At 69.9% G+C, this 91,346-nt stretch carries 91 protein-coding genes and 1 pseudogene; 50 read left to right on the top strand and 42 right to left on the bottom strand.

Going from position 1 to position 91,346, the window contains the following annotated elements:
- Nucleotides 1-427: 427 nt before the first annotated feature.
- Nucleotides 428-1,036 carry a hypothetical protein gene (locus ABT123_RS29170; RefSeq protein WP_351320058.1) on the top strand — a complete coding sequence of 203 codons (609 nt, stop codon included), beginning with the start codon at nt 428-430 and terminating at the stop codon, nt 1,034-1,036.
- Nucleotides 1,037-1,051: 15 nt separating this feature from the next.
- Nucleotides 1,052-2,101 carry a hypothetical protein gene (locus ABT123_RS29165; protein WP_351320056.1) on the top strand — a complete coding sequence of 350 codons (1,050 nt, stop codon included), beginning with the start codon at nt 1,052-1,054 and terminating at the stop codon, nt 2,099-2,101.
- A gap of 1,329 nt (nt 2,102-3,430) precedes the next feature.
- Here the strand turns inward: ABT123_RS29165 and ABT123_RS29160 are convergent.
- From ABT123_RS29160 to ABT123_RS29145, 4 genes are all read right to left on the bottom strand, one after another.
- Complete coding sequence (locus ABT123_RS29160; RefSeq protein WP_351320054.1) at nt 3,431-3,760, bottom strand: hypothetical protein; 330 nt, start codon at nt 3,758-3,760, stop codon at nt 3,431-3,433.
- A gap of 136 nt (nt 3,761-3,896) precedes the next feature.
- Nucleotides 3,897-4,031, bottom strand: a complete 135-nt coding sequence (locus tag ABT123_RS29155) for a hypothetical protein (RefSeq protein WP_351320052.1) — start codon at nt 4,029-4,031, stop codon at nt 3,897-3,899.
- A 274-nt stretch (nt 4,032-4,305) separates the two neighbouring features.
- Nucleotides 4,306-4,932 carry a hypothetical protein gene (locus ABT123_RS29150; RefSeq protein ID WP_351320050.1) on the bottom strand — a complete coding sequence of 209 codons (627 nt, stop codon included), beginning with the start codon at nt 4,930-4,932 and terminating at the stop codon, nt 4,306-4,308.
- Between the two features lie 419 nt (nt 4,933-5,351).
- On the bottom strand, nt 5,352-8,027 hold the full coding sequence (locus ABT123_RS29145) for a hypothetical protein (RefSeq protein WP_351320048.1): 2,676 nt from the start codon (nt 8,025-8,027) through the stop codon (nt 5,352-5,354).
- Between the two features lie 285 nt (nt 8,028-8,312).
- Between ABT123_RS29145 and ABT123_RS29140 the strand changes: the two are divergent.
- The 3 genes and pseudogenes from ABT123_RS29140 to ABT123_RS29130 form a co-directional block, all read left to right on the top strand.
- Nucleotides 8,313-8,540: pseudogene (locus ABT123_RS29140) on the top strand (hypothetical protein); the annotation flags it as partial.
- An 8-nt stretch (nt 8,541-8,548) separates the two neighbouring features.
- On the top strand, nt 8,549-9,079 hold the full coding sequence (locus tag ABT123_RS29135) for a helicase associated domain-containing protein (protein WP_351320044.1): 531 nt from the start codon (nt 8,549-8,551) through the stop codon (nt 9,077-9,079).
- A 2-nt stretch (nt 9,080-9,081) separates the two neighbouring features.
- The gene (locus ABT123_RS29130) at nt 9,082-9,579 is read left to right on the top strand and encodes a hypothetical protein (protein WP_351320042.1); all 498 of its coding nucleotides are present in this window, start codon (nt 9,082-9,084) and stop codon (nt 9,577-9,579) included.
- A gap of 476 nt (nt 9,580-10,055) precedes the next feature.
- Here the strand turns inward: ABT123_RS29130 and ABT123_RS29125 are convergent, their stop codons facing one another.
- The 6 genes from ABT123_RS29125 to ABT123_RS29100 all read right to left on the bottom strand — a co-directional run bounded on the left by ABT123_RS29125 (nt 10,056) and on the right by ABT123_RS29100 (nt 14,406).
- Entirely contained in the window at nt 10,056-10,214 is a 159-nt protein-coding gene (locus ABT123_RS29125; RefSeq protein WP_351320040.1) for a hypothetical protein, read from the bottom strand.
- Nucleotides 10,215-10,406: 192 nt separating this feature from the next.
- A complete protein-coding gene (locus ABT123_RS29120; RefSeq protein WP_351320038.1) occupies nt 10,407-10,577 on the bottom strand; it encodes a hypothetical protein in 171 nt (56 codons plus the stop codon).
- A 519-nt stretch (nt 10,578-11,096) separates the two neighbouring features.
- A complete protein-coding gene (locus ABT123_RS29115) occupies nt 11,097-12,032 on the bottom strand; it encodes a MerR family transcriptional regulator (RefSeq protein WP_351320036.1) in 936 nt (311 codons plus the stop codon).
- A gap of 22 nt (nt 12,033-12,054) precedes the next feature.
- Nucleotides 12,055-12,381 (bottom strand): hypothetical protein, encoded by a 327-nt coding sequence (locus tag ABT123_RS29110; RefSeq protein ID WP_351320034.1) that lies wholly within the window; start codon nt 12,379-12,381, stop codon nt 12,055-12,057.
- 76 nt (nt 12,382-12,457) lie between these two features.
- Nucleotides 12,458-13,501, bottom strand: coding sequence for a methyltransferase (locus ABT123_RS29105; RefSeq protein ID WP_502971087.1), 1,044 nt, complete (start codon nt 13,499-13,501; stop codon nt 12,458-12,460).
- Between the two features lie 80 nt (nt 13,502-13,581).
- Complete coding sequence (locus tag ABT123_RS29100; RefSeq protein ID WP_351320030.1) at nt 13,582-14,406, bottom strand: helix-turn-helix domain-containing protein; 825 nt, start codon at nt 14,404-14,406, stop codon at nt 13,582-13,584.
- Nucleotides 14,407-14,857: 451 nt separating this feature from the next.
- On the opposite strand from ABT123_RS29100, the gene ABT123_RS29095 reads away from it, so the two are divergent.
- Together ABT123_RS29095 and ABT123_RS29090 are read left to right on the top strand one after the other, a co-directional pair.
- Nucleotides 14,858-16,132, top strand: coding sequence for a sulfite oxidase (locus ABT123_RS29095; RefSeq protein ID WP_351320028.1), 1,275 nt, complete (start codon nt 14,858-14,860; stop codon nt 16,130-16,132).
- A gap of 436 nt (nt 16,133-16,568) precedes the next feature.
- Nucleotides 16,569-17,918 (top strand): pentapeptide repeat-containing protein, encoded by a 1,350-nt coding sequence (locus tag ABT123_RS29090; RefSeq protein ID WP_351320026.1) that lies wholly within the window; start codon nt 16,569-16,571, stop codon nt 17,916-17,918.
- Between the two features lie 226 nt (nt 17,919-18,144).
- Here the strand turns inward: ABT123_RS29090 and ABT123_RS29085 are convergent, their stop codons facing one another.
- From ABT123_RS29085 to ABT123_RS29075, 3 genes are all read right to left on the bottom strand, one after another.
- The gene (locus ABT123_RS29085; RefSeq protein WP_351320024.1) at nt 18,145-18,600 is read right to left on the bottom strand and encodes a hypothetical protein; all 456 of its coding nucleotides are present in this window, start codon (nt 18,598-18,600) and stop codon (nt 18,145-18,147) included.
- A 285-nt stretch (nt 18,601-18,885) separates the two neighbouring features.
- Nucleotides 18,886-19,626, bottom strand: coding sequence for a DUF6193 family natural product biosynthesis protein (locus tag ABT123_RS29080; RefSeq protein WP_351320022.1), 741 nt, complete (start codon nt 19,624-19,626; stop codon nt 18,886-18,888).
- Between the two features lie 35 nt (nt 19,627-19,661).
- A complete protein-coding gene (locus ABT123_RS29075) occupies nt 19,662-19,964 on the bottom strand; it encodes a hypothetical protein (RefSeq protein ID WP_351320020.1) in 303 nt (100 codons plus the stop codon).
- A 148-nt stretch (nt 19,965-20,112) separates the two neighbouring features.
- On the opposite strand from ABT123_RS29075, the gene ABT123_RS29070 reads away from it, so the two are divergent.
- Together ABT123_RS29070 and ABT123_RS29065 are read left to right on the top strand one after the other, a co-directional pair.
- Nucleotides 20,113-20,493 carry a hypothetical protein gene (locus tag ABT123_RS29070; RefSeq protein ID WP_351320018.1) on the top strand — a complete coding sequence of 127 codons (381 nt, stop codon included), beginning with the start codon at nt 20,113-20,115 and terminating at the stop codon, nt 20,491-20,493.
- On the top strand, nt 20,490-20,945 hold the full coding sequence (locus tag ABT123_RS29065; protein ID WP_351320016.1) for a hypothetical protein: 456 nt from the start codon (nt 20,490-20,492) through the stop codon (nt 20,943-20,945). Before ABT123_RS29070 ends, ABT123_RS29065 begins: the two co-directional genes overlap by 4 nt.
- Before the next feature lie 118 nt (nt 20,946-21,063).
- Here ABT123_RS29065 and ABT123_RS29060 read toward each other — a convergent pair whose 3' ends face one another.
- A complete protein-coding gene (locus tag ABT123_RS29060; RefSeq protein WP_351320014.1) occupies nt 21,064-21,201 on the bottom strand; it encodes a hypothetical protein in 138 nt (45 codons plus the stop codon).
- Between the two features lie 236 nt (nt 21,202-21,437).
- Here ABT123_RS29060 and ABT123_RS29055 point away from each other — a divergent pair, with 236 nt between their 5' ends.
- Nucleotides 21,438-21,773, top strand: coding sequence for an effector-associated constant component EACC1 (locus ABT123_RS29055; RefSeq protein WP_351320012.1), 336 nt, complete (start codon nt 21,438-21,440; stop codon nt 21,771-21,773).
- Here the strand turns inward: ABT123_RS29055 and ABT123_RS29050 are convergent.
- Nucleotides 21,709-22,356 (bottom strand): hypothetical protein, encoded by a 648-nt coding sequence (locus ABT123_RS29050; protein WP_351320010.1) that lies wholly within the window; start codon nt 22,354-22,356, stop codon nt 21,709-21,711. The genes ABT123_RS29055 and ABT123_RS29050 overlap by 65 nt on opposite strands.
- A 361-nt stretch (nt 22,357-22,717) precedes the next feature.
- Between ABT123_RS29050 and ABT123_RS29045 the strand changes: the two genes are divergently transcribed.
- Nucleotides 22,718-23,404 (top strand): VC0807 family protein, encoded by a 687-nt coding sequence (locus ABT123_RS29045; protein WP_351320008.1) that lies wholly within the window; start codon nt 22,718-22,720, stop codon nt 23,402-23,404.
- A gap of 5 nt (nt 23,405-23,409) precedes the next feature.
- Nucleotides 23,410-24,618 carry an aromatic ring-hydroxylating oxygenase subunit alpha gene (locus ABT123_RS29040; protein WP_351320006.1) on the top strand — a complete coding sequence of 403 codons (1,209 nt, stop codon included), beginning with the start codon at nt 23,410-23,412 and terminating at the stop codon, nt 24,616-24,618.
- A gap of 204 nt (nt 24,619-24,822) precedes the next feature.
- Here ABT123_RS29040 and ABT123_RS29035 read toward each other — a convergent pair whose 3' ends face one another.
- A complete protein-coding gene (locus ABT123_RS29035; protein WP_351320004.1) occupies nt 24,823-25,704 on the bottom strand; it encodes an NmrA/HSCARG family protein in 882 nt (293 codons plus the stop codon).
- Between the two features lie 146 nt (nt 25,705-25,850).
- On the opposite strand from ABT123_RS29035, the gene ABT123_RS29030 reads away from it, so the two are divergent.
- Nucleotides 25,851-26,288: a MarR family winged helix-turn-helix transcriptional regulator gene (locus tag ABT123_RS29030; RefSeq protein WP_351320070.1), complete on the top strand. Its 438-nt coding sequence runs from the start codon at nt 25,851-25,853 to the stop codon at nt 26,286-26,288.
- Between the two features lie 706 nt (nt 26,289-26,994).
- On the opposite strand, the gene ABT123_RS29025 is transcribed toward ABT123_RS29030, so the two are convergent.
- Nucleotides 26,995-27,135 carry a hypothetical protein gene (locus tag ABT123_RS29025; RefSeq protein ID WP_351320002.1) on the bottom strand — a complete coding sequence of 47 codons (141 nt, stop codon included), beginning with the start codon at nt 27,133-27,135 and terminating at the stop codon, nt 26,995-26,997.
- 154 nt (nt 27,136-27,289) lie between these two features.
- Between ABT123_RS29025 and ABT123_RS29020 the strand changes: the two genes are divergently transcribed.
- The 3 genes from ABT123_RS29020 to ABT123_RS29010 all read left to right on the top strand — a co-directional run bounded on the left by ABT123_RS29020 (nt 27,290) and on the right by ABT123_RS29010 (nt 28,494).
- Nucleotides 27,290-27,421, top strand: a complete 132-nt coding sequence (locus tag ABT123_RS29020) for a hypothetical protein (protein WP_351320000.1) — start codon at nt 27,290-27,292, stop codon at nt 27,419-27,421.
- Between the two features lie 74 nt (nt 27,422-27,495).
- Entirely contained in the window at nt 27,496-28,131 is a 636-nt protein-coding gene (locus ABT123_RS29015; RefSeq protein WP_351319998.1) for a VOC family protein, read from the top strand.
- Nucleotides 28,132-28,248: 117 nt separating this feature from the next.
- Nucleotides 28,249-28,494: a transposase gene (locus ABT123_RS29010; protein WP_351320068.1), complete on the top strand. Its 246-nt coding sequence runs from the start codon at nt 28,249-28,251 to the stop codon at nt 28,492-28,494.
- Nucleotides 28,495-28,722: 228 nt separating this feature from the next.
- On the opposite strand, the gene ABT123_RS29005 is transcribed toward ABT123_RS29010, so the two are convergent.
- Together ABT123_RS29005 and ABT123_RS29000 are read right to left on the bottom strand one after the other, a co-directional pair.
- Nucleotides 28,723-29,520 carry an alpha/beta fold hydrolase gene (locus ABT123_RS29005; protein WP_351319996.1) on the bottom strand — a complete coding sequence of 266 codons (798 nt, stop codon included), beginning with the start codon at nt 29,518-29,520 and terminating at the stop codon, nt 28,723-28,725.
- Nucleotides 29,521-29,787: 267 nt separating this feature from the next.
- A complete protein-coding gene (locus tag ABT123_RS29000; RefSeq protein WP_351319994.1) occupies nt 29,788-30,465 on the bottom strand; it encodes a MerR family transcriptional regulator in 678 nt (225 codons plus the stop codon).
- 161 nt (nt 30,466-30,626) lie between these two features.
- Between ABT123_RS29000 and ABT123_RS28995 the strand changes: the two genes are divergently transcribed.
- Nucleotides 30,627-31,094 carry a hypothetical protein gene (locus ABT123_RS28995; protein ID WP_351319992.1) on the top strand — a complete coding sequence of 156 codons (468 nt, stop codon included), beginning with the start codon at nt 30,627-30,629 and terminating at the stop codon, nt 31,092-31,094.
- Nucleotides 31,095-31,127: 33 nt separating this feature from the next.
- Nucleotides 31,128-31,634 (top strand): DoxX family protein, encoded by a 507-nt coding sequence (locus ABT123_RS28990; protein WP_351319990.1) that lies wholly within the window; start codon nt 31,128-31,130, stop codon nt 31,632-31,634.
- Between the two features lie 380 nt (nt 31,635-32,014).
- Here ABT123_RS28990 and ABT123_RS28985 read toward each other — a convergent pair whose 3' ends face one another.
- Nucleotides 32,015-32,902 (bottom strand): NAD(P)-dependent oxidoreductase, encoded by an 888-nt coding sequence (locus ABT123_RS28985; RefSeq protein ID WP_351319988.1) that lies wholly within the window; start codon nt 32,900-32,902, stop codon nt 32,015-32,017.
- Between the two features lie 48 nt (nt 32,903-32,950).
- On the opposite strand from ABT123_RS28985, the gene ABT123_RS28980 reads away from it, so the two are divergent.
- The gene (locus ABT123_RS28980; protein ID WP_351319986.1) at nt 32,951-33,301 is read left to right on the top strand and encodes a winged helix-turn-helix transcriptional regulator; all 351 of its coding nucleotides are present in this window, start codon (nt 32,951-32,953) and stop codon (nt 33,299-33,301) included.
- Nucleotides 33,302-33,607: 306 nt separating this feature from the next.
- The gene (locus tag ABT123_RS28975; protein WP_351319985.1) at nt 33,608-33,775 is read left to right on the top strand and encodes a hypothetical protein; all 168 of its coding nucleotides are present in this window, start codon (nt 33,608-33,610) and stop codon (nt 33,773-33,775) included.
- A 566-nt stretch (nt 33,776-34,341) separates the two neighbouring features.
- Here the strand turns inward: ABT123_RS28975 and ABT123_RS28970 are convergent.
- On the bottom strand, nt 34,342-34,782 hold the full coding sequence (locus tag ABT123_RS28970) for a hypothetical protein (RefSeq protein ID WP_351319983.1): 441 nt from the start codon (nt 34,780-34,782) through the stop codon (nt 34,342-34,344).
- Between the two features lie 286 nt (nt 34,783-35,068).
- On the opposite strand from ABT123_RS28970, the gene ABT123_RS28965 reads away from it, so the two are divergent.
- Nucleotides 35,069-35,533: a DUF2199 domain-containing protein gene (locus ABT123_RS28965; RefSeq protein ID WP_351320066.1), complete on the top strand. Its 465-nt coding sequence runs from the start codon at nt 35,069-35,071 to the stop codon at nt 35,531-35,533.
- A 52-nt stretch (nt 35,534-35,585) separates the two neighbouring features.
- On the opposite strand, the gene ABT123_RS28960 is transcribed toward ABT123_RS28965, so the two are convergent.
- The 6 genes from ABT123_RS28960 to ABT123_RS28935 all read right to left on the bottom strand — a co-directional run bounded on the left by ABT123_RS28960 (nt 35,586) and on the right by ABT123_RS28935 (nt 40,038).
- Complete coding sequence (locus ABT123_RS28960) at nt 35,586-36,317, bottom strand: DsbA family protein (protein ID WP_351319981.1); 732 nt, start codon at nt 36,315-36,317, stop codon at nt 35,586-35,588.
- A 559-nt stretch (nt 36,318-36,876) separates the two neighbouring features.
- Entirely contained in the window at nt 36,877-37,335 is a 459-nt protein-coding gene (locus tag ABT123_RS28955) for a hypothetical protein (RefSeq protein ID WP_351319979.1), read from the bottom strand.
- 303 nt (nt 37,336-37,638) lie between these two features.
- Complete coding sequence (locus ABT123_RS28950; protein ID WP_351319977.1) at nt 37,639-37,860, bottom strand: helix-turn-helix domain-containing protein; 222 nt, start codon at nt 37,858-37,860, stop codon at nt 37,639-37,641.
- Nucleotides 37,860-38,357, bottom strand: a complete 498-nt coding sequence (locus tag ABT123_RS28945; protein WP_351319975.1) for a DUF2975 domain-containing protein — start codon at nt 38,355-38,357, stop codon at nt 37,860-37,862. Before ABT123_RS28945 ends, ABT123_RS28950 begins: the two co-directional genes overlap by 1 nt.
- A gap of 475 nt (nt 38,358-38,832) precedes the next feature.
- Nucleotides 38,833-39,456, bottom strand: coding sequence for an HD domain-containing protein (locus ABT123_RS28940; protein WP_351319974.1), 624 nt, complete (start codon nt 39,454-39,456; stop codon nt 38,833-38,835).
- Between the two features lie 42 nt (nt 39,457-39,498).
- Complete coding sequence (locus ABT123_RS28935; RefSeq protein ID WP_351319972.1) at nt 39,499-40,038, bottom strand: hypothetical protein; 540 nt, start codon at nt 40,036-40,038, stop codon at nt 39,499-39,501.
- A 216-nt stretch (nt 40,039-40,254) separates the two neighbouring features.
- On the opposite strand from ABT123_RS28935, the gene ABT123_RS28930 reads away from it, so the two are divergent.
- From ABT123_RS28930 to ABT123_RS28915, 4 genes are all read left to right on the top strand, one after another.
- Nucleotides 40,255-43,230: an FG-GAP-like repeat-containing protein gene (locus tag ABT123_RS28930; RefSeq protein ID WP_351319970.1), complete on the top strand. Its 2,976-nt coding sequence runs from the start codon at nt 40,255-40,257 to the stop codon at nt 43,228-43,230.
- Nucleotides 43,231-43,452: 222 nt separating this feature from the next.
- Nucleotides 43,453-46,419: an FG-GAP repeat domain-containing protein gene (locus ABT123_RS28925; RefSeq protein WP_351319968.1), complete on the top strand. Its 2,967-nt coding sequence runs from the start codon at nt 43,453-43,455 to the stop codon at nt 46,417-46,419.
- Nucleotides 46,419-49,442: an FG-GAP-like repeat-containing protein gene (locus ABT123_RS28920; protein WP_351319966.1), complete on the top strand. Its 3,024-nt coding sequence runs from the start codon at nt 46,419-46,421 to the stop codon at nt 49,440-49,442. Before ABT123_RS28925 ends, ABT123_RS28920 begins: the two co-directional genes overlap by 1 nt.
- Before the next feature lie 147 nt (nt 49,443-49,589).
- The gene (locus ABT123_RS28915; protein WP_351319964.1) at nt 49,590-50,957 is read left to right on the top strand and encodes a pyridoxal phosphate-dependent decarboxylase family protein; all 1,368 of its coding nucleotides are present in this window, start codon (nt 49,590-49,592) and stop codon (nt 50,955-50,957) included.
- Nucleotides 50,958-50,963: 6 nt separating this feature from the next.
- Here the strand turns inward: ABT123_RS28915 and ABT123_RS28910 are convergent, their stop codons facing one another.
- On the bottom strand, nt 50,964-51,881 hold the full coding sequence (locus ABT123_RS28910; protein WP_351319962.1) for a Vgb family protein: 918 nt from the start codon (nt 51,879-51,881) through the stop codon (nt 50,964-50,966).
- 52 nt (nt 51,882-51,933) lie between these two features.
- Nucleotides 51,934-53,601, bottom strand: a complete 1,668-nt coding sequence (locus ABT123_RS28905; protein WP_351319960.1) for an ABC-F family ATP-binding cassette domain-containing protein — start codon at nt 53,599-53,601, stop codon at nt 51,934-51,936.
- Between the two features lie 121 nt (nt 53,602-53,722).
- On the opposite strand from ABT123_RS28905, the gene ABT123_RS28900 reads away from it, so the two are divergent.
- A complete protein-coding gene (locus ABT123_RS28900; protein WP_351319958.1) occupies nt 53,723-54,370 on the top strand; it encodes a TetR/AcrR family transcriptional regulator in 648 nt (215 codons plus the stop codon).
- A gap of 106 nt (nt 54,371-54,476) precedes the next feature.
- Nucleotides 54,477-55,214, top strand: coding sequence for an SAM-dependent methyltransferase (locus tag ABT123_RS28895; RefSeq protein WP_351319956.1), 738 nt, complete (start codon nt 54,477-54,479; stop codon nt 55,212-55,214).
- A 46-nt stretch (nt 55,215-55,260) separates the two neighbouring features.
- Here the strand turns inward: ABT123_RS28895 and ABT123_RS28890 are convergent, their stop codons facing one another.
- Nucleotides 55,261-55,887: a hypothetical protein gene (locus ABT123_RS28890; RefSeq protein ID WP_351319954.1), complete on the bottom strand. Its 627-nt coding sequence runs from the start codon at nt 55,885-55,887 to the stop codon at nt 55,261-55,263.
- A complete protein-coding gene (locus ABT123_RS28885) occupies nt 55,881-57,398 on the bottom strand; it encodes a hypothetical protein (RefSeq protein ID WP_351319952.1) in 1,518 nt (505 codons plus the stop codon). Before ABT123_RS28885 ends, ABT123_RS28890 begins: the two co-directional genes overlap by 7 nt.
- A gap of 397 nt (nt 57,399-57,795) precedes the next feature.
- Here ABT123_RS28885 and ABT123_RS28880 point away from each other — a divergent pair, with 397 nt between their 5' ends.
- Nucleotides 57,796-58,239, top strand: coding sequence for a nitroreductase family deazaflavin-dependent oxidoreductase (locus ABT123_RS28880; protein WP_351319950.1), 444 nt, complete (start codon nt 57,796-57,798; stop codon nt 58,237-58,239).
- 326 nt (nt 58,240-58,565) lie between these two features.
- Here the strand turns inward: ABT123_RS28880 and ABT123_RS28875 are convergent, their stop codons facing one another.
- Together ABT123_RS28875 and ABT123_RS28870 are read right to left on the bottom strand one after the other, a co-directional pair.
- Nucleotides 58,566-59,174 carry a GOLPH3/VPS74 family protein gene (locus ABT123_RS28875; RefSeq protein ID WP_351319948.1) on the bottom strand — a complete coding sequence of 203 codons (609 nt, stop codon included), beginning with the start codon at nt 59,172-59,174 and terminating at the stop codon, nt 58,566-58,568.
- Nucleotides 59,175-59,353: 179 nt separating this feature from the next.
- Complete coding sequence (locus ABT123_RS28870) at nt 59,354-59,782, bottom strand: VOC family protein (RefSeq protein WP_351320064.1); 429 nt, start codon at nt 59,780-59,782, stop codon at nt 59,354-59,356.
- A gap of 129 nt (nt 59,783-59,911) precedes the next feature.
- On the opposite strand from ABT123_RS28870, the gene ABT123_RS28865 reads away from it, so the two are divergent.
- Nucleotides 59,912-60,493, top strand: a complete 582-nt coding sequence (locus ABT123_RS28865; protein WP_351319946.1) for a TetR/AcrR family transcriptional regulator — start codon at nt 59,912-59,914, stop codon at nt 60,491-60,493.
- A 28-nt stretch (nt 60,494-60,521) separates the two neighbouring features.
- Here ABT123_RS28865 and ABT123_RS28860 read toward each other — a convergent pair whose 3' ends face one another.
- A complete protein-coding gene (locus ABT123_RS28860) occupies nt 60,522-61,130 on the bottom strand; it encodes a TetR/AcrR family transcriptional regulator (protein WP_351319944.1) in 609 nt (202 codons plus the stop codon).
- A 119-nt stretch (nt 61,131-61,249) separates the two neighbouring features.
- Between ABT123_RS28860 and ABT123_RS28855 the strand changes: the two genes are divergently transcribed.
- Nucleotides 61,250-62,101: an alpha/beta fold hydrolase gene (locus ABT123_RS28855; protein WP_351319942.1), complete on the top strand. Its 852-nt coding sequence runs from the start codon at nt 61,250-61,252 to the stop codon at nt 62,099-62,101.
- Between the two features lie 50 nt (nt 62,102-62,151).
- On the top strand, nt 62,152-63,048 hold the full coding sequence (locus ABT123_RS28850) for an MBL fold metallo-hydrolase (RefSeq protein ID WP_351319940.1): 897 nt from the start codon (nt 62,152-62,154) through the stop codon (nt 63,046-63,048).
- A 113-nt stretch (nt 63,049-63,161) separates the two neighbouring features.
- On the opposite strand, the gene ABT123_RS28845 is transcribed toward ABT123_RS28850, so the two are convergent.
- Nucleotides 63,162-64,058 (bottom strand): RHS repeat-associated core domain-containing protein, encoded by an 897-nt coding sequence (locus ABT123_RS28845; protein WP_351319938.1) that lies wholly within the window; start codon nt 64,056-64,058, stop codon nt 63,162-63,164.
- Between the two features lie 45 nt (nt 64,059-64,103).
- Nucleotides 64,104-65,279 (bottom strand): MFS transporter, encoded by a 1,176-nt coding sequence (locus ABT123_RS28840; protein ID WP_351319936.1) that lies wholly within the window; start codon nt 65,277-65,279, stop codon nt 64,104-64,106.
- A gap of 55 nt (nt 65,280-65,334) precedes the next feature.
- Between ABT123_RS28840 and ABT123_RS28835 the strand changes: the two genes are divergently transcribed.
- Together ABT123_RS28835 and ABT123_RS28830 are read left to right on the top strand one after the other, a co-directional pair.
- Nucleotides 65,335-66,078 (top strand): AraC family transcriptional regulator, encoded by a 744-nt coding sequence (locus ABT123_RS28835; protein ID WP_351319934.1) that lies wholly within the window; start codon nt 65,335-65,337, stop codon nt 66,076-66,078.
- Nucleotides 66,079-66,243: 165 nt separating this feature from the next.
- Complete coding sequence (locus ABT123_RS28830; protein ID WP_351319932.1) at nt 66,244-66,801, top strand: GNAT family N-acetyltransferase; 558 nt, start codon at nt 66,244-66,246, stop codon at nt 66,799-66,801.
- A 107-nt stretch (nt 66,802-66,908) separates the two neighbouring features.
- Here ABT123_RS28830 and ABT123_RS28825 read toward each other — a convergent pair whose 3' ends face one another.
- Entirely contained in the window at nt 66,909-68,180 is a 1,272-nt protein-coding gene (locus ABT123_RS28825; protein WP_351320062.1) for a peptidoglycan-binding protein, read from the bottom strand.
- Nucleotides 68,181-69,819: 1,639 nt separating this feature from the next.
- Here ABT123_RS28825 and ABT123_RS28820 point away from each other — a divergent pair.
- The 5 genes from ABT123_RS28820 to ABT123_RS28800 all read left to right on the top strand — a co-directional run bounded on the left by ABT123_RS28820 (nt 69,820) and on the right by ABT123_RS28800 (nt 72,095).
- Entirely contained in the window at nt 69,820-70,239 is a 420-nt protein-coding gene (locus ABT123_RS28820; protein ID WP_351319930.1) for a subtilase-type protease inhibitor, read from the top strand.
- A 60-nt stretch (nt 70,240-70,299) separates the two neighbouring features.
- On the top strand, nt 70,300-70,899 hold the full coding sequence (locus tag ABT123_RS28815; protein ID WP_351320060.1) for a DUF4158 domain-containing protein: 600 nt from the start codon (nt 70,300-70,302) through the stop codon (nt 70,897-70,899).
- The gene (locus ABT123_RS28810; protein ID WP_351319928.1) at nt 70,887-71,192 is read left to right on the top strand and encodes a hypothetical protein; all 306 of its coding nucleotides are present in this window, start codon (nt 70,887-70,889) and stop codon (nt 71,190-71,192) included. The genes ABT123_RS28815 and ABT123_RS28810 overlap by 13 nt, the downstream gene beginning before the upstream one ends.
- A 14-nt stretch (nt 71,193-71,206) precedes the next feature.
- A complete protein-coding gene (locus tag ABT123_RS28805; protein WP_351319926.1) occupies nt 71,207-71,623 on the top strand; it encodes a Tn3 family transposase in 417 nt (138 codons plus the stop codon).
- A 286-nt stretch (nt 71,624-71,909) separates the two neighbouring features.
- Nucleotides 71,910-72,095 (top strand): hypothetical protein, encoded by a 186-nt coding sequence (locus ABT123_RS28800; protein WP_351319924.1) that lies wholly within the window; start codon nt 71,910-71,912, stop codon nt 72,093-72,095.
- A 79-nt stretch (nt 72,096-72,174) separates the two neighbouring features.
- Here the strand turns inward: ABT123_RS28800 and ABT123_RS28795 are convergent, their stop codons facing one another.
- Nucleotides 72,175-72,645: a MarR family winged helix-turn-helix transcriptional regulator gene (locus tag ABT123_RS28795; protein WP_351319922.1), complete on the bottom strand. Its 471-nt coding sequence runs from the start codon at nt 72,643-72,645 to the stop codon at nt 72,175-72,177.
- 140 nt (nt 72,646-72,785) lie between these two features.
- On the opposite strand from ABT123_RS28795, the gene ABT123_RS28790 reads away from it, so the two are divergent.
- Nucleotides 72,786-73,160 (top strand): DoxX family protein, encoded by a 375-nt coding sequence (locus ABT123_RS28790; protein WP_351319920.1) that lies wholly within the window; start codon nt 72,786-72,788, stop codon nt 73,158-73,160.
- A 134-nt stretch (nt 73,161-73,294) separates the two neighbouring features.
- On the top strand, nt 73,295-73,903 hold the full coding sequence (locus tag ABT123_RS28785) for an ester cyclase (protein WP_351319918.1): 609 nt from the start codon (nt 73,295-73,297) through the stop codon (nt 73,901-73,903).
- A gap of 456 nt (nt 73,904-74,359) precedes the next feature.
- On the opposite strand, the gene ABT123_RS28780 is transcribed toward ABT123_RS28785, so the two are convergent.
- Entirely contained in the window at nt 74,360-75,004 is a 645-nt protein-coding gene (locus tag ABT123_RS28780) for a hypothetical protein (RefSeq protein ID WP_351319916.1), read from the bottom strand.
- 679 nt (nt 75,005-75,683) lie between these two features.
- Here ABT123_RS28780 and ABT123_RS28775 point away from each other — a divergent pair.
- The 8 genes from ABT123_RS28775 to ABT123_RS28740 all read left to right on the top strand — a co-directional run bounded on the left by ABT123_RS28775 (nt 75,684) and on the right by ABT123_RS28740 (nt 84,471).
- Nucleotides 75,684-76,397 carry an IclR family transcriptional regulator gene (locus tag ABT123_RS28775; protein WP_351319914.1) on the top strand — a complete coding sequence of 238 codons (714 nt, stop codon included), beginning with the start codon at nt 75,684-75,686 and terminating at the stop codon, nt 76,395-76,397.
- A 1,069-nt stretch (nt 76,398-77,466) separates the two neighbouring features.
- Nucleotides 77,467-78,687 carry a homogentisate 1,2-dioxygenase gene (locus ABT123_RS28770; protein ID WP_351319913.1) on the top strand — a complete coding sequence of 407 codons (1,221 nt, stop codon included), beginning with the start codon at nt 77,467-77,469 and terminating at the stop codon, nt 78,685-78,687.
- The gene (locus ABT123_RS28765; RefSeq protein ID WP_351319912.1) at nt 78,684-79,376 is read left to right on the top strand and encodes a hypothetical protein; all 693 of its coding nucleotides are present in this window, start codon (nt 78,684-78,686) and stop codon (nt 79,374-79,376) included. The genes ABT123_RS28770 and ABT123_RS28765 overlap by 4 nt, the downstream gene beginning before the upstream one ends.
- Nucleotides 79,373-80,605 (top strand): fumarylacetoacetase, encoded by a 1,233-nt coding sequence (fahA, locus tag ABT123_RS28760; RefSeq protein ID WP_351319911.1) that lies wholly within the window; start codon nt 79,373-79,375, stop codon nt 80,603-80,605. Before ABT123_RS28765 ends, fahA begins: the two co-directional genes overlap by 4 nt.
- On the top strand, nt 80,605-81,399 hold the full coding sequence (locus tag ABT123_RS28755; RefSeq protein ID WP_351319910.1) for a CoA transferase subunit A: 795 nt from the start codon (nt 80,605-80,607) through the stop codon (nt 81,397-81,399). Before fahA ends, ABT123_RS28755 begins: the two co-directional genes overlap by 1 nt.
- Nucleotides 81,396-82,073, top strand: a complete 678-nt coding sequence (locus ABT123_RS28750; RefSeq protein ID WP_351319909.1) for a 3-oxoacid CoA-transferase subunit B — start codon at nt 81,396-81,398, stop codon at nt 82,071-82,073. Before ABT123_RS28755 ends, ABT123_RS28750 begins: the two co-directional genes overlap by 4 nt.
- A 92-nt stretch (nt 82,074-82,165) precedes the next feature.
- Nucleotides 82,166-83,566 (top strand): formylglycine-generating enzyme family protein, encoded by a 1,401-nt coding sequence (locus ABT123_RS28745; RefSeq protein ID WP_351319908.1) that lies wholly within the window; start codon nt 82,166-82,168, stop codon nt 83,564-83,566.
- Nucleotides 83,567-83,640: 74 nt separating this feature from the next.
- Nucleotides 83,641-84,471, top strand: coding sequence for an MBL fold metallo-hydrolase (locus tag ABT123_RS28740; protein ID WP_351319906.1), 831 nt, complete (start codon nt 83,641-83,643; stop codon nt 84,469-84,471).
- Between the two features lie 38 nt (nt 84,472-84,509).
- Here ABT123_RS28740 and ABT123_RS28735 read toward each other — a convergent pair whose 3' ends face one another.
- Together ABT123_RS28735 and ABT123_RS28730 are read right to left on the bottom strand one after the other, a co-directional pair.
- Nucleotides 84,510-86,939, bottom strand: coding sequence for an ATP-binding protein (locus ABT123_RS28735; RefSeq protein ID WP_351319904.1), 2,430 nt, complete (start codon nt 86,937-86,939; stop codon nt 84,510-84,512).
- A gap of 110 nt (nt 86,940-87,049) precedes the next feature.
- Nucleotides 87,050-87,454, bottom strand: coding sequence for a hypothetical protein (locus ABT123_RS28730; protein ID WP_351319902.1), 405 nt, complete (start codon nt 87,452-87,454; stop codon nt 87,050-87,052).
- A gap of 233 nt (nt 87,455-87,687) precedes the next feature.
- Between ABT123_RS28730 and ABT123_RS28725 the strand changes: the two genes are divergently transcribed.
- Nucleotides 87,688-89,688 (top strand): hypothetical protein, encoded by a 2,001-nt coding sequence (locus ABT123_RS28725; RefSeq protein WP_351319900.1) that lies wholly within the window; start codon nt 87,688-87,690, stop codon nt 89,686-89,688.
- A 4-nt stretch (nt 89,689-89,692) separates the two neighbouring features.
- A complete protein-coding gene (locus ABT123_RS28720) occupies nt 89,693-91,171 on the top strand; it encodes a type 1 periplasmic-binding domain-containing protein (RefSeq protein ID WP_351319898.1) in 1,479 nt (492 codons plus the stop codon).
- A gap of 93 nt (nt 91,172-91,264) precedes the next feature.
- Here the strand turns inward: ABT123_RS28720 and ABT123_RS28715 are convergent.
- Nucleotides 91,265-91,346 (bottom strand): aggregation-promoting factor C-terminal-like domain-containing protein (locus ABT123_RS28715; RefSeq protein WP_502970935.1); only part of this gene is annotated, 82 nt, incomplete at its 5' end.

Raw genomic sequence — 91,346 nt, 5'->3', positions numbered from 1 at the left:
GCCTTCGCCAGATTCAATACCGCAGCGACATCATCGACGGATGCCTCACCGGAACCGGACTCACACCAACGACACCACGACTACAAACTGAGTAGACGTCCGGCGGCATCCAGCAAGGCTGGCGCCCTCACCACCCGGGCAAGGAAGCCCAGGTCAGCCAGTTGTCTGCACAGTGCTGGCCTGCGGGGCGCCGGTGCATACAGAGCCGTGTCGATCCGATTCCGCTCGATTCGGCTGCACCCGGCACGCGCTGCCCGCGGAGCGGGGCCGCTCAGGACGTGCAGGGCGGCACCGAAACGTGATCTTGGCCACTGTCGCATCCCCCGACGGCCTTGATCCATTTAGATGTCAGCCGACCGGGGCGCTCACGCAGCATCCATGACCCGGCACAGACGCCAACTCACACCATTCCCGGGGGGATTGATCCATGCCGCTTCTGCGCAGAGGAACCACCACCGTCACACTGGCGGCGGCGATGCTCATGGTCGGTACACAGTCGGCGGTGGCCTTGGACAACATGTTCCCGAACTACGACTGGACGTGTTACGACGGCGAGATGAGCAACGGCACGCTCTGCCAGACGGACAACGCCACGTTCACGGTGTGGTCGCAGGGCAATGTACCGGGCAGCGTCAAGACCACCATCAAGAACACGATCAAGAACCAGTACGGCCCGACGGACCTGACGGTGTCGTTCCAGTCCTCGGGCACCTACACCGGTGACGCCGAAACCGACCTCATCAACCAGTCCGGCGCCCTGCCCTCCGACACCATTGGCATAACGTGGTGCGACGACGCCGTGACGAGCAAGAAGTGCGACCAGCACTACGTGCGGTACAACTCCAGCGCCTCCGAGGTCGGGCCGATCAACGGTTCCGACGTCTGCCACGAGACCGGACACTCCGTGGGACTCACGCACGGCCGTGACGCCAACCCCCGCGTCAGCAACACGGACAGCCGCCTGGGCTGCATGTCCATCAGGGACGTGTACTCCCTCGGCTCCAACAACCGCCGCAACGTCAACAGCGTCTACTAGAACCAGGAGGCACGCATGATTCCCAAGAAGCGGAACAGAGCCGTCGGCTTCCTCGTGGCAGCCTCGTTCGTCGGCGCGGGCATCCTTGCCGTCTCGGCCTTTCCCTCGGACGGCGACGGCCCGCGCCGTCCGTCCGTCATCGTCGGGCACGCCAAGGAGGCCCTCCCCTCCAGTACTGCCGGCGACTGGGTTTCCTACGCCGACCACGTCGCGGTCGTCAACGTGGTCTCGGAGAACGAGCAGGCGCCCTCCGCGGAGGAGGTCGAGGCCGGCGAAGGCTACATCGGCCGCACCGTCAGGATCGACGTGGCGCAGAAGCTGTGGTCCCGCCCCGGCGCGGCCGAACTGCCCGCCGACATCACCTCCACCGTGGACGGCTGGTCCTTCAAGGGCACCACCCGTACTCCGATCGCCCGCGAGGGCGCCTCCCGGCTCGAGCCCGGGCACGCGTACGTCATCGCGCTCGCCCGGTTCGCCGGCGGCCAGTGGTCCCGCATCGGCTCCGGCGCCGCCCTGCCCTACGACGGGGCGGTCGTCGGGAACGGCGAGGTGATGAGCAAGCCCGTCACCACCGAGAAGGCCCCTCTGTCCGCCATGATCGAGGGCCCGGACCTCCAGGCCCGGGCGGTGGCGGTCGTCGCCAGGGGACAGGCCGCGAGCGCGCTGGCCGGCGTGCTGGCGAAGGCAACGCCCGACCCGGTCGCGGTGCAGAACTCCGGACTCGACCCCGTGGCGCGCTACGCGAAGGTGGCCGGCCAGTCGGCACCCACCGAGTACTGCGCCGCCGCCGAGCCCTTCGACGCGGCGTCCGGCAGTGAGCTGGGCAAGACGGAGCTCGCGGACTACCTGGAGGTCTTGCTGCCGTACGAGACCGACGATCATGCCGCCACCCTGACGACGCTCATCTCGTACTTCAGGTTCGAGCAGCCGCAGACCCCGGCCACGGCCGCCAAGTTCGCCGCAGCCTGGGTCGAGTTCACTGTGAGGCTGCGCCAGCAGTGCGGGTTCGACGTACGCTCCCTGACCCCCAATCCGGCGGAGGCCCCGACAACTCCGGTCGGCTGACACGGACACGGACACGGACTCCGGCCATGCCCGCGGGCCGAGCAGGCGGGGAGGGCCGGCCACCAGCCGGTGGCCGGCCCTCCCACAGCGGCACGGGCAGGCGCCCGGACCGTCGGCGGTGCCGGGGAGTCACTACTGGCAGCGTCCGGAGCGCACGACGTAGGTTCACGGCGGCCTGAGGGGTCCCCGATCCGCCCCAGCCGGTGTACGTGATCTCGCCGGTCTCCCACGACCGGGTTTCGGACAGTATCCGGCCGCCTGGATGCGGCTCTGCGGTGTCGAGCCGGTCTGGGGGTTTGCGGTGCGAGTTCCTGCCCGGTCCCCACCACTTCAGCTGCACAGCCGCGACGGCATGCTGCCGGGCCCCGCTTGTCAGGGCCTGGTTGGTGGTGAGGGTCGGCAGCCGTGCAGGTGAATGTGCTGTCTGCGGTTGCGATCGGCGGATCTCTCCCGATGCCGTCCGGCTTCTGCAGGATCCCGGCATCGGGCAGACCCTGGTCGGCATGACCTTCAAGCCCTCCACCAAGGGCCCGCTTCGCGAGGCATTCGGGGTGCCGGAAGGCACCCCCGGCAGGGCGTCTGTCAGCCGGGCAGGCCTGTTATGGCTTCGTTCCTCATCGGGTGGCACAGTGAGAGCCACCTACAGAGCCGGCCACGGCTCTCCGGCATTCGCCCTGGACGCCAAGCGGATCGATCAGCCCATTGCGCTCGCGCGGTCGTATCTCAGGTACGCCGGGCCCGGTCGGCCAGCGCCCGGACTGTCAGGCCGGTGTGTCCGGCTCAGCCCTGGATCGGCTCGTGATCGCAGGGCCGAATGCGAGACGACCTACGAAACGGACTCCCTGCGCCGGCATTGTCCGGGTCAGGTGGTGGGGGTCGCCATCAGGTCTTCCGACCCTCGGCCTCTCAGCCCTACCGTTGACGTCGGCCACGGCGGACCATCTGCTTCCGCCTCAGTCGGCTACTTCGGTCGAGCTCCCTCGCTCGTTTCGTAGGTCTATCTTCAGCTTAGCCCGATAGTGGTAGATGAAACCTATTTTGTCTTCATTTCTCTCGCGGGCCTCTTCTTCGTGGCCGCCTTCCGGCGCCTCCATGGTCAGCGCGCGAGGTCAACTGACCCGGAACCGCCGCGTCGGGATCCCGGCGCCCGCCGGCCGGCGATGACCCTGCGTAACAAGGTCACCCGTCCCGCGCCGAAGGCCGGCTGGGCAGCCGGCCGAGCGCCGGGCCGCCCGGCCCGCGGGATTCATGGGGGTCGTCACGGCCGCTTCGGGGGCACCGGGAGCGGCGCAATGCCGTGGTGGAGCAGCGCGGGGGCGTAGGTCCCTGTCAGCCGCGCAGGCGGCGGACCGCTTTCGCTGCGCCCCACAGCAGGAGGACGTTCACCGCGGCACCGCCCACCAGGTAGACCATCGGGCCGAAGGGCTTCGCGGTCTCCGGGGCCGAGGTCCCCAGGAGGGCGTTCAGGGGAAGGATCGCGAACACCGTGACCAGCAGCGAGCCCGGGAAGGACAGGAAGTAGAGCGCGGCCAGGTAGCCGTCGGCGGAGACGCCGGCGATGCCGCGGGCCAGGCCAGCGGCGGCCATCAGAGCCAGGTAGCCGAGGGCCAGGTTCCGCGGGGTGTGCGCGGTGTGCGCGGGGCGGGCGGTCGGGCTCATTGCGGTGGTCCGTCTTTCGGTGGAACGGCTCGGGGGGGTATCGAGGGTACGGAGGGGCCCGCGGCCCCGGGAAGGGGTCGCGGGCCTGCCCCGCTCCATTATTGAACATGTTCAGAGATGGAGCGGGGCTCCGGGTCTAGAACTTGTCGCGCACCACCTTGCGGAGGTTGGCGCCGAGCTTGTCCCAGTACTTCCGGCCGGCCTTCTCGTTGCAGGTCCGGTTGCAGATGGCGGCCAGGCCGCCGAGCCTGCCGCGGACCTCCAGCTTCATCCGGCCCTTCGACTTGTACAGGTCGAAGCCGATCCAGCCGCCCGGCCAGTCGGGATGGCCGAAGCGGGCACGGAGCCGCCTTGAGCTTCACCCGCACCTTCAGGCTGGCGGCGTACGCAACCCGTGCCGAACCACCCCGCCCGCCGAACCTGCGCGGCGAGGTGGGCAGCGGCCGGCATCACCCGCGCCGGGCGCGGCGGTGTCTTGCGCGGCGTTCCCCCGGTGGACCCACAGCTTCATGGGGCGCGTGAGCGAGGTTTCCCTGCTCCGCCTGTCAGGGCCGCAAGCCCGCTCGCCTGAGCGTGATCTCGGACAAGGCGGAGACGACTTGCCGGTCACCGCGGCGCCAGGCGTCTGCGAGGCCGCCGGGAGGGACGTAGATCGCGGAAAGGTCGCGCGGCGGCCCGGTGAGGGCGCGCAGGGCGAGTAGGTCGTCACCTCCGGGTGCGTCGCGAAGGCCTCGGATGGTGGCGCTGCGACGGATCCAGCGCAGGCGCACCAAGAGCCACAGCAGCAGTACGCAGGCCACGGGGAGGACGATCAGGACGAGTGCGGCCAGCGTGGCCAACTGGCTGATGATGTCCTGGAACGACTGTCCTGCATCGGCGAGCCCGGTGCCGGCGTCGGCCGCGGACTGGAACGGCTTCTTCAGGAGGTCACCGACAAGCGGCACCTCCGAGGCTGTGTCGCCGGCCTCGTCGAGGGCGGTGGCGAGGCTTTCACCGGAGCTCTCCACCTTGCGTCCCGGCTCGGCCAGCAGCATGATCGCGCCGTGGACGGCCAGGGCGAACTTCACCGCGGTGGCGGCCACGACTACGGCGATGAGGTCCGCGAGGATCTGGCGGCTCCGCCGTGCTGGGGTCTGGGCGTAGAGAAGCATCGACTGCTCCTGTCCGGTCATGGCGTCGAGTAGGGCCGGCCCCGGCCAGGGTGTGCGGTGCCGGCGGCAAGGCTTGGCCAGTTGCCCGACCGTACGTCGGACTCGGCCCTTCCACTGGCGTCCAGGGGTACACGTCTGCGACACGTTGCCGGGTTGGCGCAGCGCCGGTGACGCCGCCGGGCGAAGGTGCGTCCCGTACTCGGGGACCGCTGCATGGCTGCCTCGCCCTCGGGCCACTGGGTGACCAGCCCGAGCGGCCGATCGCGCCGTCGGCTGCGCATTCGGGGCCGCCGGAGCGCCCGCGCCCGCGCCTGTGGGGGCGACCAGGGCCAGGCTGTCGCGGATGTGGGCCGCGCCGGCCGGTTCTGTGGCAGAGAAGCCCCGGAGCGGCGGTGTGGTCACCGCCGCTCCGGGGGCATTGCTCTGTTGCGCGGAAAGGATCAGGCGGTGACCGTCCCGGTCGCGCTGCTCGTCGCGGTGCCGGATTCGTGGCCGGTACGGTGCGCGGTCACCTTGACGGTGATCCGCTTCCCGCGCTGGGCCGCAGTCGGCTTGAGCGTCGTCCGGGTCGCCCCGGCGATCGCCTGCCCGTTCGCGTACCACTGGTACGTGTACGAGGTCGGTGCCGGCGTCCACGTGCCCGGCACCGCCGTCAGCACGTGCCCGACCTTGGCCGTTCCCGTGATGGCCGGGGCCTTCGTCGTCTTGGGCGCGAGGCCCTTGGTGACCTTGTACGAACCTGACGTGGACGAGCCGCTCAGGTGCCCGGTGCGGTGGGCGGTCACGGTCACCGTGAGGTTCTTGCCCAGGGCCGAGGCGGGCAGGACGTAGCTCGACCCGGTGGCTCCCGCGATGGCCGCTCCGTCGATCCGCCACTGGTACGCGTACGAGGTCGGCGCGGGCGTCCACGTGCCCACGACCGCGGTGACCTTGCCGCCCACGCGCACCGCTCCGGAGACGGCCGGCGGTTGTGTCGCCTTGGGTGCGACCCCCTGGACCAGCACCGCGCTGCTGCCGGCCGGCACCGCCGGGTGGCCGGCCTTCCGCGCGGTCACCACCACGCTGAGCTTCTTGCCCTGGAACGTCGGCGGCAGGGCGTACGCGGAAGCCGTGGCGCCCGCGATCGCGGCCCCGTCCGCCTGCCACTGGTACGTGTACGAGTCGGCCGCGGGCGACCACACACCGGTCGTCGCCGCCACCGTGACGCCGACGACCGCGGTGCCCTTGATGGTGGGCGCGGTGGTCGACCGGATCGGAGCGACGACCGTGACCGTGCCCTTGGCGTACGTGGCGCCGTGCGCGGACACGTACGCGGACAGCGGGCCGAGCGGGGCCTTCGTGAGGTCCAGGGCGACCGTCATGCTGCGCCGGTCGGGAGCGACGGAGACCGTCGTTGACCGCGCACGGAAGCTGCCGCTGGACAGCTCGACCGCAGCGTCTTCGCGCAGTGCGCTACCGGTGAGGGTCATGTTGATCTTGCCCTGCCCGACCGTGGACGGGCCGACCGAACCGACGGTTCGCTCGTCGGGACCGCAGACGTACTGGTCGCATTTCGCCTCGACCCGTACGGCAGTGGATGCCTGTGCGGGCTTCTCCGGCAGTCCGATCACCAGCGTGCTCGGCCGTGAGACCTTCGGGGAAGCATCCGGCAGTTGGCACTGGTAGTTCTGCCCCTCGCTGGACCACGACCCGTAGCATCCGTTCTTCAGACCGGACCGGTCGTAGAGCCAGGGCGTCGGTGACTGCTCGAAGCTGCCGGCGGGTGTGAACTTCAGGGCGAAGCGGTCACCCGCTGCCGTCGGGAGGACGGCGCAGACCGCCGTCTTCTTCTCGTCGAGGGTGGCGGTCAGCGGCCCGAAGCCGTAGCTGACATTGGGGACCGGGACGCATTCGGGCGCGGGCCCGGCCGCCGTGCCGATGCGCAGCGCGTCCAGCCGGTAGGCGGGTGCTGCGGTCTTGCCCTCGGGGACCTGAAGCAGGGTCTGGTAGCGGGTGGAACCGGTGGCGGCGCAGCCCGCGGCAAAGTAGTCGCAGACGTCGGTGCCGTTCGCGTCGAACGCCATGAGGCGGGTCGAGCCCTGCGTATCACGGACGTTCAGGTGCAAGGTGTCGCCCGCGTCGGCCGTGGTCACCTGGTGACAGAGGAACGATCCGGGCGCGGACGAGACACCACCGGTGGACGGGCCGCCGACCGCCACGGCCGGGGTCGGGACGCAGCCGCGCGCGGTGGCGGTCACGTCCAGGCGCGTCAGGGCGAACTCGGCGGGCACGTTGCGGCCCTGGACGAGGACGGTGTGCGCGACCTTGGGTGTCAGGGAACAGGTGGTGAAGGTGCCGAGGGAGGTGATGATCGAGCAGATCTGCTTGCCGGACGCATCGAGGATGCTGACCTCGGCGTGGGGGTTGCCCGAGACCCGCTGGATCTGGACGAGTTCCTGCGCGGAGTGGCCGTCGGCCGGAATGGACAGGCAGTCGGCGAAGACGTCTGCGTCGTTCTTCACCCTCATCCGGACCGGCTTCGCCGAGAAGTCGCCGGGCAGGAAGGTACGGCAGGCGCTCGGCACGTCCGTGCGGTGGACCACGAACCGGTAGTCGTTGCCCTCCTCGGACGGGTCCCGCTGGGAAACGAGGGCGCGGTACGGGGCGGTGCCGCCCAGGACGCAGGTGCCGTCCCTCATCCCGCTGCTGCAGAAGGCCGCGCCCTTGGCATCGACGACGGTGATCTCGGCGGCGTAGTCGGACAGCACGGCGATCTGGGAGCCCTGCGGCAGCGGCAGGTTCAGGCAGTCGACCTCACCGGGAGCGGTGAAGGTGCCCTTGTGGTCGCGAGCGAGCGCGACGCCGTTCTCGCAGCCCGCCGTGGCTGCGCGGTCCAGGATCCGTACGGCGCGATCGGTGAGAAGGGTGTACGGGGTGCTGGCGGAGAGCGCGCAGTCCTTCCCGTCCGCGCAGACGGTGGAGCCGTCCAGGGCGTGCACTCCGATGCCGGAGCTCTCGCCCTGAGCATCGATGCCCTGCAGGTCGTAGCGGCCCGGTCGCGGGCGGTGTGAACGTCCTGCACCCGGTCTGCGGAGCGGCCTGGGCGGGCGCGGCACCGTACGCCACGGATCGTTCACAGGGGTCATCCAGACCCAAGAGCGGGCCGGGCCACAGGCCGCCTACCTGAAGATCACCTTCACGAAGGTCCACGGCGCCGGCTCCACCACTCCACCCGACGGCCTCACCATCGCCGGCATCGACATCACTCTCTGGCAAGAACACCGCGACCGGGTCGCCCACCACAGCTGACGAATGCCGAACTGCTGACGCCCGCGATCATGCAGGCCGTGCTCAGGTTCGCCTCCACGGCCCGCTGACTGCGGTTCGCCCGCTGCCGCCTGACCGCCTCCCAATTCCCCTACCTGCCCGCCCAGACCGCCCAGGCGTGGCGCAGGGTTGGGCACACCGCGCCGATGGTCGCCGTGTGCCCGCTGGAGAAGGATCCCGTGCTGGAGGAGCTCGGGGTGCGCACCACCACCAACCCGATCCAGCTCGCCCTGTGGGCGGGCCACGGGTCGGCCGTCGTACTGGCCACGTACGCCGCCCTGGTGGACCGCGAGGACTTCGCGCGCCCGAGGGCCAGAGGAGAGCCGGAACCATGACCGGGGAACGGGCCGCCGAGCTGGAGGAGCCGGGGATCGTGTCGGACACCGCCGAAGCAGGCTTCGAGCGGGGCCTCGCCGCCGCGCGGGCCTACTACGAACTCCACGGCAACCTGGCCGCACCGCGGGGCGCGGCGATCCTCGACATCCAGATCGGCCAGTGGCTGACGAATGTCCGCCGGCCCGGCCTGCACCCGGCGGGGTCGGGAAGGACCCCGTGCGCGTGGAGCGGAGGGCGGCCGGGCCGCCCTGGCCGCGATCGACGGAGACTGGAACCCCGCCACGCGCGGGTGGACCGTCGACTGGCAACGCCGCGACCACCTCAACACCGCGCAGCTCCAGGCGCTCCCCGAACTCGGAGTGGAATGGGCCGCCATGTGGTCGCGGGGCAATCACCCGGGCTACGGGCGGTCGGTCGTTCTCAGCAGCGGAGACAGAAGGGCCCTGCGCGTGGAGCGCCGTGCACCTCGCTTCACCGCAGCGTGCGCTGCCGGGAACCGGAACCTCCTGTCGGACGTCTCCTGTGATCATGATCAATGATGCGGGCGAATTGATGTATGACTGGGAGTCGATATACCAGGGGTACTTCCTCGGGGAGCACGACGAGACCCTGCTGCAATGCGTAGAGCGGCTCGACGAGGCGCGTGCCGTCCGGCCGCGTGATCCGGACGTGACGGCCTTCTACACGTTTGGCCTGGTGTGGACGTACGCCCATGCGTCGTGCGACGCGGATCCCGAGGTGGCACGGCGGGTCATGGCAGCCCTGACGGCCGCTGCCTCGGACCCCGCCCTCGGGCAGGCCTCGTGTCCTCACGCGGGCCACCCGTGCGACGACGACCTGGACACGCACCTGGAGGCCTTCGAAATGCTGCTGTCGCTGCTGGCCGGGGGATCCGAATACACCTGGGAAGACCTCGACGAAACGGGCGCAGAACCCAACCCGGGATCCGGCTGGCGATGTCCGCGCAACGTGGCGGGCTTCGCTCTGTCGGCCGCCGACGAAATCAGGCGGCACCGGCGCTGGTGATCCGTGCCCGCCGGGCACGTTGCGATGGGAACCGAAAGGACCGCGTGGGCGCGGTGCCGTGCAACGTCTGCGGGACCGCCGTCGGGGACCGGGGCGCCGGGCGGGGTGGTCAGGGCGCGCGGGGTTGTGTCGACGAGGCAGCGGGCGAGTTCTCCGAGCGGGCCCTGCTGCCAGGCGGTGCTGTCCGCGAGGTCGGCCTTGAGGCGGTCGCACAGGCCCTGCTCGCCTTCCGGCCTGCGGGCGATGCCTGCCATGCGGGCGGCGAGCAGCGGCCACGCTTTGGTGCTGCAGCGGCCGGGTCCGGGCGCGGGGCGGTCCGGGCGCCGGTAACCGAGGGGGCAGCCGGGGCGGGCCTCAACCTGGCTGACGCCCACCCAGTGCCACCAACGCACCCATTCACTGCGGTGACCAGTAGGTCGCCAACCGAGTGGGGCCCTCTGCGACCCGGGTCCTCCGCAGGCGAGTGCCAGCGGACGTCACGATCCAGGCAGGTTGATGAGGCACCCGTCGCGGGAGTCCCCACGCATGGAGCGCGCCAGCTCGGAGACGTGTCGTGCCTGGGTGGCGGACAGTCGGCGCGCCTCCCACAGCAGCGCCGCATCGTCCACGGCCTCCGGGACCGGAGGGCGTGGCACCTCACTCAGAAAGACGCCCGTCAGTGCGGCCAGTTCGGAGGCGTCGATCCCCAGCAGGGCGGCGAAGTGGGCGTCACGACCGCCAGGGTCTTCGTCATGCCGCCCGAACGGTCGGTGCGGGACGCGAGACGCTTCGGGGCGAAGCGGGAACGCCGTTCCTGCTGCGGCAAGGCACGGATGAGGTGCAGGAGTTCACGCCGCCCCCGCCGCTGGGAGATGCACCACGTCCATCATGACGTACGGAACCCACCGCTCGGCCGTGGCGTCCAACGGCGCCATGTCGTCCGGGACGGCCAGCCCCGCGAGGACGCACAGATCGACGGCGTGGAAACCCAGCACAGTCGCGAGCCGTCGGAGCAGCACTCACCGGGGCTCTCCCCCGCGAGCACAGCTCCTACCTCGTCTGCGGGCACCCGGCTCGGTCGGCCAGCTCCTGCACACCGAGCTCTCTGTGGTCCAGTAACCACGCCAGCCTTGCGCCGAAACCGAGCTGCTCCGTCATGCCACCAGCCGACCCGCGACGTCCGGCACCGCGCCTCGCTCCGTTCCCGTTTCAGAGGGCCATCCACGGTACACGGCAGGTATGCGGGGCCGTCCCCTCCGGGCACAAGGCCGCGATCACCGCCTTGCGGAGGACCCTCCACGTCCGAAGGGAACACACCAAACGCAGGCGCAACTCGGTCGGCTGCCGAGCGCCACTGCTCCGGGCAGGATGTTCCACGGCCCACTGCTGCGCCAGGACGTCATACGCGTCGACGGGCGACGTCTCGCTCACGCCGACGATCCGGGCGCCGCGGGAGCTCACGGTGTTCTCGACGAGCGCCCTGACCCAGGCCAGCCCTTCCGCATCCGCGTACAAGCCGAACGTCAGATCGCGCGTCCTCATGCCGCCGCCCTTGTGAACCAGGAGTGAACGGGTGCGAGCGTTGATGACGGAGGCCATCCGTTGACCGTCGCCAGAAGCCGCCAGTAGCGCTCCACGAGCGGGTCCGCGCCCGTTCGCAGGCGTGCGAGGAGCCAGCGGCGCATATCGCTCTCCTCGGCACTCTCGAACGCGTGGGCGTATAGCTCTCCCAGCGAGTCGGCAGGCCCGGCCGAGGAGGCGTCCGCGGCGGAGGCCGGAAGCAGACCGGCGGACACGGCCTCGTCGATCCGTTCGCGCATCGCCAGGTCGAGGGCCCCTTGCAGAGCGATGACATCCCTCCGGGAGAGCTCTTCCACCTGGTCCTCGGCCGTCCGCCGGATCGCGGTACGGAAGTCCGCGGTCTGGCAGAGTCCGGCGAGTTCCACCCAGGCGTCGACCTGTTCAGGCGTGGGGTCTTCGGGTAGTTCGGGCAGTGCGGATCGCATCAGGCTCACGAACTCGGGGTTGGTGTGGAGGCCCGCGAAAGCATCGTCGATGAAGTCGGCCACGAGTCGCTGGCGTTCGGTCCGGGAAAGCGTGGCAAGTCGGTGCATCAGGTCCATCTCCAAAGGGGTGGGGCGGCCACGTCCGGCGACCGCCCGAAGGAGGGCGCGGCGCAGGCGCAGGGTGTGGATCTGCACGTCCAACGCGTCGGCGTGCGCTTGCGTGACCTCCGACAAGGACGCCTCCCGGTCCAGCACCTTGCGCACCGTAGCCAGGTCGAGCCCCAGTTCACGCAGTGTGCGGGCCAGGTCGAGGCGGGCGAGCGCGTCGGGACCGTAGAGCCGGTAGCCAGCCGGGCTCCGGTCGGTCGGCGGGACGATGCCTCGGTCGGAGTAGAACCGGATCGTCTTCACCGTCAGTCCGGTCCGACGGGATAGCTCCCCGATGGAATAGAGCGTGTCGCTGTCCATGCCCCCAGCCTTCCGTCTCCCCCTACGGGAGGCTCAACCGGGGCGGGCAAAGCGGGGGCGCGGAGACGTCGCCGCGCACGACCGGCCGGCGTCGCCGGAGCCCGATCGCCCGGCTCGTAGTCGGACCGGCCGCCCGGCTCGAGCTGACCGGCAGCACCCAGTCCTGGCCCGAAACGAGACGAGACGAGACGAGAAGGGCGAGGGCGGCGGGCGGGGAGCGCGGCTCGCGCGGGCGGTGCACTGCCCGCCAGTCCACCGAGGTACGGACCACTGGCAGCAGTACGACGTCCTCCGCAGGGTGCAGCGGAACCGTGGTCACCCCGCCCTGCCGCTTGTAGTCGATCTCCACCGAGCCCACCGGAGAGACAAAACCGAGCCTGACCGCGACGTCGAAATCAACCGGGTGCTCGGCGCGCGGTCTGTGGTCAGCCGGCCACGGCCTCGATCAGGGAGTACGGGGCGGCCCCCACGAGCGGGGTGACCGACGTGACACGCAGGGCCGCCCGGCGGCACACCTCCTCGAAGTCCTCGCGAGTGCGTTCCCTGCCGCCGACGTTCACCATCATGTTGAGGTCGCTCAGGTACGTGCCCTCGTCCTCGGCGCCGACGACCTCGGGAAGCACCGGCTCCACGATCAGAACGACGCCGCCGGGCGGCAGCACCTGGCGGCAGTGGCGCAGGATCGTGACCGCCTGGGCGTCCGTCCAATCGTGCAGGATGCTCTTCACGAGGTACACATCCGAGCCCTGCGGGACCGAATGGAAGAAGTCCCCGGCAATCAGGGAGCAGCGCTCTTCCAGCCCGTGCCGCGCCAGTGTCTTCACAGCCTCTGCCAGGCCGTCTGCAGTATCGAAGACCACACCGGCGAGACCCGGGTGCGCTTCGAGGACAGCGGCCAGGAGGGTGCCGCTGCCTCCACCGACGTCCGTGACCGAGGCGAACCGGCTGAAGTCGAAGGCCCGCGGCAGCACGGCGGCGGTCTCGGAGGCGACCTGGCTCATTGCCGCGTTGAAGTCCGTGGAGAGCTCGGGGTGCCGGGCGAGGTGACTGAAGAAGTCCGTGCCGAAGACGGAATCGAAAGCGATCTCCCCCGTACGGACACTGCTGTCCAGGTGCTCCCAGGCGCGCACGATCGCCGGATCGGTGAACATGCGGACGAACGACGCGAGGGAGTCCGGGTGGCCGGGGCCGAGGAGCGCTCCCGCCGGGGTCACCGAGAACGTGTCGGGGGCGTGTTCCGCGAGCAGGCCGAGGGCGGTCAGGGCACGCAGTAGGCGTGTCATGGGCTGGTGCGCCGTCCCGGCTCCGACGGCCACCTCGGCAGCGGTGCGCGGCCCGTCGCCGATCAGTTCCACGACCCCCAGGCGGACCGCCGCGCGCAGGGTGTGCGCGGCCATGCTCCCGAACGCGAGCCGGACGACGAGCTCCCGTCCTGCCGCCGTCTGTGCTGCTCGGACCTCGGTGTTCATCACAGGTCTTGCTTCCTTCCTTCGAGTCGACCGATCACCGATCGGTCGGACATCGGATACCGGATATCGGATACGGACAGTCAGGGCTCGGTGGACGCGGTCAGACCGGCCAGTGCGCCGGGCGTGCACCCGGCGAGGGCCTGGACGTCGCGGTGGAGATGGGGCTGGTCGGCGTATCCACAGGCCACGGCGACGTCGCCGGCGCGCTCGCCGGCGAGGAGCGCCCGGGCGGCGTGGTCGAAGCGGACCAGCATGGCGGCGCGCTTGGGGGTCAAGCCGACCTGGGAACTGAACCTGGCCCAGAGCCGCTTGCGGCTCCATCCGCAGGACGCGGCGAGGTCGCCGACCCGCACTCGGCCCCGGTCGGCCACGATGGCGTCCCAGGCGGCGGCGACCTCGGCCGCCATGGGCGGGGCCCCTGCGGCCCTCCGTCTGAGGAATCCGTCCGCCAGGCGTTCCTGCCAGGATGCGGTGTCGGCCAACTGCTCGCGCAGCAGCCGAGCGTGCCGCCCCCAAAGGTCCTCCAGTCCGGTGATGGAGCCGTCCAGTTCGAGGGGGGAAACGCCCAGCAGGGCATAGGCAGCCCGGGGTGACAACGCCACCTCGACGCATTCGATGCCCTCGCCGCGGATACGGGCCGGACCTGGCGACAGGGAGGCGACGAGACCCCTCAGTGGCCGGTGCCCGGAGGTGCTCTCCACCGTGAGCGGGCCGGCTCCGAGCCCGATGACCACGATGACGGCGGGCTGGGGCAGCACCCGCATGTCCAGCCCGCCGGCCATACGGTCCCGGAACCCGGCCATCCGTACGCCGTCGAGAGAGGTGCCGCCCAGGGGGCGGGCTACCTCCCAGCGGTCGTAAGCAGTGCGCTCCGGGGGCGCGTCCCCCGCGTCGTCTCTGGGCATGCCTCCAGGCTCGCTGAAGTCGCAGGCCTTGTCTTGGACGAAAGTTCCGCGGCCGTTCCGCAACCGTTCCGCGGTCGATTCAGCGGTCCTGCCGTTGTACGGGGCGGATCGGGGCGGACCGGGATCAGGGCGTGATCCGGATGTGGCGCTGAGGCTGCTTCGACGAGGCGCTGCTCGGTGCCGGGGCGCCTTGGAGGGATGATGTCGGCTGGGGCGGGGCTCCACGGAGTTCGCCTACGAGGACCCTCCCGGCTGGGTCACCTGCCAGCAGAAGTGTCGCGGACCGGTGAAACTACGTAATACCCAACCAAGCTGCGCAGCCAGGCCACCCGGACAGGTCGCGCCATTGCGGCGGTGTTGCAGGTTCGTGGCCATCGCGGCCTGAAGGTTCCCGCAGGTGGGGGCGGGGTCTTACGGTCCGTCGGGAATCGCAACCAAGGAGCGTCCTGCCATGCCCGTCGACCTGTCGGACGAGAGCCAGTACGACCGTGCGCGCCTGCACCAGTGGGCGCGCGGCCGTGCCCGCTCCGCCGGAGTGGACCGCCGTGATGTGCTCAGGTTGTTCGCGGCGGCGGCCGCGGCCGGCCCGCTGGGCCTGGCCGCTGCCGGATCCGCCGGAGCGGCGGCGAACATCGGGGCAGACGCGGCACCCGGGATCGTAAAACCGCTGCCGCCCGAGCTGTTCACCATCCGCGGCACCAACGCCGAGACCAACTTCGCGGCACTGCACGGGACCGGCCACCTCACCCCGCTGGACCGGTTCTTCGTCCGCAACCACACCGTCACCCCCCGCCTGGCTCCCGCCGACTGGCGGCTGAACGTGTGGGGCGACGCCCTGGCGGGCGGCCCCGTCGAGTTCTCCTATGACCTGCTGCGCTCCCTGCCGGCCGTCGAACGCACCCTCTTCATCGAGTGCGCGGGCAACGGCCGGAGCTTCTACACCACCCAGCAGGGCCAGCCGGTCACCGGAACTGCCTGGACCCTCGGCGCGATCGGCGTGGCCCGCTGGCGCGGAGTCCGGCTGTCGGACGTGCTGCGGCGGGCCGGGGTGACCCGCCGCGCCGTGGACGTACTGCCCCGGGGCCTGGACGACGAGGTGATCACCAACGGGGTGAACCTGGGCCGGGTCCGCCGGCCGCTGCCGGTCTCCAAGGCCCTGGACGACGTGATCCTCGCGTACGAGATGAACGGCGAGCCCCTGCCGGCCGACCACGGCGGACCGGTCCGGGTCGTGGTCCCCGACTGGATCGGCATCTCCTCCATCAAGTGGGTCGGCGACATCGAGGTCAGCGCACAGCCGCTGTACACCCCCTGGAATACCGACCTGTACCGGCTGTTCGGCCCCGACCAGCCGCCGCAGGGCAGCGCCCCGCTGACCCGACAGACCCTCAAGACCGCCTTCGAACTCCAGTCAGGCGCGACAGTGCCGGTCCACCGCACCCGGCTGCTGACCGGCCGCTCCTGGTCGGGCGCGGCCCCCGTGCACCGGGTGGAGGTGAGCACCGACGGCGGGACGCGCTGGCAGCGGGCCCGCCTCCGCGACACACCGCGCCGGGGCTCCTGGGTGCGCTGGTCGCTGCCGTGGACCCCGCGGACCACGGGCCCGACCACGCTGCTGGCCCGTGCTACGGACACCACCGGCCGTACCCAGCCGGCCACGGCCGCCCACAACACCCAGGGCTACCTGTTCGACGCGGTGGTCCGCCACCCGGTCACGGTGGTATGAAAGATCGTCCCCGTGTCCGGTCGGGAGTGCTTGCCAAGTCGCGCGGTGTCGGCGGATCGGTGCCACACACGCAGGCGTATGAGTGTCCGCCTGCGCCGGTGCCCCATCCCGAGCCTCGACGGCCCCTCCCCCGCTGCTTCGTGTGTGGACCACCCACTGGCGGTGGCCCGCACACAGGAATGGATCGCCCAGGACCTCCGCACCTTGGACGACGGGGCGGCCTGGTTCACCAGCCTCTCCCTCGCGCCCCGGCAGGAGGCACTGCGGAACGTCGCTCACAAGAGCCGCCGCGATCTGCCGTCGGTGGGGTTTCGCCCCCATAGGGACCGCGTGGCACGCCTCACGGATCCCGCTCGTGATGTGCCATGACACTGTGCAGAGAAAGCATGACCTGAGACGGTTGCGTATCACGGCACGGCGGTGGGCGGACCGGAACATGAGACGCGGCTCCCGCCAGCCGCTCAGGCAAGAGAGTGGCAGCCGACACCGTAGATGGGGGCTGGTCGCCTCAATGTTGCCGGGGGCGGCGGCCCTGGCCGCGGTGCTGTTCAGCTGGATTCAGGTGGGGCAGGCCAGCAGGGAGCTACGCATCTCCGATGAGGGACAAATCACCAACCGGTTCAACACTGCAATCAGTCATCTGGGAGCCTCATCGGTGCACGTACGGATCGGCGGTATTTACGCCCTCGATCGCATCGTGCAGGACTCGCCACGCGACAATCCCGCCGTTACCTCGGTTCTCTCCGCGTACGTCCGCGACAGAGCCCCGCTGCCCACGCAGACGCCTGCCCAGCCGGAGAAGAAGACCGCTCTACCTGCCGATGTGTCCGCAGCACTCATCGTTCTGGCCAACCGCCCCAAGTCGACCTGGCCTCTCATTGCAAATCTGCAAAACATCAGCCTCCGCGGTCTTCAAGGCAAGTCTGTTCCCTTGCTCGGCGAATCGACTGTCAGGAATTTCCGCTGGGCAGACCTGGCCGGATCCGACCTCCACGGCTCCGAACTCGACAAATTCGACTTCAGGGAGGCGGATTTTCAGAACGTAGACGTTTCCAGCGCCAGGCTGACACGGTCCGATCTACGAAAGGCTTGGGCTGAATCCGCAAACTTCAGCAAAGCGATTCTTATCGGCTCAGACCTCTCCGACGCCCAGATGTACGAGGCAAACCTGACGGGTTCATTCCTCAGTGAAGAAGCCGACCTGATGAACGAGGAAACCGACAGCGGTTGGCGCCCTGTTCCGAGCGCCAACCTCACAGGCGCCCATCTCCTCGGGGCGAACCTGAGCAATGCAGACCTACGCGGTGTGAACCTCACCCAGGCATGGCTGAGCGGAACCAACCTCACCGGCGCGGACCTCAGCCGCGCCAACCTTCAGGCTGCGGACCTCACCAACGACCGTGCGTATGGATACGGCAACACCAGACTGACCCGCACTTCCCTGAACGCCGCTGATCTGCGTGATGCCGACTTGCACGGCGTGGACCTACGCGGCGTGAACCTCGGCCGGGCACTGCTGAACGGAACCGACCTCACCGACGCGAACCTCACGAGCGCCAACCTTGCGGGCGCGGACCTCACCTACGAACCCGACTATGAAATGGCCAAACTGACGCGCACCTCCCTCAAATCCGCCAACCTGCGCAATGCCGACTTACGCAACGTCGACCTGCGCAGCGTCGACCTGCGCGGCGCTGACCTGCGCGGGGCCAAGCTGACCGGGGCACGCATCAAGGGCGCAAAAATGGACGAGCATACGCGTGGGGTACCGGCATCAGCCAGGTGAAGCCCTTCCGGATGATGCGACCTCTCGCTTTCACACATCGGCCTTCTCGTCATCCGCCATGGCGGCAGCCTGCCCAACACTGCCCGCCACACAGCAGCGCTCCCCCATCCCGGCGTACGGGACGCCGTGCCGCCCCACCCCGACCGGAACCGGTCCGACACCCGCACTTCGCCCAGTACCACCACCGGGCTCGCGCCCGGCGCGGTCAGCCGGCACAACGGACACCTCAGCGTCGTCGGCCAGGACCAGCCACGGGCCATCGAGACGGAACCAGTGCGTACCGCCCCCGGCACCGAGGGCGCCAGTTCACCACCGCCGCCCGGCCCACCCGAGCAATCCGCCCGACCTCCGCCAGCAGCACCCTGTCCCGGCCCGGGACTACGGGGTCGAGGACGGCGAGCGGGGAGCGGCGGCCTGCCGTGACGGCGCACACCGCTCGCCAGTCCGCCAAGGGGCGGACGACCGGCAGCAGTGCGACGTCCTCGGCGTCGTACAGCGGGACCGTTGTCAGCCTGCCCTGCCACTTATAGCCCACCTCCACCGAGCCGACCGGGGCCAACCACCCCAGCCGGCCAACCTGGTCGCAGTCCGTACGGTGCACCCCGAGGCGTACCGCAGCCCGGTCCGGGCCGAGCGGGACGTACCGGTCGAGCAGGGCAGGCAGGTACCGACGGCACGCCAAAGCGCCCACCTGGTCCGGGTGCGCATCAGGCCCGGCCCTCACAAGGCGGCCGACCGCCGAGGCAGTCACCCGCGGTCGGCACCGCGGCAACGACACCCCCAACGCTCCGAGTCGGCAGTCTCCACCACCGCCCGCGACCACAACCTCGAGCCAGCATCCGCCAGCGGAACCAAGCCCGAGCCCTCCACCACTGGCAGTGTGACTCAGCGTCTCAGTTGGCACTATCCGCCAAGGCGGGTGCTCAGTCGGCTGCTGTGTGCCAGCTCCGGCACTTGCTGCGTGAAATCACGCTCCGAGCGCAATCGAGCCGAGGCCGGACGCCAGCTGGCGCACGGCCAGTGCAACGGCCTCGCCAGCTGTGGCGAACCGGCCAATGTCCGGAGTGATGAAGCCCCTGCCCACCCCGTACGTGCCGTCGCTGCCCGCAGTCAGGCACGGTCCGACAACGGACAGGCGAGGGCGGGTGGTGGTGGAGAAGCGCAGCGCCCAGTGGCTTGTGAACGGGTAGAGGGCGCGCAGCGCCGGCTCTGCGTACGCCACCTCGATCAAGGCCTGGTACTTCTCCTGCCAGGCGTACTCCAGTTCGTCCGCCTCCTGGCGCATGCGCTGCCACTCGGATTCCGCCAGTTGCCCGGGGTCACGGTCGGGTACCTCGAACCGTCCTGTCAGGTGCACGAAGGGTGCTGTTTGGCGGATGCCGATCAGCGATGTCCCGTCGTGCCACGCCCGGGCGGCCCTGGCGACTTCCGCCAGATCGTCCGTCCGACCGTCGATGAGGGTCGCTCCCTCGAACGGCTCAGAGCCGGATATCGACCACCGCCGCTCGTGCGACCATGCGCTGATCTGCAGGGGCTCGCGATACGGCAAGGTGCTGGCAACGGTCGCGTAGAGCAGCAGAGCGGAATCCGGCGACGTGACAGGGACGACACCGCGCCAGCCCTCCGCCTCGGCCCGGAGCGCCGTAGCAAGGCTGCCGCAGGCCGCGACATCCGGGTACAGGAAGGAGGGATCAGGAGGAGTAGGCACGGCTCATGATTGTGCCCGAGCCGCCGAATCCCAGGTCAGGCAGCTCGCCCGCCACAGGCCCAGGCAACTCCGTCGAGGCGATGGGACCACCCGAACAAGGCATGCCGGGAACCGCGTTCTTCATCGCGCCCGGGGTGCTGCTGACGGCCGCGCACGTGGCGCGAGCCGCGCTTGGGGGCGGCTCGGCCGGACTGGTCGGTGTCTGTGGCGACCACCTCCAGGACGGCGTGGTGCTGCCGGCCCGCCTGCTGCGGTCCCTCGCCGCCGAGGGAGAGCATCCGGTGCCCCTCGGCAGGGACCTGGCCCTGCTGGAACTCGTCGGTGACCCCGTGGAACACGAGTGCGTCTGGCTCGCCGACCAGACCCCCCTGGCACCCGGATCGGGCGCTGGCCTACGGATACTGCGCCCCTTACGGCCGCGCCGACGAGGCTCCCCACCGCTGGGCGCCCCATTTCCCGGTTTTAGGCACCGTCGGCGAGTTCGGGATGCGTACCAACACGGACGAGTTCCCTCCAGGCGTATCCGGGTCCCCGGTCGTCGACCACCGGATCGGCGCTGTGAGCGGGATGAATTCGCACCAACGCCGGCTCCCTGCAGAGTTCGGCGGAGCGGCCGTCACGATGTCGGCGCTGCGCCAGTTCGCGCCGGTGTGCCAGAGCGTGCTGGCTGCGCACGACCTCTGGCACGGCAGACGCCCGCTGATGACCGACGATCTCAACTGGATCGACCTCCAGCAGGAGATGACGCTGGCCTCCATGACCGCCGACGGCGGCGGACACTGGGACCCCACGATCGGCGTACGGCCCTGGCCCTGCTCGCCGCCCAGCCGCCCCCGCCGGACTCCCGGGTGGTCGCGGACCTCGTGACCGAGGCCTCGTCGGTATGGGAGCCGCCGAACCCTGCGACGGAGCCCCTGCTGCTCTGGCCCGACGGCCACGGCCTGCTGTACCAGGGTGAGGCACGCCTGCACGCCGTGGCGCGACTGCGCTATCTGGGGCTGGTCGCGCGGCACGCCGAAGCAGCAGGCGGCCAGACGGCCCAGTTGGAGGAGTGGATCGAAAACCGCGTTCAGCTGCTCGGCCACAGGGACCGGATGGTGCTCTCCCGGTACCGGCCGACCCGGGTCCGGCAGCCCCTACCCATGGAGCCCGCGCCCGTGCAGCCCCTGTCCTGCTGGACGGCCTGCGGAGCCGTGCTCGTGAGCGTGGGCGCGTACGACCCCCTGCCGGACATTCCGGCTGTCCGGAACATCCGGCGGACCTGCGCGAGCTGCTCGTCTCGCCGGAGTTCGGCGTGCCCGCCGAGAACTGCCGGGTGATCCAGGACCCGCGGACCCACACCGAGATCCACGAGGCCATCGCAGAGGTGGCCGAGCGGATCGACCCCGCCTCCGGCAACGAGGGACCACTCACCCTGCTGGTCATCCTCGACAGCTGCTACAGCGGATCGGCGCTGGAGCAGCTCTCCCCGGGCAGCGACTCCGCCGTGACCATCAACGGCACGTATGTGATGGCCTCCTCCGGCGCCACCGAGCCCTCCAGCGCCCCCGCCCGCGCCTGGCACACCACCTTCACCGGCCAGCTCCTCCGCGCACTGCGCTACGGCATCCCCGGGGGCGGGCGCGTGATCGACGCCGACGCCCTGTTCGACGAGGTGCAAGCCCGCTGCCGCGAGGCCTCGCTGCCCCAACCCGCGCGCCAGGTGCGCAACGACGGAGCCCAGATCCCGCTTGTGCACAACAAGGCCAACAGAAGGCCCAGAGAAGGACCCCATGGGGACGTCGTACGGGTGACGCTGGCAGACGGGCCCAGTGCCAGACGGGCTACGGCGATTCCTCGCCCAGGACCCCGGCTTCCGCACCCATGGCCGGGCCCGCTGGGAGCCCTCCGAACCCGCCCGCGAGGGGCAGCTCGGCACCGGGCTGGAAGTCCTCACCCTCGTCATCACCGGGGTGCTCGCCCTGCCCGCCGCCATCGACACCGTCCGTCGCTGGTGCGCCTCGCCCGGGCCAGGTCGTGGAGTAGGGTCCGCCCGATCGTGGAGTGTGTGGGCCGAGCCGTCACCGCCTCACGCCTCACGCCTCAGCAGGCGGCCGTGCAGTGCGGGTGTCCGCAGCGCATCCCCTGCGCGTTCTCGCGCTTCCTGAGCAGCTGGTCCGTGACCTTGCCGCCGTTGCGGATCCGGCGGAAGCACAGCTTGTAGATGCACAAGATGTCCTCGACCTGCCAGGCATCCAGCTCGCGGAAAGCGCGCGGCAGCTCGTCGAGGGCGACGGTGGTCTTCTCGTGCCCCTCGGGAACACCGAGGTACAGGTAGCCCTTGGCCGCGCCCGAGTGCAGCCACACCTCAGCCGGCTCAAGGCCCAGGTGCCACGAGAGCATGAGAGCGGCGTCGTACTGCAAGTGCGGCGCCAGAGAGCCGCCTGCGGCCTCCGCTATGGTCGCGTGGACGGCCGGGAAGGCCTTGTGTTCGGCCAGCTCCGTGGAGCGCTCCTGGAGTCGGCTGGTGAACAGGTCGAGGGTCGCGCCGGAGCAGGTTCGGGCGTGGTCGTGGCGCTGGCCGTCGTGCCGGAGCAGATGGCCCGCCGCGTATATGGCCTTGCCCAGGTCCAGGGACTCGTAGAACCGGCGGTCTTCCTCTTCGCAGGCCAGGTAGATCCGGCGGTAGTGCTCGACGACCCGGTGCAGGCCGGTGACGCCGCGTTCGCTGTCGAGTATCCGGTCGTACATGCGGTCCCCCTCGTTTCTCGTGCCGCGCCGCCCAGGATCGTAAGCAGCTACACCGGCACGGCCCGGGCTGGCCGGCTCATTACAGCTCGCGGGAGCTTCCGGAGGTCGCTGAGCCCACCGTCAAGGGTCCCCGGCCGCAGGACGCCAAGACGCAGAACACGGCTGATGAGACGGCGTCCGCCATGATCATCTACGCACTGATCAGCGGCTGCGCCTGGCGAGTGTTGCTGTCATGCCTCCCGAGAGCGGAGCCCACCACCCACCGTCGAAATCAGGTCAAATAGGTACATCTAATGATGTACCGCCCATGTCGTCCCTCGCGTCGATTCGGTGATCTTCGCCGGTCCCTACGGTTTGTCGTATGGCATCACTGAACGGTCGGACCGGAACCCAGGACATACCGGCGTGGCGGACAGTGGCCACTCCGATCCTGTTCGCCGTGGCTCTTCCCGTGGCCCTGTACTACGTTCTGCGGTCGCAGGGGATCAGCCAATGGTTGGCACTGACGCTCAGCGCGGCGGTCCCGGCGGTGCGCATGGCCGTCGAGTCCGTCACGCGGCGTCGTGTGAACAGCTTCGAGGCGTTCATGATCGGCATGATGGCGGTGCGCATCGTGTCGTCGCTGCTCGTCGGCAGTCCCCGGGTCATCCTCGTCAAGGACGCCGGACTCGCGGCGGCTGCCGGGCTCTGGATCCTGGGCTCGCTTCTCGTGGCGAAGCCCTTCGCCTTCCAGGTCGGCCAGTACTGGCACGGGCCCACTGCCGCGCGCACCCGGGAAGCAGCCTGGAACGTCTCGCCTGCTCTGCGCAGCGGACTGACCCGGCTGACGGTCCTGTGGGGCTGCGCCCAACTGCTGGACTGCGGTGCAGGAGTGCTCGTCGCCCTGCTGCTTCCGGTGGAGTCGGTTCCGGCACTCAATCGCGCGAAGGGACTGGCGCTGCTGTGCGCTGTCGTCCTCATCACCGTCTCCTACAGCCACCGCTACGGCCGACGGCACGCACTGTCCCTCTTCGGTTCGCCACCCCTGATCACCAGAAGGGAAGGCTGATCACCATGACTCTCCACCGGACCAAGGCCACAGGGCTTGCGGCCCCCGCATCCTCCGCCCCCGAGGCGCTGCGCACGACGCTCACGGAGCTGCGGCGCCTGGCCGGGCTCCCGCTCGAACGCGGCCAAACACTGCCACCCCACGCCTATACCTCCCCCGAGCTGTACGAATGGGAGGTCGAGAGGATCTTCCGGCGGGAGTGGCTGTGCGTGGCACGGGCCGAGGAGATTCCACAGCCGGGAAGCTATCTGCGGTTGGACATCCTCGGCACGCCGCTGGTGATCACCCGGGACGAGGAGGGCGAGCTGCATGCCCTGTCCCGGGTATGCCGTCACCGGTTCATGGACCTGCTGCCGCCGGAGACCGCGCCCGAGCACGGCTGCCTGGAACGGCTGACCTGCCCGTATCACACCTGGACCTACCGGCTGAACGGCCAGTACGCGGGGCAGCTCGCCGGCGCTCCCTTGATGCAGCGGGTCGACTTCGACCGGGCCGGCTGCCGGCTCCCGGCGCACCGCGTCGAGGTCTGGAATGGCTTCGTCATGCTCAACCTCGACCCCGGCGCGGCACCGGCGGCACCCGAATTGCACGAGCTGGACCTGCGGCTCAGCAGCCATGGCATCGCGGACTGGGTGAGTGTCCACACCCAGACCTGGGAGGGCGTACCCGCCAACTGGAAAGTGGCGGTGGAGAACGGTTCGGAGAACTACCACCACATGGGTACACATGCACAGACCCTGGATCCGGTGCTGCCGGGCCGGGACACGGAAGTCGACGAGTGCGACGGTCGCTGGTTCACCATGTTCACGCCCCTGTCGGACCCCGAGCGGGGCGGCACGGGCCTGGGGAGGCACGCGCGATCCCGTCGGGGATCGCGGCCGGGGATGCTCATCGCAGGAATCTTCCCGCAGTTCGTCCTGGCGGTCCTGCCTGACAGCGCGGTCAGCATCCGCTGGCTGCCCACCGGTCCCGCCACCCACGACACGCGGATCACGGCCATGGTTCCGCCAGAAGTGCCGGACACACCCGGTTTCGCGGAACAGTTGGCCGGCGTACGCGCTCAGATCGCCCGGATCCAGGAAGAGGATCTGGTGGCCGTCCGCGGCGTTCAGCGTGGCCTGGCCTCCTGCCCGGTGCCGTCCAACGGTCGGTTCTCCCATCTGGAGCGCCCGTTGTGGCAGTTCCAGCGCTACCTCGCGGAGCGACTGCTGTGACTCCGTCGTCAGGCATCGGCGCCTGCTCGGCGACGCGGGCCAGGCGCTGACAGCCATCGGGGGTGAAACAGCCAGTCCGGTGCAGGGCGGGTCGCCCAGCCATCGACGAGCGCGGCGTCAATGGCAGCGCTCAGTGTGGGGATGTTGGCTTCACGATGATGCTCCTTCAGAGGCAAGGGCGGGTGTGCGCTTTCGGCAGGGATCTCACTGATTCGCCGGGGTGGGGGCCAGGAGTACGGGCCACTCCTGGCCGGCTGCCCAGTCGGCGAAGCTGTGCCAGCCGACTTCGGGGTAGTCGCGCCGCAGTCCGGCGACGTCGACATCGAGGCCGATGGTGGTGAAGTACTCGAACATGGCGGCCAGATCGGCGGAGCGGGTGCGGACCTGGGCCAGCGGGACCTCTTGGTGGGCGATCGGCCGGTTGGTGGCTGCCGCGAGGGTCTCGGCGATCTGGCTGGGGGTGCACTCGTTGGAGGCGATGTCGATGCGACGGCCGGTGAACTCGTCACGGCGCTGGAGGACCAGCGCCGCGAATGCGCCGATGTCGGCGGCGGGGATGAGCGTGAGGGGCCGGTCGGCAGGCATGGGCCAGGCGAAGGTGTTGTCGCGCAGCCCGTCGAGGGTCCAGCCGCTGGCGTAGTTGTCCATGAATGCCGCCGGAGCGATCACGGTCCAGGGCACGCCGGCTGTGTGGAGGTACTGCTCGACCAGGTATTTGCTCTCGTAGTGCGGAACCCCGGTGCCGCGGTCGGCGTGGGCGGCGGAGGTGAGGACGATGTGCCCGAGGCGGGCGGCTGCCGCGGCGTCGACGAGGGCCTTGCCCTGCAGGGTTTCGGTGGTGGTGTCGGTGCCGAACGGGGTGGTGACCGCGAAGAGGGAGTTTGCCCCGGAGAGGGCGGCGTCGAGGGAGGCGCGGTCGTCGAAGTCGGCGTGGCGCACGTCGGCTCCCAGGCCGAGCAAGGCGTCGGCGGCAGGCGAGTCGGGGCGGCGGGTGAGCGCGCGCACGTGGTGACCCGCGGCCAGCAGAGCGCGGGCGGTGGCTCCGCCTTGGGCTCCGGTGGCTCCGGTGACGGCAACGGTAAGCATGGGTCCCCCAGCAGGTAGTATCACTGCGCGACGCATTCACTGCGTCGCGCAGTGAATATTACGAGAGACTGCTGCGCCGCGCAGCGATTTGGAGTGTGATCCAGGTGACAGACTCACGCCGGGCCCGATTGCGCGAGGAACTGTCGATGGAGTCGCGCCGCTACCTGGCGGCGTATGTGCTGTTCAACCAGGCTGTCGCCGATCATCTCGGGCTGCACCCGACCGACGTGCAGTGCCTGAGCCTACTGACGGCCGACCCCGGGCCGCGCACGGTGAAGCAGATCGCCGAGATGACGGGGCTGACCACGGGGTCGGCCACACGGCTGGTGGACCGGCTGGAGCGCGGTGGCTATGTGGTCCGCGCGCCCGACCGGCAGGATCGACGCCGGGTGCTGGTCACGCCGGTGCCCGACCGCATCGCCCGCGTCACCGCGGTGTGGGACGACCTCGGCCCGGCGTGGCAGTCGCTACTCGACGACCACAGCGAAGACGAGCTAGAGGTGATCACCCGCCATATGCGACGGGCGTACGACCTCAGCCACGCCCAGATGCGACGCCTGCGATCCCTGCCGAAGCCAGGCTGAGCCCCTCGGCGGCACCCCACAGAGCCGTCGAAGAACACACGGCTTCACCACACTCGCCGACTGAAACGTTCAGCCCCGCCAACTCGGGCTCTCACTCGCCAAGTGAAGCACTCAGTCGCAGGTGGCTGGTGCTGCTGTGGCAAGGGTGAACAGCCCAGGCTCGAGTTCGGTGAGGATGTCGCGGGTCAGCACGCCCAGCTGTCGTGTCCGGGCGGGAGCTCTCCAAGAAGAAGGCTGGTGAAGGCGCGACCACACGCCAGCAGAGGACCGGTGGGCTGGTCCCTGAGGCCATATTTCGGCTTGGAAGTCGCGGACCCAGAATCCGGAGCCGCGGTAGTACATGTTCAAGGTGGCCACGCCGCGAGTAGACCACGTAGGCTCGGGGGGCCACCACGGCATTCCGATCAGAGCCTTGAAAACGGCCGTTGCTGCTCTTCGCCTCGCTTTGTTGTTGCTTGAACGGTGTGGGGAAGGTGGGGATCGGCGAGCATGCGCCGGGCCCCGCCGACCGTAAGGCCGGCGGGGCCCTGTGATCACGAACCTCAGCTGGTGGTCAATTGATCAGCCCGTACTTCGAACTCGATGTCTCCTTCAAGAGATTCGAGTCCCCATGGGGTGACGGAGATCGTGACTGTGTTCGCTGTGGCATCGGTGGTCAGGACGTCGCAGAGGACGCCGACTACGACGGGATAAGGGGAGTCGGGGGTCAGGTCGTCGCCGGTGAAGACAGGCCACTGTCGATGAAGGCCCACTGTTGCTGGTGGGCGTCGGTGAAGCGGACTTCGACCAAGCCGGGCTGGGGTTCATCATCGACCCATCGGACCGCTTCACAACGCAGGAAAGCCATGGGCAGAGCCTGCCACCACAGCGTGCGGTCGGCAGCCCGATTACCGGGTGCCGACCCATCGGCCTTGCTGTCACGGAGCCCTGCGGAGGGGAACGACATCGGGAAGGCCGGCGGGAATCGAGGGCCGGGCGGCTTCCGGCCGGAGCGAAATCCTGTGGCAGCAGCGCTCGCCCCGCAGCAGCTGATCGAGCGGGTCGTGGGCCTCGACGAGGCGGCAGCGTTGCTGCCTGGCTTCGACCGGGCCTCCCCCGCCGGGATGACGATGATCGATCCGCTCCACGGCTGAATCCACGGCGGACGCGGCCGGGGCGGCGGGCGTGGCGTCAGGATTTGTGCGGGTTGTCGGGTAATGATGGCGCAGTGCGACTTGATCACGTGTCCTATGCGGTGGCCCGCGACAGCTTCGTCTCGACCGTCCAGTGGATCGGATCGGCCCTCGGCGCCGGGTTCGTCGACGGGGGCGTGCACCCACGATTCGGCACCCGCAATTTTATTCTCCCGCTGAGCGGCGGCACCTTCGTCGAGGTCGTCACCACACTCGACCACCCCGCCGCCGACCGCGCACCCTTCGGCCAGGCGGTCGCGCGCCGCGCCGCCGAGGGCGGCGGCTGGCTCGGTTGGGTGGTCGCCGTCGACGACATCGCCCCGGTCGAGGCCCGCCTCGGCCGCACCTCGGCCGAGGGCCACCGTGTCCGCCCCGACGGGTTCGACCTGAGGTGGAAGCAGATCGGCCTGCTGGAACTACTGGAGGACCCGCAACTGCCCTACTTCCTTCAGTGGTTGGTCCCCATCGAGGAGCGCCCGAGCGCCGACCCGCGCACCTCCACCACCATCCAGGGGGTCTCCATCGCCGGCGACGCCGCCTCCATCGCCGATTTCCTCGGCGAACCGGCCGACCACCCCCTCGACCAGATCGACGTCACCTGGGTCGAGGATGAGGAGCCGGGCCTGGTCTCGGTCGAGTTCGCCACCGCCCACGGCCCGGTCACGATCTGACCAGGGCCCGACTGCCCCGCGGGAGCAGCCGGCTGGGGTCTCCTGGCTAGCGCGTGCCTCTTTGATGGGTTGGTCAGTTGATCGGATGTGTCTGCCCGATTAGTGATCACTGATGCGATGTGGGGCCGGATCGAGCCGCTGATGCCGGCCGATCCGGTCCGTGGACGGCGCTGGGCTGATCACCGCCGAACGCTCGAGGCCATCGCGTGGAAGTACCGCACCAACTCGCCCTGGCGGAACGGACCTGCCCGACGAGCTCGGCCCATTCCAGACCGCCCACAAAAACGGCTGATCAGATGGGCCGTCGCCGGAACCTGGCAGAACATCCTGACCGCAGTGCTGGCGGGCCGCGGACGCCGATGACGACATCGGCTGGACCATCTCGGTCGACTCCACCGTCGTCCGCGCCCACCAGCATTCCGCCGGAGCACGCAAAGAGGGGCCGAAGGCCGCAGCGGGGCCGCCGGATGGCCGGGGCGGACCCAGCCCGGACGCGCGCCGGGCGCCGCCCCGCCGAGGCCAGCCGTACCCCCCGCACCGCACCTCCCGGTACGGCATGCGCCCGGGGTGGGGGCCGCGGATACGGCGCAGCTATGTCGAAGTTTGAGTGGCTCGGGGAGCGTTCTGGCCGGTGAGGAACGTCTGGACAACGGGCAAGGTGAGATCCGTTCGCAGGAACGCGTCGAAATGCCCGCAGTCGGGCAGCTCCACGAGGGTGGCGCTGCGCATTCGGGCGGCGGTCTGCCGAATCGCAGGTAGCTGGCGGTCGCGATCTCCTGCGATCAGGAGCAGCGGGACGGGTGAGGAGGCGAGCGCATCCAGGACGCTCCCGCGGTTGTCCAGGGCGAGGGTCAATGCCGCCAGGGCATTCGGATCGGCGGCTTGCATCACGGTGCACATCCATCCCGGAAGCGGTCCCTGACGCTCCAGCCTCTCGATGAACGGTGCGGTGCCCTGAGTGCGGAACGCCTCGGCTTCCTGCTCGACCTCGGCCGGATCGACGACGGCGACCGGGCCGGCGTGGGCACCGCCCGCGACGAGCGTGGTCAGCCGCTCAGGGTAACCGGCCAGCAGATGCAGGCCGATGATGCCGCCCATCGAGGCTCCCCACATGGCCGCCCGGTCGATGTCGAGCGCGTCGAGAACGGCGAGGACGTCATCGACCTGACGGCTGATCGCGTAGCTGCCCGCGTCGTGGGGCGCGTCGCTGTCGCCGTGCCCACGGGCGTCGATCAAGACGAGGCGAAAGCCGTCGGCGAGGGCGTCGACGTGACCAGCGGAGTGCCAGGTGGTGCGGTCTCCGAAGAAGCCATGCAGCAGCACCAGCGGATCTCCGCATCCCACGGTCTCGAACGCGATCGTCACTCCGTCACTGCTGGTGATCCGCATGTTCCGAGCCTGGAGGAAGACTGCCCGAGCCTGCAAGGTGATGTGCCGGGCGCCGCCCCGGCCGCCTCGGTGGCACAACGTCATTCCGCCGCTGTTGGTAGCGCCGCCGGCTCGATCGCGCCCCGCCGGACAGGGGCAACGCCCGGGGCCTCATGCGGGCCCCGGCGTTCCCTGGCCCCGACTCCTGATTCTGGCCCACAGTGCGGACGACCGGGTGAGGTACACGAGTGGGCCGGCACACACTTCCTGGCACCAGCCGCCGTACGTTCATGTTGAGTTCGCCTTGTCCGGCCGGCTGCCGCCGAAGTGTCGGGCCGACTTGGCTTCCTGGGCCAGGCGGCGGAGGGCCAGCAGGGCGGGTTCGAGGAGGATCGAAATCAGAACGGCCCGTTCGGCTTGGGCCAGTACGTCGCGCTCCCCGCGCATCTGCTGCACGTCCAGGTCGGCGATGCTGTCGGCGAGCCGGGCGTAAGGCAGCAGGCCGCGCCAGTCGATGTCCGCGCCCAGGTCGGCGAGTGCGGCCAGGACCTCTGCCAGGGTGTGCGCGGCCGGGTTGCCCTGGGAGACGTCCCACTCCATCTCGGCGATCAGCATGCGTGCGTCGGCCAGGCCCGCCGACTCCGGCTCCGGCTCATTCGGGGAGTGTTCTGTGCTGGCGTCCTCTTCCATCTTGGTCGGACGTACGCCCAGCACTATCCCGAAGACCTGGTGCAGATCCTCTTGTTCGGCGGTGATCGCGTCCAGGATCTCCTTCGTCGCGCTGGTCGACAGGCCGCGCGTCCCGATCAGGGTGCGGATGAACCGGAGCCGGTGCACGTGGTCTTCGCCGTAGTCGGCCTGGTTGGACGCGGTGGCCCGCCCCGGGGGGAGCAGCCCTTCGCGCAAGTAGTACTTGATCAGCGGCACTTGTACGCCGGTGCGTCGACTGAGCTCGGAGACCTTCATCTACTCACTTCCTCGGCAACGGATAACGGATAGCGCTATTGTCCATTCTGTTGCGGTGCCCATCCGCTCAACCTCCTGGAAGAGGCCCTTCGCCGTGCCCACATTAGGCTGGATCATTCCGCACCCCGCACCCCGCGCCGTTACAGGCGCCGGTCCTCGTCATGGCGTCCCGTTTTGAACTGCGGTCCCGCAACGACGTCCCCTGCTTTCTGATGCTCTCCATGTGCTCCTGGCGCCAGGCGAAGACCACGCTGGGCGCCTACGGCGCCTCGCTGATCCCGCAACCCCTGCGGCGGGCCTTCTACACCCTCTCCGCTTGGCAGGACCGCGGCGCACTCTCCACGTACGCCGACACCGGCCCGTCTGACGCCCGACACCGCGCGGCCCACGCCCCCGAAAGTCTCCGAGTGGCCGGCACGGCCGCACCCGAACGCCGCTCCCAGGCTGGACGTCACCAGGGGGCCGCTCTTCAGCCGGGGAATCATCGCCGGCGGTGCACAACATCAGCCCGGATCACCGGTCCCCGCACCCGGCAGCTCGTCGAGGCCGGCGGCCCGGCCGGCCCTGACGGCTTCTTCGCGTCTGCCCGCCGGGCGTACCGCGCGGGCCTGTTCTTCACAGCGGCCTGAACACGACCGACCTACCGAAAGGATTCTCCTCTCATGTTCGGCACACTCATGCTCATCGCCGTTCCCACCGTGCTGTTCCGGCTGCTCGGCGCGTTCGGCATCGGACGGTTCGCGACCTGGCGGGTGTCCGTCCTGCACGGCCTCGCGGTCATGCTGGTGTTCACGGCGAGCGCGCACTTCGTCCCGTCCGCCCTCGGACCCATGCCCGGCCACCACGACCTGGCCGCGATGGTCCCGCCGTTCGTGCCGTTCCCCCGCCTCGCGGTCTACGCGACGGGCGTCCTGGAACTCCTCGGCGCCGCCGGACTCGTCCGGGAGACCACCCGGCCGACGGCCGGGCTCGGCCTCGCAGTGCTGTTCGTCCTGTTGCTCCCGGCCAACATCCACGCGGCCGTCGAGCAGATCCCGTTCAACGGGGAGCCGGCGACACCGCTGTGGTTCAGGATTCCCGAGCAGGTGATCTTCATCGGCGTTGCACTGTGGGCCTACATCCCGGCGCGTGCCGCTGCAGCCCGCCGGGCCGACGGGGTGCCTGCTTAAAGTCGTAGCGGGCACGTGCCGGACGAGCAGCGCGGCCAGGTCCCGGCCGAGGCAGTCACTCGTGGCTGGCGCACCGGCCAGCGACGTCTTTACCCTCGGTGCAGTACTGGCTTACGCCGCTACCGGAGTCGGCCCGTTCGGCACCAGCACCGGCACCGGCACCGGCACCGGCACCCCGGACGCGCTCTCCTTCCGCGCCTTACACGAACAGCCCAACGGACATCGGACGGCAGTCCCTCGGATCGCGGCGTACCGCCCAGTTGCCGGCGTATCTGCCGTCCCAAGGCGCCGGAACGCCCGGGGACGGGTCGAGGGCAAGGCAGCTGAGACAGCGGCTACTCGGCTTTCTCAGTCGATCTGAGTAAACCCGCGGGGTTTCCTCAGCGACGGCCCAGCAGCTCGGCGATCCGCATGAACCCGTCAGCGCCGTGGCCCTGTCCGATGGCCCGGCGGGCCAGACCTTCCGCCGCCCGCATCACGCCCGCATCGATGCCGTGGGCCTCGGAGGTGTGGACGATGTGGGCCATGGACGAGGCCGCTGAGGTGAGAGGGTTGTCCTCGCCGGAGAAGCTTCCGTCGTCCACGTCCTCCGCGAGCCCTTCGAAGATGGGCGGGAGTATGTCGCCGATGCCCTTGGCGAACGGCGCCAGCTGTCGCGCGGTGATCCCTTCCGCTCGCGCCACCGCCAAGGCGTGGGCATAGCCCGCCATGGCGGTCCAGAAGATGTCGAGCAGCGCGATGTCGTACGCCGCCGCCCGGCCGATCTCCTCGCCGAGGTGGGTATGGGTACCGCCCAACGCCTGCAGGACGGACTGGTGCTCGTGGTAGAGATCTTCTGGGCCGCTGTGGATGAACACTCCGGCCGGAGTGCCAATGGTCGTGATCGGCGTCATGATCGCACCGTCCAGGTAGCGGACGCCGTGCTCCGCCGCCCACGCTGCGGTGTCCCGGGCTCGGTCCGGCGCGTCTGCGGTCAGGTTGACCACCGTACGCCCCTTGAGCGCGTCGGTGACCGCCTCGCGCCGCAGAATGGTGTCCACCGCGTCGTAGTTCACCACGCAGATCACGGTCAGCCCGCTTGAGGCAACGGCCTCCTCAGCCGACGGGGCGCTGACCGCGCCCCGCGCGACCAACTCCCGGTCCCGGCCCGGCGTCCGGTTCCAGACCGTGGTGCGCAGGCCGGCATCCAGGAACGCGCCCGCCAGGGATCGGCCCATCGGCCCCAAGCCGAGGACGGTGACGGCAGACTGTTCGGTGTGTAGGGACATGGTTCAACTCCGTTGTAATATCGACAAAATGTAATGAATGGGGTGAAGATGACGCGCAGTCGTGCCCAGGACCCGAATGTCTGTGGGGTAACCGCCGCGATCGCTGTGATCGACGGAAAGTGGAAGACGGCTCTGCTCTGGCTGCTGGAATCCGGTCCGCACCGCCCGGGCGAGCTGCGCCGGCGGCTGCCAGGCCTCAGCGAGAAGGTGCTGACTCAGGCGCTCCGCGATATGGAGACCGACGGACTGGTGCACCGGGAGGTGCACGACGTACTTCCGCTGAAGACCATGTATTCCTTGACCGCGTTCGGTCGAGAACTCTCCGAGGCCTTAGCTCCCCTCTCCGACTGGGGCCACCGCCGCTTGGAGAAGCTCACCGACGCCCAGTCAGCCTCCTGACGTATCGCACAGCCACACCCACCCCACGTCTCACCCGGATCTGGCGGCCCTCCGACCGCCCTTCACCAGGATCGGTCCATCGCCGACCGCCGCCAAGTACCCACAAAAAAGTGGCTACGGGCTCGGATCGGCGCCGACTGGTCGGCCGCGCTGGGATGACTCTGCCGCTGCTTCCCGGGCCCTGCGTTAGTGGCCAGTTCAGATTCACACCGGGTAGTCGTCGACGGGCCAACGGCTGGGCGTAGCGCTCTGGCGGAGGCGCGTCGCCTCGGCTCGTGCCCTGCCCATCGGCACGGAAGCGATGACATGGCTCACCTGCTGCTGCTCGGCTCCCTGGCGTCCGCTCTGTACATCCTCAACCTGCCCGTCGACGACGCGATGGTCACCGACCTCGCCACTGCCGCAGCAGCAGGAATCACCGCAATGGCCGACCGGCACCACAGCCACCCCGGCGGAGCCGCCGAGCCGCGCTGACAGGGCTGCGCGGCGCCGCCTGCTGCCCTGGTCCGACGTCACCTCCGTGGTGATGGCGGTCTTGTCGAGGAGTCGGCTATTCGGGAAGGCTCGGGGTCACGCGACCGCGACGAAGACGAGGGCGAACGGCGCCGCTCTCCTGACACGGAGAGTGACACGCCAATTGGCCGGACGTGGGGAATTCGCGCTGGCCGCTGTCAGCCGTGGTTCGGAGCGCTCGTTCTCGTGGCAACCGCCCGTTGAACTCAGCTTTGACCGTTCGCACTTCGCATCGTCGGCGAGAGCGAGCTTCCGCTGCGAGGCGTCCGACCAGGGCGGCATACGGGGCCCGCTCCCCGCCGGACGGCCGGTCCAGGACCGGACCCCGCCCCGGCCCCGCCGCGAAGTCCAAGGCGAAGGCGCGGCCGAGCACCCGTACCCCGACACCGCACCGCCCGGTCCGACCGGCACCCAGGTCCGGCGCCGCGGACATGGCGCAGCTGTGCCGCGCAGCGCACGGCATCACCACCCCCGCCATCCCGCCCCGTGCCACCAGACCTACTGTGGCTGAGCGCTGCAGTTGGCCCTCATCCAGCCGACGCTTCGGCGGTGACCTCAAGGTGGTACGTCGTGTCGACCCAGAAGCCGTTGGCGGCCGACGCCTCGATCTGCAGCACGTACTGGCCGGGCGCCAGCGGTGCGACGCCGGCCCAGACCCCCCAGGTGAACCGACGGGTCAACCACCTGGTGCGGAACTGTGCCGAGAATTCCTGCAGCGGGAGCGGAAGGCCATTGAGGGCGGCCGTCGCCTCAACCACGCGCATGGTCTGCGGGGTCTTCGAGTAGAACCGGTTGTGCTGCATGTTGAGCACGGGGAAGAAGAGGGGGCGGTCCGACGGCACCGCACAGCGCCGCACGACGCGTCCACCGTATGTGCCGGCAAGGAACCAGAGGTCGTCCGGTTGGTTCCAGCCGGCGTGTTCGCCTGTCTTGTCCCTGACTGGGCTGCGGTCCTCTGGCGCGGACATGGCCCATCGCCACCACCGCCCCGAGAGCGTTCCGCCCTCCACGTCACCCAGCTTCCACTCGCCGTTGACCGATCCCGCACTACTCACAACGCCCCCCTGTTTGCCCCCTGACCTGGGCTTGTTCGAACGTGCAGACATTACCTTGCACGGCATCCAACTCGAGAAGGCGGAGCAGGGAAGGCTCCGGCTGAGGTGGCGTTGGAGCCCGTCGCTAGGCTCCGGTGCCATGACCAGTGATCTCGGGTTCACCTGCTCGAGCTGCGGGGCTCACCACCCCGAGCTGCCGATGAACTACACGGCCCACGCCCCCGCCGTGTGGGATTCGGCGTTCGCCGATGCCGACGACTGCCTGCTCTCGTCGGACCAGTGCGTGATCCGTGCGCAGCACTACTTCGTCAAGGGCCTGATCGAAATACCGATCATCGGCAGCGACCAGATGTTTTCCTGGGGTGTCTGGGTCTCACTCAGCCGCGAGAACTTCTCCCGGGCAGCAGACCTGTGGGACAGGCCCGGCCGCGAGTCCGAAAAGCCTTACTTCGGCTGGCTCACCACCGACCTGCCGGTCTACTCGACCACGACCCTCAACCTGAAGACGCATGTCCACACCCGCCCGGCCGGTGAGCGCCCTTACGTCGAGCTCGAGCCCACCGACCATCCCCTCGCCGTCGAACAGCGCACGGGGATCCCCCTGGACCGCGTGCGGGAGATCGCGGCGGCCGTGCTCCACTCCGGCAGCAGCGAGGAGCAGTGATGGCCGGTGCCTCCGTGTCGCCCTTGGCGAGCGGCGTGATCGGCCAGGCCCCCTAGTTGTGGGCTGAGTCCAGGAGCCGGTCGAACGACTCCTTCTCGAAGAGCCAGTCGTACAGGACACCCTTGATCTGAGTGCCGTTGATGGCGACCGTGGGCGTGCCAGGGCCGCGTGGGTCGTCGCCGCCGGCTGCCTCGTACGTCTTCTCCGATGCGGTGACGAAGTCCTTGTACTTCATCGTCGCCACGGCGGAGTCGAAGGTCTCGCTCCGCAGCCCCTCGACCTGGCCGGCGAGTTCCAGCAGGGAGGTTGTGGTGTAACCGCCTGCGAGTTCGTTCTCGGCCATGTTCTCGAACAGCACGGTGTGGTACTCGGTGAACTTTCCCGCGTCCAGCGCCGCGCGAAGGGCGTTGACCGCCCTCTTCGATCCGTCGCCGCCTGCGCGGTCGTCCCTGAAGGACGCGAAGGTGTACTCGGTCTTGGCCTCGCGGCGCAGCGTCATCTCACGTAGCGCCGGGGCGCCGGTCGCCTCGAACTCCTCGACGACCGGACAGCGTGGGTCCTCGTACAGCCGGACCGTAGTTGCCGCGGCCGGGTCGCCCACCACGATCGTCGTGCCGTCCGCGGCCAGTTTCTCCGGCAGCTCCTCGACACCTGCGTAGGCCGCCGGCAGAGGTGTGCCAGCGGCTCTGTCATCCGTGGGCTGCGTCTTCGGTGCGCAGCCTGCCATCATGAGCACAGCGATTCCGGCCGCGGTGGTGGCGGCCAGCCCTCTTACGTTTCTCACCTGCGGATTTCCTCCCCTGGACTGCGCAGACTCCAGGCGCTCCGGGTCACGCATCGCACAGCGATTTTTCGGCCGCTGGGCCACGGCCTTTTGTGGTCGGCGGGCGGAGCCCTTTCCTCCTCCTGGGTACACCGGCGCGCTTTCCAACGCTTGGGAACAGCCACAGATGCTCTCGACTGGCCGGCACGTCCCGGACACTGCCTTCGGTGGGCAGGCCGCGGCAGAGGTTTTGGAAGCGGCTTCTGGGCCGGGGTCGGCGGGAGGGGTGATGCCGGGTGAGAGCTGTTCGCTGAGCCGATGATGTTCGTTCCGGCTGCCGTCAGCACGTGCTGGACGCGGGTTCTGGCCATGCCGCGGTAGCGGCAGAAGCGCGCGTTGAAGCCTCTGGTTGCCCCTGCCCGCCAGCCGTCGACCCGCCGGGGCGCTGGCTAGATACGCCCAGCGCCGGGGCATCTCCTTCCCAGCCGGCCTCCGGCCGGCGACGGAGCGGAGCTATTGAGACCGAATCGGCCACCGCCTCCCGCACCGACAACCCACCCTCTCAGCGACAGTCGTGCCGTCAGAGAGGGGCGGACGGAGGCGGGATGCGGGCCAGGAGTTCGTGGGCGGCCCGGATCAGGTGTGCGTTGATCTCCTCCGGGGACGTCTGCGGTCCGGTGTGGTCCCAGCGCGCCAGCACCAGGTCGACCATGGGTGCCAACTCCTCGGACTCCCCGTAGGCCGCGGCCACCTCGTTGACGATGAGCAAGTCGCCCTCGTCGGGGTCGAGCCATCCGCCGACGATCTCGGCGGCCCACCAGCGGGCGAGCGCCAGTCGGCCTTCCCAGTAGCCCTCGGGTGGGTGGAAGCCGAACCCGAGCTCGTCCGCTACCTGGCCGAACAGCTCCTTGGCCTCGCCCTTCTCACTTCGCAGCAGCCCCGCGAGGAGCGGCAGCGACGGTGTGTCCACGCCGGCCATCAGGGCGCGGAGTGCGGCCTGGATCAAAAGGCCCGTGTCACCGCGCTGACCGTCGACCACCTGTGGGCGGTCTCCCGCAGTTCCCGCACCGCCTCGGCCGTCGTTTCGGGGCCTCCGTGCGTTGTCATCGCGGCATGCTGCCACGACCCGCCGACGACCGGCCAGCGGGTATCACGCGCTCGGGTCCGAAGCCGAGCACGACATCCCGGGCGGAGTACTCCGTAGGACTTGAAGCCCACCTCCGCCGTGCCCACCGGGGACAACCACCCGAGGCGGACCACTTGGTCGGTAAAGTCGGTACGGCCCGAGGCGGACCCGCCGCCTTCGGGCAACGGATCCGACGGCAGCGGCCCGCCGCAGGAACTAGCCCTCATCCGCGTCGTCAGGCACCCAGCGCAGCACATCGCCGGGTTGGCAGTCGAGCGTGCGGCAGATCGCGTCGAGTGTGGTGAACCGGACCGCCTTCGCCCGGCCGTTCTTCAGTACCGCGATGTTGGCGGGACTGATTCCGACGGCGGCGGCGAACTCGCCGACCGACAGCTTGCGTTTGGCGAGTTGCACGTCGAGGTCGACGATGATGGCCATCAGACCACCTCGGCAAGTTCACTCTTCATGTTGGTCGCCTTGCGCAGCAGACTGCGCATGATCACGATGAGCATGACCAGGCAAGCCCCGATGCCGGTGGTCGCGGTTGCGGCGGCCAAGGCGCTGATGAGCTCCATCCCGTCCTCAGGGGACGGGATGTTGGCCAGCATCAGGTGGCAGGTGACAGTGAGAGTCAGCAGTGTCGCCGCGATGGTGGAGCCGATGATGGTGTCGACCCACCGGAAGGCTGCCGGCGAGAAGATCCCATCACGTTCGACCATGGTGAGCAGCCTCCACGCCGCAGCGAGGACGACCTGGACGCAGGCGACCCCTGCGATGGCAACAACCGTGTAGGGCAGGGCGTACGGGGCATACGGCGGGAAGCGGTCGACCTCGTCGGCTGCCGTGGTGGGGATGATGACGAACTGACCGAATAGGCCGAAGAGGATCGCTGTGGCAATGCCACCGCGAAGCACGGCGATGAAGAGACGATGCATGCATCGATAATCGATCGATGCCGATCGATAGTCAATGGATCCTTGTCGATTGTCGGTAAGAAACGGCCTGGTTGGCGCTGTCCACCAGGCGCTCCAAGGGCCGATTCGCGCAACGGATCACGCGGAGTGTGCCACTGACGTTTGATTGGCGTGGATCACTGCTCTTGTCCCAGCGCGGCGGAGTCGGGCCGGTCTCAGTCGACCCGAACCGTCGACTCGGCCAAGTAACGGCTGGCTGAGGCGAGTTCAGCTGCGTGGGAGGATGTAGGCCCATGACGGACAACAGCCGGCCTTGGGCGAGCATCGGGCTTCACCAGGACCAGATCGTTCAATGTGAGGTCACCGGACACCGCGGGCGCTTCGGTGTAGAGGTCTCCATCGTCAGGCCCGGCAGTACCGCCGGCGCCGGATTCGGGCCCGCGCTCGGCCCACCCCTCACCCGATCTGGTCAGGTGCGTCCCACCACCAAGCCGGTTCAGCTGTCCAGCGGGTGGGGGTTCGCCAGGATGCGTTCGGCGAGACCGCTCCGTACGGACACCGCCGCGGAACTCTCAGGCTTACGGGCGGCCTGCTCGCGGAAGCAGGTCAGGAACTCGTCCGCGAGGCCCTCGCGGGGGTACCGGGCCAGGACCTCCGCCCGGAACCCGGCCGTGAAGTCGTTCGCATTGCGTCCCGAGATGTCCACGCCGGTGGACCGCTCCAGCAGATGCCCTTCCGGGTCCTCCCGCACGTCCACCGAGTCCCACATGTGCCGCACGATGACCTCGGACAGCCGCTTTCGGCGCTCCACCGGCCACCCCGCCCCGGCGCCGAACACCCAGGCCACGTGCCCGCCAGCCACGTCGAAAGCCACGGTGTGGCTGTCGAACTCCGGGACCAGGCCGATGTCGTGGAGCAGCGCGGCCACGTACAGCAGCTCGGCGTCGTGCTCGATGCCCCGGTCCGCGGCGTACGCGGAGGCCCACACATAGGACCGCGCTGAGTGGTTCAGCAGGGCCGGAGTGCAGTAGGCGGTGGCGACTTCGAGGGCGGCGGCACAGGCGGCGGTGTCGGGGGCGGCGGGTACGGTCAGCGCTTCGGGGGACGTGTGGCGAGTCATGGTGCCGAGTATGCCGACCACCCCTGGTCAATGCCCGCCCCGCTAGTAACAGCTCATGCGCGAACCGTCGGGCGCCGCCTCGGCGGACCATGAGAACCAGGTCCGGGCGTCCACGGCGCGCAGGGCCCCCGGGTCCGGCTTCACCCCGTAGATTTCGTGGAGCATTTCGGGTGAGTCGAAGGCGAGAGTCATGCTCGGCCGGTCGGCGGATTCGAAGCAGAAGACAGCGAACCGGCCGTCGGGCCCCATGTCCAGGTCGTGCACCGGGCGCCATCCCGCCGCCGGCGCTTCCCGGCCGTAGTACTCCAGTACCTCCTCCTTCGTCCCGCTGTACGCGTACAGCCGCTGCGCGGAGAGCCAAGCGCCCGCGGTGTCATCGATGCAGGAGGACCCGGCCCACGGACCGCCGCCGACGGGCACGGCCCCTTGCGGACGAAGCGCCAGCGCGGGCAGCTTGTCGAGCTCGGCCACGGCCGGCTCGGTTCCCTCACAGGTCTCGAACTGGGGCAGGAGGGAACATCCGCTCAGGCTGGTCCCGACGAGCAGAGCCGCCAACAGCACCCGCACGGCAAGCATGTTCATGGCGAGATTATGGCCCTTGCACGGAAGCCGCGGAGCCGCGGAGCCGACGGTCGGCTCGTCCGCCGATGGCGCCAACCGCCCTCCCCCTCGGTGACACGTACATCCTTCCGGGCCGCCCGTGAGTCACAGCTCCCGACATCCGCAGGCGTCAAGCCTTCGCAGGGGAACGGGGATCTGTTGATAAGCGCAAGCACCTCCAAGGCCGGCAGACGACGCATGGCCGCCGCCATTGTCGTCGCCGCGGCCCTGGGTACCGCGGTTCCGCCGACCGTCGCAGCCGGCTCCGTGGCCGCCGCCGAGAACCCGGCGCCGCTCGCCGAGCACGTCATCCCCGCTCGGAAAACCCCTGACCTGGGAACGCGGGCTCATCTTGCGACGCAGTCCGGCTACCTGATGCAGGGAGCCACTGAGAAGACGTTCGTCTGGCGTGCGTACGGGAGCACCGAAGCCACCGAATTCGTCGCGCCGTACGGCAAGACCCCGTTCGAGGCGGGTCCACACACCATCGCCCTGACCAAGTGGGACCTCGGGGGCGACGACGTGCTCTTCCGCGATATGCGGGACGGCTCGACCAGGACCGTCACGCTCCCGGATTCCCACTCGCTGCGGGCGGTGGTGGGCAACGCACTGCTCACGGAGGGCGGAGTCGAGAGCCCGGGCTGGCACTGGCTGACCCTGGAGGACGGCAGACTGGTCGACCGGCTGATCGCCGGGGTCCCGGCCAGTTCGTATGTGGACAGCAGCAGTGCCGCGGGCGCCCTGCTGCTGTCCTGGGCCGACGGCGAGAGACGCACCTGGCTGGCCCCCGGCGAGAACGCCCGACCTGCCCCGGTCGCAACCAAGGTCATGGGCGACTGGCTCGTCAGAAGCTCCGTTTCGTCCTCGCACGAGGTGAACGTGAAGGCCTGGGACACCAAGGGGTCTCTGGCCGAGCCCGACGGAAAGTCCTCGACATGGCAATCCGGGTCGAACCCCGACACGCACTTGCACGTGGCCGGCGTGGTGGCGGGTGAGCTGCTGGTAAACGAGTTCGGAGGACTGTTCGCTCACCCCTTGGACGGCGGGCCGGCCCGGAAGCTCCTGGACAGGGCGAGTTCGTGGCAGTTCCCGGTCGTCGGTGACCGCATGGTCGTCAGCGGCGGGGGCACGGGGCTGGAGCAGGCCGTCTACACCGCCGAGCGCGGCCAGGACGGCAAGGCTGTAGCGGTGCCGCAGCTGGACATTCCGCCGCTGAACGTGCCGTTCCTGAAAATGAGCATGGAGAACGGACGCCTGCACACCGTCGACTACGCCCCCGACAGGCAGCCCTGGCTCGTCGAGTACGCCATGCCCGCCACCGGCGCACCACAGGCCGGTACGTGGCGCGACCACCCGGAGGGCGAACTCGACTCCGCCCTCGACCACTGCAGCGACGACCACTGCTTCCCGGTGGTCGGCACGGGCGAGGGCAGCGCGGTGATGGCGACCAACATCTCGCTCGAGCAGTTCACCCGGGACCGGAAGCTGAGGATGGGCTGGGCCGAGACCAGGCCCCATTCCCTCCAGGCGTCCGGCCGCTTCGCGGCCTACCTGCTGGGGTCGGGGTCGGATCCTCGTCCCGTGGAGGTCGTCGACCTGGACCAGCAGAAGCGCGTCCGGTCCGTTCCGGTACCCGACGGCGTCTTCTCGCTGTCCGGGTACTGGCTGTGGCGGGAGAAGTCCAACGGCACCGTGGAAGCGGTGGATGTGCGGTCCGGCTCCGTGGTGCGTACGGACACGGTCGCGAACTGCGACATCAAAGCCCTCGAGGCGTGGGGCAGCTCCGTGTACTGGAAGTGTGACGCGGAGGCGGGCGTCTACGACACCGCGTCGCAGGCGAAGGTGCCGCTCCCGGCGCACAACGACGCGCGGCTGGGCGATGGCTTCGTCGTATGGGAGAAGGATGGCGTCCTGAAGTCCACCGACCTGCGTGGAACCACGGGAACGCGGGAGATCGGAAAGCCGGTCAACGCACATGCCGGCCGGGGCTGGACGGTGGACAAGCAGTCCGGCCGGATCGCCTATGCCGATGCCGGTTACGCGCTGCACGTGGTCGATGCCGGTGTGCCGAACGGGAACCTGGCAGCCGTCGATGGGGAGACCCCGACGGCGTTCGACGCCGCGGGTGGGACGAAGTCCTGGTCGGGGGCCTGGTTCCTGAACAGGACGGCTTCGTCGTGGACGCTGACCATCCGGGCGAAGGCCGGCGGCGCGGTGGTCCGTACGATCACCGGCGGTGAGGCGCGGGGTGTGGTCCGTACCGGCTGGGATGGCAAGAACGCGCAAGGCCGGCTGGTCGTGAACGGGGCGTACGAGTGGACGCTGACGGGTAAGCCGGCCGGCGGGGCCGGGCCGGAGCTCAAGTCCACCGGCACGGTGCAGCTCACCGGCGGCAGTGCGGCGCAGCGCGACCTTGCCGGGAAGGACGGGTTCGGGGATCTGGTGACCCTGGATGCGGCCGGGGCGCTGACCTTCCATGGCGGTGATGGCAAGGGCGGGCTGGGCGGGGCGAAGGTGTCCGGTGGCGGGTGGCCGACGACGTCGGCGGTCGTGCCGTTCGGGGACATGAACGGCGACCGGTGCAACGACGTCCTGGTGCGGAACTCGGCCGGCACGCTGCGGCTGTACCAGCCTGCGTGTGGTGCGGCGGTGCCTGCGTCGATGGGCTCGAAGTGGCTGGGTACGGGCTTCAACGCGTACGACGTGCTGACCTCGGCCGGTGACGTGACCGGTGACGGGCGGGCGGACATGGTGGCGCGGGAGGCGGCCACCGGGGACCTGTACCTCTTCGCGCAGGACGCGGGGGCGGTGTTCAAGCCGCGGGTGAAGGTCTCGGCGGGCTGGAAGGAGTACAAGCAGGTCGTCGGAGCCGGTGACCTCAACGGCGACGGCCACGGGGATCTGCTGGCCGTGGACGCGGCGAACACGCTGTGGCGGTTCGACGGGGCCGGGAATGGGACGTTCAAGGCGCGGGTGCAGGTGAACGGCGCGGGCTGGGCCAACGGCCGGGTGCAGTTCATCGGGGTCGGGGACATCAGCGGTGATGGGAAGGCCGACATCGTGTCCCGGAACGCGGCCGGTGAGCTGCTGCGGAACAGCGGTGACGGGAAGGGCGGCCTGCTGGCCACCACGAAGATCGCCACCGGGTTCGGCGGCTCCATGGGCATCTTCTAGGCGGCCGACGGCAGTTGCCGAAACAGTCGAAGCAGTGACGGGCCCGTACCGCATCCCGTGCGGTACGGGCCCGTGGCGTTCCTAAACCAGGAGGAAGCGGAAAGTTGTATATCACTTTCTTGATCGCTTACATCCCTGGGCGTTCCGCATGAGTCAGACCCTGCGGGGCAGCACGCTGCACACGTGCGCTCGCCCCTCATGAGCCTGATTCCAGGGGGAACCTTGCTGCGCAGAACTTCCGTGGCCATCGCCGTCGTGGCGACCTTCGCCACCGCCATACCGCTGACGACTGCCGCCACCGTGGTCGCCGCCGAAGTGCCGGCCGCGCCCACTGCGTCCGCCGCCGCCGCCGAGTACGTCATCCCCGCCCGGACGGAGGCGGACTACTCCTGGGCCCCGGTCCTCGCCGCCTCGTCGGGCTATGTGCTGAAGGGACAGACGCCCGGCAGCCTCGTCTGGCGAACGTACGGGCAGACCGCGGGCACCCCGCTGGTCGTGCCGGCCGGCACCACCATGACCGAGGCCGGTCCGAACTCCCTCGCGTTCGTGAAGACGGCGACGGGCTCCGCTCCGGCGGCCGTAACCTTCCGCGACATGCGCAACGGCGCCGACTCGGTGCTCACCCTGCCGGCCGGCCACACCTTCCAGGCGGTCGTCGGAGACGCCGTACTCAGCGCCACCGCCGAGACCGGCGGCACGCTGATGCACTGGCTCAGCCTGGAGAACGGCCAGGTCAAGGACCGCCCGATCTCGGTGCTGCCGCCGGGCGGGGCCTCCCTGGTCAGCCACAGCGGTTCCGGGGCCGTACTCGGCGCCGGCGGCGACTACTTCTTCGTCACCCCTGCGGGCAAGGTCCGCGTCGCGCGGAAGGGCTTGCTGCGCGGCGATGCCCTCATCGAGGTGGGTTCGAACCAGGACCACGACACCGGCGAGACCTTCCCGGTCTACACGATCTGGGACACCCGCGGATCCCTGGACCCCAAGGACGGGCACTTCACCACCGGGACCGTCCACGGCATCGTCGGGAACGAGCTGATCAACAATAGATACGCGGTCCCCCTGAAGAGCTCGACGAGCCGGGACCTGTTCGAGGGCTGGCCCAACTGGAGCCACGCGCTGCCCGGTGACCGGATCGTCGTCGCCGGCACGGCCCTCGGGGGCGGCCAGGGGATCCACCTCGTCGAGAAGGGCCCCGACGGCAAGGCCGTGGTCACCAAGCTGCTCGACGCTCCGCAGGTGCCGCGGAAGGTCAGCGGCATGGCGATGGACAACGGGCGCCTGTTCACGGCCCATTTCGGAACCAAGGAGGAGTACGGGTCGATCGGCCAGTACCTGATGCCGTCCACGGGGCAGCCGCGGGCCGCCACCTGGGTCCCCGGGACGTGGCGCGTCGACTGGGCCGACAGCAGTCAGTGCTCCGCGACCGGCTGCCTGCCCATGGCCGGCACCGGAGACGGCGGGGTGGTCTTCGCCGACCGGAGCGCCCACTTCGCCAGGGCGGGCCAGGACTACCTCTACCCGGCCAACCCGGGCTACCCGTCCACCACCCTCCAGGAGGGCACCACGCAGGTGTCCGGCCGTCACATCGCCTACCTGAAGGAGAGGCAGACCCAGCCCACGGCGGAGGTGTACGACCTCGACACGCGGCGGACGTTCCCGACCATCGCCGCACCCGGCGGGACGTTCGCGCTGTCCGGGTACTGGCTGTGGCGGGAGAAGTCCGCGGGCCTGTTGGAGGCCGTGAACGTCCGCACCGGTGCGGTGGTCCGCACGGAGCAGGTCGCGGACTGCGACATCAAGGCGCTGGACGCCTGGGGCACGTCGGTCTACTGGAAGTGCGACGCCAAGGCCGGGGTGTACGACACCTCGGCCAAGAAGAACGTGGTCGCGCTCCCGGCGCACCGGACGGCACGGACCGGGCTGGGCTTCGTGGCCTGGGAGCAGGACGGGGTCGTGAAGTCCACCGATCTGCAGGGGACCACCGGTACCCGCACGATCGGCAAGCCGGCCCATGCCGGCTACGCCCAGGGCTGGACGGTCGACCGGTACTCCGGGCGGATCGCCTACCGCGACGCCGGACACAACATCCACGTGGTCGATGCGGGCATCGCGGCGAAGCCCAACCTGTCCGCCATCGACCGGGCCACCGCCACGGTCCAGAACCGCACGCTCGACGGCGAGTGGGAGCCCGCCTGGTTCCTGAACAAGCCTGCCTCCTCCTGGGTCCTCACCATCCGCTCCCGGGCCACCGGCCTGGTGGTCAAGGAGTTCGGCGGGTCCGACGCACGTGGGGCGGTCCGCGCGAAGTGGCTGGTCCGCAACGAGCAGAACGGCCTCTACGACTGGACGCTGACGGCGAAGCCCGCCGATGGCCAGGGCCCCGAGCTGAAGCAGACCGGCTCGGTGGCGATCACCACCAGCCGGCCGGGTGACCGCGACTACCTGGAGTACGACAGCCTCGGTGACCTGGTGAGCCTGGACGCCCAGGGCGGGCTGTCCTTCCACGCGGCCGACGGCAACGGCGGTTTCGGCGGCGCGAAGGTCACCGGAGCGGGCTGGCCGACGGACGCCACCTTCATCCCGGCCGGCCAGCTGGACAACAACCACTGCAACGACATGTTCGTGCGGCTGGCCTCCGGCGAGCTCAAGGCGTACTACCAGTGGTGCGGCCAGGCGATGACCCCCGGCCCGGAGAACTATCAGATCTCGCTCGGCACGGGCTGGAACGTGTACGACGCACTGATCGCGACCGGCGGCGGCAAGGACCTCCTCACCCGCGAGAAGACCACCGGCGACCTCTACCTGCACCGCTGGACCGGCAAGGGCTTCGGGCCGAAGACGAAGGTCTCCGGCGGCTGGAAGGAGTACAAGCAGCTGGTCGGGGCCGGTGACCTGAACGGGGACGGTCAGGGCGACCTGCTCGCCGTGGATGCCGCGAACACGCTGTGGCGGTTCGACGGCCTGGCCGACGGCACGTTCAGGCCCCGGGTCCAGGTCAACGCGGCGGGCTGGGCGAACGGCCGGGTGCAGTTCATCGGTGTCGGCGACATCACCGCTGACGGCAAGGCGGACATCGTCTCCCGGAACGCGGCCGGGGAGCTTCTGCGCAACAGCGGTGACGGCAAGGGCGGGCTGCTCGCCACGACGAAGATCGCAAGCGGTTTCGGCGGCTACAAGGGGATCTACTGATGCACACGAAGCACAGCACGCGGCGGCGGACCGCCATCGCCACCGCCGTGGTGGCCGCGGTCGCCACCGCGATACCGATCGCGATACCGCTCACCTCGGCGGCCGGAGTCGCGGTCGCCGCGGAGAACCCGGCCCCGGCCGCCGAGTACGTGGTCCCGGCCCGGAAGCTGACCGAGCCCCACGCGGCCCCGGTGGCCATGACCGCCGACGGGTTCCTGCGCAAGGGTCCCTCGACCGGCACCTACCTGTGGACGGCCTACGGAAGCGACGAGGCCAAGCCGGTGGGTCCGTTCCCCGGCACACCCCAGCAGGCAGGCGAGCACACGGTCGCTTTCGTGGGACCGAGGGACGGCCGGACGGCCGTCACCTTCCGCGACATGCGGAACGGCTCCTCGTACGAGATGTCCGTGCCCGCAGGCCAGACGTACGTGGCCGTCGCCGGTGACGCCGTCCTCACGAGTGCCTACACCACCGGCGGCCAGGTCGACCTGCGCTGGCTGACCGTGGAGAACGGGCAGCAGGTGGAGCGGTCCGCGGGCCGGGTCACTGGCACGTACATGAACGAGGAGGCACAGGCCGTCACCCGGCACGGTGTGCTGCTCTACACCCACACCGCCGAGTCCGGGAGCCGCTACACCTGGGTGGGCCGTGACGGCGGGATGCACGACGCCGCCCACCTCAGGTCGGCGTGGGCCGCCGGGGACTGGCTGGTGACCTCCGAGCGGACCGACGACACCCTCGTCCGGTGGTTCAAGGTGTGGGACACCAAGGGCTCTGTGGCCCCGGAGGCCGCGAAGCAGTTCAACGAGGCGTACCTGCACTCCGGCGGCAACCTCGGCGGCATCGTCGGCAGCGACGCCGTACAGCTGGGTGCCGACGGCAAGCTGTACGCGCTGCCGCTGGACGGCGGTGCGCCCCGGGTGCTGGTCGACAGGGCGACCTCGGTCAAGGGCGCACCCGGCGGAACGGTCGTGGCCGGCGGCCCGCTGTCCGGCAACGACCTGGCCGTGTACGGGGTGCGGGCGGGCGAGGACGGGCGGGCCACCGTCCTCCGGAGCTCCCTGCCGGAGACCACGCAGCAGATCATCCGGATCGCGATGGACAACGGCCGGGTCCACACCATCGACCGGTACCCGCTGGAACAGCCGACGCTCAGCCAGTACGTGATGGCTCCCGGCGGGGCCCCCGCGGCGGGCACGTGGCAGTCCCGCGGGGCCGCCTTCCAGTCGTACTTCCCGGGTGGCTGCGGAACCGCGTACTGCCCCGAGCTGCTGCCCACCGGAGACGGCGGACTGGTGGCCGAAGCCGCTTCGGGCAACTTCGCACGCATGACCACGGAGCACACCTCCCCCTATGACGTCGGCAGGCTCTCCAAGGTCCGGGGCAGCGTCCAGACGTCCGGGCAGTACGTGGCCTGGACCAGTCTCGACCGGACCTCCGTCCAGACCTACCACCTGTCCGAGTGGAAGCTGGGAACGGCCCCGATTCCGGCGGCCGACGGGGTGTTCGCACTGTCCGGGTCCTGGGTGTGGCGGGAGAAGTCCACGGGTGTGCTGGAGGCCGTGGACGTGCGGACCGGCTCGGTGGTCCGCACCGAGGCGATCACTGCCACCTGTGACATCACCTCGCTTCAGGCGTGGGCGAGTTCCGTCTACTGGAAGTGCGCCGCGGATTCGGGCGTGTACGACACGGCGACGAAGCTGACCACGCCGATGCCCGCGCACAACAGTGCCCGGCTCGGCAACGGCTTCATCGCCTGGGAGAAGGACGGCATCCTCAACTCCACCGCACTGCGCGGGACGTCGGGCGCCCGCCAGATCGGCAAGCCGGTGAACGTGCGTCCCGGTGAGGGCTGGACGGTCGACAAGCAGTCCGGCCGGATCGGCTATGTGGACGCCTCGCAGGCGGTGCACGTGGTCGATGCCGGGGTTCCGGCGGCCCCCCTCTCCTCGTACGACCGGATCGTCGAGACGCCCTGGGGCACCTACTGGGGGCCGCGCTGGTGGCTGAACCAGCCGGCCGCCTCGTGGACCCTCACCCTCACCCGCAAGACCGGCGGCACGGTGGTCCGGACCTTCAAGGGCGGTGAGGCGCGCGGTGACATCCGCCTGTCGTGGGACGGCAAGGACGAGGCGGGCAGGCTCGTGCCCATCGGCGAGTACGTGTGGACGCTGACGGCCAAGCCCGCTGCCGAGGGGGCCGCCGATCTGAAGGCGACGGGCTCGTTCGGCTACGCCGCCGGGGCCGAGCAGCGGCGTGACTTCGCCGGCCTGGACGGCTTCGGTGACCTGGTCACCCTGGATGCCCAGGGCGCGCTGACCTTCCACCAGGGCGACGGCAAGGGCGGTTTCGGCGGACCGAAGGTGACCGGTGCCGGCTGGCCGACGACCTCGACCGTGGTCCCGTTCGGCGACCTCGACGGCGGACGGTGCAACGACCTGCTGGTGAGGAACTCGGCGGGCACGCTCCGCTCGTACCAGCCGAAGTGCGGGACGGCCCTGACGCCGTCGACCGGCTCGAAGTGGCTCGGCACCGGCTTCAACGCGTACGACGTGCTGACCTCGGCCGGGGATGTGACCGGCGACGGCCGCCCCGACCTGCTGGGCCGGCAGGCCGCCACCGGCGACCTGTACCTGTTCGCGCACGACGGCAAGGGCGGGCTCAAGCCGGGCCTGAAGGTGTCCGGCGGCTGGAAGGCGTACAAGCAGCTGCTCGGCGCGGGCGACCTGAACGGCGACGGCCACGGTGACCTGCTGGCGGTGGACGCGGCGAACACGCTGTGGCGGTTCGACGGGGCCGGGAGCGGCACGTTCAAGGCCGGTGTCCAGGTGAACGCGGCGGGCTGGGCGGCCGGCCGGGTCCAGCTGATCGGCGTCGGCGACATCTCCGGCGACGGCAAGGCCGACATCGTGTCCCGCAACGCGGCCGGCGAGCTGCTGCGCAACAACGGCGACGGCAAGGGCGGCCTCCAGGCCACCGTGAAGATCGCCACCGGTTTCGGCGGCTACCAGGGGATCTACTGATCAGTACCTGAGCCGACCTTACGAGCCGCAGGGGCCGCTTTCGCCGAACGGTTGCCGCAACCGTTCGGCGAACGCGCCCGCCCACGCCGTGGGCATCGTGGCTTGCGTGGCTTGCGTGGTGGCGGCGACTGTCTCATAGTCCGGTGTATGGACGCGCGCGAGACTGCGCTCCGACAGGCGTACGGCCATGCCGTCCGCTGGCTGGCGAGCCTGTCCGACCGCCGGGTGCCCGCCCGCGCTTCGGTCGACGAGATCGTGCGCGCGCTGGGTCTCGAACTGCCCGACGGTCCCAGCAGCCCCGCCGACGTGGTCGACCTGCTGGCCACGGCTTGTGAGCCGGGGCTCACCGCGTTTCCCAGTGGCCGTTTCTACGGGTTCGTGGTCGGTGGCACGGAGCCGGCCGCGCTGGCCGCGGACTGGCTGGTCAGTGCCTGGGACCAGAACTGCGTGATGCGCACCGTCTCCCCCGCGTACACGGCGGCGGAGGAGATCGCCGGCGCGTGGCTGCTCGATCTGCTCGGCCTGCCGAGCGAGAGTGCCGTCGGTTTCACCACAGGTGCGACGATGGCGAACTTCACGTGCCTCGCCGCCGGGCGCGACGCGGTACTGCGGCGCACCGGCTGGAACGTGGCCCGCGATGGGCTCGCCGGTGGGCCGGCCGTACGCGTCGTCGCCGGCGAGGACCGCCATATGGCCGTTGACCTGGCGCTGCGCTACCTGGGACTCGGCAGACCCCAGCTGGTGAAGGCGGACGGTCAAGGACGCATCGAGCTCGAGGCCCTGCGGCACACCCTGGCTACCGGCGGGCAAGGGCCCACGATCGTGATCCTCCAAGCCGGAGACATCCACTCCGGTGCCTTCGATCCCTTTGTCGAGACCGTCCGTGCCGCGCGTGAGGCGGAAGCATGGGTGCACATCGACGGCGCCTTCGGGCTGTGGGCGGCGGCCTCACCGCTCTATGCGCACCTGACGGCGGGCTGCACACATGCCGACTCCTGGGCGACGGATGCCCACAAGACGCTGAACGTCCCCTACGACTGTGGCCTCGCCATCGTGCGCGACCCGTCTGCGGTCGGGGCAGCGATGGGCCTGCACGGCGACTACCTCATCCAGGACCAACGCGGCGACCCCATCGACAAGGTCCCCGAGCTCTCCCGACGCGGCAGAGCCTTCACCGTGTGGGCCGCGCTCAGGTCCCTCGGCCGATCAGGTGTGGCCGACCTTGTCGAGCGGCTGTGCGGACACGCCTCCGCGTTCGCCGCCGGCATCGCCGCGATCGACGGCGCGACGGTCCTCAATGACGTGGTATTCACCCAGGTCTGCGCCGAGTTCGGCAGCGACGCACGCACGGAACGGGTACTCGGCCGGCTGCTGGACGATGGCACGGCGTGGATCAGCGGCTCCACCTGGCACGGCCGGCGCGTCATGCGCATCTCGGTGAGCAACTGGTCGACGACCGACGACGACGTGCGGCGCGCGCTCGACGCGATCCGGCGCGCATCCGGCAGCTCCTGATGGGGCTCAGGTGGTGCGGCGTACCTCCCACCGGGAGACGCCGCCGCGCTCCTCGGCGACGTACAGCGTGCCGTCCGGGCCGAAGGCCAGCCCGTGGGGTTCGCGGTCGGGGGCCGCGAGCGGGTGCTCGGTGACCGTCCCGTCCGGGGTGACGGAGCCGATCCGGCCGGATCCCCACTCGGTGAACCAGCAGGTCCCGTCCGGGGCGACCGTAACGGCGTGGGGGCGGCAGTCGGCCTCGGGCAGCGCGAACTCGGTGATCTCCACGCCTGCCTCGCCGGTCGTGAGCCGCCCGATCCGTCCGGCGCCGATCTCGGCGAACCACAGGCTCCCGTCCGGGCCGGCCGCGAGCCCGACCGGGGCGGCGCCCGGCGTGGGCAGGGGGTGCAGCCGGACCTCGCCGGAGACGGTGATCCGGCCGATGGCGTTCGCCTGGTTGAGGGTGAACCACAGGGCCCCGTCGGGTCCCGTCGTGAGGAAGGACGGGAATCCCCCCTCGCACGGCAGCGGGAACTCGCGGACCGCGCCGTCCGTGCCGATCCGGCCGATGCGGTCGGTATTCGTACAGGTGAACCACAGCGCGCCGTCGGGCCCGGCCGCGATCCCGTACGGCCCTCCCGCGCCGGCAGGCAGCTCGTACGAGCGGGTCTCGCCGTCCACCGTGATCCGGCCGATCCGGTGGTCGCGGTACCGGGTGAACCACAGCGCGCCGTCCGGTCCGGCGGTGAGCAGGGTGGGGCCGCAGTCGGAGGAGTCCAGCGCGAACTCCTCGACATGGCCGGTCGACGGGGTGAGGCGGGCGATGCGCCCGGCGTGGACGAGGGTGCACCACAGCCGGCCGTCCGGACCGACGGCGAGCGCGTACGGGCCGGAGTCGGCGGTGGGGAGGGCGAGAATGCCCAGCGGGGTTACGGAGGTGGTCAAGTGGGGCGTCCATTCAACGGGTGGTAGGAGGGGCGGAGCGGCTGACCGGTTGTCACGGGCAGGCGCCGGCTGCGGCGGGCACCTGGGCGCGCAGGGCGAGCCGTCGGCCCGACCAGCGGTCGCACAGCCGCCGGTCGTGGCTGACGACGACCACCGCGCCGGCGAACCGGGCCAGCGCCTCTTCCAACTCCTCCGCCAGCGCGGGGGAAAGGTGGTTCGTGGGCTCGTCCAGCAGCAGGATGTCGGCCGGTTCGGTGATCAGTCGGGCCAGGGCCAGCCGCTGCCGTTGTCCGACGGACAGGGAGCCGACCGGAGCGGACAGCCGGTCGCGGGCGAACAGGCCCAGTGAGAGGAGTTGTTCGGCGTGCTCCTCGGGCGTCCCGGGGCGGCCCTCGGCGTAGGCCGCGAGAAGTGTTCCGCGGCCCGCGCCGGCGTCGGTGTGCTGGGCCAGCAGTCCGATCCGGCCGTGCCGGACGACCTGCCCGAGGTCGGGGGCAAGGGTGCCGGCCAGAACGTGCAGCAGGGTGCTCTTGCCCGCCCCGTTCGGGCCCGTGACCAGCAGTCGGCCTCCGGCCGGCACGGTCACGTCCACCGGGGCGAGCCGCCCCTCGACCGCGACGCCCGCTGCGGCCAGCAGCACGTGTCGCCCGTCGGCAGACCCAGCCCCGGGTTCAGCGGTGGCGGTGGCGGCGGTGCGCGGTACGGCGGTGAACCGCAGCGGGTCCGCGGGGGCGGGCACCGGCTGGGCCAGCAGCCGGGCGAGCCGTTCCTCGGCGTTGCGGACCCGGCTCGCGAGGGACTGCTGGACCCGGCCGGCGGCGCGGTCGTACGCCATCTTGTTGCCGTCCTTCATGGCCCGGCCGGGCGCCACCCGGCGGGCGGTGACGGCGGCGGCCTCGCGCAGCCGGGCCGCCTCGGCCCGCCAGGCGGTGTGGGCCTCGGCGCGGCGCCGCTGGTCGGCGGCGCGCTCCGCGAGGTAGCCGGCGTAGCCGTTGCCGTACCGCACGGTCCGGTGGAGGTCGCCGTCGACCTCCAGGAGGGAGGTGGCGACGCGTTCCAGGAAGGCCCGGTCGTGGGAGACGGCGACCGTGATGCCGCGTCGGGCGCGCAGGTGGTCTTCCAGCCAGGTCAGGGCATCGCCGTCGAGGTGGTTGGTGGGCTCGTCGAGGAGCAGCACCTCCGGGGCGGCTGCGAGCAGCACGGCGAGGCGCAGGCGTACGGTCTCGCCGCCGGACAGCTCGCCGACGGTGCGCTCGCGGGGCAGGCCCGGTAGGCCGAGGCCGTACAGGGAGCGCTCCACGCGGGCGTCCGCCTCGTACCCGCCGCGCAGTTCGAAGGCGGTGAGGGTGTCGGCGTACGCGGTGAGGGTCTCGGCGGTGGCGTCGCCGTCGGCCATGCGGGCCTCCAGCCGGCGCAGGCGCTGCTCCAGGGCACGCAGCTCGGCGAGGGCGCGGTCGACCACCTGCTGGACGGTCAGGTGCGGGGGGAGGTGCTCCTCTTGCGCGAGGTAGCCGACGCCGCCTTCGGCGTGCAGGACGACCTCGCCGCGGTCGGGGCGCTCGGCCCCGGCCAGCAGCCGGAGGAGGGTGGACTTTCCGGAGCCGTTCTCGCCGACGATGCCGAGGCGTTCGCCGACGGGGACGGAGCAGTCGACGGAGTCGAGGACGAGGCGGCCCTCGTAGGACTTGGTGAGGTCAGTTGCGGTGAGCTGTGCGGTCACAGGGCGGCTCCAGGGGTTCGGGGGTGGGGGTCGTCACGATGGCGGTGTGGTGCGCGGCAACGCGGTGGATGACCACGAGACTTCTCCTTTAAGGCGACGAATGTTGCGTTAAAATGCTGGCATGGATTCCCGCACACAGGCAAGCGAAGATTCAGGCCGACAGGAACCGGCCACGACGCAGCGCCGCCGGACGGGCGGCCGGAGCGCCCGCGTCCGCGCCCAGGTGCTGGAGGCGGTGGGCGCGCTGCTCCTGGAGGCCGGGTACGACGGGCTGACGGTCGACGCGGTCGCGGAACGCGCCGGCGTGCACCGCACGACCGTCTACCGGCGCTGGGGGGATGTCGGGCGCCTGCTGGCCGACGTCCTCGACGCCGCGTCCGACGACACGTGGAGCCCACCGGACACCGGGTCGCTGGAGGACGACCTGACCGCCCTCAACCAGGAGGTGTACGAGGCACTGGCGGGCGGCGGGCCGAGCCTGACCACGGCCCTGATCGCCGCCGGATTCCGCTCGCCGGAGGCGGCGGCGGCACTGTCACGCTTCTGGGAGGACCGCTACGCACGGTGTGCGGTGGTCGTCACCCGGGCAGCCGACCGGGGCGAGCTGTCCGGCCCCGCCGACAGCCGTGCTCTGCTTGTCGCCGCAACCGCCCCGCTCTACCAAGAGCTACTGCTGCTCCGGTCCACCCCCGACCCGACCCTGCCGCGCCACGCCGCCCGAGCCGCCACGGCGGCGGCCCGCTCCGGCGCGTTCGGCACGGCGCGCTGACCCTGGACGGGCCGGGGCCCGGGGCTCGGAGCCCGGTGGTGCCGTCGCACGCCGTCTCAGAGGAAATTGACGTGCACGCGACCTCCGGCGCTGGCAAGCTGCGCCGGTGAACCGTGAACAGATCTCCAGGCTCGCCCATGCCAACCACCCGATCAAGTCCCCGCTCGACGACGACTCGGTGCGACACCTGCTGGAACATGGCGTTCCACGTGGCGACGAGCGGGTACTCGACCTGGGTTGCGGCAGCGGGGAATGGCTTCTGCGCGCCCTGACCGCGCACCCGCAATTGCACGCCGAAGGCGTCGACATTTCCGAGGACGCCCTTCGACAGGCGCGCGAGGCCGCAGGCCGTCTGGGCGTCCAAGCGCGCCTTGCACTGCACCACCAGGAGGCCGCGGACTTCCGTTCCGCGCACTCGTACGACCTGATACTCAGCGTCGGGGCCGCCCATGCCTTCGGCGGCCTGCTGCCCACTCTCGCGGCGGCGCGCAAACACCTGGCTCCGGGCGGACGCGTCCTGATCGGTGAGGGCTTCTGGGAACATGAGCCGTCACCGGAGGCCGTCGAGATGTTCGGGGACCTCACCGACCTGGCGACCACCCTGGACCGGGTCGTCGCCGACGGGTGGACTCCTGTCCACGGGCATGTCAGCACGCGCCGTGAACTGGACGACTACGAGTGGGCCTGCTGGGGGTCGTTGGCCTCATGGGCCCTGGACCACCCTGCCGACCCGGACAGCTCGCAGGTGCTCGAGACAGCCACGACCCGCCGCACCGATTGGTTGCGCGTCTACCGGGACACGTGGGGCTTCGTCAGTCTGGTCCTGCGTCAGACATCCGACTGACCCTGGACCGGCCCCGGGGCACGCACTGGACCAATAGCAGGCGGTGCTACGGGGTGCGGAACAGCGGCTTGCCCTCGCGCAGTCGGCGGCAGACCCGCTGGTAGCTCGGGCGGCGGAGTTTCGGCGGCCGTCCCTGCTTCGCCCGCTTCGCGCCGCCGTCGTACACCTGCGGGACGAGGATGTCGCGGGCGGCGCGGAGTTGCTTCTTGGGCGGGTAGTAGGACTCCACCTCCACCTCCAGCTCGCCCGTGTTGTAGGAGGCGGACTTGTCGGACAGCACCAGCGCCCGGGCGTGTACCGCGCCCTCCACCTCGAAGGTGTAGTCGTTGTAGTAGCCGTAGACGATGCCCTCGGCCCGCAGGTCGCCCGCGACGTACACCGAGCCCCAGGAGACCAGGTCGCGCACCACCAGGTCGCCGAGCACCACCAGCATGCCGATGCCGGAGACGTAGTCGTCCAGGAAACCGTGCACGATCAGGTCACCGTCGACGACCAGCGCGATGTCGAGGTCGAGGTCCTCCGGGACCACCAGATCGCCCGCGTGGTGCTGCCACGCGATGCCCGTGTCCCGGAGGTAGTCGGCCATGTTCGCCTGGGAACCCAGCCGATCGACCACCGCGGAGGTGTCGGCGAGCCGGTCGAACCGGGCCCGCCAGGAGGACATGGTCAGCACGGGGTCTCCGTTCCGGCCCGGAGCGCCCGGACCTTCAGCATCCACAGGGCCTGCCCGGCGTACGAGGTGTCGGTGTGCGCCGCGATGGCGGCGAGCACCGGCTCGGGCAGGGCCGGGTTCTTGAGCATGTCGTAGTGACGCTCGCCCGCCTCGGCCCAGGCCAGCAGGATCTCGACCGGGGTCGCCGGGTTCTCTGCGATGTGGTCGAAGAGGCTGGTGTCGTCGGCGCGAGCGGGATCGTGGACGAACGCGGCCAGCGCCTCCGGCGGGGTGTGGCGGTTGGCGACGGCGCGGCGCAGGTAGTAGATCGGGCTGCGGACCATGGCGGCGAGCACGTGTTCCGGGGGCTCGGTCTCCCTGGCCTCGTCGATCGCCGCGAAGCTCTCGATTTCCGCCTTGCCCGACACGGTGCCTGCGCAGTACGTCAGCCCGAACTCGACCATCAGGTCCGCCGGCCAGTTCGGCTGGGACATCGCGTTCCCGGGGTGGAAGTACGGCCACAGCTCCCGTGCGTGCAGGGCGCGCAGTGACTCGGGCGGGGTGGCGGGGTGTTCCAGAGCCGCGTACGCGAGGCGCTGTACGTCCTCCTCCTGCCCGGGAGCGATGCTCTCACTGTCACCGAACGAGCCCGTGATCGTGTCGACCAGCCGGGCGAGTGTCTCGGGCGGGGCCAACTCGTTCCGGCCGATCGCGACGAGCACGGCCAGGCTCGGGTCGCCCGCCAGTTCGGTGAGCTGCCGGACGGGGGTGAACGCGTTGGCCGCGGCTGCGGCCCGGACGCTCGGTTCGGGGTCCGCCGCGAGCCGGGCCAGGACGGCCGGAGTGCGGTTGCGGTGCTGCTGGGCGATCAGCTCCCGGACCCGGGTGTCCGGGTCCTGCGCCAAGGCGTCGAGCAGCGGCGCGAGTTCTGGTGCTTTGCGCTTGTGGACGGCGGTACGGCGCACCCCGGGGTCCGGGTCGGTGAGGTCCGCGTCTCCGGCGTGGCCGAGTGCGGCCACCACCCGGCGCACCCGCGCGTCCGGGTCGGCGGCCAGGGCCCGCAGATGCTCCGGCCGGGCGTCGACCCGCCGGACCAGGGCCAGCCGGACGTCGTCGGAGGCGTCGGCGACCAGCAACGCGGCCACCTTGCGCGGCAGTTTCTCGCGCCCGGCCAGTGCCCGGCGCACCGCCGCCGATCCGTCCTGGGCCAGCGCCTTGACCGCCGCCTTGGGGGTCGCACGGTGCACCGCCGCCACCTGGCGCACCGACTCCTCCGGGTGCGCGGCGAACTCGGCCAGCCGCTCGGCCGAGGTGGCCGGGTGGGCGGCGAGCGCGCGCAGCACCCCGAACCAGTCCGGGCCGCCGGCGATGGCCCGGATGGCCAGCTCCTCAGCCAGCTCGGCGGGCAGGCCTATTCGGGACGCCACGATCCGGGCCGTTCCCGGAGCCTGGGCTGCCAGCTCCCGCAGCCGTGACAGCGGTGTGGCCGGGCGCCACGCCTCCGCGACGTCGTCGTCCATGTCCATGTCCATCTGCACCCCTTCTTGACGCGCGGCCCCGGGTGGGTGGCCGGGGCCGGGCCGGGCACCGGGCTGCCCCCCTGATACGGCCGAGGGTCTCATCCGGGGGTGACATCGACGTCACCGACCTGGACCGACCTGGGGAAGATCCTGGCACGGCCCTCTGACATCGCCTCACACGGTCCGCCCGGGCGGTCGGGCGCAGGGGCTCTACACGGCCGCCGGATCTGCCGGGCGATGCGTAGACCTGTTTGGCGGGCGGCGGCCTTCCACACCGTGCTGCCGCGTCGGTCGGCGGCCTCGGGGCAGGCTCACCCTGCCGGAGCAGCCGGAATGAAGGCCGTGCCCGGGGGCGTTGACGCTCGTTGTCGAGGCTGTTGACCGTTCAACACGAAGGCAGGGAGACATCGTGACCGACATCGACTGGGACCACCCCAAGGACCCCAAGCCTGGCTCCTGGCAGCTGGACCACGTCAAGTTGTACGTGGGCTCGAACGGCGCCGAGGGCCAGCACTGGAACGGCACCCAGACCCTCCTCCTGACCACCGTCGGCCGAGTCTCCGGCCAGGCCGTGCGCACCCCCCTCATCTACGGCGAGGACGACGGCCGCTACCTCGTCGTCGCCTCCAAGGGCGGGGCCGACGAGGCGCCCCTGTGGTACCGGAACCTGACGGCCGACCCCCGGGTCCGCGTCCAGGTCGGCCCGGAGGTCTTCCAGGGCACGGCGCGCACCGCCACCCCCGAGGAGCGGGCCGCCTTCTGGCCGGTGATGATCAGTCACTGGCCCGCGTATGACGAGTACCAGGCCAAGACCGACCGCGAGATCCCGATCGTGGTCATCGACCCCACCTGATGGACGGGCAGACCGTCAACGACCCAGCACCGCCCCCGCACAGCAGGAGGTTGCGGTCCGCGATGGCCTGAGCCGGCAGCATGGGCTCGGCCGGTGGTCTCAGCGTCACCCCCGGACCTCCCCCGCCGTCCCCCTTCCACGGTCCGCCCGACCGGACCGGACGCACGGCCCGGTGGGCGCCGCCGAGGGGCGCGGCGGGGCCGTCTGGGGCGTTCTCTGGCACGGGTACGGCACGGTGACGGTCGAACACCCGGCCGCGCCCCTCCCCCGTCACCCCGCCGAACGGCCGGTCCAGGCCCGGAACGGCTGTGGGCGCTCCGTCGTCATCAGGCGCCGCCTCGCCAAATGTTGTCGAAGGCCGCGTCCTCGATGGCTCGGCGTTGCCGTACGGCCGCCAGTTCCACCAACGCGTCGTTGACGGCGGCCAGCACGGTCGCGACGGCGTCGTCGGCCACGTCCGGAGAGTCTCCGGTCTGCTTGCCACGGACCCCCACGGCCTCCGCCAGGGTGACCAGGACGGGGTCATCCGATGTCCAGCGGTCCACAGCCTGTCGGCGGGTGAGCGAATCGGCCAGCACCAGCTGACCGGCCCGGAAGGAGATCCCGCGGCGGGGCTGCCGGATGAGCTCCCCCTCCGCCTCGAGGGCGGCCTGGTAGGCCGCGGACAGGCCGCGGCCTCTGCGCCACAGCCAGTCAGTGACCGACTCGTAGGGCGCCTCCCGAACGAGCGACGCGGCTGCATCATCCAGCAGGTGATCAGCCAGTGCCGGCTGGTCGCCCGGCACGATGTGATCCCCGTCCAGCCTGATGGCCTGGGCTGCGAGAAGGTCGATCACCTCGGCCCCTGCGAGCGCAAGCGACAGGTCACCTTGTTCGACAGGACGACTGGACTCCATGTCCATGGTAACGATCAACAAGTCCCGCGGTGTGGTCATCAAGGGCTCCTCTTCAACCGTGCAGGAAGTTCGCCGGCCAATTATCGATCGACTTGGCCAACTATCGGTCGACGTCACGTACCCCGGCGGGCCACTCGCGCAGAAAGTCGAACACGTGTTGCGGACCGGCAGCATCGAGCCGCGCCGCGCCGCCCGCAGCCACGCCCCCTCCCCGGCTATCAGGCGTCGGCGTACTGGGCGGCGTACTCCTCGCTGGGCGGGACGACGGTGATGACGTCGATCAGCACACCGTCGGGGGCGGCGACGATGAAGTGGCGCTGGCCGAACTCCTCCGTACGCAGTGGCAGTAGCTCGGGCAGGCCGGCCTCCGTTACGAGTCGCCGGTGCTCGGAGTCCACGTCGTCCACCTCGAAGTTCAGCAGCAAGCCGCCCCGGAGCGCGACCCGGTGGCCTTCGGGGACGGTCGGGTGGGCGTGGTCGAGGAGGGCCAGCTCGTATTGCGGGGCGTCGGGGCGGCGCAGGCTGACGTACCAGTCCGCCTCGAAGGTCACCTCGAATCCGAAGTGGCGGGTGTAGAAGTCGCGGGAGGCCGCCACGTCCCGGGTGGCGAGCACCGGGTAGAAGCCGTTGAGCTTGGTCGTGGGCATGGCCGTGAGTTCGTTCGTCATGTTCGTCATGGCAGAGGTCCTTCGGATCCATTTCACATACCCCGGGTATGCGAACCGTGGCGTTAGCATACCCTCGGTACGCGAAATGGAAAGGGCGGTGCGTGCGCGATGGCGGTCAGCCGGGCGGAGCAGCGGGCGGCCACGCGGCAGGCGCTGCTGGCCGAAGGGCAGCGGCGGTTCGCCGCCGACGGGTACCACCACGTGGTGCTGGCCGAGGTGGCGCGGGCCGCCGGGGTCACCAAGGGGGCCGCCTACCACCATTTCGACAGCAAGGCGGGGCTCTTCCGGGCCGTGGTCGCCGAGGTCCAGCAGGAACTGGGCGAGCGGGTCGCGACCGCAGCCGAGGAGTACGAGGACCTCTGGGAGCAGCTCCGGGCCGGCTGCCGGGCCTTCCTGGCCGCGGGGACCGATCCGGCGGTGCGGCAGATCCTGCTGGTCGACGCGCCGACCGTGCTGGGCTGGGACGAGTGGCGGGCCCTGGACGAGGAGGCCTCAGCCCGGCACCTCACGGAGACCCTGGCGGCGCTCGCCGCAGCCGGGATCATCGCCGATCAGCCGGTGGAGCCCCTGGCCCGGCTGCTCTCGGGGGCGATGAACGAGGCCGCGCTCTGGATCGCGCGGGGCGGAGACCCGCAGGCCGCGGAGCAGGCGCTCGACCGGCTCCTGGCGGGGCTGCGCACCCCGGCCTGACCTCGCCCTGGACTCGGGCTCGGGACGTTCACGCTCCTGGCGCAGGGCTCAAGGCTGCGTCCAGTAGCGTCTTGGCGGCTTGCCGGGCGTCCGCGAACACGTGCGGGTCGTTGCAGGAGGCCGCCAGCGCGTTGGCGCCTTCGAAGATCACGGCGAGTTGCCTGCCGAGGGTCTCCGGGTCGACTGCTCCGGCCTCTGCGGCCGTGGCCGCGAGGCGGTCGCGGAAGGCCTGCTTGTGTCGCTGCGCCAGGCTGGCGACTTCCGGGAGTTGTCCGGCGCCTTCGACGACGGCGTTGTGGAAAGGGCATCCGCGGATGGGTGCCGGCGAGTCACCCTCGAAGGCGAAGATCGCCAGCAGCCGCTGAGCCGCAGTCAAGTCGCCGCGCTCCAACTCCGCTTCGGCGGCGATCGGCGTCTCCGACTCGAATCGGCGGAGATACTCCTCCACCAGCGCGTTCTTGGTCGGGAAGTGCACGTAGAAGGTCCGCGGCGAGACGTGCGCGGCCTCGATGAGCGCCGCCACACCGGTGGCGTGGATACCGCGTGTATAGAAGAGCTCCCCGGCCGCCCGCAGGATACGCTCACGCGCGCCGCGTCCGCCGCGGGCCGCCCCGCTGGTCGATGTTCGTGCCCCCATACGCGCGAGTATAGCGAACGCTTTACTTCCGCCGCAGAGGGGAGTAGCTTGAAACCTCAGGTAAACCGATCGCTATACCTTTGATGGCGCTCGATGGCCGAGCCTGAAGGGACGCTCCCATGACACAGTCCTACGCGCAGGTGCCCATCAAGACGGTGTCTGCCGCCAACGGCATCGAGTACGCGTATCGCGAGGTCGGCGAGGGCCGCGAGGGCGGTGTGCCGCTGGTCCTGCTCATGCATTTCCGGGGCAACCTCGACTACTGGGATCCTGCGCTGGTCGACGCTCTGGCCCAGGGCCGGCGCGTCATCGCCTTCGACAACACCGGAGTCGGCCGGTCCAGCGGTACGACGCCCAGCACGATCGCGCAGATGGCGCTGGACGCCATCGCCTTCACCGACGCCCTGGACCTGACGCAGGCCGACATCCTCGGCTTCTCCCTGGGCTCCTTCGTGGCTCAGGAGATCGCGCTGATCCGGCCCGCGTTGGTACGGCGCATCGTGCTCGCCTCGGCAGCGCCGCAGGGCGCACCCGGCATGCACGGGTGGGCGAAATGGGTCATCGACGCGGTGGGCGAGCCGGAGATCGTTCCCGCATCGGTGCTCGACGTCTTCTACACCCCGTCAGCGGGGAGCCGGTCGGCCGGCGAGAAGGCCATGGGACGCATGTTCACCCGGGAAGAGCTGGACGCGCCCACGACGTGGCAGACGCGCCAGGCACAATACGACGCGGTCTCCGCCTGGGGCGTCCCCAGCTTCTCGCTCCTGGAGCGGGTGACCGCGATCCAGGCGCCGGTGTTCGTCGCCAACGGCGACAGCGACCCGATGATCCTCCCCCGCTACTCCCACCTGCTCGCCGGGCTCATCCCCGGAGCGGAGATCAAGATCTACCCGGATGCGGCGCACGGCTTCCTCTTCCAGCACCACGAGCAGTTCGCCGGTGACGTCGCGCATTTCCTCGACCGTCAGTGAACAGTCCGTCCTGACGCCCGCACCCATTGGACTGATCGATGGGAGGAATCATGTCCACCAACATCGATATCGACTATGCCGTGTTCGTCGCGGACCCGCTGCCGATGAGCGGTCCCGGGCCGCTGCCCAACGGAGCACCCCGCGCCTTCCAGCCCATCGCGGTGACCCTGATCCACGGCCGCAAGGACGCCGTTCTCGTCGACCCGCCGCTGACCCGCGAGCAGGCGGACAGGGTCGGAGACTGGGTCGATGCGAGCGGGAAGCAGCTGACGCACATCGTCGCCACCCACGGGCACGGTGACCACTGGTTCACAGCCGGGGTGCTCGCCGAGCGCTTCGGCGCCCAGGTGGTCACTTCGGCCGGCGCCATCGCGCAGATGCACAACAACGTGTATGCCCGGGAGGTGCTGTGGGACGCGATGTGGCCGGACCAGATCCCCCCGTCCCCCGTCACGGCCGTCACGGTGCCCGGCAACCGCCTCACCCTCGAAGGACACGATCTCGACATCGTCGAAGTGGGGCACGCAGACAGCGACGACAGCGCCGTGCTGCACGTGCCGGACCTCGATCTGGTGGTGGCCGGCGACGTGATCTACAACGGTGTGCACATGTACCTCGCCGAGTCGGCCGACGGCAACCTCGGCCCGTGGCGGAAGGCCATCGACATCGTCGCCGCGCTGGAGCCGAGCCGGATCGTGGCGAGTCACCAGAACAAGAACCTGGACGACAACGCGGCACGTCTCATCGCCGAGACCCGCCACTACCTCGCCGACGCCGAGGCAGCCCTGGCCACGCACGACACCCCGGCCGCGTTCTTCAACTCGATGCTGACGCGGTACCCGGAACATCTCGGCCCGACGGTTCTCTGGGTCAGCTCACGCGCGCTCTACCTCGCGCGCGAGGGCGGCGACCCGGTGCAGAACCTCGTCGCGGCATGGCGGCTGTAGGCCCATCCGAAGCCGCCGCGAAGTCCCCCGTTCGCACTGCCTGGTTGGGACGTCGCTCGGACGCTGTTGGCGTGGCTGTGCCCGGCGCCGTGTGGCGCCGGGCACAGTCGTGCTCATCTACGGGTCAGAAGCAGGGGGTGTGGCCGGCCGACCTTCGGCGCCGGCCAGTACGCGTAGTAGACGTTGAGGTACAGGCACTTGCCCTTCTTCAGCGCGTACCAGGCACCTCCGGTCGCCATGCCGAGCATGAGTCCGATGCGCCACCCGTAAGGCGGGGGCACCAGCATGGCCACTGCGAGCGCGAGCTGAAAGCCTTGGCGTGCGATGGCCAGGGTAAGTTGCCGGTCGAAGCCGACGCCGAGGTTGTAGGAGTTCCAGCGCAGCTTCACCCGCCACAGGCCCGTCGGGTCCGCGTTGGCGATCGGGTTCTGGTCCGCATAGTCGTACGCGTTCGCGCTTCCGTACCGGACCGGGTCGGTCTGCAGGAAGCGGCCCAGGGTCGGCTGGTAGAGCCGTGCACCCATCAGTAGTTGGCCCGTCGGGGTCTCCGAGGAGCGCTGGTGGCCGCCCTGCCAGCCGTAGCGGGCGGGGGCGGAGGAGGTGACGCCGTATTCGTCGTACTCGCGGATGAGCGGTGCCGCCGCGCCGGCCAGGGGGAGGGCTACGGTGATGTCCCCGCGCAGGTCGGACAGCATGAGCACGGTGCCGCCCGGGCCGGAGGTGACGGCTCCGAGTTCTCCGCTGGGGGCGGTGATGTTGCGTACGACGGCGCCGGTGGCGGTGTCCTCCACGGTCCAGCGGGGGTTGTCGCTGTCGTCGGCGTAGTGGTTGATCCGGGATGCCGGCCGGTCGCCCTCCGTGGTCCAGGCGCGCGGCCTCGATGCCGGGTCGAGCGTCCAGGTCTGCCGGGCCGAGGCGGTGGCCTGGCTGCGCACCCGGTCGTTGGCGAAATAGCCCGTACTGACCCCGCACCATGGCGCACGCCCAGAACGGCCCGGGGACTCCGTCACTCACCAGCCATGCACGGCGGGGCCGGCAACCAGCAGCGGGCAGGTCTACGCGTCTTGCCGCACGGGTGCGGCGGTCTGGGGCTCGGGGGCGGCGGGTTCGGGCAGGGTGCGGAACAGGAGCCAGCTCAGGGCGGGCATGGCGATCAGGGGTGTCAGCGCCGTCTGCAGGGAGGTGGAATCGGCCAGGTGTCCCAGCAGGGGGCTGATGAGGCCGCCGATGCTGACAGTGAGACCGAGGGTGACGCCGCTGGCGGTGCCAATGCGGGAAGGCAGGTAGTCCTGGCCGAGGGTGACCTGGAGGGAGAAGGGGACGTACAGGCCGGCGGAGGTGAGGGCCACGAAGAGGAACATAGCCGGGCCGGGCGTGTAGATCACTCCGGTGACGGCGGCGATCGAGAGCAGGTAGGACCAGCGGGAGACACGGACGCGGTCGTAGCGGTTGGCCAGGGATCCGCCCAGGACCGAGCCGACCGCGCCGCCCAGGAACAACAGGAACAGGGCAATGGTTCCCGCGGTAGTGCCGGCCTGCATACGTTGCTGGGCGTAGAGGGAGATGAAGGTGCTCAGACCGGTGAAGACGATGGAGCGGAAGACGACCGCCAGGGACAGCTTCACGAACGAGGCCACATCGTCGGCGCCCCGGGGCGTCGGCGTCTTGGACGTGCCGGCCTGAGGCCGGGCGAGCATCCGGAGGACGGGCACGCACAGGGCGGCGCCGGCGAGCGCGGGCAGGACCAGGACCGGTGTCCAGCGCAGTGAGCCGTGCCCGATCGCGGCCGACACCATAATCGGGGCGAGCGCGAAGCCGATGTTGCCGCCGAGGGAGAACCAGCTCATCGCGCTGTGGCTGCCCTGACTGGCCAGGCGGGCCATGCGGGCGGACTCCGGGTGGTAGGCGGCCACGCCGATCCCGGAAATGGCGACGAAGGCCAGGGTGAGTCCGTAGGAGCCGCTCAGGCCGCTGAGCGCGATGCCCACGCCGCCCAGCAGGGTGCTGACCGGCAGCAGCCATGGCATTGCCCACCGGTCGGTGAGCGCGCCGAACACCGGCTGGGCCACCGAGGACAGCAGGGACGCGGCCAGCACGATGCCGGAGGCGACCGCGTAGGTGTAGTCCCGTTCGGCTACGAAGAACGGGATCAGCGCCGCGACGGCGCCCTGGTAGATGTCGACGCAGGCGTGTCCCACGGCCAGCAGGGAGATCGATGTATTCCTTCGCACCCGTCCCATGCTGGGAGACGCACCTGGTGTCGCGCTTTCGATAGATTGCCAGGTGATGCAGAAAATCCGCCACACCCCTGTCGCGCCGACCCGGACCCAGCGTCTCGCGCCCGGCGGCGAGATCGACGCGCACCGCCATGACGACCACCAGATCGCCTACGCCAGCCAGGGCACCATCGCGGTGACCACCGACGCCGGCTCCTGGGTCGCCCCCGCCACCCGCGCAATCTGGATCCCCGCCGGAACGGTCCACCAGCACCAGGCCCACGGCGAACTCGACCTCCACCTCGTCGGCCTGCCCGCCACGGAGAATCCCCTCGGCCTCGACAAACCGGCCGTCCTCGCCGTCAGCCCCCTCCTACGCGAACTCATCGTCGCCTACACCCGCGACCCCGAGAACGACAGCCCGCCCCACTTGCGCCTGCGCGCCGTCATGCTCGACCGGCTCAAGACCTCCCCCGAACAGCCCCTGCACCTGCCCACCCCCACCGACCCCCTGCTCCGAAAACTGCACGACCTCCTACGCGCCGACCCGGCCGACAACCGCTCCCTCGACGACCTCGGACGCCAGATCGGCGCCAGCGCCCGCACCCTCTCCCGCCGCCTCCACGACGACCTCGGCCTCACCTACCCCCAATGGCGCACCCAGATCCGGCTCCACCACGCCCTGATCCTCCTGGCCGACAACTCCCCCGTCACCACCGTCGCCCACCGCTGCGGCTGGTCATCCGCCAGCACCTTCATCGACGTCTTCCGCCGCACCTTCGGCCACACCCCCGGATCCCGCCCCGCCACCTGATGCAGCGCCAGCCGACGCACCAGCTGCCAAGATCATTTGCCAGGTGAGAGGACAGGTGCCGGTACATCGAGAGTGTGTGCGGTAGCACGTCGGCTAATGGCTCGTCTCAGATAGCCGATCGGGAAATCGGAGGTACGAGGTCGGCGTTGTTGGTAGAACGACGGGGTGGATCACCTGATGTGGGCGATGACCTGGGAGAATGACATTCCGCTGGAGCGGCATGAGGCTCTTGCCGGAATGCTGGCCAGGGCGTATCCCCGGCATGCTGAGCTGTTCAGCGGAGGGCGGAGTTGGTCGGGAGCGCGCCCGGAGGCGCGGATCGTCGGCAGTGTGGGTGGCCGGCCCGTCGCTCATCTGGGACTGCTTCGTCGCTTCTTGCGGGTATCTGGCACCGATGCGAGCCTGCTGATCGGCGATGTGGGGCTTGTTGCGGTCGATCCTGAATTCCAGGGCCAGGGTGTCGGTAGCAGACTGCTCGATCGGACCGCTCGGGCGATGACGGACCTTTCGCTGCCCTTCGGATTCCTGACCTGCCATCCCGAGGTGGTTCCGTTTTACCGCAGCGGGGGCTGGCAGCGGGTGGACAGACAGGTCACCCGGATGATCGACAACAGCCAGCAACCCGAGGTCTATGACGGTCCGGCGATGGTGCTCCCCGTGCACGCGCAGATGACCCACTGGCCGCACGGACACGTCGTCGATCGCAACGGCCTCGAAGTCTAGGACCGGGCGGGCGGCCGGGGCCGACCGGACCGCGCGGCGTCCGATGCACGAGAGGCACGCCCCCATGGGACCCGCCCCTCGCGCATTTCCTCCAACTGCCGACGGGGCTATGCGAAGAGTCGGCGCCAGGTCTCTGGCCCGGGGTAGCCGTCCGCTGACGATCCTGTCCAGCCTTGGGCGCGTTGGAAGGCTTCGACGTTGCGCCGGTCGCTTTCGGTCCACCGTTCCCCGGGCCCTTGGGTGTAGTGCTTTCCGAAGCCCTTCTTCACCAACTGCACACCGAGTGCCTTGACGTGCGTATTGACGGCACCCGGACGGAAATGCTGTATGCCGGGGAAGGCGGTGCCGCTCTCGCCACCACCGGTGGTGATGTTCTTGCCCTTGCCGTTGACCAGGTAGTCCCATGTCGCCTTGCCGGGAATGCCGTCCGCGTCACTGCCGGTCCAGCCCTGAGCCCGTTGGAATGCCTGGGTGGCCTTGCGGTCCGCTTCCGACCAGCGAGGATCGGGGCCCGAGGTGTAGTACGAGCCGCCACCGCGCTTGACCAGCATCCGGCCCAGCTCGGTCACATGCTTGTTGTTGGCTCCCGGACCGAACTTGTCCGCGCCGGGGAAGGCGGTGCCGCTCTCACCACCGCTGTTTGAGTTCAGGTTCTTGTACCGGTACGCCACGTAGTGCGCGGAGTTGTTCCAGTAGGCGTAGGGTGTCGTGCGCTTGACGGTATGCGGTCGGGTCTGGTCGTAGGCGACGTACTGGGTCTTTGCCGAGTTGACCCAGCCGCCGAAAATCACCACATGCGAACCGGCCACCGGATTCGCCGAGTTGTGGAACAACAGCATGTCACCGGGCTGGAGTTCACCCTTGGATATCCGAGTGCCGTATGAGGCCAGACTGCCGGTCCACTGATTGTCACGCAGCCCCCAGGCCATGGAAACGAACCCTGAACAGTCCATGCGGTAACCGTCTGACCAGTAGCGGTTCATGCTATACGGCACCTTGGCATTCACCCAGACCTGGGCCCGGGCGATAATCTGCTCCCGGGACAGCCGCAGGTCCTGTGAAGCCTGCTGGGCCGACACTCCGAACAGCGGGCCTGGCGTGCCCTGGTCGTTTCCCGTTGCCGCCATGGTGTCGGTCGCGGAAGAGGCGGCAGAGCGCTGCGGTGCTGCTTCGGCCGGTGCTGAATTCGCCGCGAACGATGTACCGGCACCAGTGACGAGTGTGGCGCCGCCTGCCAGAGTGGCCACCAGGGCAGCTCTGGCGGCCTTGGGGCCGTGAAGACCTGAGTGGCGGGCGGCGCGGGCTTCATGTACGCACCCGGCGCAATGGCATTCCGCGGGGGCTTGGATCTCGTCGAATGCGGGTGCAGGGCACGTCACTTCGCAATATCCTTCCCGTAATGGATCCAGCCGCTCTTCCGGCCGGCCGTCCCGTTGTCTCGAAATAGACGTGGACACGTACGCATACAGCTTCACCAATCGTTTACAAGACGAGTTTCGGATGCAGTAGCCACAGCCCCCGTTGACGGCTGTCGTCACGATCGGGCGGCGCCATAGGTGCCGGATGCGAACCTGCCCGGTCCACCGGCCGCCGCCGTGTTCCACAGGCTGTCACGAGGCGGGAGAAGAACAGGATCGCCATCAGCACGCCGATCCCGACGTACGTCAGCGCGATGAGGCCGAACGCGTGGCCCTTGTCGTACTGCCGACGGGAGTGCGCGGGACCGCAGCCGACACCCGCTCGTCGACGGTGGTTGTGTCCTTGTCGTCAGGACCCGGGGGTGGTCAGGTTGGCGAAGGCGGCGGGCTTCACGCCAGCGGCCGATTTGGCTCGCCCAAGGAGTCCGGCGTCCCGCTCCACGGGTCCGGTGCACACAGCATCCAGCTCTGATCGCAGCAAGGCCTGATGCAACCATCCACATGCCTGCCGATCACCCGGCGCTACAGAACCGGCCGCACCGCGAGCGCGGCCGAGCACCTGTCAGGCACCACATGTCGGAGTCCCCCGCAGGCTGGGGGTCGCCGCTTGTCAGTGCTTGGAAGGAAGTGACCGCCCGGATCGCCTGGTTCTCGCTCGGCAGCTTGGCCGCCCCGCCCCGTCGGACTGGGCGAACGCTGTCCTCAACTTCTTCATACCGCGCCCCAAAGCCGCTGAGTGAGCGGTGAGATGCACTCATGTCTCACATTCACCGCCTTAATGATCTTTGAATCAAACATGACTGACGGGGGGTGAGGGGGCAAGGGACGAAAGTCCCCTGCTGTTGGACCGGGTACCGCGCAGGGCAAACTGCGCTTGTCCTGCCTTTCAAGCGTGGCCTGAGCCGGTCATTCGTGGCGCCGCCGGGACCGACGGGCCGGAGCATGGCTGTGAGCCTGTCACCGACCAGCGCATCGAACACATCCGAACAGCCGGCGGGGGTCTTGGCCGTTTCGAAACCCCGGACTCGGACACGGCGCAGCGTCCCGTCTTCCTCTCGTGGGCCGTACAGACGTCCTCCTGGGCGCCGAGGAATTCCAACCAGGCGCGGGTCTGGTCCTCGTCGTCGCGCAGCACGGCAGGCAAGCGGCCGGTCACGGTGATGAGTTCGGTCTCCGCGGCCGGGACGGCGTCGAGGACGCCGTCCAGCGGTCCGGCGCCCGCCAGGAGCACCGCCGATGCCGCGCCCCGTCCGCTCGTACGCGATCCGTACTCCGCGCAGGCCTCCCCCCGAAGGCGGCGGCACAATCCGGTCAGTCTGCATGGCCGTTCGATGAACCGCGCGCGACCGACAGCAGGTCAACGGCCTCCCTACGGCCGTCACCCGGGGTGCCGACCCCCGTTCCGTGCGTAATCACGTAGGGCTTCACCCCACCTGAGCTGCTGGAACGACCGTCCGGTCGCCGATAATCGAACGCGTTGTCCGTAATTAGGTCATCAAAGTGCGCGCAACCTTCGCATCCGACAGACTCGGCCCGCATCCAATCGATGAAACGCAGTCAACTGCTGCGTATGTCCTTCGAATTGAAAGAGAGTTCTGTCGTGCGTCACCGCATCGCTGCCGTCTCCGCCGCCGCCCTCCTGACCCTGGCCGGCGCCACCGGCATCGCGCAGGCCCAGCCGGCCAGTCTGTACGCCCCCTCCGCGGTGGTCCTCGCCGTGGCTCAGGGCGAGGACGAGGCCACCGTCGTACGGGCGTCCACCCTCAGCTGCGCACCGACCGCGCAGGGTACGCACCCCAACCCCCAGGCCGCCTGCGCTGCCCTTGCCGCCACTGCCGGCACGCTCGACGCACTCCTGGCTGCCCCGGACCAGAACCGAGCCTGTCCGATGCACTACGACCCGGTCACCGTCACCGTGGACGGCGTTTGGCAGGGCAGCCGCATCTCCTGGAAGCACACCTTCTCCAACGCGTGTGCCATGTCCGCGACCCTCAACGGGAACGCCGTCTTCGCGTTCTGATCGCCCTGGCCGGGCTCTCGTTCCGTCCGCCCCCCGCCCGCTTCGGGCGGGGGGCGGACGCTGAAGTTCTTCAAGGTGGAGGCTCGGTTCCCGGAGTCGGTCAAGGAGGTGCCAGCCGCCGAGGTGGAGTACGCGGCTCAGCAGGTGAAGGTGCCTGCGGAGGCATACGCGGACTACGAATGGCAGAGCAAGGCGATCCGGCGGCACCGGGGCGAGAACCGGGCGGCGTGCGGGTTCCGGGCGAACGCCGAGGAGGACCAAGACCGGCTGGCCGCGTGGCTGGCCACCGCGCTGTGCCCGGTGGAGCTGTCGCATGACCGGCTCGCGGGCGCCGTCGTGGCTCGATGCCGCAATGACCACATCGAGCCGTCGGCGCCCGGGCAGGTGCGGCGGCTGACGCTGCTGGCCATGCTGTGCCATGTCCGGCAGAAGGAGATCACCGACTCGCTGGTGGACCTGTTCATCCAACTCGTACTGAAGATCAACACCGGCGCCGAGCGAGGCCCGGGTCCGCACGGTTCGGCGTTCGTCGTACTCGGCGCACCGGCGGCGGATGTTGTCGCCGCTGCTGAAGGCGCTGGAGCGGCGCCCCCTTCGACCCGGCCGAGGCGGTGCCGCTGGACGGAGTGGTTCCCGAGCAGTGGCGGGTGGCGGTCGTAGACGGCAAGGGCCGCGTCGAGCGCATCCCGTACGAGCTGTGCGTGCTCGTCAGCTTGCGGGACGCGCTGCGGCGGCGGGAGATCTGGATCGTGGGCGCCAACCGGTGGCGCAATCCGGAGGACGATCTGCCCGCCGGCTTCGAGGACGACCAGGACGTCCACCACGCCGCCCTGGGGCAGCCGCAGGACGCCGGCGAGTTCATCACCGCCCTCCAGAGCAAGCTGCGGACGCCGCTGGACCGCTTCGAGGGGGCTCTGGCCGCGGGCACCACGGGCGGGGGCGCGATCGTCTAGAAGCACGGCGGGCCGTGCTGCGGCACCGCACCGACATGGAGGTGGACCGGCAGTACACCGACACCCACGGCGCATCCACCGTCGGCTTCGGCTTCGCCCACATGCTCGACTTCAAGCTGATACCCAGGCTGAAGAACATCGGCTCCGCCCGGCTGTACCGGCCGGCCGCCGGGGAGGATAAGAACTGGCCGAACCTCGCGCTGGTGCTGTCCACCAAGACGATCAACTGGGACCTGATCCGCCAGCAGTACGACCAGATCGTGAATCCCCAGGGCCTCCAGGTCGTGGAGAACTGGAACAGCGCGAACAAGGCCCCCTGCTACGGCAAGGACGGTGACCTGGCCGGGCAGGACAAGGAGGCCCAGGAGGTGTCCACGCTCGCCCTCCACCTGCTCCAGTCCGCCCTGGTCCACGTCAACACACGCTGCTGATGCAGCAGATCCTCGCCGATCCGAAGTGGGCCGACATCCTCACCGACCGGACCGCCCGGCGCTGTCCCCGCTGTTCTGGACACACGTAACCCCTACGGCCGGTTCGAGCTCGACATAAACAGCCGACCGGAGCTGGGCCCGGCCGCCCGGGCCGCGACGGTCCCCGGCCCGCGCACCCCTGAGCCACAGAACGCGGCGGTCCCCGCGTGGCCGGGGCCGGGGCCGGGCGTACGGTAGAGATGATCTTGGACGCGTGAGGTTGAGGTGTCGGGGCCAGCGCAGGCGTATGGCTTTGGCTCTTGCGGTGAAGGTCCGCGAGTCTCCGACCTGCTGGGCCGCGCCGGCGGCGCTGGATCGGCTGTCCAGCGCCGACTACAACCCCGCCCGGGTGTCGACTCCGATCATCCGGTTCGGCCTGGCCCTGAACGACTACCGCGACCAGGACGGCCGATCGGATGCCGCCCGGTACTGACGCGACGCCGAAGCCGCGCGGGCTGCCTGTCAGCCGGCCGGGATGCGCCCTGACCCGATCGCGAGCTCGCCGGCCCGGCTCAGGGGCTGTCGGGATCGATGGCGTTGTTGATGCGGCGGCCGATCTCGCGGAGCTGCTTCTGCTGGGCCTTGGTGAGGGGATCGAGCACCAGGCGGCGCACCTCCGCGACATGGCCGGGGGCGGTGTCCACGACCTTGTCCCAGCCCGTGTCGGTGAGGATCGCGAGGGTGTAGCGGCCATCGGTGGGATCGGCGGTGCGGTAGAGCCAGCCCTCCTTCTCCAGGCGTTTGACCGCATGGGAGAGCCGGGAGAGCGAGCCGTCGGCGAACTCGGCCAGGGTGCTCATCCGCAGTTTGCGCTCCGGGCTCATGGAGAGCCCGGCCAGGATCTGGTACTCGAAGTGGCTGATCCCTGCGTCGCGCTGAAGCTGGACGTCCAGGGCGACTGGAAGCCGCACCGCGGTGCTGACCAGGGCCTGCCAGGTCGCTTGCTCGTCGTCGTCCAGCCAGTGGGGCTCGTCTGCGCTCATGCCCCCACTTTAACTTGAACCCTCAACTTGAACGCTCACCCGAAATAACTTGAGCGTTCAAGCGATGTCACTTGACGATTCAAGTGCGATCGACCTAGTGTTGAGTTGAACTTTCAACCACTTGAACGGAAGAATCCCTCATGAACATCGCCTTGTGGATCATCGCGAGCGTCCTGGCCCTGGCCTTCTTCGCGGCCGGCCTGATGAAGGTCGGCCAGCCGAAGGAGAAGCTCGCAGCCTCGGGCATGGCCTGGGTCGAGGACTTCTCTCCGAGGTCAGTCAGGGCGATCGGCGCCGTCGAGGCGATCGGCGCCTTGGGGCTGATCCTCCCGGCCGCACTTGGCATCGCGCCGGCCCTGGCGGCCTGGGCCGCCCTCGGACTCGCGGCGACCATGCTGGGCGCCGCCGCGGTGCACCTGCGCCGCAAGGAGGCGAAGGCGATCCCGGTCAGTCTGGTGCTGCTTCTCCTGGCCGCCGTTGTGGCTTGGGGCCGCTTCGGCCCCTACGCCTTCTAAGCCTTCCCCTCCTGCGAGTCGCAACCACCCGCGCCGGGCCGTCAGGACGACCGGTTGCGCTCCCCCATCAGCTTCACACCCCGCCGTCGCCGGCGACGCATCCCCCAACGTGATCTTGAAGACAAGGAATCGACATGCTCGACCGCCGCAACGTCCTCCGAGGCGGAGGCGCCGCTGCCCTGGGCGCTCTCGCCATTACCGCGGTAACCAGCGGAACCGACCTGGCAGCCGCGGCCAGGGGCAACCGGGAACTGCTCGGCGACCCGGCCTCCACCCCGCAGGCCGAGTCGCTGTGGCCGACCGACCTGACGCGTAAGGAGCGCAAGCACCTTGAGGTCTTCGACGAGCTGGACTTCGCCGTCTACTCCGGTCAGCAGTGGGACAGGATCGGTGAGAGCCACGCACAGAACATCCGCGTGCACTGGCCCGACGGCCACTACACGGACGGTATCGACCGGCACATCGCCGACATGAAGAGCCAGTTCGTCTGGGCACCGGACACGCGCATCACCGAGCACCCGATCCGCATCGCCAAGGACAACCTGACCTCGGTGACCGGCGTCATGCAGGGCACCTTCACCCGTCCCATGCCGGACGGCAAGGGCGGCTTCATCCAGCCGACGGGCAAGAAGTTCTCCATCAACATGGCCACGGTCGGCATCTGGAACAAGCACGCAGTGATGGAGGAGGAGTTCCTCTTCTGGGACAACCTGACCTTCTACCAGCAGATCGGCCTCGCCTGACCGGGCGTGGCCCAGCGGTGCGGGAACCGCTCGGCGACGTGCCGGGCGACCGCATCGACGCCGGGGCGGGCGTATCGCTCCAGGGAGCGGACGGAGGCCTGGCGGGAGCGGGCCGGCAGCCTCGGGGTGGAGGTGCCGCCTTCGGCTGCCGAGTAGTGCCGTATCAGGCAACGTTCGCCCTGTTGTGATGTGAACGGGAACGCGCCTGACGCCGTCCGGCCGGAACACCCCCTCGACGAGCAGTTCCCGGTCGAACGTCCAGCTGACACGGGTATGCGCGCGGAAGACCCTGGAAGCACGTCGCGATCTCCCCCTGGGGCAGGACCTCTCGGTACGCCGCATCCAACTACAGGGGACCGCACCGGGTAGGTAATCGTCACCCCCAGCAAGAGCGCAGCGGTGAGCGGGCCGCGTCGGAACGGCTCCGCTCACCGTGTCAGGCCGACCGCATCGGAATCACTTCACAAGCTCGGGGGACCATGTCGTTCCTGCGCCGGTGTGCGGGGGCGTTTCGGCTTGAGCGACCTGCTGTGCGGAGGCGGCAGGCGGGGCTTCCTGGGGAGTCCCGGTGGCCGTGGTCTCGTTGGCGGCGCTGGAAGGCAGCGGGTTGTAGAAGAGGGCCAGGTGCAGGCCGAAGGCCCAGTGCCACACGAAGACCGAGAGGATGTAGTTCCACCCCAGGTCCAGACTCAGGAAGCCCGGGTCGGTGCCGCGGGCGGGGCCGTAGATGGCCGGGGTCATGAACGACACACTGACTATGGCAAGCAGTGTGCCGAACGCCAGTCCCTTGGTTAGGTTGCCGAGCACAGTGTTGCGCCAGGGCAGGACGGGGTGCAGCGCGCACGCGAAGACCACGGCGAAGAGGATCCCGTCGAGGTAGTGGAAGGCGCCGCCGACCACGAATTCCTCCAACGGAGAGGCGAAGGGCACGTAGACGGAGCCGTTCGCGGTGTTCCAGTCGAGCCTGGTCAATCCCACACCGGGGAACCAATAGCCGAAGATCGTCGCCACGTGGGTGGCGACGACGCCCCCCAGTAGTGCAGCGGCGACGCGGTGGCGTGTGGCCCAAAGGCGCCACCAGCGGATGCTCTCGTTATCCATGCTTTCTGTGCGGCTCTGCGCCATCGAAGTGCCGATCTGTGAGATGAGAAGTGGACGCCCTTTTGCTCCGCGAGGAAAGGGCAGGGAGGGGGTGTTGAGCCGCCGCGACGAGTGTCGAGTGTCACCGGTGCCGACGGGTCTGGAGAGGTCGGGCCGAGGATCCCATCGGTGAAGGACAGAACCGCCAGCGCACATATCCCGATTATCGGAGCCGTTCAACTATTTATCGGTAATGTCAGTGTGAGGTGACGAGTCGAGCGCGTCAACAGGACCTTGGTCCTTGGCAAACGCTCGTAACCAGGCCATACGGGCGCTATGGCGCTGCCGAGCATCGGCGAAAGCGCCCTGGCCGCAGCCGGGGCGCAGATGGCGTCGCCCGTGCCGAGGCCGCCGCGGACGGAAGCGTGGGGAGCAGTGCTGCTGCCCATCGCGGCTGGCGAAATTGCCCGTTCGGCAGGTGTGGAGTGCGGCCGTGCGAGGATCCGGGCGTGACCGGCACCCGGCGCGGTACGCGGACCGGCGGCTCGATCGGACGAGTGGGCAGCGACGCCACCAGGCCACTCGCTTGCTCCGATTATCGGACTACGCGTATTGTTAATCGGTATATTTGAGCAGGAGCGACGGTGTCACGACGGCCCGGCAGGCGTGATTGTCGCGCAAGACTTAGGGGAGTGTTCCCGTGCCTGAGATTTCCAAGACCGCGGACCAAGCGCTCGCTCTGCTGCTGAGCATCGGCGAGGAGGGCGGGGCCACTGCGGCGGCACTGGCCGACCGTCTCGGCATGCATCGCACGGTCGCCCACCGGCTCCTGGCGACCCTGGAGCAACGCGGGTTCGTAGGGCGCCGGTCCGACGGATATGAACTCGGACTGGTGTTGCGGCACCTCGCGGCGCGTGTGGAGCCGGAGCTGCTCCAGGTCGCGCGAGTGGTCATGGACGAGCTCAGCGCGACCACCGGCGAGGCCACGATGCTGAGTTTGCGTGAAGGGAACGACGCCGTGACGGCCGCTCTCGTCCCGGGCACCCGCCATCTCGTGCGTGTCGCACTGGAGCCGGGCTTCCGTCACCCACTGCATGTGGGGGCGGCCGGCCGGGCGATACTCGCCTGCCTGGACGACCGGATTCGCCGGCGGGTTGTCGACGCGAGCCCGGCGCCCGCTGTGCTGAGGGAGCAGCTGAAGGAGATCCGGCGCCTGGGATATGCGAGTTCGCACGACGAGCTGCAAGAGGGGCTGTGCGGCATCGCGGCTCCAGTGATCGGCGAGAGCGGCCTCGTTGCCAGTCTGAGCCTGACGGTTCCCCTTACCCGTGCCGCCGATCTGCAGACGTGGGTCGGCGATGTCGTCCGGGCGGCCGAGCGCCTGCGTGATGAGCTGGGTGCCGCTGCTCGATGACCGGCAGCAGCTGACAGTCCGGCTCCCGCCGGCCGCTCGGCCATGTGAAGGCGGGCGGGCGCCCGCCGCGGTTGCCGCGCCGGAGCCGGTTACGGATCTGATCGGCCCGTTCGGGGATGGCGTGGCCGATCCCCCGCCGCCGCGGCAGGTCCGGGTTGAATCTTGCTGGTCAGGCCCCCGGGAGCGCCCGCACCCCGGGGCTGCGGAGTCCCCTTTTCGAGCCCCGGAGGGGTGCCGGCAGACGCCGTCGATGGCGGAGTCGGCCGACACGAGCCAGGCGATGGCGCCGGCCGTGTCCGCCCGGGCCTGGGCGGCCCCGAGCGTCTGCTCGAACGTACCGTCCAGGGCCCAGCGCCGGAAACGCGTGTGCAGCGCGACCCACGGGCCGTCCGGCACGTTGCGGTGGCCCGCCGCCCCGGTCATGGCAGTTGCCGCCTGCGCGGCAGGTTTAGGTCGGCCGGCGCTCGAAGTGCTCCGCCCAGCCGTCCTGCGGAATCGGAGGCCGGCCGGACGATGGCCTCCCCGGGGGCCGACGGCGGCGTGTGCGTGCCGTGCGAGAGCCGGGTCGTGACAGGCGTTTCCGGGTCAACGTCCGCAGATGTGGCGGGGCGTCGCAGGCACGACCTCCCGCTCGCCGTCGACCCGGCACGTCCGACAGATCGCGCCAAGGACAGCCAAGGCGAATCGGCACGCAGTGAGACCGAATCCGCCACATATCCCGATTATAGGAACCATTTGTCCTATAAATGGGATTGGTCTACTCTTCCGGCATACGACTCATGGATCCATCCAGTTCCGTGAGAGCCGAGACCGCGCCCTCACCCGTGCCCGCGCCGTGCCAACCGGCGCCCCGTGGGCATGTGGTGGGTTCCGGGGCCGGCCCGAGGGCACGGCGCCCTGGCGCAGGTTGCCCCTTCGGCGCCGCTTGAAAGCGCCGCCTGAAAACGCACCCGGCGCGCGGAACTCGCATGGCTTTCGCATGGGTCCGCCTCGCCCGCCGAGGCCTGCCCCAGGGCCCCGACCCTGGGCAGGCCTCACGTGCGGACGATCCGCTGAAAGGGAATCAGTCATGGCGTTCTATCGGCGCTTGGGCGATATACCGCCCAAGCGGCACACCCAGCACCGCCGCCCCGATGGCGGCCTCTACTACGAGGAGCTGGTCGGGGAAGAGGGTTTCTCCACGGATTCCTCCCTGCTCTACCACCGGCACATTCCGTCGGCGATCGTCGACAGTCAGCCCTGGGAGCCGCCGGATCCCGCGACCGTCGCCAACCATCCCCTGAAGCCGCGCCATCTGCGCCTGCACGAACTCGTCCCCGGCGAGGAGTGGAAGGCTCTGGATGTGGTGACCGGGCGGCGGCTGCTGCTGGGCAACGGCGATGTGCGCATCTCCTATGCCGTGGCCGGCACCACGTCGCCGCTGTACCGCAATGCCATCGGTGACGAGTGCGTCTACGTGGAGAGCGGAACAGCCCGGCTGGAAACCGCCTTTGGCACGCTGCACGCCGGTCCGGGCGACTACCTCATCCTGCCCCGTGCCACCACGCACCGCTGGGTCCCCACCGGCAACGAGCCGCTGCGCGCGCTCTGTATCGAGGCCGACAGCCACATCGCACCGCCGAAGCGGTACCTCTCGCGGTACGGGCAGCTGCTGGAGCACGCTCCCTACTGCGAGCGCGACCTGCGCGGACCCGACGGTCCGCTGGTGGTGGCCGACGAAGGCGAGACCGAGGTGTACGTCAAGCACCGCGGTCGGGGCCCGGGCGGCATCAGCGGCACCGTACTCACCAGCCCCCACCACCCGTTCGACGTCGTGGGCTGGGACGGCTGCCTGTACCCGTACGCCTTCAACATCAGCGACTACGAGCCGATCACCGGCCGGATCCACCAGCCACCGCCGGCGCATCAGGTCTTCGAAGGGCACAATTTCGTGATCTGCAACTTCGTGCCGCGCAAGGTGGATTACCACCCCCTGGCGATCCCCGTGCCGTACTACCACTCGAACGTGGATTCCGACGAGGTCCTCTTCTACTGCGGCGGCGACTACGAAGCCCGCCAGGGATCCGGAATAGGGCAGGGCTCCATCTCCCTGCACCCCGGCGGGCTGCCCCACGGGCCGCAGCCCGGAGCCCAGGAGCGCAGTATCGGCGTGGAGTTCTTCGACGAGCTGGCAATCATGATCGACACCTTCCGCCCGCTGGAGCTGGGGGCGGCGGCCGGTGCTGCCGCTGAGGATCCCGGGTACGCCTGGACCTGGAACGTGGAGGAGACCGGAGGGCTACGGCGATGACGACGGCCCCGTCGGTTCCGCCGCTGTTCACCGAACTGGTTGACGATGCCGGACTGTTCCCGCCTGAGGCTCTCACCATGGCGGTGGCGTCCACACGGCACCGTCGCGACAAGGCGGCCGGGCATCCCGTGCTGACCCACCGGTTCCTGTGCGCGTCGAAGGAACTGGTCGAACTGCTCGCGGCCGTCGGCCCCGAGGACCCTTTCCGCCTCGGGCTGATCACACCGCTGGACACGGAGGCCGTGTACCGCGCGCTGGCGCTGATCGCCGAAGATCCGCGCATCGAACTGGCCCTGGTGGAAGGGCCCCTCCCGGACGGGCCGGATCCGGTCGCGGCGGCCCGGCGGGCGGTGACGGCGCTGGGCGCCCTGCCGGAAGGCGTGCCGGGCCATGTCGAGGTACCACTCACCGGCGACCAGCCATCGGTGCCCGCCGTGCTCCGCGTGCTCGCCGAGGGCGGGAAAGCGGTGTGCCGCCTGGTCGACGGTGGGACCGAGGACGCCGCCGTGGCCGCGCTCAGGTCGACCGACACGACCGCGCTGGTCGCCGAGGCGCACCAGATCTCCCCGGCCACCGCGTCGACCGCCCGGAATCTGTTTGTTTCCTACGGCTCCTGCAGCACCAGCGAGCCGATCGAGGATCTGCGGGCCCTGGGCCTGTTGGAGAAGGAGAAGGAGAAGGCCGCATGACACACACATGGGTTCCCGTACCGGACAACAGTGACTTCCCTCTGCACAACCTTCCCTACGGGGTCTTCTCCCGGCCCGGCGAGCAGGCACGGGTGGGCGTGGCCATCGGTGACGCCGTGCTCGACGTCTCCCGGCTGGACCTGCCCGAGGCCGCCGACTTCGCCGCCGTGTCCCTCAACCCGTTCATGGCCAGGGGCCCCGAGACGTGGCGCGCGGTGCGTTCCCGGCTCACCGACATGCTGACGCGGGAGACCTGCCGACCCGCCGTCGCCCCCCACCTGATCCCGCGGTCCGAGGTGACCCTCCATCTGCCCTTCGACGTGGCCGATTACGTCGACTTCTACGCCTCGGAGAACCACGCCGCCAACCTCGGCCGAATCTTCCGGCCCACGCAGGAGCCGCTGACCGCGAACTGGAAGCACCTGCCCATCGGCTACCACGGCCGGGCCGGCACCGTCGTGGTCTCGGGCACACCGGTGACGCGCCCCAGCGGGCAGTACAAGCCGTCGGAGGCAGCGGTCCCCGCCTTCGGGCCGTCGCGGCGACTGGACATCGAAGCCGAAATCGGCTTCGTGGTGGGCGTCCCGTCCTCGCTGGGCAGCCCCGTCCCGGGGACGGCCTTCGCCGAACACGTCTTCGGCGTGGTGCTGGTCAACGACTGGAGCGCCCGTGACATCCAGGCATGGGAGTACGTGCCCCTGGGGCCCTTCCTCGGCAAGTCGTTCACCACCTCCATTTCCTCCTGGGTCGTGCCCCTGGAAGCCCTTGCCGCCGCACGGGTCACACCGCGGCAGGATCCACCGCCGCTGCCGTACCTGGCCGACGGGCAGCGGTGGGGTCTGGACATCACCATGGAGGTCCGCCTCAACGGGCACCTGCTCTCCCGGCCCCCGTTCGCCACCGCGTACTGGACCCCTGACCAGCAAATGGCGCACATGACCGCCAACGGCGCGTCCCTGCGCACCGGCGACCTCTACGCCTCCGGCACCATCTCCGGGCCCCGCCGCGACCAGCGCGGCTCACTGATCGAACTGACCTGGAACGGCAGTGAGCCACTCGAGCTGCCCGACGGCTCCAGCCGCTCCTTCCTCCTGGACGGCGACACGATCACGATCAGCGCCGCCGCGCAGGCCGCGGACGGTACGCGGATCGGCTTCGGGGACGTCACCGGAACCGTCAAGCCGGCCGCCTCACACCTGACACACCTGACACACCTGATGGAGAACTGATGGACAAAGTTGTCCCGTCCGCGGCGGCAGCCGTCGCGGACATCCCCAGCGGGATCAGCATGGCGGTCGGCGGTTTCGGTCTGTGCGGCATCCCCCGCGAGCTGATCCACGCCCTGCACCAGGCCGAAGTGAGTGACCTGCACGTCGTGTCCAACAACTGCGGCGTCGACGACTGGGGCCTGGGCCCCCTGCTGGCCGACCGGCGGATCACCAGGATGACCAGCTCGTACGTCGGTGAGAACAAGGAGTTCGCCCGCCAGTTCCTTGCCGGAGAGCTTGAGGTGGAGCTCATCCCGCAGGGCACGCTGGCCGAGAAACTCCGGGCGGGCGGGTGCGGCATTCCCGCCTTCTACACCGCGTCCGGGGTCGGCACACCGGTCGCCGACGGCGGCGTGCCGTGGAAGTACCACGCCGACGGCACGGTCGCCACGGCATCACCGCGCAAGGAGACCCGCGGCTTCACCCTCGGCGGCCGAACCCGGGAGTACCTCCTGGAAGAGTCGATCATGTGCGACGTGGGACTGGTCCACGCCGCCGCGGGAGACCGGCACGGCAACCTCGTGTTCCACTCCTCGGCCCGCAACTTCAACCCGCTGTGCGCGATGGCCAGCCGGCTCACCATCGCGCAGGTCGAGGAACTCCTCGAACCCGGAGAACTGTCCCCCGACGAGGTGCACCTGCCCGGCGTGTTCGTGCAGCGCCTGATCGTGGTCGGCAGCGACACCGAGAAGCGGATCGAACGCCTGACGGTCCCACAGCCGTACGCAGCCGGAGTTGAAGGAGCAGCCGCATGAGCACGGGCCTGACGCGCCGGCAGATCGCCGCCAGGGCCGCCGCCGAACTGTCCGAGGGCGGGTACGTCAACCTCGGCATCGGCCTGCCCACGCTGGTGCCCGACCACCTGCCGCCCGAAGCCGACGTGGTGCTGCAGTCGGAGAACGGCATCCTCGGCGTGGGCCCCTACCCACTCCCGGGGCAGGAGGACCCAGACCTGATCAACGCGGGGAAGGAGCCGGTGACGACTGTGCCCGGCGCCTCCTTCTTCGACTCGGCCACTTCGTTCGGAATGATCCGCGGAGGCCATGTCGACACCGCGATCCTGGGCGCTCTGCAGGTCTCGGGCACCGGCGACCTGGCGAACTGGATGGTCCCCGGCAAGATGGTCAAGGGCATGGGCGGGGCAATGGACCTCGTCCACGGCGCGGCCCGCGTGGTGGTGCTGATGGAACACCGGGCCAAGGACGGTTCCCCCAAGATCGTCCATGAGTGCACCCTCCCCCTCACGGGGCGCGGAGTGGTCGACCGCGTCATCACCGATCTGGCCGTGCTCGATGTGACCCGCGACGGACTGGTGCTTCGCGAACTCGCCCCGGGAATACGGGTCGAAGACGTGCGTGCGGCAAGCGAGCCCGAACTGCTGGTGCCCCGAGAGCCCGTCACCATGAATGTGGGATCCACCTCGCTCTGAGTCGCCGGCCCGCCCCCTCTCTGCCACCCACCGCGTCCTCTGCGGCCGTCACACCTGCCGTGCGGGACACCGCACCACAGCAAGGAAGAACCATGAAAGCCATACGAGTCGCCGCAATAGCCATCTCGCTGAGCCTGAGCACCCTCGCCACTACCGCTACCACGACCACTACCGCCAGCGCGTCCGGCGCAACGGCCAACCAGCAGCTGAAGGCACTCAAGGCGTCACTGACCACGTTGCAGAACTCGCTGACCTGGCAGGGATCCGCAGCCGCCACCTACCCGGCCGTCGACACAGCCGTCGAGCAGACCCTGACCGACCTGAACCGTATCCAGCGCGAGCACCCCACCGCAGTACCCCAGGCCGGCACCTTCAGCAAGCAGCTGGAACGGCTTGCCTCGGAGGCCGACTACTGGGTGCGTGTCACCGCCGAGCCCGGCTACGCCCCGGGCGTCCTCGACACGGTGGCCAACGTGCAGGCCGGCCTTCGGGAGTGGTGGACCGAGACCGGGGAGATCCGGCGGGACCTTCGCAAACCCAGCACCGTCCGGCCGGTTCACGGCGCTGCTCCGAGCCGCACCGGCGTCGACGAGACCGCCCGTGCGGGCAGGGTCTTCAGCGACGTCCGGGAGAAGAACGCCCTGCACATGGTCGTCGTTCCTCCCGGCAGCTACACCGCGGGCGCCACCGAGAAGGAACAGGAAATCTTCGGCGTGCCCTCGGCGCGACGCCACTTCGAGCGCCCGCAGCAGGAGGTGACGGTCGGCAAGCCGATCGCCGTGGGCCGCACCGAGGTGACGGTCGGCCAGTTCAAACAGTTCGTCAAGAAGACCGGCTACCAGCCCGCCCAGGGAATGCGCACGTGGCTGCCGAACAAGGACTCGCTGATGGAGTTCCGCCCCGAGCTGAACTACCTGAACCCGGGATTCCCGCAGACCGACGACGACCCGGTGGTGGGCATCACCAAGAACGATGCCGAGGCCTTCGCCGCCTGGATGTCCCAGCGCACCGGACAGACGTACCGGTTGCCCACCGAGGGCGAGTGGGAGTACGTCGCCCGAGCCGGTTCGCAGAACCCGTTCTTCTGGGGGAAGGACGTCAAAGACGCCGGCCGGTACGCCAACACGTACGACGAGGACGCCTACGCCGCCAACCGGTTCTCCATCAGCGGCAGCGGCGAATGGCCGCACGTGAAGAACGTCCGTGACGGTTTCCCCCACACCGCCCCGGTCGGCTCCTTCAAACCCAACGCCTTTGGCCTGCATGACATGACCGGCAACGCGCGTGAGTTCGTGGCCGACACCTGGATCGACAGCCAGGCCGGTGCGACGGCCGACGCGTCCGTACGACACGGCGAGGCACCGTTCGTCGTGCTGCGCGGCGGGGCCTGGAACTACCAACCGCAGAACCTGCGCATCGCCTATCGCAGCGGCTACCTCTCCTCCGAGACGAGGACGAACATGTTCGGCTTCCGACTCGTACGCGAACTCTGACTCTCGGCCGCCTCGGGCCGCTGGCAAGGGCAATAGCCCCCGGCCGGGCGGCCCGTGGTGGGAGGATCGGGGGTATGGGTGACAGCGGGGACATAGCGCGGTTGGGGTCGGTGACGGCGCTGCTTGACGCCACGGGGTTCTTCTTCAAGGCGGCGCGCGATGCGTTTCCCGGGGCAGCGGAGACCGACTGGGTACAGGCCACTGCCCTGGACCCGGGGTCGGTCGGGCCGGGCGGGGCGTGGCGGCTGGACTTCCGCTGCTTCGCCGTCGCCGATCCCAGCGGCGCGGGCTGGACGCTGATCGATGCGGGTGTGGGGCCGGCCGAGAGCCCCGGGGCGCCTTGGTGCCCGGTTCCCGGGCGGCTGCCGGGCCTGCTCACGGACGCCGGCATCAGCCGGGAGGATGTCCACACCGTGGTCCTGACGCACCTGCACGAGGACCACACGGGGTGGGCGTCCGACGCGACGGGCCGGCCGTTCTTCCCCCGCGCACGCTACGTCGTCCAGCGTGCGGAGACCGCTTCGCTGGACCGGCAGGACCCGGTGTGGTCGTGGGGCGTGGAGCCGCTGCGTGCGGCCGGGCAGTTGCACGAGGTCGACGGCCGGCACCGGCTGCGCCGGGGCATCACCCTGCTGCCCACACCCGGCCACACGCCCGGTCACCAGTCCGTGCTGATCGAAGGGCAGGACGACGGCCGGGACGTCCTGGTCACCGGCGACCTGCTCGTGCATGCCGTCCAGCTGGCCAACCCGGCCCTGGCCTACGCCCACGAACGCGACCCCGAGGCCGCCCGAGCCTCCCGCGAGGACCTGCTCACACGGGCTGCGGACCGCAGGATGGTGCTGGCAACGGCACACCTGACCAGCCCGTTCGTCGAACTGTCGGCACGACCCGCGCCCGCCTGAGGACCGGTCGCCGTCAGCGTCTTGCCTCAGCCCCGGCCCTAGTCGGCGTCTTCGGGGTGTTCCTCTTGAAGGGATGTCAGGTACGCACCGGCGGAGGCCGCCTCGGCTGCGCCGATGCGCCGGTAGATGCCCACGGCCTCGCGGAGTTCGGCACGCGCAGTCGGCAGCGCGCCGGTGCGTGCCGCGCAGCGGGCGGCGCCTTCGAGGGCGCGGGCCTCTTCCAGCGGGCTGTGTACCTGGCGCGCGATCTGGAGGGCCTGGTGGTGCTGGTCGAGGGCCTCGTCCGCCGTGGAGGTCTCCGCCAGGAGCGTCCCCTTGCTGTTCAGTACCTCGGCCTCGCCGAGACGGTCGCCCAGGGACCGGAACAGCGTCAGCGCCTGCTCGGTCATCTCGGCCGCCGCTTGGAGGTCGCCGGTCAGACGCCGCAGCCGGCTCAGGTCCCGCAGCGTGTGGGCTTCGCCCAGCCGGACGTCGAGGTCGCGGTAGAGCTCCAGGGCCCGTTCCCCCAGCTCGGCTGCTGTTTGGTGATCACCCGTCAGGCGCTTGGCCTCTCCCAGACTCCAGAGTGCGTTGGCCTCGCCGAGCCGGTCACCCAGGGAGCGGTACAGCGCCAGCGCCTGCTCCGTCAGGTCCACCGCGGCCGGCCCGTTGCCGGTCAGACGCCGGACCCAGCCCAGATCCCACAGGGCGTTGGCCTCGCCCAGGCGTGCGCCGAGGGAGCGGTACAGCGCCAGTGCCTGTTCCGCCCGGGCGGCCGACTCCTCGTACTCCCCCGTCATCCGCCGCGCCCAGGCCAGATCCCACAGGGTGTTGGCTTCGCCCAGGCAGTCGCCCAGCGACTGGTAGTGGGCAAGAGCCTGCTCCGCCAGGTCGGCTGCTGCGGGATAGTCCCCCGTCATGCGCCGGACCCGGCCCAGGTCGCGCAGCGTGTTGGCTTCGCCGAGGGGTTCCCCGAGGGCCCGGTAGAGGGACAGCGCCTGCTCCGCCAGATCGGCCGCTGCCGGATAGTCCCCCGTCACGCGCTGCATCCACCCCAGACTCCACAGGGCGTTGGCCTCGCTCAGACGGTCGCCGAGGAGGCGTGCGGCCGAGATGCCGGTTCCGAGCAGGGAGATGCCCTGCTGCCAGGGGCCTTCCAGCCGGAGGAAGATGTTCACGGCGAGGGTGAAGCGGACGACGTCCGTGTGCCGTGCGTGCGTGGTGGCGTACTGGGTGCAGGCCAGGAGGTTGACGCGTTCGGCTCGCATCCAGGCCAGTGCCTGCTCGCGGTCCGCCAGGTCCGGTGCGGCTGCCGGGGGCTGGGCCACGGCCGGGGTGTCGGGCCGACGTGCGTCGGCGTAGTGACGGTCTGCGGCTTCGGCGGTGTGTTGGTAGTAGGCGAACAGCCTGCCGATGGCCTGGGCACGGTCCTCGGCGGGGTCCTGCTCCGCCAGTGAGCGTGCGTATTCCCGGATGAGGTCGTGCAGTCGGTAGCGGCTGCGGGTGGGCTCGTCGACGAGATGGTTCGTGAACAGGGCGCTGAGGTGCCGACGGGCCTGGGCGATCGGTACGCCGTCGAGGGCGGCAGCGGCGTAGGCGTCGATGTCGGGACCGGGGTGCAGGCCAAGGCGGCGCAGGAAGCGCTGCCGATCGGCGGGCAGTTCACGGTAGGAGAGGTCGAAGGCGGCGGCCACGGCCCGGTCGCCGGCCTCGAGTTCGCCGAGCCGGTCCTGGGCGGACGCGAAGTCCGCGGTGTACTCGGCGATGCTCCAGGTGGGGTGCTGGGCGAGGCGCGCGGCGAGCAGAGCGATGGCCAGCGGCAGAAAGCCGCACAGCCGGACCGCTTCCTCGACCGCGTCACGCTCGAGCCCGGGACCTGGCGGGGTTCGGTGCGTGAGCCGAATGAACAGCGAGGCCGCATCGTCGGGCGGCATGACGGTCAAGGACAGTGGCACCGCGCCGTCCAAGGCGGCCAGGCGCCGGCGGCTGGTGATGATGGCCAGGCACCCTTCGGAACCCGGCAGGAGAGGCTCGACTTGGTTGGAGTTTTCCACGTCGTCCATGACTATGACCATACGCCTGCCCGCAAGACGGTCTCGCCATAACGCGGCCCGCGCCTCCAGGCCATCGGGCAACTGTTGCGGCCTGACACCGATGCTCGTCAGCAGGGCGGCCAGAACCTCGGCGGGGTCGGCGGAGCGCTGGCCGGGAGTGTGGGCGTGCAGTCGGACGTACAGCTGTCCGTCGGGGTAGCGGTCGGCGAGCAGGTGGGCCGCGTGGGTGGCCAGCGTGGTCTTGCCCACCCCGGGCATGCCGTCGACGGTGTGTATGGCCACGGTCCTTCCGGGCGTGGCCGTCCGGAGGAGTTGGCGCAGCTCGCTCTCCCGCCCGGTGAACACCGCGACATCCCGCGGCAAGGTGCGCAGCGCGGTGATCGGCTCCGGCGCGGGGCTGGTGTGGACCGTCTGGTAGAGGTCTCTGCCGGCCATGAACACCTGGGACTCGCCGTGAGCATGCCCCTCCAACCGGGCTCCGGATGCATCAGGCGATGCAGCCGGCGATGCATCAGACGATGCATCCGGCCCACCCGACTCGGCGCTCACGAGCCGGTGATGTGCTGGTCCCGTCCGGCCATGAACACCCGGGAGCTGTCGTGGGCCGCCGCCTTCATGATGACCGGCCGGCCCTGGGCCGCCTGCTCGTCATCGGACAGCGCCGGAGTCAGGTGTTCGTCCAGCAACCGCCGTAGTTCGCCGGCGAGAGCGGGATCCTCGTTGAGCAGCTGCTGCAACCGCAGGCGCCAGGTGCCGGCCAGAGCCTGCTCGGTGTCCTCGTCGCTCTGCTCCCGCGCACCCAGCACTTGGGTACGCAGCGTCGCCAGTTCGGATCCGACCTCGTCGGCCGCGTCCGGACGCCGCCTCCGCCACCAGTCCACGACCGCGGCCCGGGCCTGCTGCCAGCCATCGGCCGCCATCGCGCCCACCAGCGCGCTCCCTGCCGTCACGACGATCGGATCCATGCCGCCCCCGCCCCCGCGTTGAAAGGGTCCCTGTAGGTAGACGGTAGCCGCGGGGCTTCGGGACTCTGAAGTGTCCTGCATGAAATAGCGTCAGAACCTGGCCGGGCCCCGCGAATGTAACCGCAACGAATCAAGGAGCGGAAACCCCTGTCTGACTCCGCCTCAGGATGGCACTCTCTACTCCTCGGAAGCGTTGTCCTGGGGGGGGATCACACGTGATGGAGCCGGGTACGGGCATGGGCCTGCGGGGCCGCAGCGGGATCCTGTCGCTGGTCGACGCATGCCTGAAGGAGAGCCCGGCGGCCGAGCGGCCCCTGACCATGCTCCTCGGCCCGGCGGGCAGCGGAGCCAGCGAGGCGCACAGCGCGCTCATGGAGCATTTCGGGCCCGACTACCCCTTCGCCTTCGTCAACTTCGGCGGGGCCCAGTCCCTGCTGCCGCGCTACGCCCTCGGCCTCCTGGCCCGCCAGCTCGAACGCAAACTGCCCCGCTACGGCCGCTCCCACTTCCCGCTGCTCAGCCTCGGCCTGCTCGCCTCCGACCAGGAGCTGCGCATGCGCAGCCTCGCCGAGGGCCGACGCGCGGTGCAGCGCCAGCTCGACCGGTTCCAGGAGGAGAACGAAGCCCGGCACGGCGACTACCTGGCCGCCTTCTTCGAGGTGGGCATGGGCGCGGTCGGCATGCCCGAGGGCGCCTCCACCGCCGCACTCGCGGTCTTCCAGGACGCCCTGCGGCGCAGCCGCCGCACCATGCCCGGCCTGTTCGGCGGCAGACTGGGCAGCCGGCTCACCACCGGGGCCCACTGGTACGGACGCCACCCCATGACGCGCAGCGCGGACCCCATGGAAGCCCTCGTGGAGCTCAACCTCTGGCGTCACGAGGGCGACGAGAACGAACAGGAGCGGCTCGACCTCGTCCTCTTCTCGGCCTTTCTGGAGGACCTCAGACGCAACACCGCCCGCAACTTCATGCCCCGCTCCTACCTGCTGCTCCTCGACAACTCCCACACCGAATACGGCCGCCGCTTCCTGGACCTGCTGCTGCGCTCCCGGCACGACGAGACGGTCGTGGCCGGCCACACCAGCGACCCGCTGACCGTCGTCGCCAGCTCCAATCGCTGGCTGCCCCGCTGGGGTCCGGCCACCGGGGACTCCTGGCCCTGGCAGCTGCGCGGCCCCGACCGGGCCTCGCTGGCCGACTGGAACGCCCACCGGCCGACCCGTGACAGCGAGGACACCTGGTGGTACCCGTTACGCCTGCGCGACCTCAACCTGGACGAGGTACGGATCCGGATCGAGCTCCAGCTCGGCGGGAACAGCGCCCTGGCCCCGCTGACCCGCCTGACCCCCTTCGTGCACCGGCTCACCGGCGGACTACCGCGCGCCGTCCACCACGTGCTCGACGTACTGCGGCAGGCCGGGCCGCTCCCGGACTCGGGTCCCCAGCAGGACCGCTGGCTGCGTACCCTGCCCGACCGGCCGCTGCGCACCGGGGAGGACTCCGCCACGCTCGCCGACGTCGCCCTCGGCCACCTGCTGCGCGACTTCGACGGGACCCAGCGCGCCGCCCTCGCCGAATGTGCCGCCGCCCGGGATTTCTCCGTCGCCACGCGGCTGCTCAGCCCCGACGACTCTTTGTTCGGCGAGGTACGCTCCCGCTGGCTGCTGACCGGACCCGTCGCCGTCGTCCCCGTACTCCACCCGTGGCTGCGCCGGCTGCTCCTGTGGCGGCTGGCCGCACGCCCCGACGGGTGGGACGCCGTGCACGAACTCCTCTCGGAGTACTACCGCGGCGAGGGAAGGCCGCTGCAGGAGATGTACCACCAGCTCGCCCGCGGGCGGACCGAGGAGGTCACGGCCCACCTGGCGCGGCGCTTCACCGCCGTACCGGCCGCGCAGTGGATATCCGAGTTCGACGCGATCACCGCTGCGCCGAACCGCTTCCCTGCCGACAGCGGACCGCTGGAACTCCTGGCCGGGCTCGTCCCGCGCCGGCCGGGGCGCGTGATGGACACCGAGTCCGTGATCCACACCCTGGTGACCACCCGCTGGGTGTGGAGCGATCCGCTCGCCGACCCCGCCATGCGGCTCAACGACATGATCGCCGACGGCTACACCCAGCTGTCCCAACTGCGGAGGAACGACATCGTGGCTCTGTTCAACGAGGCGGAGCGGTACCGTCACTGGCGCGATCCCCTGACCGCCGGCTGGGAGGGCTGAGCCCGTGCCCAGACTCGAATGGCCCCTGCACATCGTGCGCCGCGTCGCCCTGGCCACCACGGCCGTTGTCGCCCTGACCGCGGCGCTCTGGCTGGGTGTCGGCTGGCTGCAGGAACGCCAGGCCAGATGCGCCGACGGGGTCGTCGAACAGGGCCCGGCCGACGAGTGCGTCGGAGTGACCGACGGCTCCTACGTCTTCGCACCGCACCTGGACGCCGTGAGCAAGAAGATCGAGGACGAGAACCGCCGGGTCCTTGCCAACGCGGACAAGGAACCGTATGTCAGCGTCGCCTACTTCACCTCCTTCACCACCACTGCCGAGGACAGCAACTCCGCCGAGGGCGTCCGCCGCGAACTCCAGGGCGCCTACCTCGCCCAGTTCCGGCACAACCAGGGTGACCTCGCCGCCACTCCCAAGATCCGGCTGCTGATAGCCAACTCGGGCAGCAGGTCCACGCAGTGGAAGCACACCGTCGACGAGCTGATCGCCCGCAAGGACTCCTCCGACCGGCTCGTCGCGGTGGCCGGTCTCGGCCCCAGTACCAACGAGAACCTCGCAGCCATAAAGCGCCTCTCCGAACACGGCATCGCCATGGTCGGCGCCACCATGACCGCCACGAACATCCAGGGCATCAACGGCTACGTCCGGGTCGCCCCCACCAACGAGGACGAGGCGTACGCCGCCGCCGGCTACCTCAAACGGCGCGGGGCCGCCACCGCCATCGTCATCCAGGACGTGGCGGACGGAAACCTCTACGCCTCCACCCTCGGCACCGCCTTCACCAAGGCCTTCCAGGCCGGCGACAAGCAGAAACTCGTCGCCGAGCGCATGACCTACGACTCCTCCGTGAGCAGCGCCTGGCAGAACGAACTGCGCTACATGCCCGGACAGCTGTGCCAGCAGCGCCCCCAGATCGTGTACTTCGCGGGCCGCGGCCGGCATCTCACCCATTTCCTCGACGCGCTCTCCAACCGCAGCTGCACCGACCAGCAGTTCACCGTGTTCGCCGGGGACGACACGACGAACCTGAGCGCCGAGCAGCTCGCCCACGCCGCCGAGACGGGTATCGAGGTGCTCTATACCGGTCTCTCCCACCCCGATATGTACCGCTCGGCGCCGCAGGCGGTGTCCGCGCCGTCCGCGAAGAACTTCCAGCCGGGCGGGCTGCTGGACCAGTGGTTCCCGCACGACCCCCGTGAGGACGGTGGGGCCCTGATGGGCCACGACGCGGTCCTCGCCGCGGCTCACGGCATTCAGATGGCCGCCCGCTGGCAGGGGCAGGTCGTCGGCGATGCGGTGGCCCGGATGTTCCACCAGATGGACGGCACCCAGCAGGTGGCCGGGGCCAGCGGGTTCATTTCCTTCCAGAACAACGGCAATCCGCGGAACAAGGCCGTCCCGATCCTGCGCCTCAACGCCAAGGGCCGGGTCGAGTTCGTCGAGGTGTCCGCGGCGGAGGGCAAGCCGCCGCAGGAGCAGTGACGCGGCCGGGCCGCGCCGGACGCACGAAATCGCCCGGCCGGGGAGTCCGGCCGGGCGATTTCGTGCGTCTGCTGTCTACGGTCCGCTGGTGGCTTAGTACCAGTGGTTGGCCTGCCAGAAGTTCCAGGCCTCGACGGGGGAGCCGTAGCGCTCGTTCATGTAGTTCAGGCCCCAC

The sequence above is a fragment of the Streptomyces sp. NPDC002054 genome (assembly GCF_040296685.1).
Taxonomy (GTDB): Bacteria; Actinomycetota; Actinomycetes; order Streptomycetales; family Streptomycetaceae; genus Streptomyces.
The sequence above is the reverse complement of the archived record's forward strand: the minus strand, read 5'-3'. Positions and strand labels throughout refer to the sequence as shown.

Excerpts from the sequence above, each read along its gene's own strand:
- ABT123_RS29155 (WP_351320052.1), bottom strand. The coding sequence starts at position 4,031 with ATGAAGCTGGAGGTCCGCGGCAGGCTCGGCGGCCTGGCCGCCATCTGC.
- ABT123_RS28875 (WP_351319948.1), bottom strand. The coding sequence starts at position 59,174 with ATGACCACACCGCGGGACTTGTTGATCGTTACCATGGACATGGAGTCC.
- ABT123_RS28865 (WP_351319946.1), top strand. The coding sequence starts at position 59,912 with ATGGCGGTCAGCCGGGCGGAGCAGCGGGCGGCCACGCGGCAGGCGCTG.
- ABT123_RS29005 (WP_351319996.1), bottom strand. The coding sequence starts at position 29,520 with ATGCGGATCACCAGCAGTGACGGAGTGACGATCGCGTTCGAGACCGTG.
- ABT123_RS28835 (WP_351319934.1), top strand. The coding sequence starts at position 65,335 with ATGCAGAAAATCCGCCACACCCCTGTCGCGCCGACCCGGACCCAGCGT.
- ABT123_RS28770 (WP_351319913.1), top strand. The coding sequence starts at position 77,467 with ATGGCGTTCTATCGGCGCTTGGGCGATATACCGCCCAAGCGGCACACC.
- ABT123_RS29025 (WP_351320002.1), bottom strand. The coding sequence starts at position 27,135 with ATGGCTTTCCTGCGTTGTGAAGCGGTCCGATGGGTCGATGATGAACCC.
- ABT123_RS28970 (WP_351319983.1), bottom strand. The coding sequence starts at position 34,782 with ATGTCCGCGCCAGAGGACCGCAGCCCAGTCAGGGACAAGACAGGCGAA.
- ABT123_RS28975 (WP_351319985.1), top strand. The coding sequence starts at position 33,608 with ATGGCTCACCTGCTGCTGCTCGGCTCCCTGGCGTCCGCTCTGTACATC.
- ABT123_RS29095 (WP_351320028.1), top strand. The coding sequence starts at position 14,858 with ATGCCCGTCGACCTGTCGGACGAGAGCCAGTACGACCGTGCGCGCCTG.
- ABT123_RS29050 (WP_351320010.1), bottom strand. The coding sequence starts at position 22,356 with ATGTACGACCGGATACTCGACAGCGAACGCGGCGTCACCGGCCTGCAC.
- ABT123_RS29115 (WP_351320036.1), bottom strand. The coding sequence starts at position 12,032 with ATGGACAGCGACACGCTCTATTCCATCGGGGAGCTATCCCGTCGGACC.
- fahA (WP_351319911.1), top strand. The coding sequence starts at position 79,373 with ATGACACACACATGGGTTCCCGTACCGGACAACAGTGACTTCCCTCTG.
- ABT123_RS29150 (WP_351320050.1), bottom strand. The coding sequence starts at position 4,932 with ATGACCGGACAGGAGCAGTCGATGCTTCTCTACGCCCAGACCCCAGCA.
- ABT123_RS28935 (WP_351319972.1), bottom strand. The coding sequence starts at position 40,038 with ATGAACATGCTTGCCGTGCGGGTGCTGTTGGCGGCTCTGCTCGTCGGG.
- ABT123_RS29090 (WP_351320026.1), top strand. The coding sequence starts at position 16,569 with ATGAGACGCGGCTCCCGCCAGCCGCTCAGGCAAGAGAGTGGCAGCCGA.
- ABT123_RS29010 (WP_351320068.1), top strand. The coding sequence starts at position 28,249 with ATGTGGGGCCGGATCGAGCCGCTGATGCCGGCCGATCCGGTCCGTGGA.
- ABT123_RS29165 (WP_351320056.1), top strand. The coding sequence starts at position 1,052 with ATGATTCCCAAGAAGCGGAACAGAGCCGTCGGCTTCCTCGTGGCAGCC.
- ABT123_RS28985 (WP_351319988.1), bottom strand. The coding sequence starts at position 32,902 with ATGTCCCTACACACCGAACAGTCTGCCGTCACCGTCCTCGGCTTGGGG.
- ABT123_RS28920 (WP_351319966.1), top strand. The coding sequence starts at position 46,419 with ATGCACACGAAGCACAGCACGCGGCGGCGGACCGCCATCGCCACCGCC.
- ABT123_RS28745 (WP_351319908.1), top strand. The coding sequence starts at position 82,166 with ATGAAAGCCATACGAGTCGCCGCAATAGCCATCTCGCTGAGCCTGAGC.
- ABT123_RS28750 (WP_351319909.1), top strand. The coding sequence starts at position 81,396 with ATGAGCACGGGCCTGACGCGCCGGCAGATCGCCGCCAGGGCCGCCGCC.
- ABT123_RS28790 (WP_351319920.1), top strand. The coding sequence starts at position 72,786 with ATGAACATCGCCTTGTGGATCATCGCGAGCGTCCTGGCCCTGGCCTTC.
- ABT123_RS29035 (WP_351320004.1), bottom strand. The coding sequence starts at position 25,704 with ATGCTTACCGTTGCCGTCACCGGAGCCACCGGAGCCCAAGGCGGAGCC.
- ABT123_RS28940 (WP_351319974.1), bottom strand. The coding sequence starts at position 39,456 with ATGACTCGCCACACGTCCCCCGAAGCGCTGACCGTACCCGCCGCCCCC.
- ABT123_RS28755 (WP_351319910.1), top strand. The coding sequence starts at position 80,605 with ATGGACAAAGTTGTCCCGTCCGCGGCGGCAGCCGTCGCGGACATCCCC.
- ABT123_RS29100 (WP_351320030.1), bottom strand. The coding sequence starts at position 14,406 with ATGCCCAGAGACGACGCGGGGGACGCGCCCCCGGAGCGCACTGCTTAC.
- ABT123_RS28765 (WP_351319912.1), top strand. The coding sequence starts at position 78,684 with ATGACGACGGCCCCGTCGGTTCCGCCGCTGTTCACCGAACTGGTTGAC.
- ABT123_RS29105 (WP_502971087.1), bottom strand. The coding sequence starts at position 13,501 with ATGAACACCGAGGTCCGAGCAGCACAGACGGCGGCAGGACGGGAGCTC.
- ABT123_RS28855 (WP_351319942.1), top strand. The coding sequence starts at position 61,250 with ATGACACAGTCCTACGCGCAGGTGCCCATCAAGACGGTGTCTGCCGCC.
- ABT123_RS28995 (WP_351319992.1), top strand. The coding sequence starts at position 30,627 with ATGGCGTCCCGTTTTGAACTGCGGTCCCGCAACGACGTCCCCTGCTTT.
- ABT123_RS28965 (WP_351320066.1), top strand. The coding sequence starts at position 35,069 with ATGAACTACACGGCCCACGCCCCCGCCGTGTGGGATTCGGCGTTCGCC.
- ABT123_RS28980 (WP_351319986.1), top strand. The coding sequence starts at position 32,951 with ATGACGCGCAGTCGTGCCCAGGACCCGAATGTCTGTGGGGTAACCGCC.
- ABT123_RS28795 (WP_351319922.1), bottom strand. The coding sequence starts at position 72,645 with ATGAGCGCAGACGAGCCCCACTGGCTGGACGACGACGAGCAAGCGACC.
- ABT123_RS28950 (WP_351319977.1), bottom strand. The coding sequence starts at position 37,860 with ATGGCCATCATCGTCGACCTCGACGTGCAACTCGCCAAACGCAAGCTG.
- ABT123_RS28900 (WP_351319958.1), top strand. The coding sequence starts at position 53,723 with ATGGATTCCCGCACACAGGCAAGCGAAGATTCAGGCCGACAGGAACCG.
- ABT123_RS29135 (WP_351320044.1), top strand. The coding sequence starts at position 8,549 with ATGACCGGGGAACGGGCCGCCGAGCTGGAGGAGCCGGGGATCGTGTCG.
- ABT123_RS28850 (WP_351319940.1), top strand. The coding sequence starts at position 62,152 with ATGTCCACCAACATCGATATCGACTATGCCGTGTTCGTCGCGGACCCG.
- ABT123_RS28870 (WP_351320064.1), bottom strand. The coding sequence starts at position 59,782 with ATGCCCACGACCAAGCTCAACGGCTTCTACCCGGTGCTCGCCACCCGG.
- ABT123_RS28735 (WP_351319904.1), bottom strand. The coding sequence starts at position 86,939 with ATGGCCGGCAGAGACCTCTACCAGACGGTCCACACCAGCCCCGCGCCG.
- ABT123_RS29040 (WP_351320006.1), top strand. The coding sequence starts at position 23,410 with ATGACTCTCCACCGGACCAAGGCCACAGGGCTTGCGGCCCCCGCATCC.
- ABT123_RS28885 (WP_351319952.1), bottom strand. The coding sequence starts at position 57,398 with ATGGACATGGACATGGACGACGACGTCGCGGAGGCGTGGCGCCCGGCC.
- ABT123_RS28800 (WP_351319924.1), top strand. The coding sequence starts at position 71,910 with ATGGCTTTGGCTCTTGCGGTGAAGGTCCGCGAGTCTCCGACCTGCTGG.
- ABT123_RS28860 (WP_351319944.1), bottom strand. The coding sequence starts at position 61,130 with ATGGGGGCACGAACATCGACCAGCGGGGCGGCCCGCGGCGGACGCGGC.
- ABT123_RS29160 (WP_351320054.1), bottom strand. The coding sequence starts at position 3,760 with ATGAGCCCGACCGCCCGCCCCGCGCACACCGCGCACACCCCGCGGAAC.
- ABT123_RS29130 (WP_351320042.1), top strand. The coding sequence starts at position 9,082 with ATGATCAATGATGCGGGCGAATTGATGTATGACTGGGAGTCGATATAC.
- ABT123_RS28990 (WP_351319990.1), top strand. The coding sequence starts at position 31,128 with ATGTTCGGCACACTCATGCTCATCGCCGTTCCCACCGTGCTGTTCCGG.
- ABT123_RS28915 (WP_351319964.1), top strand. The coding sequence starts at position 49,590 with ATGGACGCGCGCGAGACTGCGCTCCGACAGGCGTACGGCCATGCCGTC.
- ABT123_RS28725 (WP_351319900.1), top strand. The coding sequence starts at position 87,688 with ATGGAGCCGGGTACGGGCATGGGCCTGCGGGGCCGCAGCGGGATCCTG.
- ABT123_RS29045 (WP_351320008.1), top strand. The coding sequence starts at position 22,718 with ATGGCATCACTGAACGGTCGGACCGGAACCCAGGACATACCGGCGTGG.
- ABT123_RS29000 (WP_351319994.1), bottom strand. The coding sequence starts at position 30,465 with ATGAAGGTCTCCGAGCTCAGTCGACGCACCGGCGTACAAGTGCCGCTG.
- ABT123_RS28780 (WP_351319916.1), bottom strand. The coding sequence starts at position 75,004 with ATGGATAACGAGAGCATCCGCTGGTGGCGCCTTTGGGCCACACGCCAC.
- ABT123_RS29030 (WP_351320070.1), top strand. The coding sequence starts at position 25,851 with ATGGAGTCGCGCCGCTACCTGGCGGCGTATGTGCTGTTCAACCAGGCT.
- ABT123_RS28785 (WP_351319918.1), top strand. The coding sequence starts at position 73,295 with ATGCTCGACCGCCGCAACGTCCTCCGAGGCGGAGGCGCCGCTGCCCTG.
- ABT123_RS28740 (WP_351319906.1), top strand. The coding sequence starts at position 83,641 with ATGGGTGACAGCGGGGACATAGCGCGGTTGGGGTCGGTGACGGCGCTG.
- ABT123_RS29170 (WP_351320058.1), top strand. The coding sequence starts at position 428 with ATGCCGCTTCTGCGCAGAGGAACCACCACCGTCACACTGGCGGCGGCG.
- ABT123_RS29070 (WP_351320018.1), top strand. The coding sequence starts at position 20,113 with ATGCGTACCAACACGGACGAGTTCCCTCCAGGCGTATCCGGGTCCCCG.
- ABT123_RS28930 (WP_351319970.1), top strand. The coding sequence starts at position 40,255 with ATGGCCGCCGCCATTGTCGTCGCCGCGGCCCTGGGTACCGCGGTTCCG.
- ABT123_RS28945 (WP_351319975.1), bottom strand. The coding sequence starts at position 38,357 with ATGCATCGTCTCTTCATCGCCGTGCTTCGCGGTGGCATTGCCACAGCG.